This window comes from Chenggangzhangella methanolivorans, assembly GCF_042648545.1.
Taxonomy (GTDB): Bacteria; Pseudomonadota; Alphaproteobacteria; order Rhizobiales; family Methylopilaceae; genus Methylopila; species Methylopila methanolivorans.
In genome coordinates this window covers 604,720-712,565 of record NZ_JBHRXS010000006.1, presented here as the reverse complement: position 1 = coordinate 712,565, position 107,846 = coordinate 604,720, and the positions used below count along the sequence as shown (strand labels likewise).

Here is a 107,846-nt window from a genome sequence, read left to right as displayed (position 1 = left end):
TCGGCGCGCCTGTAGGGGCCGGAGCGCCGCAGGCCGATGATGCGTCCGTCGACCACGCCCTGCCCGGCCGCGACCAGCGTGACGTCCTGGGGGCGGATGTGGATGCGGCCGGGCCCGTCCGGCGGATCGACGCGGCCGACGGAGAGCGGCGCGCCCTCGAAGGTCGCCGCCCCGTTGGTGATCGTGACCGGCAGCGAGGTCGAGTCGCCGATGAAGGCGTAGACGAAGGGGGTCGCGGGCGAATCGTAGATCTCGTCCGGCGTGCCGACCTGCTGGAGGTCGCCCTTGTGCAGCACCGCGACGCGGTCGGAGAGCTCCATCGCCTCCTCCTGGTCGTGGGTCACGAACACGGTGGTGTGGCCGGTCTCTTCGTGGATCTGCCGCAGCCAGCGGCGAAGGCCCTTGCGCACCTGCGCGTCGAGCGCTCCGAAGGGCTCGTCGAGCAGCAGCACCTTGGGTTCGATGGCGAGCGCGCGGGCGAGCGCGACGCGCTGGCGTTGGCCGCCCGAGAGCTGCGCCGGATAGCGGCCCTCGAGCCCGTTGAGCTGAACGAGGTCGAGCAGCTCCAGCACCCTCTTGCGGATCACGGCCTCGCTCTGCTTCGGCCCCTGCCCGTGCCGCATGCCGAAGGCGATGTTGTCCAGCACCTTCATGTGGCGGAACAGCGCGTAGTGCTGGAACACGAAGCCGACGTGCCGGTGCTGCACGCTCTGCCGCGAGGCGTCGTTGTCGCCGAAGAAGATCTGGCCGCCGTCGGGCGACTCCAGCCCCGCGATGGCGCGCAGCAGCGTCGTCTTGCCGGAGCCCGAGGGCCCCAGCAGCGCGATGAGTTCGCCCGAGCGGATGTCGAGATTGACCCCGTTCAGCGCCGGGAAGTTCCCGTAGTCCTTGCGGAGATTCCTGATCTTCAGTTCCATCGGAGGTCTCCGTAGTCAGTGACGATGCGCGGAGGAGATCTGGTCGCCGTAGCGCCACTCCAGCCCCGACTTGATGGCGAGCGTGACGAGGCCGAGCCCCGCCAGAACGGAGGCGACCGCGAAGGCCGCGACGAAATTGTAGTCGTTGTAGAGGATCTCGACCTGCAGCGGGATGGTGTTGGTGAGGCCGCGCAGATGCCCCGAGACCACCGAAACCGCGCCGAATTCGCCCATCGCGCGGGCGTTGCAGAGCAGCACGCCGTAGAGCAGCGCCCAGCGCACGTTCGGCAGCGTCACCGACCAGAAGGTGCGGAACCCGCCGGCGCCGAGGGAGAGCGCCGCCTCCTCCTCGCTCGTCCCCTGCTCCTGCATCAGCGGAATGAGCTCGCGCGCGACGAAGGGGAAGGTGACGAAGATGGTGGCGAGCACCAGGCCCGGCAGCGCGAAGATGATCTGCAGGTCGTGCTTGGCGAGCCACGGGCCGAACACGCCCTGCGCGCCGAACAGCAGCACGTAGCACATGCCCGAAACGACCGGAGACACGGAGAACGGCAGGTCGATCAGCGAGAGCAGGAAGCTCTTGCCCTTGAACTCGAACTTGGCGATCGCCCAGGAGGCCGCGAGGCCGAACACGACGTTGAGCGGCACGGCGATGGCCGCGACCACCACCGTCAGCCAGATGGCCGAGAGCGTGTCGGGATCGTCGAAGCTCTCGAAATAGGCCTCGACGCCCTTGCGGAACGCCTCGACGAACACCGCGACCAGCGGAAGCAGCAGGAAGAAGCCCAGGAACGCGACGGCGAGCGCGATCAGCGCGATCCGCGCGCCGCGGCTCTCGGCGATCGGGCTCGGCAACTGGATGGGGGCCGAGGTTCCGAGGCTAGGCGCAGCGGCGAGCGTGGCGTCAGCGGGCATGGCCGAGCCTCTTCCTGGACCAGGCTTCGGTGACGTTCACCAGAAGCAGGATGGCGAAGGACAGCGCGAGCATCGCGGTGGCGATCGCGGTCGCGCCCGCATAATCGAACTGCTCGAGCCGCGTGATGATCAGCAGCGGCGCGATCTCCGACACGCCCGGGATGTTGCCGGCGATGAAGATCACCGAGCCGTACTCGCCGACGGCGCGGGCGAAAGCGAGCGCGAAGCCGGTCAGGAGCGCCGGAAACAGCGTGGGGAACACCACCCGGAACAGCGTCGTCGGCCGGCGCGCGCCAAGCGTGGCGGAGGCTTCCTCGAGCTCCTTGTCGAGATCGATCAGCACCGGCTGCAGCGTGCGCACCACGAAGGGCAACCCGATGAACACCAGCGCCACGAAGATGCCGAGCGGAGTGTAGGCGATCTTCAGCGGTCCGAAGACCGAGGCCCAGAGACTGCCCGGCGCGAACAGCGAGCCGATCCAGCCGTTCGGGGCGTAGATCGCGGTGAGCGCGATGCCCGCGACCGCGGTCGGCAGCGCGAAGGGAAGGTCGACCGAAGCGTCCAGCAGCCTCTTTCCCGGGAAGGAGTAGCGCGTCAGGACCCAGGCGACGATCAGGCCGAAGACGGCGTTGACCGCGGCGGCGAGCAGCGACAGCGAGAACGACAGCCTGAGCGCCGCGAAGGTGTCGGAGCGGGTCAGGATCGCGTAGAGGCGCTCCGGCCCGAGCGAGGAGGCCCAGAGCACGACCGCGCCGAGCGGGATGAGGATGATGATCGAGAGATAGAGCCAGACGAAGCCGTAGGTGAGCCCGAAACCGGGGATTGCGCTCGGCGTCCGGAACTGGGGCATCAACGATCTCCGTCGCGCTCGCCGGGCGCCTGGAGAACTCGCCGCCTCGCCGTCGGCGAGCGTCGTAACATGGGCCAAGAGATGTTTCCCGCTCAAAAGACCAAAATGAAGCCGCGGCCGGAAGGACCGGCCGCGGCGGCGCTAGCGCACGTGATGCGGGATCACTGCGGCTTGTAGATCTGGTCGAACGTTCCGCCGTCGCCGAAGTGCTCGCCCTGGGCCTTGGCCCAGCCGCCGAAGTCCTTGTCGATGGTGACGAGCTTCAGGTCCTTGAAGCGCTTGACGTCTTCGGCGTTGGCGAGCTCGGGCTTGATCGGGCGATAGAAGTTCTTGGCCGCGAGCGTCTGGCCTTCCTTGTCGTAGAGCAGGTTGAGATAGGCCTCGGCCGCCTTGCGGGTGCCGTTCTTGTCGACGTTCTGGTCGATGATCGCGACCGGGGGCTCGGCCAGGATCGAGATCGAAGGATAGACGATCTCGAACTTGTCCTCGCCGAACTCCTTGAACGACAGGAACGCCTCGTTCTCCCAGGCGAGCAGCACGTCGCCGAGCTCGCGCTGCGCGAAGGTGGTGGTCGATCCGCGGGCGCCGGAGTCCAGCACCGGCACGTTCTTGAACAGCTTGCCGACGAACTCCTTGGCCTTGGCGTCGTCGCCGCCGTTCTTCTCGCGGGCGTAGGCCCAGGCCGCGAGATAGTTCCAGCGTGCGCCGCCGGAGGTCTTCGGGTTCGGCGTGATGACCTGGACGCCGTCCTTCACGAGGTCGTCCCAGTCCTTGACGCCCTTCGGGTTGCCCTTGCGGACGAGGAACACGATCGTCGAGGTGTAGGGCGAGGAGTTGTGCGGCAGGCGCTTCTGCCAGTCGGCGGGGAGCTTTCCGGCCTTGGCGATGGCGTCGATGTCGGCGGCGAGCGCCAGCGTCACGACGTCGGCGTTGAGGCCGTCGATCACCGACCGGGCCTGCTTGCCCGAGCCGCCATGGCTGACCTGCACCTTGATGGTCTCGCCCGTCTCGGCCTTCCAGTTCTTCTCGAAGGCGGCGTTGAACTCCTTATAGAGCTCGCGCGTCGGGTCGTAGGAGACGTTGGTGATTTTGCCCTGGGCGCAGGCCCCGGTCACGCCGGCGAGAAGCGGCGTGGCGAAAGCGAGCGCTGCGATGATGCGCGATGCGCGGCGGCGGTTCATGTCGGCGTCTCCGATTGTGCGACGCCGCAATACCGACATGATCAGTCGGGATTGTCAACGCAGATCGGCGAACATTCTATCGATTTTATTCCATTTCAAATTATCGAGCGATCAGTTGAACTTGGGCGGCGTTCTTCGCGTCGCTGTCATCGGAGATGGCGTCCGCGAGCGTGGTCCGGTCCATGATAGAGACCGTGGCTTCGTACATGTCCTCGAAGACGCGCCGCACCGTGCAGGTCGCCTCGTCGGCGCAATCCGGGCAGCGGCGATAGGCGGTCCGCGACAGGCAGGGCAGCGGCGCGAGCGGGCCGTCGATCAGCCTCAGCACCTGGCCGAGCCGCACCGCCGACGGGTCCGAGGCGAGCAGATAGCCGCCCTCCTTGCCGCGCCGGCTCTCGACGACGCCGGCGCGTCTGAGCTCGATCAGGATCTGCTCGAGGAAGCTCTGCGGGATGTTCTCGCGGGCGGCGAGGTCGCGGATCGACGAGGGCCGCCCCGCCGGCGCGCGCGCGAGCGCCACCAGGGCCTTCAGCGCGTATTTGGCCTTCTGGGTGATCATGTCGTTCCGCCAGCCTGTCCGCCGCGATCGCCGGGCCGCCCGCATCGCGTATCAGACTCGCGAAGCGGCGGAAAATCGCGCGGCCGCGATCGGTCCTGTCGTTCACCGGGACAGAAGGATGGGCGGCCTAGTCTCGCCCGACCGACCTCAGTCCGATTCCGAGCGCGCCCATGATGAGCCTCCCGTTCTTCGGCTTCTTCGCCGCCTTCTGTCTGGCGTGGGCGGAGCGCCGCGGCGCAGCCCTCTCCCTCGGCCTCGTCTCGCTTGTCGTTCTGCTGCTGCTGTTCAGGCGGCATGCGACCGACAGCCTGCCGCTGTCCTTCTGAGGAGCCGCGCCGATGATCTCCGCTCCGGTCTCCCGCGCCCTGAACGGCCTCGGCCTGCTGGCCGTCTCGGCCGTGCTCGCCGCCGCCTTCTACGATCAACTCGCGCGAAACGAACTGCCCTGCCCGCTCTGCATCCTGCAACGCGCGGGCTTTGCGGGCGTGGCGCTCGGCCTCGCGCTCAATCTGCGCTGCGGACCGCGGCCGAGCCATTACGGGCTGGCGATTCTGTCCGCGCTCGTCGGCGGCGCGATTTCGACCCGGCAGGTTCTGCTGCACATCATGCCGGGCGACGCCGGCTTCGCCGGGACCGTGCTCGGCCTCCATCTCTATACCTGGGCGCTGATCCTGTTCGTCGTCATCGCGGCCGGCTGCGCGCTGCTGCTGATGTTCGAGCGCCAGTTCGAGGCCGAGCCCTCTCCCGGCGCCGGGCTGAAAGCCTTCGGCGTCGCGGCGTTCGCGATCGCGGCGCTGCTCGTGCTCGGCAACGGCGTCTCGACGGTGCTGGAATGCGGCGGGGGCCTCTGCCCGGACGATCCCACCGACTACCAGCTGCTGCGCTGATCGCCAGCCATGATCTTGGGGAGGCGGACAAGAAAAAGACCCGGCCGTTCCCTTACGACCGGGTCTAAACATTCGAGCCTTATGTCGCTGCGGAAAGGGGCGGGCTCCGCAGCCGGCGCCAGAGCTATGGCGCAGGGATCACGCTCGACTTGAAGCCTACCCTAGAGACCCTCGCCTGAACGAAAGCCGCGACCCCCGTTCATCCGGCGTTCACTTTCGCGGCGCGGGGCCCCGCAGTCTTCTTCGCAAGGCCGCTTGCGCGGCGCTCCGACTGGCGATAGAGCATGCCCACCCTTTCAAAGGGCGTCGGAGCGTGGCGCAGCCCGGTTAGCGCACTAGTCTGGGGGACTAGGGGTCGTGGGTTCGAATCCCGCCGCTCCGACCATTCTTTCCTCTGTTTGAAGCCGAAGGCCGGGTCCCCGCCGGCCCGGCCCACGGTTTTTGATGAACGAACATCTCGCCCTTCTGGAGCGGATGAAGACGGCGCAGGCCGAGCTTCTCAACGCTGCGGCCAAAGCCGGCGCCCTGCCCTCGGACAACGCGCTGCGCAAGATCGCCGATCTCGAGGTCGCCATCGGCGCGCTCGAGCACATGATCGAGCAGGACGCCCCCGAAAAGCGCTGACGCGCGGACCTCCGCGCGGCCTCGTGTAAAGAAACTGTGAATTTTGCAAGCCGGCGTGGAACTCCGCGCCGGCTTGTCGCGTTCTTCGCCCAGTTAACGGCAAGACGCTTGGCCCGACTCACATGTTTTACCTCTACGAACTTCCTCGCAAGTCCAATGATCAGCCGATCACCATCGCTGACCATGTCAATATTGATATGTATTCGTCCAACGAGACCGGAGTGAATGCGCAGGCGGTCGACGAAGACGTCGACTTTGTCGACGACACCCTCCTGAATCCTGCGCCTCACAATGCGATCGAGCACCAGCTGCTTCGCGGCGACATGGTCGGCCTTGCGCTGATGTCGAGCGCAATCCTTTGGAGCGCGATGGGCGCGTTCGGATGATTCTTTCCGAAACCGCCCGTCATCCATTGCGCCGGCACGAACGTTCCGCGATCATGAACGCCTGAGCACTTCAAGAGTCGCAGACGCTCGTGCGCGTTCTCTATGTCGACGACGAACCGGACATTCGCGAAATCGCGCGCATCGCGCTCGATCTCGATGACGGCATGGTGATCGAAACCGCAGCCTCCGGGCTCGAAGCGATCGACAAGGCCGCCGCCTGGCGCCCGGACGTCATCTTGCTCGACGTCATGATGCCCGAGATGGACGGCCCCACCACGCTCGCCGAACTGCGCGCGCGCGACGACACGCGCGCCATCCCCGTGGTGTTCATCACGGCGCGCACGCAGACGCACGAGGTCGAGCGGTTCCGCTCTCTCGGCGCCTGCGCCGTCATCGCCAAGCCGTTCGACCCGATGCTGCTCGCCGCCCAGGTGCGCGCGGTGTCGCACCGCTGAAGGGCGCTAACGCCCTTCGCTATTTCGTCCGCCGGATGAAGTTGCCGAAGGCGCGCGGCCCGTCGCCGGTGTCGAGATCGCGCAGCACCTTCAGCGTCTCGACGTCGATCTCGCTCACCGTGTTCGAGAACCAGTTCGAGACATAGACGCGCTTGCCGTCCGAAGACGCCTCGATCCCTTCCGGATAGTCTCCGACCGAGATCTCGCCGGCATGCTTGAAGGTCGTGAGATCGAACACCGAGACCTGCGCGTCGTACTGGTCGGTGACGAAGGCCTTGCCGGCCGCGAGCGCGACCGCATAGGGCCGGTCGCCGACCTTCGGCTGGGCGATCACCTTCCTCTCGGCGATGTCCACCACGGAGACGTCGTTGCTCGCGACGTTCGCGACGTAGGCGCGCTTGCCGTCCTTGTCGATCGTCACGCCGAACGGCCGCTCGCCGACCTTGAGGCCGCCGGTCCGCGTGTTGGTGGCGGTGTCGATGAACGAGATCTCGTTCGAATCCCGGTCAGCCGAGATCAGCAGGGACCCGTCGGGCGTCACCGCGAGACCGGACGGCGAGAGCCCCACCTGGATCTTGTGGACGACCGTCTTGGCGTCCGGATCGATCGCATAGACGACGTGCTGGTACCAATCGGCGACGTAGACGGGCTTGCCGGAGGGGTGCGCGGCCACGCCGAGCGGGCCGCCGCCCGTCTCGATCTTGCCCACGACCTCGCGCTTGGCGGCGTCGACGATCGAGACCGACTTTCCGTCGGGACTCGTGACATAGGCCCGCGTCCCGTCCGCCGTGACGGCGACGCCGGCGGGCTTGCCGCCGATCGGGATCCTGGCCAGCGTGTCGCCGGAGGCGAGGTCGACGACCGAAAGGTCGTCGCTCGACTGATTGGTGACGAAAGCCTCGTCGGCGCGGGAAGGACCCGCGACGACGAGGCAAAGCGCTGCGAGAAGAATGCGCATGTGCGGGGCGCTCAGCTTCCGCCTTCGACCTTCTTCTTCAGGTCCTGGAGGCCCTGGCTGTAGAGGCCGCTGACGGCCTTCAGCGCGGCCTCGTCGGAGAGCTCCGGCGGCGGATCGTTGTTCGGGAAGCCGCGATAGAACGCGCCGTCCCACGTCACCGTGGTCTTGTCGCCTTCGCCCTTGACGATGATCTTGGACGAGTAGTTGGAGACCGGCAGCACCTTCACGTCGACGTTGGTGATGCGGTACGAGTACATCATCTTGTCGGCGGCGTACTGGTTGATCTCTTCCTCGACCTTGGCCCCGCCCTTGAGCGTCAAGGTGCGCTTGGCGCCCTTGTCGTTGCCGCCCGAGCCTTCGGTCTTCTCGACGATCCCGAGCCAGCTCATGTCCTGGAAGTTTCCGACCACGGACCAGACCTTCTCGGCCGGCGCGTTGATCTCGACCTTCTGCTCGGTTTTCTGGCGCGTCGGGCCATGGGCCTGCGCCGCGCCGGCCACGCCGATCACGAGCGCCGCCGCGGCGGCGAAATGAAGTTTCATCCGTTCATGTCCTCCGTATCGCGCGTTCGACGTCTTCCGTCGCCGCGCGTCTTGGGCCTCGCGGCCGTGGCGGCATAGAACCAAAGCCCGCAGGCGGGATAAAGTCCCCGCATCTGGTCCCTTCGACGCACCCCGGCCCGCGGCGGCGCCGCGCAAAAGCCTGCTTTCGCTTATTTTTTTCACAAGGCCCACATCGTCCACGGGAGCCCGCCACGTCACAGGCCGCCGACAGCATCGCGTTTCGCGCCCGGGTCGTAGACCGCATCGCCGACATCGACGCGCAGGCGTGGAACGAGGCCGCGGCCGCCTGCGGCGAGCCCTACAACCCCTTCGTCGACCATCGGTTTCTTGTGGCGCTCGAGGAGTCCGGCTCGGTCGGCGCGGGCACGGGCTGGGCGCCGGCCCATATCGTTCTCGAGGACGAGGACGGCCGCCCGGCAGGATTCGCGCCCTGCTACCTCAAGTCCCACAGCCGCGGCGAATACGTGTTCGACCAGGGCTTCGCCGACGCCTATGAGCGCGCGGGCGGCAGCTACTACCCCAAGCTCCAGGTCTCCGCGCCGTTCACCCCGGCGACCGGGCCCCGCCTTTTGCCGGCGCCGGGCTTTGACCGCGACGCCGCGGAGGGCGGGCTCGTCGCGGCGCTCCGCGGCCTCATGCGGCAGACGCGGACGTCGTCGGTCCACGTGACCTTCGCGACGGATCGCCAGCGCGCGCTGCTCGTCAGCGAAGGCTTCCTGCCGCGTGACGACCAGCAGTTCCACTGGCGCAACGAGGGCTACGGCTCCTACGACGATTTTCTGGCGAGCCTCGCCTCCCGCAAGCGCAAGCAGCTGAAGCGCGAGCGGCGCGACGCGCTCGCCAACGGAATCACGATCCGCCACGCGACCGGCGCCGACCTTCGCGAAGCCGACTGGGACGCCTTCTTCGCCTTCTACATGGACACCGGCTCGCGCAAATGGGGCCGGCCCTATCTCACTCGCCGCTTCTTCAGCCTCGTCGGCGAGGCGATGCCCGAGGCCATCCTGCTCGTGATCGCCGAGCGCGACGGGCGTCCGATCGCCGGCGCGCTCAATTTCATCGGGGGCGACGCGCTGTTCGGGCGCTATTGGGGCGCGGTCGAGGACCACCCGTTCCTGCATTTCGAGGTCTGCTACCACCAGGCCATCGACGCCGCGATCGCGCGGGGGCTCGCCCGCGTCGAGGCCGGGGCGCAGGGCGAGCACAAGCTCGCCCGCGGCTACCGCCCGGTCGTCACCCGCTCGGCCCATCTCTTCGCAGATCCCGGCCTCGCCCGCGCCGTCGCCGACTATCTGAAGCGCGAGCGCGCTTATGTGGCCGAAGCGCAGACCGAGCTCGAAGCCGCCACGCCCTTCAGGCGCGGCTCGTAAGTCTCAGGGCGCCGCCGACCGTCGCCCGATCGCGCATCCCGGCTTGACCCGGGCGGCCGCCTGCGATCCCTTGCGCCACCGATCCAAGGGGAAGCGAATGGCCGACTACGATCCCGACAACGTTTTCGCCAAGATCCTGCGCGGCGACCTGCCGGCCCACAAGGTCTACGAAGACGACGCCACCCTCGCCTTCATGGACGTGATGCCGCGCGGCGACGGCCATGTGCTGGTGATCCCCAAGGCCGCCTCGCGCAACATGCTCGACATCGGCGAGGACGTGCTCGGGCCGCTCTACGCGACCGTCTCCAGGATCGCCAAGGCCGTGAAGGCCGCGCTCGGCGCCGAGGGCGTCACCATCCAGCAGTTCAACGAGACGGCGGGCGGACAGGTGATCTTCCACACCCATGTCCATGTGCTGCCGCGCTGGACCGACGTGCCGCTGAAGCCGCACACCGGCAAGATGGAGCAGCCCGAGGTTCTGGCCGCCCACGCCGAAAAGATCCGCGCGGCGCTCTGAAGCACGATGATCTTAAGCTGAGCCGCCGCGTCACGCCCGCGTCCTCGCAGGCGTCCGCGACTCCGGCTTAGCGCTCGACGATCCCGGAACGTCGCCGACGCCCGGATCCCCCGGGCACGACGGCGTGAGCGAACGAGGTCGCATCACGCTCTGAGGCGAGCGGCGCGGGCGGGAGCGTCGACGCCCTGCCCGCGTCCGTCGCCGGGCCTTACTCGGCGACCAGCATGGCGGACAGTTCGGCCTCCGCCACCTTCACGCCCGCGACCTTCGCTTCCGCCTTGTACCACCACATCGAACCGCGCTTCTTAATGCGCGTCATGTGGTATTCGAGGACGTCTCCCGGCACGACGGGCTTGCGGAACTTCGCCTTGTCGATCGTCATGAAATAGACGATGCGCGGCACGCCGGCGGAGGCCGAGGCGACGCACAGCGCGCCGGCGGTCTGCGCCATGCCCTCGATGATCAGCACGCCCGGCATCACCGGCTGGCCCGGGAAATGACCCTGGAACTGCGGCTCGTTGTAGGTGACGTTCTTGATGCCGATGCCGAACTCGTCGCCCCGCATCTCGACGATCTTGTCGACGAGCAGGAACGGATAGCGGTGCGGCAGCGCCTTCATGATCGCCATGATGTCCACCGTCCCGAGCGAGGTCGGCGCCTCGGGCGTCGTGGTGTCTGCTGCGTCGGTCATTCAGTTTGGTCCTTGGGCGCTGCGCGCCGGTCTTGAGGCCGGATCCACGGCGAGTACGGAAAAGTCGCTGACGGTCGCGCCCGCGGGCACGCGCACGAGCGCGAAGATCGCGCAGCCGCGGCCGATCGAGGCGTCGGGGCCGAGGCAGGCGAGGTCGCCGATCAGGCTCTTCTCGCCGATGACGGTATCATGAAGGCCGCCGCGAGCGACCGAGACGTTGGCGCCGAGAACGACGTCGTCCTGAACCACGACCCGGCCGAGACTCGGCGCGTCGGAGGGGCCCACGGGCGCCGCATGCCCGAGCCGCGCGCCGGGGCCGACGACGACGCGGTCGCCGATCAGCGCGCAGGTCACGACCGCGCCGGAGCCGATCGCGCTTCCCCGGCCGATCCGCACCTCCGGGCCCACCACCGCGTTGGCGCCGATGAGCGCGCCGCGGCCGATCTCCGCCCGCGGACCGATCACGGCGCCGGGGTCGACCGTCACGTCCGGCTCGAGCCGCGCGTCCGGATGGATCACCGCGCCCGGCGCGACGCCGGGGCCGAACAGCGGCTCGGGGCGGACCGCGGCCGGAAAGAGCGCCCGCGCGGCGCGCGCGAAGGCTCGGGCCGGCTCGTCGCTCACGAGCGCGACGATGTGAGCGGGCACGCGGCCGGCGAGCGAGGGCGCGACCAGGCAGACGCCGGCCCGGCTGAGCGGGAGCGCGGCCGCCGCCTCCTCGTCGACCACGAGCGCGAGGTCGCAGGGCCCCGCCCAGTCGAGCGCGCCGACGCCGGTTACCGCGAGCCCCTCCCCGCCGCGGCCGTGCGCGCGCGCGCCCGTCAGAGCGGCGAGCCCTGCGAGGTCGAGCGGTCGGGGGCGGGTGTGGAAGACGGCTTCGGTCATCGGGTCGGAGGCGGGGTCCGCCAAACGAAAGCGGGCGGCGGAGAGAGATCCGCCGCCCGCTTATCCAATTTTCAACCCTGACGGAAGGCCAAACCTTCAGGACACGTCAGACGTCAGAAGCGCGTGCCGCCCGAGAAGCGGAAGAACTGCGTCTCGTCGTACTTGGACTTCGACAGCACCTTGGCGAAGTCGAAGCGGATCGGGCCGAGCGGCGAGTTCCACATCAGCGAGGCGCCGACCGAGGAGCGCAGCTTCTTGTCGTCGCCTTCGACGTTCACGAGCACCGTCTTGCCGTTCGACGTCAGGCTCTTGATGCCCTCGTAGTTGAACACGGTGCCGGCGTCGGCGAAGACCGCGCCCTTGAGGCCGATCTCCTTCGGAATGCCGAAGATCGGGAACTGCACTTCGGCCGAACCGCCGAAATAGGTCGTGCCGCCGAGCGGATCGTCGTTCGGGCTGCCGTTCCTCAGCACGCGCTGGCCGGCGGCGTTGCGCACGCCGACGTCGCGCGGGCCGAAGCCCTGAGGCTCGAAGCCGCGAACGAGGTCCGGGCCGCCCGGGAAGTGGTCGAGCACCGCGAGATCGTCGCTGCCATAGGCCTTCATGTGGCCGGCCTGCGTGCGCAGCATGCCGATGAAGTTCTCGTTGAAGATCGGGTGGTAGTACCGACCGTCGAACGTGCCGCGCAGATACTGCGCGTCGCCGCCGAGGCCGGCGACGTCGCCCTTCAGCTCCGCGTAGAAGCCCTTGGTGGGCACCTGCGGGTTGTCGAGCGTGTTGTAGATCAGCGAGAGGCCGGCGAGCGAGGTCAGCGTCTTGCCTTCCGCCTCGAGAATCGCGGCCGAGGCGCGGTCCCTGTTCAGGCGGTCGATGCCGTTCTTGTTCTCGACCGTCAGCGAGTAGCGGTCCGGAACCTTCAGATCCTGCTGGTAGATCTGGTAGCGGGCGCCGACCGTGAACTCCTCGGTCACCGGCAGGCCGAAGCGCAGGCCGCCGCCGTAGGTGTTGAGGGTGTAGGAGGTGTAGTCGGTCTCGTCGCGCTTCTTGGCGTAGAGGTCGATGCCCGCCGAGACGCGGCTGCCGAGGAAGTACGGCTCGGTGAACGAGAAGTCGAAGCCCGAGATGTTCTGGCCGAACTGGGCCGCGATGCGCGCGTACTGGCCGCGGCCGAGGAAGTTGCGCTCGCCGAGCGCCACTTCGCCGATGATGCCGTCTTGGCTCGAATAGCCGCCCGCCACCGAGAATTCGCCGGTGGCCTGATCCTCGACGTCCACGTTCACGATGACGCGGTCGGGCGAGGAGCCCGGCTCGGTGCCGATCTTCACGTTCTTGAAGAAGCCAAGCGCCTTCAGGCGCCGCTCCGCGCGGTCGATGAAGATCTGGTTGTAGGCGTCGCCCTCGCCGAGGTCGAACTCGCGGCGGATGACGTAGTCGCGCGTGCGGGTGTTGCCGCGGATGTTGATGCGCTCGATGTAGACGCGCGCGCCCTCTTCCACAACGTAGGTCACGCCGATCGAGCTGTCGGACATGTTGCGGTCGCCGCGGGGGCGGACCTGCGCGAAGGCGTAGCCGCGCGAGGCGAGGTCGAGCGACATGGCCTCGACCGACTTGTCGATGTCGTCGGCGCTGTAGGTCGAGCCCGACGAGGACTGGATCTTGCCGCGGAGCGTCGTGACGTCGACGTCCGGCACGCTCGACTCCACGTCGACGGCGCCGAACTTATATTTCTGGCCTTCCTCGACCACGATGTTCAGCGTGAAGGCGTTGGTCGCGCGGTCGAGCGAGGCGTTGGCCGACACGACGCGGAAGTCCGCGTAGCCGTGGTTCAGGTAGAACTTGCGGATCAGCTCGAGGTCGGCGTTGACGCGGTCGGGATCGTAGACGTCGGACGTCTTGATCCAGCTCAGCCAGTTCGACTCGGTGGTCGTCATCTGGTCGCGCAGGGTGCCGCCGTCGAAGGCGGTGTTGCCCTCGAAATTGATGGAGCCGATCTTGGTCTTTTCGCCTTCGTTGATCTCGAACACGAGATCGACGCGGCCGGACGGCTGGGAGATCGTCTTCGGCTCGACCGACACTTCATAGCGGCCGGAGCGGCGATAGACGTCCTGAATGCGCTGGGCGTCGGCCTGGATGATCGCGGGATTGTACGGCCCGCGCGGCTTCGACTGCACCTCGGCCGCGAGAACCGCGTCCTTGATCTTCTTGTTGCCTTCGAACGCGACGCGGTTGAGCACCTCGTTCTCGGTCACCGTCACGACGATGCCGCCGCCGGCGCGCGAGACGCGCACGTCGGAGAACAGGCCCGTGGCGTAGAGGCCGCGGATGCCTTCGTCGACGGTCGCCTGATTGAGGGCGCCGCGCCCGGTGAAGTAGGAGCGGACGGTTTCAGCGTCGACGCGCTTGTTGCCGCGGACGGTGACGCCGCCGCTCTGCGCGTAAGCCGAGGATGAAGCGCCGGGAACGCCAAATCCTGCGCCTGCCGTGATCGCGCTCACGGCGACCGACGACGCGAGCGCGAGACGCCCGAACACCCGAACCATACGCATCATAGGCAGACGGACCCCCGTGCCGTATTCCACGCCGCCGAGCCCGTCATTATCGACAGGCGTCCCCGGGGCGACACCGTCCGCTTCTATAGAACTTTGACGCACGTGCAAACTCGCTACTCAACGCAGGTCAGGCGTTTCGACCGCGGCGTTGCGGCGCGGACACGCCCCCTCGGTTTCAGCCTAGGCCGGAAAGGTGAACGATATCGTTCCAAGTGGCGAAAATCATGAGGAACAGGACGAAAGCGAGGCCGATCCTCATGCCGATGTCCTGAGCGCGCGGCCCCAGCGGACGGCCTCTCAGCGCCTCGATCGAATAGAAAAGCAGGTGCCCGCCGTCGAGCATGGGAATCGGCACCAGATTGAGCAGGCCGATCGACACCGACAGAATCGCGGCCAGCGTCATGAGCGCCGTGAAGCCCAGCGTGGCGAAGTCGCCTGACGTCTTGGCGATTCTGATCGGGCCGCCGATCTGGTCGGCCGATTCCCGGCCCACCACGAGGCGCCCGAGATAGGAGGCCGTGCGCGCGACCTGATACCAGGTCTCCTGCACGCCGGCGCCGACCGCCTCGAGCGGCCCGAAGGTCTCGATCCGCACGTTCTGGGCGTTGGTCGAGCGCTTGATGCCGAGCAGGCCGAGCCGCAGCTTGTTGCCGAATCCGTCGGTGATCTCCTTCATCCGCGGCGTCGCGGTGAGGTCGATCTGCTTGTTCGCGCGCTCCACGGTGATGCGCAGCGGACGGTCGGCGGCGGTCTCGACGATCTTCTGCATGTCGCCGAAGGTCGCGATCTTCTGGCCGTCGATCGCGACGACGAGATCGCCGGGCGCGATTCCCGCCGCTTCCGCGGCGCTTCCCGGATCCACGGAATCGACCACGGCGTCGGTCACCGGCCGCCCGGCGATGAAGAAGATCGCGGCGAAGATCACGATGGCGAGCAGGAAATTCGCGATCGGCCCGGCGGCCACGATCGCGGCGCGCGCCGGCAGCGGCGCGAAGAAGAAGCTCGAGCGCCGCTCCTGCGGGCTCATGCGCGCCAGCGCGTCCTGGTCGGGGGCGCTCGCGGCGTTCTCGTCGCCGGCGAAGCGCACATACCCGCCCAGCGGAATCGCGGCGAAGCGCCAGCGGGTTCCCTTCCTGTCGTCGAAGCCGAACAGCTCCGGCCCGAATCCGATCGAGAAGGCCAGCACCTTCACGCCGGTCCAGCGCGCGACGAGGAAATGGCCGAGCTCGTGGAAGAAGATCACGAGCGTCAGCACGAACAGGAAGGGCACGAGATAGGCGCCGGCGGACCAGGCGGCGCCGAACATGTCATTCAGAAACGTCATCGTGGCCCTCTGCCCGCCTCGCGCGGCGTCCATTGAGATCGGAGAGGCGTTGCGAAATTGCTAGTGGCTTCTACTGCGCGCGAAACTGGGCTTCGGGCAAGCGCTCGGAAGCGATGCGGCGCGACTCGCGATCGAGCTCGATCGCGTCCTCGACGGTGGCCGGAGCCGCGCAGGGGAGCCGGCCGGCGGCGAGATCGAGCGTCGCCTCGACGATCCGCGGGATGTCCATGAAGCCGATGCGGCGCGCGAGAAACAGCGCGACCGCGACCTCGTTGGCCGCGTTCAGCACGGTCGCGGCCGCGCCGCCCGCGAGCAGCGCCGATCGCGCCAGGCCAAGGCACGGGAATCGCGCGAGGTCCGGCGCCTCGAAAGTGAACTGCCCGAGCGCGACCAGATCGAGCCGGACCGCCGGCGTCGCGAGCCGCTCGGGATGGCCGAGCGTGTGGGCGATCGGCACGCGCATGTCGGGGGAGGCGAGGCCGGCGGTCACCGCGCCGTCGCGGAACGTCACCAGCCCGTGGATCGCCGACTGCGGATGCACGACCACGTCGAGCCGCTCGCCCGCGATTGCGAAGATGTGATGCGCCTCGATGAGCTCGAGGCCCTTGTTCATCAGCGTGGCGGAATCGATCGTGATCTTCGCGCCCATCGACCAGGTCGGGTGGCGCAGCGCGTCTTCCGGCCGGGCGGCCGCGATTCTGGCCGCGTCCCAGGTCCGGAACGGTCCGCCGGACGCCGTCAGGGTCATGGTCTCGACGGCGTCGATCCCCTGCCCTCCGAGCGCCTGCAGCAGCGCGTTGTGCTCGCTGTCGACCGGAAGGAGCGTCGCGCCGGCCTCTGCGACCTCGGCCATGAAGGCCGTCCCGGCGCAGACGAGGCATTCCTTGGTGGCGATCGCCACGACGCCGCCGCGCCGCACCGCCGCGACCGTCGGGGCGAGCCCCGCGGCGCCCGCGATCGCCGCCATGGTCCAGTCGACGGGAACGGCTGCCGCGTCCACGACCGCCTGCGGGCCGGCCGACGCCGCGACGCCCGATCCGTCGAGCAGGCGACGCAGCTCCTCGCCCTGCCGCTCGTCGGCGATCGCGGCGCGCCGGGCGCCGAGCCGCACCGCCACCTCGGCGAGCGCCGCGGCGTCCCGGCCGCCGACCAGCGCCTCGACCTCGAATCGATCGGAATGGCGTTCGAGCAGGTCGACCGTCGCGCCGCCGACCGACCCGGTCGCGCCGAGCACGGTGACGGAGCGTTTCGGGCCGGCTGGGCTCACCACCGCAGCAGCCCCTGCCCCGCGCCGTCGAGGCCGCCGCGCGCCACCCCGACCGCCGCCGCGATCGTCGCCGCCACGAGGAAACCGTCGAGCCGGTCCATCAGACCGCCATGGCCGGGAATGAGCTTGCTCGAATCCTTTGCGCCATAGACGCGCTTCACCCCGGACTCGAAAAGATCGCCGGCTTCGGCCGCAACCGACGCCACCAGGGCGACGATCGCGACTGGCCAGAGCGTGGTCGCGCCGGCGGCGGCCGCCACCGCCACGCCGGCCGCCACGCCGGCCGCCGCGCCGCCCACCGCGCCGGACCACGTCTTTTTCGGCGAGAGCCGCGGCGCGAGCTTCGGCCCGCCGACCGAGCGACCGACGAAAAACGCAGCGATGTCAGTGGCCCAGACCACCGCGAACAGCCAGACGGTGGCCGCGAGGCCGTCGACCGGGTCGCGGCGCAGCAGCATCGCCCCGACGAAGGCCGCGGCCCCGTAGGGCACCGCCGCCGCCGCCACCAGGACAGGGCGCGCCGCGAACGCCGCCGCGCCCGCGCCGAGCGCCAGAACCGCTGCGATCAGAAGCGGCGCGACCGCGAGATAGAGCGAGAGCCCGAGCGCCGCGCCCGCGATCGCGAGCGTCACCGCCACGATCCGGGCGGCCCGCCGCCGCGCGACGGGCTCGGCCGCCGTGAGCCAGGCCCACTCGACCCCCACCGCCACGCCGGCGAGCGTCCAGAAGGCGACGAAGGGCAGCCCGCCCGAATAGGCGGTGGCGAGCGCCGCCGCGATCATCACGACCGCCGACGCCGTGCGCAGCACGAGCTCCGAGACGCGCCCGGCGGCCGGGCGCCCGGTGGTCACGCCCCTGCCCGCGCGGTGCGTCCGCCATAGCGGCGCTGGCGCGCGCTGAAGCTCGCGAGCGCCTCCTCGAAGGCCGCCTTGTCGAAGTCGGGCCAGTGAAGAGGAAGGAACACGAACTCGGCGTAAGCGCTTTGCCAGAGAAGGAAATTCGAAATCCGGAGCTCGCCGCTCGTGCGGATCACGAGATCCGGATCCGGAATGTTGGCGGTGTCGAGATGGTCGGCCACGACGCCGACGTCGATCGCTTCCGGCGCGAGCTTGCCGTCGCGCACGGCCTCCGCGATGCGGCGGACCGCCGAGACGATCTCCTGCCGGCCGCCATAGTTGAACGCCACCACGAGCTGGAGTCCTGAATTGCCGCGCGTGCGCGCCTCGGCCTCTTCCAGCAGGCCGAGGATGTCGCTCGGCAATCCCGCGCGCTCGCCGATGACCTTCACCCTCACCTCGCCCTTGTGGAGCTCGGCGAGGTCGCGCCGCATGAAGAGGCGCAGCAGGTTCATGAGGTCGGAGACCTCCTCGACCGGCCGCGACCAGTTCTCGGCCGAGAAGGAGTAGAGCGTGAGATGCCTCACCCCGAGCTCATGGGCGGCCCGCACCGCGCGCCGCAGCGCCTCAACGCCGCGCCGGTGCCCTTCGACCCTCGGCAAGCCGCGCGCCGCGGCCCAGCGGCCGTTGCCGTCCATGATGATGGCGACGTGCCGCGGCGCGGCGCCCGCGCCGTCCGGAGCGAGGTCGCTTGCGGTCCATTTCTGGAGGTTCGTGGAGGACATCGCGCAGGCGCCTGAATGGAGAAGCGGAAGTCCTGTCCGGTCGTCGCCGGCGCGGACGCCGGCGCCCGAGTCGGTCAGCCTTCAGGCTATCACACCTGAAGAATATCCTTTTCCTTGGCCGCGACCGCCTCGTCGATCTCGGCCACGGCCGCGTCCGTCGCCTTCTGGACCTGGTCGGAGAGCTTAACGTGCTCGTCCTCGGAGACGTCGCCGTCTTTCTCGGCCTTCTTCAGTACGTCGAGGCCGTCGCGCCGCACATGGCGGACGGCGACGCGCTGGTTCTCGGCGTATTTGTGCGCGACCTTGACGAGCTCCTTGCGCCGGTCGGCGTTGAGCTCGGGCAGCGGGATGCGCAGCAACTGGCCTTCGGTGATCGGGTTGAGGCCGAGATTGGCCTCGCGGATCGCCTTCTCGACCGCGCCCGTCATCGAGCGGTCCCAGACCTGCACCGAGAGCATGCGGGCTTCCGGCACGCTGACGGTCGCGACCTGGTTGAGCGGCATTTCGGCGCCGTAGGCCTTGACCGTCACCGGATCGAGCAGGTTCGCCGAGGCGCGGCCGGTGCGCAGGCCCGCGAGGTCGGTCTTCAGCGACGAGACGGCGCCGGCCATGCGGCGCTTGATGTCTTCGATGTCGAACTTGCCGTCGGACATGGGGACTTGGGGCCTTTCTTCTTCGGCCTTGGGGCGGTGGGACCCGCCTCTAGCGGCTCGTGACGGTGGTCACGCGTCCTCCGCCGCAGACCGCCGCCAGGATCGAGCCGGGCTCGTGAATGGAGAAGACGATTACCGGAAGCGCGTTCTCGCGCGCAAGCGCGAAGGCCGCGGTGTCCATGACCTTGAGGTCCTTATGGATGACCTCGTCATGAGTGATGCGGTCGTAGCGGACCGCCGACGGATCCTTCTTCGGATCGGCCGAATAGACGCCGTCGACGTTGGTCGCCTTGAGCAGCGCCTCGCAGCCGGTCTCGATGGCGCGGAGCGCCGCGGCCGTGTCGGTGGTGAAGAACGGATTGCCCGTGCCGGCCGCGAAGATCACGATGCGGCCGCGGTCGAGATGGGCGAGCGCGCGCGGGCGCGTGTAGGTTTCGGCGACCGCCGAGATGTCGAGCGCCGAGAGCACCCGGGCCTGCGCGCCCTGCCGCATGACGGCGGCATGGAGCGCGAGCGCGTTCATCACGGTGGCGAGCATGCCCATGTAGTCGCCGGTCGCCCGGTCGACGCCCTGACCCGACACCTGCACGCCGCGGAAGATGTTGCCGCCGCCGACGACGACCGCGAGCTCGACTCCCAGCGCATGTGTCGCCGCGAGATCCGCGGCGATCTGGTCCACGGTCGGCTGATGAAGGCCGAAACCGGCGGGGCCCATGAGGGCCTCGCCGGACACCTTGACGAGGACTCTTTTGTAGAGGGGCTCAGCCATCTCTCGAGAGTCCTCCGCCGTCACCCCTTCACGCCCGACGCGGCCGCGACCTCGGCGGCGAAGTCGGTCTCTTCCTTCTCGACGCCCTCGCCGAGCGCGAGACGGACGAAGCCCGTCACCTTGATCGGCGCGCCGACCTCGGCCTCGGCCGCCTTCACCGCCTGCGCGACGGTCTTCGAGGTGTCGTGCACGAAGGGCTGCTCGAGGAGGGTGGCCTCCTTGTAGAAGCTCTTGATGCCGCTCTCCACGATCTTCGCGATCACGGCCTCGGGCTTGCCGCCCTCGCGCGCCTTGTCGGCGAGCACGGTCTTCTCGCGCTCGACCACGGCGGGATCGATCGAGCCGGCGTCAAGGCCGGCCGGGTTGGTGGCTGCGACATGCATCGCGACCTGACGGCCGAGCGCGGCCAGCGGCTCCGTCTTGCCCTCGGACTCGAGCGCGACCAGAACCGCGATCTTGCCGAGGTTCGGCGCGACCTGGCCGTGGACATAGGTGCCGATGACGCCGCTCGACACCGAAAGCGCGGCCGCGCGACGAAGCGTCATGTTCTCGCCGATCTTGCCGATCGTCGCCTGGACCTTCTCGGCGACCGTGCCGCCGCCCGGATAGGACGCGGCGAGAATCGCCTCGACGTCCTCGCCGACGCCGAGCGCGACGGTCGCGATCGAGGTGACCATCTCCTGGAACTCGGGGTTGCGGGCCACGAAATCGGTCTCGGAGTTCACCTCGACGGCGACCGCCTTGGCTCCGTCGCCGGCGAGCGCCACGAGGCCTTCGGCGGCCGTGCGGCCGGCCTTCTTGGCGGCCTTGGCCAGACCCTTCTTGCGAAGCCAGTCGACCGCGGCCTCGATGTCGCCCTCGACCTCGTTCAGCGCGTTCTTGCAGTCCATCATGCCGGCGCCGGTAGCTTCGCGAAGCTCCTTCACCATGGCGGCGGTGATGTTGGCCATATCGATCCTCAGCAAACATACGTCGTCGCCCGGAACGACGTCCGGGCGACGGAAATGAACATCAAACGTCCGTCGCTAACGTGACGGACGGACGAAAAACCGTCAGGCCGCGAGGCTGGCGAGCTGCTCGCGCGCCTGGGCGACCCAGCCCTCGCGCTCGAAACGGCCGTTGAGCTTCATGTCGCCGTCGGCCTTGGAGACGTCGACCGGGCTCATCGCGGCGATCTGCCAGTAGTGGTAGATGCCGTACTCGTTGAGCTTCTGCTCGAGCTGCGGGCCGACGCCCGAGAGCTTCGACAGATCGTCCGGAGCGCCACGCGGAGCGGCGATGAGCTCGAAGCTCTCCTCGACGGTCTCGACCGGCGCGTCGGAGGTCGCGACCACCGCGGCCTCGGCCTCGTCGGCGAGCACGGGCTCGATCACCGGAGCCTCCTGAGCGCCGAGGTCGACGCCCGAGTCGCCCTGGCCGCGGCCGATGCCGTCAAGCGCGGCGCGGGCGATCAGGTCGCCATAGAGCGCGAGCGCGCGGCCGGCGTCGTCGTTGCCCGGGATCGGATAGGTGATGCCTTCGGGATCGGAATTGGTGTCGAGGATCGCGGCGACCGGGATCCCGAGACGGCGGGCCTCCTGGACGGCGATCTGCTCCTTGTTGGTGTCGATCACGAAGATGAGGTTCGGCAGGCCGCCCATGTCCTTGATGCCGCCGAGCGTCTTCTCGAGCTTGTCGCGCTCGCGCGACAGGGTGAGGCGCTCCTTCTTGGTGAAGCCGTGGGCTTCGCCGCCGAGCATCTCTTCGAGTTTGCGCAGGCGCTGGATCGAGCCGGAGATCGTCTTCCAGTTGGTCAGCATGCCGCCGAGCCAGCGGGAGTTCACGAAATACTGGGCCGAACGACGGGCCGAGTCGGCCACGACGTCGGCGGCCTGGCGCTTGGTGCCGACGATGAGGACGCGGCCGCCGCCGGCGACGACGTCCGACACCGCCTGCAGCGCGCGGGCGAGCAGCGGCACGGTCTGGGCGAGGTCGATGATGTGGATGTTGTTGCGGACGCCGAAGATGTACGGGCCCATCTTCGGGTTCCAGCGGTGGGCCTGATGGCCGAAGTGCACGCCGGCCTCGAGGAGCTGGCGCATCGTGAAGTCAGGGGAAGCCATTCGTCAGTTCTCCGGTTTTCGCCTCCGCGGGGGTTCGACGGAGCCCATGGGCTGGACCCCGATCCGGAACGGCTTGGTTCTCGCCGTCAATTCCCGCGTGTGGAATGGCGCGGCTTATAGGCGGAACGGAGGGAAAAAGGCAAGGGCGCGGAGCGTCGGATCCGGCCTGAAGCGGCCGCTGCGGCCGCCACGCCTGTTCACAGGCATGTCCGGCAACGGCAAGCGCCGTCTTTCGGACGCCGCCGAAGGGGCTCCCTGACCGACCGCCCTCCCCCGTCAGGCGGCCTCGACCGCCACCACGCCCGGCACCGTCTTGAGCGCGCCCGCGACCTGCGGCGAGACGCGATAGCGGCCCGGCAGCCGGATCTCGACCTCCGTGCCGGCCTCGAGCAGCATCACGAGCGAGACCTCGCCGTCGCCCTGCTCGAGCCGCTTCTGGAGCGCCTCGTAGGGCTCGGGACCGCGCAGGAACACGCGCACCGACTTCTGCTGGCGCTCGGCGGCGCGGTCGAGCGGCTCGACCCCTTCGAGACGGATGCGGACCTCGTCGCCCTCGAGCGCGGCGTTGACGGTGACGATGACGGGCGTGTTGGGCTCCAGCAGGTCGCGGTGGAGCGCGAGGCCTTCGGAGAAGATCACCGCCTCGTAGTGGCCGGTCGGGTCCGACAGGGTGACGATGCCCATGCGGTTGCCGGTCTTGGTCTTGCGCTCCTGGCGCGACAGGACGGTCGCGGCGAGGCGCCCGGCGGTCGCGCCCTGCTTCACGGCCGCGACGAATTCGGCGTAGCGCTTGACCCGCAGCCGGTCGAGCAGGCCGGCGTAGTCGTCGAGCGGGTGGCCCGAGAGAAAGAAGCCCACGGCCTCGTATTCGCGCTTCAGCCTCTCGCCCGCGGTCCAGGCCTCGTGCGGCTGCGGCCGGATCGGCTCGTCGGCCGCGCCGAAGAAATCCGACTGGCCGAGCGCCTCCCCACCCTTGGTGCGGGCCGCGGTCGCCATCACCGTCTCGACGCAAGCGAAGGCCGAGGCGCGGTCCGGCATCAGCGGATCGAGCGCGCCGGCCTGGACGAGGCTTTCGAGCCCGCGCTTGGGCAACGCCTTCACGTCGAGCCGCCGCGCGAAATCGTTGAGGTCGGAAAAGCCGCGCGCGCGCCGCTCGGCGACCAGCCCCTCGACGGCGGAGGCGCCGACGCCTTTGAGCGCCGCGAGCGCATAGAGGATCTCGCCGTTCTCGACGTCGAAGGCGACGTCGGAGCGGTTGACGTCGGGCGGGCGCACCGTGATGCCGAGGCGCACCGCCTCCTGGCGGAACTCCGCCAGCTTGTCGGTCGAGCCCATGTCGAGCGTCATGGAGGCGGCCATGAACTCGACCGGGTAGTTGGCCTTCAGATAGGCGGTCTGGTAGGCGACGAGCGCGTAGGCGGCCGCGTGGCTCTTGTTGAAGCCGTAGTCGGCGAACTTCGCCAGCAGGTCGAAGATCGTCGAGGCGTCGGCCTTGCCGATGCCGCCCGCCACGCAACCCGTGACGAAGCGCTCGCGCTGGGCGTCCATCTCGGCGCGGATCTTCTTGCCCATCGCGCGGCGCAGCATGTCGGCCTCGCCGAGCGTGTAGCCCGCGAGCGACTGCGCCGTCTGCATCACCTGTTCCTGATAGATGATGACCCCGAACGTCTCGCCGAGGATCGGCTCGAGCTTGGGGTGTGGATATTCGGGCTTCTCCTGCCCGTGCTTGCGCGCGCAATAGGTCGGGATGTTGGCCATCGGGCCCGGGCGGTAGAGCGCGACCAGCGCGATGATGTCCTCGAAGCGGTCGGGCTTCATGTCGGCGAGCGCGCGCCGCATTCCGGCGCTTTCGAGCTGGAACACGCCGACCGTCTCGCCGCGCGAGAGCATCTGGTAGGCGGCGGCGTCGTCGATCGGGATCTTGCCGAGGTCGATCTCGATCCCGCGGCGCTTCAGCAGCGCGACCGCGGTGGTGAGCGTCGTCAGCGTCTTCAGGCCGAGAAAGTCGAATTTCACCAGGCCCGCAGGCTCCACCCATTTCATGTTGAACTGGGTCACGGGCATGTCGGAGCGCGGGTCGCGGTAGAGCGGCACGAGCTCCGAAAGCGGACGGTCGCCGATCACGATGCCGGCCGCGTGGGTGGAGGCGTGTCGGTAGAGCCCCTCGAGCTTCAGCGCGATGTCGAGCATCCGCCCGACGGTCGGATCCTGTTCGCGCGCCTCGGCGAGCTTCGGCTCGTCCGTGACCGCCTGCTTCAGCGTCACGGGGTTGGCCGGGTTCTGCGGCACCAGCTTGCAGAGCTTGTCCACCTGCCCGTAGGGCATTTCGAGCACGCGACCGACGTCGCGCATCACGCCGCGCGCCTGCAGGGTGCCGAAGGTGATGATCTGCGCGACGCGGTCGTGTCCGTAGCGATCCTGCACGTAGCGGATCACCTCTTCGCGGCGGTCCTGGCAGAAGTCGATGTCGAAGTCGGGCATCGACACGCGTTCGGGATTGAGGAAGCGCTCGAACAGCAGGCCGAAACGCAACGGGTCGAGGTCGGTGATCGTGAGCGACCAGGCGACGAGCGATCCCGCGCCCGAGCCGCGGCCCGGGCCGACCGGAATGTCCTGCGCCTTCGCCCACTTGATGAAGTCCGAGACGATCAGGAAGTAGCCCGGGAACTTCATCCGCTCGATGACGCCCAGTTCGAAGTCGAGCCGCGACTCGTAGGTCTCGCGGTCGAGCCCCGGCGCGACGCCATGCGCCTCGAGCCGCGCCTTCAGACCCGCCACCGCCTGTGCGCGAAGCTCCGCCGCCTCGTCCTCGCCGGCGGTGAAGCGCGGCAGAATCGGCTTCTGCGTGCGCGGTCGATGCGCGCAGCGCCGCGCGATCTCGACCGTGTTTTCGAGCGCCTCGGGGAGGTCGGAGAACAGGGCCTTCATCTCGGCGCGCGACTTCAAAAAGTGCTCGGCCGACATCTGGCGGCGCTCGGTCTCGGCGAGCACGCGGCCCTCCGCGAGGCAGATCAGCGCGTCGTGGGATTCGTGGTCGGCTTTCTCGCCGAAGCGCGCGCCGTTGGTCGCCACGATCGGCAGGCCCGCGCCATAAGCGAGGTTGAGCAGGCCGCCCTCGACCGCCTTCTCGCCCGCCAGATCATGGCGCTGGATCTCGACATAGAGCGCGTCGCCATAGATCGCGGCGAGCCGATTGAGCCGAGCCGCCGCGACGTCGTCCGCGCCTTCGGCGAGCGCCCGGTCGATCGGCCCCTCGGGTCCGCCGGTGAGCGCGATCAGTCCCTCGCGATGGGCCTCGAGCAGGTCGACGGACACATGGGGCGCGGCGTCGCCCTCCCCGTCCAGGAAGGCGCGGCTCGAAAGCGCCATCAGGTTGCTGTAGCCGGCCGCCGAGCGCGAGAGCAGCACGATCGCGGGCGCGCGCTCCTCCTTCATCGGCCGACCGGAGCGCTGCTCGCGGTCCTTGAAATCGACGCTGAGCGTGAGGCCGACGATCGGCTGCACGCCGCCGCCGGACAGCTTCTCGGAGAATTCGAGCGCGCCGAACAGATTGTCGTCGACGAGCGCGATCGCGGGCTGGTGGTCGGCCTTGGCGAGAGCGGCGATCCGCGCGACCGTCAGCGCGCCTTCGAGCAGCGAGTAGGACGAGCGCACGTTGAGATGCACGAAGCCCGGGTCGGTCTTCAGGCCGGCGGTCGCGTCCAAATCCCGATCCTCCGTTCAGTCGGTCCCCACTCTAGCGGAGGCGCGGCCCCGAGCCGACGCTTCAGGGGCGCGCGCCCACAACAAATGGCCGCGTCAGACCGCCGCCAGCACGTCCGCCCACAGCGCGAGCGCGCCGATGAACGCCGCGACCGAGCAGAGCTCGAGGCAGCCGAACGCGAAGGACTTGACTTGATCGACGAACATCTTGATCTCCTCTTGGATCCTTTATGTTCCTTATCTGTTCCCATCTGCGGTCGCGAGTCAAGCGTCGCCGGGCCGAGCCGCGAGGTGCCGCCGGGACGACGGGAATCGCGGTTAGCGAAAGGTGAACGAAGGCCGGACGCCGGCCTCTTAGACGTCGACCACAAGCCCGTCGCGCAGCGTGATGCGGCGGTCGAGCGTGGCGGCGAGGTCGAGATTGTGGGTCGCGACGATGGCCGCGAGCCCGGACGCGCGGGCGAGCGAGGTCAGCGTCTTGAACACATAGGCCGAGGTCGTCGGGTCGAGATTGCCGGTCGGCTCGTCGGCGAGCAGCAGCCGCGGGGCGTTGGCGACCGCGCGGGCGATCGCGACGCGCTGCTGTTCGCCGCCTGAAAGCTCGGCCGGCCGATGCGTCAGCCGCGCGCCCAGGCCGAGATAGGCCAGGAGGTCGGCCGCGCGCTCGCGCGCCTCCTTCTCCTTCAGGCCTCGGATGACCTGCGGCAGCGTGACGTTCTCGAGCGCGGTGAACTCGGGCAGCAGGTGATGGAACTGATAGACGAAGCCCACCTGGTTGCGCCGCATCGCGGTGCGGGCGGCGTCGTCGAGCGTGGCGGTCGGGCGGCCCTCGATATAGACCTCGCCTCCGTCGGGCTTCTCGAGCAGCCCCGCGACATGCAGCAGGGTCGATTTGCCGGTGCCCGACGGCGCGATCAGCGCCACCACCTCGCCGGCCGCGATCGAGGCCGAGGCGCCGTTCAGCACCTCGAGCGACGCCTCGCCCTGCACGTAGCGTCGCACGACGTTCTCGAGCCGCAGCACAGGCTCTTCGGCGGCCGGATCCATGGGGTGGGACGCGTCGGTCATTCGTAGCGCAGCGCCTCGACAGGATCGAGCCTGGCGGCTCGCCAGGACGGGTAGAGCGTGGCGAAGACCGAGAGGAACAGCGCCATCAGCACCACCGAGGCGGTCTCGCGGGCGTTGGGATCGGCCGGGAGCTTGGAGAGGAAGTAGACCTCGGGCGAGAACAGCTCGGTGCCCGTGAGATACGCGAGGAAGGCGCGGATCGACTCGACGTTCCAGCACACGATCATGCCGAGCGCGAAGCCCGCGAGCGTGCCCACGACCCCGATCGACGCGCCGGTGATCAGGAAGATGCGCATCACCGAGCCGCTCGTCGCGCCCATGGTGCGCAGGATCGCGATGTCGCGGCCCTTGTCCTTCACCAGCATGATGAGGCCCGAGATGATGTTGAGCGCCGCCACCAGAACGATGAGGGTGAGGATGAGGAACATGACGTTCCGCTCGACCTCGAGCGCGGAGAAGAACGTCTTGTTCCGGTCGCGCCAGTCCAGAAGATAGATCTGGCGCCCGGCCGCGGCGTGAAGCTTGGGCTTCACCTCGTCGACGCGGTCTGGATGCTCGAGATAGATCTCGATCGAGGAGGCGTCGCCCTCGCGGTTGAAATAGGCCTGCGCCTCGGCGAAGGGCAGGAACACGAAGGCGCCGTCATATTCCGACATGCCGATCTCGAAGATCGCCTGCACCTGGTAGCCCTTGATGCGCGGGGTGACGCCCATCGGCGTCACGGCTCCGCGCGGGGAGACGAGCGAGATCGTGTCGCCGGCGCGCACGCCGAGCTGGTCGGCGAGGCGTCGGCCGATCAGCACGCCGCCGCCGTCGTCGAAGCCCTCGAGGCTGCCTTCCTTGATGGTGCGCGAGACGAGCTGAAGCTTGCCGAGATCCTGGCCGCGCAGGCCGCGCACCAGCACGCCGTTGGAGGCCGCGGGCGAGGAGGCGAGCGCCTGGCCTTCGACGAGCGGGATGGTGAACTTCACGCCCTCGACCTTGGCGAGGCGGTCGGCCACCTCTGCGTAGTCGGTCAGCGGCCCGTCGAGCGGCTGAACCACGACGTGGCCGTTCACTCCGAGAATCTTGTTGATGAGTTCGGTCCGGAACCCGTTCATCACCGCCATGACGATGATGAGGGTCGCGACGCCCAGCATGATCCCCACGAAGGAGAAGCCGGCGATGACCGAGATGAAGCCTTCCTTGCGGCGGGCGCGCAGGTAGCGGCCGGCGATCATCCACTCGAAGGCCGCGAAGGGCTTGGTGCCCTGCGGCTCGTGGTCGGTCGCGTCAGTGTTGGACATCGAACGGAAGACCGCGGGTTGGTGAAGGGGCGCTGGCCGCGCAGGCGCCCGGTGAGGCCGTGACGGCCTCTAAGCCTTGGAAATGCGACGGAACCAAGGAGGCCGCGGCCTTCGCGAATCGTCGGCGACGCCAGCCGTGCGGGAGATTGTGGACGGCGGCGGGGCGCCGCGCCAGCGCTCAGACCGCGCGCGGACGCCCGGCGGCGGCCAGAAGCGCCGTTACGCGATCGGCCGTCAGCGCGCCGGCGACGCAGGCGACGAGGAAGATCCAGCCCGACAGCGCGCCCGCATGGACGCCAGAAAGCAGCACGCCGACGGTGCAGCCGAGGCCCGTCATCGCGCCCCAGCCCATCAGCACGCCGCCGATGAGGCCGCGGGCCGCCTGGCCGGAGGTCGGCAATGCGGGCCGGAAACGCCCCGAGACGAGCGCGGCCGAGAAGCTGGCCGCCACCAGACCGACGACGAACAGTCCGTTGTCGGACAGAAGCGTCTCCTTCACCGCCGTCGCGCAGCCGCGCAGTCCGTCGAGACCGTGGAGCGTCGTCGGGAGCGCGCCGGCGGAGGCGGCGGCGGTGCGGGCGAGACTGCCGAGTTCGGCGGTGACGCCGAGCGGAGCGACGCGGAGATAGTAGAGCGTCGCGATCGCCCCCACGGCGAGGCCGGCCGGCAGAAACGGCCAGCGCTTATTGAACACCGCCGCAGCGAGCCCCTTCGCCGTCAGCGGGGTCGCGGGTTCGGACGGAATGGCGCGCCCAAGGCGGAGCGCCAGCACGGCAAGCGCAAGGAGCGCCGCGAGCGTCAGCAGCAGCGCGCCCGGATAGCCGAGGCTCGCCGGGAGCCAGACCGCCGGCGCCTCGGCGATCGCCGCGACGTAGATCGCGTTCCAGGTGGAGAAGCCGAGCGCGAAGCCGCCAAGCGCGCCGACAAGCGCGAAGGGCGAGGTCGGGGACCCCTCCCCCAGCCGGTAGAGATGGGCCGAGAGGCACGAGCCCGAGATCGCCATGCCGACGCCGAAGACGAACGCCGCGACCGCGAGCGCGGGACCCACGGGGCCAATATGGGCGGTCGGCGGCAGGCGCCCGCCAAAGGGGTTCGGCAGCCAGGCGCCGAACACCGCCGCATAGCCGATCGCGCCGAACCCAAGCGCCACGAGGATCGCGAGCGCGCCGCGCGGATCGCCCTCGCGGGTCAGGTCGCGGAGATTGCAGAGGAAGCAGAACCGGCCGCGCTGGAGCGCGATCCCGAAGGCCGCGCCCGCGAGCAGCGCAAAGGACTGGCGTCCGCCGGTCCCGGGTGCCTGGCCGAGGAGGTAGGCGGAGACGAGGATCACCAGAACGACGAACGCGGCCGAAGCGGCCGCGAGGGGTTTTGGCGATGGCAAGGGCGCTGGCGCTGTCGTCAAAGGCAGTCGGCTTTCGAAATTCCGAGGCGAAGGCGCCTCTTCCCTTCTCCCTTTGCGGGACAAGGGAAGAGGCGGCGGCCGGATGAGGGGCGCGGGCGGCGCCCTCGAAGGAGAGGTCGGAGGTTCCCCCTCGCCCTAACCCTCTCCCGCAAGGGGAGAGGGGAATGGCGACCGCGGCGGTCGCAATCAGGGAAAAGGACGGAGGCCCCGCCTCACTTGCCCTGCCATACGGTGCCGGTGAGGTTGGCGACCGGCACGCCGACCGAATTGCCGTATTCGGTCCAGGAGCCGTCGTAGTTCTTCACCTCGTAGCCCAGCACCTTGGCCAGCACGAACCAAGTGTGGCTGGAGCGCTCGCCGATGCGGCAGTAGACGATCGTGGGCTTGGATCCGTCGACGCCGGCGTCGGCATAGAGCTTCTTGAGCTCATCCTTCGACTTCAGCGTGCCGTCGGCGTTCACCGCCTTCGACCACGGCACGTTCTTGGCGCCCGGAACATGGCCGGCGCGGATCGACAGCTCCTTGGAGCCTTCCGGCGCGAAGATCTTGCCGGAGAACTCGTCGGGCGAGCGAATGTCGAGCAGCACCGAGCCCGTGTCGCCCTCGGCGACCTTGAGCACGTCGCCGAGGCGCGCGCGGACCTTTGCGTTGACCTGCGTCAGCTCGACTGAGCCCTTGGCGGCTTCGGGCGTTCCGGTGTCGAGCGGCAAGCCCTTGGCCTCCCAGACCTTGCGGCCGCCGTCGAGCAGCTTGACCCGGTCGCCGAGCCCGTAAGCCTCGAGCACCCAGGCTCCCCAGGCTGCGAACCAGTTGTTGTTGTCGCCGTAGAGAACGATCGTCGTGTCCTTGTCGACGCCGGCGCTCGACAGCAGCTTCTGCAGGTTCTCGCGGCTCGCGATGTCGCGCTTGATGGGATCGACGAGCTCGGAGTGCCAGCGGATGTTGGTCGCGCCCGGCACATGGCCGCGCTCATAGACGCCCGGGTCGACGCTGACCTCGAAGACCTTGACCTTCGGGTTCTTGAGATTGTCCGCCACCCAGTCGGCGGTGACGAGCGGCCCGGCCTGCGCGAAGGCGGTGCCCGCCGAAACGAGAAGCGCCGCGCCGGCGGCGGCGAAGGATTTGATGAAGCTCATGACCGTCTGTGGCCCCGTTCGGTTTACCGAACGAGACCGTGACAGAGTGCGGCCCAAACACAATCTATTAAATTAATGGATTTAATAACATGCGCGTGAACCGTCATGCTCGCGCCGTCGTGCGGGTCTCCAAGACGTCGTTCCAGCGCTCGACGCCTCTAGAAAGTCGCGGATGCCCGGCTGCCGACGGGCATGACGAAGGAAAAGCGGCGCCTGCCGCCTCAGCCCACGATCGCGTTCAAAGCCGCCTCGGGGCTCAGCGTCTGGGCCTCGCCCTCGCCTCGCCGCTTGAGCTCGACGACGCCGTCCTTCAGTCCCTTGGGCCCGACGACAAGACGCCACGGCAGGCCGATCAGGTCCGTGGTGGCGAATTTCGAGCCCGGGCGCTCGTCGGTGTCGTCGTAGAGCACATCGACGCCGGCGGTCTGGAGCTTGGCGTAGAGATCTTCGCAGACGGCGTCGCAGGCCGCGTCGCCGGGGCGCAGGTTCACGAGGCCGACGCGGAAGGGCGCGACGGCGTCCGGCCAGATGATGCCGGCCTCGTCATGGCTCGCCTCGATGATCGCCGCGGCGAGGCGAGAGGGCCCGATGCCGTAGGATCCCATATGCACCGGCGCCATGGCGCCGTCGGGGCCCGCCACCACGGCCTTCATGGGCTCGGAGTATTTCGTGCCGAAATAGAAGATGTGCCCGACCTCGATGCCGCGCGCCGAAACGCGCGCCTCTTCGGGCACGGCCGCGAAGGCGGCCTCGTCGTGCATCTCCTCGGTCGCCGCGTAGAGGCTCGTCCACTTGTCCACGATCGCCTGCAACGCCGCGGGATCCTGAAAATCGACGTCCTCGGCCGGCGTCTCGAAGTCCAGGAAATCCTTGTGGCAGAACACGGCGCTTTCGCCGGTCTTGGCCAGGATGATGAACTCGTGGGAAAGGTCGCCGCCGATCGGGCCGGTGTCGGCGCGCATCGGGATCGCCTTCATGCCGAGTCGGGCGAAGGTTCGCAGATACGCCACCACCATGCGGTTGTAGGAGACGCGCGCGCTGTCGGCGTCGAGGTCGAAACTGTAGGCGTCCTTCATCAGGAACTCGCGCGAGCGCATCACGCCGAAGCGGGGTCGCACCTCGTCCCGGAACTTCCACTGGATGTGGTAGAGGTTCTTCGGCAGATCCTTGTAGGAGCGCACGCCCGCGCGGAAGATCTCGGTGATCATCTCCTCGTTGGTCGGGCCGAACAGCATCTCGCGCTCGTGCCGGTCCTTGATGCGCAGCATCTCCTTGCCGTAGGCGTCGTAGCGGCCGCTCTCGCGCCAGAGGTCCGCAAGCTGGATCGTGGGCATCAGAAGCTCGATCGCCCCCGCCCTGTTCTGCTCCTCGCGCACCACGTCGCAGATCTTGTTGAGCACCCGCAGACCAAGCGGCAGCCAGGCGTAGATGCCGGCGGCCTCCTGCCGGATCATGCCGGCGCGCAGCATCAGCCGGTGGCTGACGATCTCGGCCTCTTTGGGCGCTTCGCGAAGAATCGGCAGGAAGAAGCGGCTGAGGCGCATTCGGGCAGGTTCCGGTGTGATCTGGGCCGCCGCGGGCCGGCGGTTGGGGCGGCGAGGCGCGCGACGAAACCCGATGCAGGTTCAAAACACAAGAGCGTGCGTGGAACGCGGCGCCTCCAAAATGAGGCGGTTTATCGGCGCCTCAATTTTTGGCGCCCATGCACAAAGTGGTGACAAGCAGAAAACTAGCCGTTAAGGTCGTCACATAACAAAGGGCCGGTCGACGACGTTGCCTCGTCGACTAAACCGCGGTCCAAGTCTTGGGAGGATGTCCATCGCGGCGCGCCGTTGGCCGTCGCCGCGCGAACCGGAGCCGAAGTCCCGCACCGCTCGCGGCCCGGATCGAAATGGACACAAGATGACCTTCAAGAAAGCAGGGCTCCGGCCTTGCTTTTTTTTGCCCCCGATTCCGATTTAGAGGGGCTTAACGCCCCACTCGACCAATCCTGAACCACCAGCGTCTTGGCCCGGCTTGACCGGATCAGCCGCCTTGCGCGTCGAGGTCTGCGACGACCACAGGTTTTCCGGTCAAGCCAAGGGCCGACGGGAAGGCCGTCGCCTTCCTGGAAAAGCGCTGACCCGAAGCGCTCAGCGAACCGGATCGAAGCGCGGCAGGAACGGGATCGAGTCCAGCGAGACGAGATGCTGCGTCAGCAGCACGAACAGGACCGCGAAGGCGGCGCTCGCGACCAGGGTCGTCAGCCCGAAGATGCGCAGCAGCCGCGGTCGAGCGGGAGCCGCGCCCTCGCTGCCGGGCGTGACCTCGCCCTCCTCGATCTGGCTGCGGACGCCGAAGGGCAGCACGGCGAACAGCGTCGTCCACCAGATGACGAAATAGACCGCGGCCCAGCTGATCGCCGAAAAGATCACGCCTGCTCGAGCTCGACCAGCGTGCCGAGCATGTCCTTGGGGTGAAGGAACAGCACGGGCTTGCCGTGCGCGCCGATCTTGGGCTCGCCGTCGCCGAGCACGCGTGCGCCTTCAGACTTTAGCTTGTCGCGCGCGACGATGATGTCGTCGACCTCGTAGCAGACGTGATGGATGCCGCCGGCCGGGGAGCGGTCGAGGAAGGCCTGGATCGGCGACTTTTCGCCGAGCGGCTCCAGCAGCTCGATCTTGGTGTTGGGCAGCTCGATGAACACGACCGTGACGCCGTGCTCGGGCTGCTCGGTCGCGGGCGTGACGGTCGCGCCGAGGGTGTCGCGGTAGACGGCGGTCGCCGCCGCGAGGTCCGGCACCGCGATCGCGACATGGTTCAGGCGGCCGATCATTCTTCACTCCCCGCGAACGTGCGGAAACAGACTGCGCGCTTCGAGACGGCCTCCTGCGGGGAAGCCCCCTCAGCATGAGGATGGTCGCCGATGGCATACACCACCTCCCTCATGCTGAGGAGCCGTCCAAAAGACGGCGTCTCGAGGCGCGCGATCGGGTGACCGAGGGCGCGATCCAAGACACGCGAGCGATAGCGATCGCGCGCTCCCCCCTCCGTCCGAAGTCGACAACCGCTCCGTGCGCCGATACCCCTTGCCGTCCTGCCGCATCGGGGAACCGCCTCGTGTCCGCGATCATCGAGAAGCTGCACGCAACCTTCGCGCGGCGCGAAACGCCGGAAACCGTGGCGGAGCTCGTCGCGGAAGCGCTGCCGGACGCCGACCGGCGACTGCATGGCCTGCTCGACAAAGCCCGCCGCGGCTCGATCGGGCGACGGTTCGGCTGGTCGTCGATGTCGACGAATTTTGCGGCCCCGCCCGACGCGGCCAAGCAGATCGCCAAGGCGGCCGAACTGGCGGAGCTTTTTCTCGGCGAAGCGCTTCCTTCCGGCGAAGCCGTCGACAGCGCCGGCGCGGCGGACGCCGCCGACGCCCTCTCCGCCCTGATCGGACGCAAGCCTGGCGCAGGATTTCGCCATGGTCGGACCGATCGGGCAGCCCGCTCCGCGGCGGGTCTTGAGCTTTCGCGGCGGCGTTACACGAAGCTCTTTCGTCTGGCGGTGCGGCTCGAGGAGAAGTCGGCGCGCCTCGCCGACGTTGAGGCGCGCGCGGGCCTCATCCTGGTCGGCAAGGCCGCGCTCGCGCCGCGCCTCGCGCTCGACGATCTCGGCGACGACGCGCCGACAGCGGGCTTCGTCGCCTATTACGCCGCGCGGATGAAGCTGCGCTCGGAGTTCACCATCTTCGGGCAGCAGAAGCCGTTCGACCAGCTGAGCGAGGCGCTGCTCGCCCTCTGCGGCCAGAGGCCAGAGGCCACGCGCTGGTTCGCGGTCGCGCATGTCTTTCCGCGCGAGGACGTGCTGGCGCGGCTGACCGATCACGAGAAGGGCCGGCTGCTCGGCCAGTGGTTCGCGATTCTCGACATGACGGCCGAGCGGCTGAAGCGCGCGAGCGAGGAGACGCGCATCGACATGCACGACATGATCGTGCGCCAAGGCAACGACTCTTCCACCTGGAACCTGCTCGCCGGCGCCTGGAACCGGGCGCGCGACCACTGGATCGCGCTGGTGACCGCGATGGGCTTTGACGAGCTGTTCGACGAGATGATGCCGGGCAAGGTCATGCGCCTCATGGCCGGGGACGTCGCGCACTGGCATCGCTCGACCGGCGGCGGCGTGCATCCGGACACCGCCGTTTGGCGCGACCTGCCAAAGCCCTGGAGCGTGCTGCGCGGCGACGCGACATGCACGCGCGCGGACATCGAGGCCGCCTGCCGTCGGCGGGGCGTCGATCCGGAAACGTCGGGCTGGTCGGCGCCGCGGCCGCGCACGGACGTCTCGAAATTCCGGCCGACGCCGGAGCTCGTCCACGGCGTCGCGGTCAACAACCCCTATCTCGCCGCCTACCTGAAAAAGGCGCGCTGGTTCAGCGGCAAGGACGTCCGCTTCGTCTGGGTGGATTGACGGGGCCGTCCGTCCGCCGCCAGATGGACGCCCCGTAGCTCAGCGGCAGAGCGGGCGGCTCTGTCCCGCCTGGACGTCGGTTCGAATCCGACCGGGATTTTCGACGCGGGGCGGCTTCCGGAAGGAGCCGCCCTCGTTCGTTTCCAGAAACTGTCATCCCGGACAAGCGGCGCAGCCGCGCCCTTCTTGTCCCGGACTTGATCCGGGACCCAGAACCGAGACCGCATGCAGGACAATGCTCGGCGCCTTTGTTGGAACCGCTGTCGGCTCTCGGTCCCGGATCACGTTCGGGACACGTGGCGCTCAGACGCTCAGCACGGAGACGTGGCAGACCGGCTTCTTGCCCCAGACGAGGTTGAGCTCGCCGCGCACCGCGCGCTCGACCGCGGTCGCGACCGCGCCTGAGTCGCGGCGCTTCGGGCGCGGCAGGCCGTCGAGGCAGTCGAGAACCGTGTCGCGCAGCACGACGGTCATCAGCTCGCCCTCGTCGTCGCGGGCGGGAAGGCCCGTGAAACGGATCTCCGGATCGGTCGCGACGTCGCCGAGTTCGTCGATCGCGATCGCGATCGAGACAACGCCTGCGAAAGCAAGCTTGCGGCGCTCGCCGATGGTCTGCTCGGTCGACTGGATCAGCACCTTGCCGTCCTTGAGCATCCGGCCGGTCGCGACCTCGTCGACGATCTCGGTCGGGCCGCCCGCCAGGCGGATCATCTGCCCGTCTCCGACGCGCGCCACGCGCTTGGCTCCGGCTTCCTTCGCAAAGGCCGCGTGCTCGTGCATGTGCAGCTCTTCGCCATGCACCGGAACGACGAGATCGGGTTTCAGCCAGCCGTAGAGCATGGCGATTTCGCCGCGACGCGGATGGCCCGAGACGTGGACGAGATGAGTGCGGTCGGTGATCACCTCGGCGCCGCCGGCGATCAAGCCGTTCATGACGCGGCCGACCGCCTTCTCGTTGCCGGGAATGGCGCGGGAGGAGAAGATCACGCGGTCGCCGCGCGCGATTGTGACTTCCGGATGGTCGCCCTGCGCGACGCGGGCGAGCGCGGCGCGCGGCTCGCCTTGGCTGCCGGTCATCATGGCCACGACCTTGTCGCGCGGCAGGTAGCCGTAGGCCGCAGGCTCCAGGAACTCCGGGATGCCCTCGAAATAGCCGAGCATGCGGCCGACGTCGGCGGCCCGTTTCATGGCGCGGCCGATCAGAACCACCTGCCGGTCGGCCGCGAGCGCGGCGTCGGCGACTGCGCGCAGACGTCCGACGTTCGAGGCGAAGGTGGTGACGGCGACGCGGCCCGTCGCGGTGCGCACCAGTTCGGCGATGGTGGCGGCGACATCCATCTCGGACGGCGAGACGCCTTCGCGAAGCGCGTTGGTCGAGTCGCCGACGACCGCCGCGACCCCCTCCTCGCCGAGCTCGCGCATGCGCTTCTCGTCGGTCGGCAGGCCGATGATCGGCGTCGGGTCGATCTTCCAGTCGCCGGTGTGCAGCACAAGGCCTGCGGGCGTGCGGATGGCGAGCGCGCTCGATTCAGGGATCGAATGCGCCACGGGCACGAACTCGACGTCGAACGGGCCGACCTTGAACGAGGATCCCTGCGCGATTTCGGTGACCGGCACCTTGGGCGCGTCGCGCTCGGAGGCGCGTTTGGCCTCGAGCATCGCGGCCGCGAAGGGGGTCGCGTAGACCGGGCACTTGAGCTCAGGCCACAGGTCGAGCACCGCGCCGTAGTGGTCCTCATGCGCGTGCGTCAGCACCAGCGCCTCGATCGCGCCGCGCAGGCCCTTGGCGAAGCGGATGTCGGGCAGGATCAGGTCGATGCCCGGCGTTATGGCCGGATCGCCGAAGATCACGCCGCAATCGACCATCAGCCAGCGACGCTTCGAGCCCCGGCCGTAGCCGTAGAGCCCGATGTTCATGCCGATTTCACCCACTCCGCCGAGGGGCACGAAGACCAGATCGTCGTTCATGCTCATCCTTCGGCGCGGATCGTGGCCGCGGGTCCAAAATAGACGTCGCCGGCGGAGATCGCGGTCGCGATTCCGGTCGGCTGGCGCAGCACCATGCGGCCGCGCTCGTCGAGAGACTCGAAGCGCCCCTTCAGGCGGCGCTGGCCGAGATCGACTTCCACCTGGCTGCCAAGGCCGGCGGCGCGCGCCATCCAGGCCTTGCGGATGGCGGCGAGCCCCTCGCCGTCCTCCCAGGTGTCGAGCCAGGTGACGAACGTATCGGAGAGCGCCTCGAACAGCTCCTCGGCGTTCGTCCGGTCTCCCCGCTCGGCGAGCGCCGTCGCAGGGAACGGCATGCCTTCCGGCGCCGAGACGATGTTGACCCCGATGCCGACCACCACTGCGAGCCGCCCGTCGGCCAGCTTGTCGGCCTCGAGCAGGATGCCCGCAAGCTTCTTGCCGTCGACGATGAGGTCGTTCGGCCATTTGAGCTCGGGCCGCGCGGTGCGGGGCGAGAGCGACTCCGCCACCTGCCGCAGCGCCTGCTCGAGCGCAAGGCCCGCCACGAAGCCGAGCGTCGCCGCGAGCGCTGCATCGACCGAGGTCGTCATCGCGAAGCTCGCCGCGAGATTGCCGCGTTCGGTCGACCACGGACGGCCGCGGCGGCCGCGGCCGTCCGTCTGGGCGCGGGCCGCGACCCACACCGGCGCCCTGCCCTCGCGGGCAAGCGCCATGCCCTCGGCGTTGGTCGAGCCGATCGTGTCGTAGGCGACGAGATCGTGGCCGGCCTCGCGTGCCGCCGGTCCGAGCGCGAAGCTCATGCCTGGCCCCGAGGGGCGGACGTGCGTCTCGCGATCGAAAGCTCCAAAACCGGTCCTCAGAACAGCGACTGCGCCGCCGTCGCCGCGGCGGCGGTGAGCGGAGCAGGATAGATGAAATAGAGCAGCGTGAAGCCGCCCGCGAGCGTCAGTACGACCTTCGCCGCCCCCGTCATAGGGGCGAACTCAACCGTTGGCTCGTCGAAATAGATTATCTTGACGATTCGCAGGTAGTAGAAAGCGCCCACCACGCTCAAAACGAAGCCGATCACGGCGAGCGGGTAGAGCCCGGCGTTCACCGCGGCGTAGAACACGTAGAACTTCGCGAAGAAGCCCGCGAGCGGCGGAATGCCCGCAAGCGAGAACAGGATCATGGCCAGCACGAACGCCATGGCGGGCTTGGTGCGCGAGAGACCCGCGAGGTCGTCGATCGACTCCACGTATTTGTCGCCGACCCGCATCGACAGGATGCAGGCGAAGGCGCCGAGCGTCATCGCGACGTAGATTGCGGAATAGACCGCGACGCCGCGCACGCCCTCGGGCGTTCCGGCCGCCAGGCCCACCAGCACGTAGCCCATATGGCCGATGGAGGAGTAGGCCATCAGGCGCTTGAGGTTGCGCTGGCCGATGGCCGCGAAGGCGCCGAGCGCCATGGAGGCGATTGCGACGAAAACGACGACCTGCCGCCATTCCTGCGTGACGGTCGGGAACGCCTCGGTCACCACGCGCACGAACATCGCGACCGCCGCAACCTTGGCCGCGGAGGCGAAGAAGGCGGTGATCGGCGTCGGCGCGCCCTCATAGACGTCGGGCGTCCACATGTGGAACGGGACCGCCGAGATCTTGAACGCGAAGCCTGCGAGCAGGAACACGATGCCGAAGACGAGGCCGAGCGAGGCGTGGCCGTCTTTCAGCGCCGCCGCGATGTCGGCGAAGCCCACCGCGCCAGTGGTGCCGTAGACCAGCGACGCGCCATAAAGCAGCATGCCGGACGACAGCGCGCCGAGCACGAAGTACTTCAGGCCCGCTTCCGTCGAGCGGATGTCGTCGCGGTGGATCGCGGCGATGACGTAGAGCGCCAGGCTCTGCAGCTCGAGGCCGAGATAGAGCGAGATGAGGTCGCTCGCGGAGATCATCAGCGACATGCCGAGCGTGGAGAGCACGACCAGCACGGCGTATTCGTAGCGCGCGAACTTCTCGCGGCGCATGTAGTCAAATGACAAGGAAAGCGCAGCGACCGCGGCCACATAGGCGAGGATCTTCATGAAGCGCGCGAAGGCGTCGGCGGTGAAGCCGCCGCCGAACGACGGGCCGTGGTCGACCGGCGCGACGGCGACGAGCACGCCAGCCAGCGCGATCAGCGCGACCGCGAGGCCGTTGATCAGCGAGGTCGCCTTGTCGCCGACGATCGCGCCGATGAGGATCAGCGTCAGCGCGCCGACCGCAAGCGCGATCTCGGGCAGCGCGAGGGCGAAATGAGGAAGGGCGTCCGTCACTTCACGGCCTCGGCGGTCTTGCCGGCCGCGTCGATTGCGGCCTGGGCGGAGGAGAGAATGCCGTCGACCGAGGCCGCGGACATGTCGAGGATCGGGGCCGGCCACACGCCGAACAGCACGGTCAGGATCACCAGCGGCGCGAGCAGCACGATCTCGCGGCGGTTCAGATCCGCGATGCCGTGAAGTTCCGGCTTGGTTATCTCGCCGAACACCACGCGGCGGTAGAGCCACAGCGCATAGGCCGCCGACAGGACGACGCCGGTGGTGGCGAAGAACGCCACCCAGGTGTTGGCCCCGAAGGCGCCCATCAGCGTCAGGAACTCGCCCACGAAGCCCGAGGTGCCCGGCAGGCCGACGTTCGCCATCGTGAACACCAGGAACGCGAAGGCGTACCAGGGCATGACGTTGACGAGCCCGCCGAAGGCCTTGATCTCGCGGGTGTGCATGCGGTCGTAGACCACGCCCACGCACAGGAACAGCGCGCCCGACACGATGCCGTGGCTGACCATCTGGAACACCGCGCCCTGCACGCCTTGCGGGTTCAGGGTGAAGATCCCCATCGTCACGAAGCCCATATGGGCGACGGACGAATAGGCGATCAGCTTCTTGATGTCCTCCTGCATCAGCGCGACCAGCGAGGTGTAGATGATCGCCACCACCGAAAGCGCGAACACCATCGGAGCGAAATATTCGCTCGCGAGCGGGAACATCGGCAGCGAGAAGCGCAGGAAGCCGTAGCCGCCCATCTTCAGCAGGATGCCGGCCAGGATCACCGAGCCCGCGGTCGGCGCCTCGACATGGGCGTCGGGCAGCCAGGTGTGGACAGGCCACATCGGCATCTTCACCGCGAAAGAGGCGAAGAAGCCGAGCCACAGCCAGGTCTGCATCTCGGCCGGGAACTTGGTCTGGGTCAGGATGTGCTGGATGTCGGTCGTGCCGGCGTAGCCGTACATCGCGAGGATGCCGACAAGCATCAGCAGCGAGCCGAGCAGCGTGTAGAGGAAGAACTTGAAGCTCGCATAGACGCGCCGCTTGCCGCCCCAGATGCCGATGATGAGGAACATCGGGATCAGGCCCGCCTCGAACAGCAGGTAGAACAGCACGAGGTCGAGCGCACAGAAGACGCCGATCATCAGCGTCTCGAGCACCAGGAACGCGATCATGTACTCCTTCACCCGGTGGGTGATGGAGCGCCACGACGCCAAGATGCAGAACGGCATCAGGAAGGCGGTCAGGATCACGAACGGGGTCGAGATGCCGTCGACGCCCATCTTGTAGGTGATCGCGCCGCCCAGCCAATCGGCCTGCTCGACGAACTGGAAGCCGGCGGCGTTGAAGTCGAACTTCGCCCACAGCACGCAGGAGACGATGAAGTTCACCACCGTCGTCCAGAGCGCGACGTGGCGAATGTTGCCGAGCGAGGCGTCGTCGGTCCCGCGGATCATCAGCAGGAAGAACACGCCGACGAGCGGCAGGAAGGTCAGGAGCGAAAGGATCGGCCAGTCAGTCACGGATCAATGCCCCCCGACCATGAACCAGGTGAACATCGCGGCGACGCCGATCAGCATCGCGAAGGCGTAATGGTAGAGGTACCCGGTCTGGAGCTTCACCACCTGGTTGGTGACGTCGATCACCCGCGCCGAGATGCCGTCAGGCCCCATGCCGTCGATGACCCGACCGTCGCCCTGCTTCCACAGGAAGCGGCCGATCCACTTGGCGGGGCGCGTGAAGATCAGGTCGTAGAGCTCGTCGAAGTACCACTTGTTGAGCAGGAACTGGTAGATCAGCTGCTGCTGCTTGGCGAGCCGCACCGGCAGGTCCGGGCGCTTGACGTAGAACAGCCACGAGACCGCGAAGCCGATCACCATCATCACGAACGGCGACCACACCACCCACTTCGGCACCTCGTGCATGTGGTGGATGATCTCGTTGTGCTCGCCCCGGAAGATCGCCTCGCCCCAGAACCGCTCCTCGGAATGGCCGATGAAGGAGCCCGAGAACACGACGCCCGCGAACAGCGCCCCGACGCTCAGGATCAGCAGCGGCAGGATCATGACCTTCGGGCTCTCGTGGACGTGGCTCATGGTCTCGAGCGAAGCCCTTGGCGCTCCGTGGAACGTCATGAAGATCAGGCGCCAGGAGTAGAACGAGGTCAGCAGAGCCGCGAGCACGGTCAGTGTGAAGGCGAACATCGCCGGCCCGCTGTGGGCCGCATAGGCCGCCTCGATCACCGCGTCCTTCGAATAGTAGCCGGCGGTGAACGGGAAGCCGGTGAGCGCGAGCGTGCCGATCACCATCATCCAGTAGGTGGTCGGGATGAGGCGGCGCAGGCCGCCCATCTTCCGCATGTCCTGCTCGTGATGCATCGCGTGGATGACCGAGCCGGAGCCCAGGAACAGCAGCGCCTTGAAGAAGGCGTGCGTGAACAGGTGGAACACCGCGATCCCGTAGCCGCCGACGCCGAGCGCGACGAACATGTAGCCGAGCTGCGAACAGGTCGAATAGGCGATGACGCGCTTGATGTCGTTCTGCACGAGACCGACGGTCGCGGCGAAGATGGCGGTCAGTCCGCCGACCACCGTCACCACCGCGAGCGCGTCCGGCGCGTGTTCGAACAGCGGCGACATGCGCGCCACGAGCACGATGCCGGCCGTCACCATGGTGGCGGCGTGGATGAGCGCGGAGACCGGCGTCGGGCCCTCCATCGCGTCCGGCAGCCAGGTGTGCAGGCCGAGCTGCGCTGACTTGCCCATCGCGCCCATGAAGAGCAACAGGCAGATCACCGTCATGGCGTGCCAGTCGTGGCCGAGGAAGTTGATGGTCTTGTCGGCTGCGCCGGGGGCCGCGGCGAAAATCGTCTCGAACTCGACTGAGCCGAACACCACGAAGGTCGCGAAGATGCCGAGCGCGAAGCCGAAGTCGCCGACGCGGTTGACCACGAAGGCCTTGATGGCGGCGGCGCAGGCCGAGGGCTTCTTGTACCAGAAGCCGATCAGCAGGTAGCTCGCGAGGCCCACGCCCTCCCAGCCGAAGAACAGCTGCACGAGGTTGTCGGACGTCACCAGCATCAGCATGGCGAAGGTGAAGAGCGAGAGATAGGCGAAGAACCGCGGCCGATGCGGATCCTCGTGCATGTAGCCGGTCGAATAGAGGTGCACGAGCGCCGAGACCGAATTCACGACGACGAGCATGACGGCTGTCAGCGTGTCGATGCGGAACGCCCAGTCGAGATGGAGCGAGCCGGCCGTGACCCAGCGCATCACCTCGATATGCGCAGCGGCGCCGCCCCAGGCGACGTCGATGAACGCGACCCAGGAGAGCAGCGCCGAGATCATCAGGAAGCTGGTGGTGACGATCTCCGCAGGACGCGAGCCCCAGGCGGCGGGCTCGACCGGGCCATGGTCGTGATGGTCGTCGTGGCCGTGATCGCCATGCGCATGATCGTCGTGGCCATGCGCGTCATGAGGCGAGTGCGAGTCGTGGCCGTCATGGCCGTGGCCGTGCGCCTCGTGGAACGCGTCGACGGGACCGACCGCGCCGGGATGGCGCTTGCGCGCCCCGATCAGAGCGATCGCGCCGGCGATGAGCGCGCCGAGCAGCGGGAGAAAGACGATGAGATGATACATCAGTTCGCTCCCGCTGCGTCGCTCGGAGCCGGACGACTTGGAGCAAAGGAGCTGCGTGCTTCGAGACGGCGGCCCGGAGCCGCCTCCTCAGCATGAGGACCCTTTGAGGATGCCAGGAAACCAACGGTCCTCATGCTGAGGAGGCGGCTCCGGGCCGCCGTCTCGAAGCACGCAGTCCGCCGATGCAAAGCGGTCGCCCCGATCACGGTTCAGCCCTTCATCCGGTTGATGTCCTCGACCGCGATGGTGCCGCGGTTCCGGAAGTAGACGACGAGGATCGCAAGGCCGATCGCGGCTTCCGCCGCCGCCACCGTCAGCACGAACAGCGCGAAGACCTGGCCCTTGAGGTCGCCGATATGGGTCGAGAACGCCACGAGGTTGATGTTCACGGCGAGCAGGATGAGCTCGACCGACATCAGGATGACGATGACGTTCTTCCGGTTCAGGAAGATGCCGAAGACGCCGATCGTGAACAGGATCGCGGCGACGACGAGGTAATGTTCGAGCCCGACGATCATCAGGAGGCTCCTCGCTCGCCAAGGCCCTGTCCCGGCTTGACCTTCACGACCTCGATCGCGGTCGCGGGGCCGCGCGCCACCTGGGTCGCGATGTCCTGGCGCTTCACGCCGGCGCGGCGCTCGCGCAGCGTCAGCACGATCGCGCCGACCATCGCGGTGAGGAGCACGAGGCCGGCCGCCTGGAACAGCAGGACGTGGTCGGTGTAGAGCACGCGGCCGAGCGCTTCGGCGTTGGTGACGTCGGTCGGGATCGGGGCTTTGGCCACGGTCTTCGCCATCGAGCCGGCCGCGCCCCAGGCGCCCAGCACGAAGACGAGCTCGCAGAGCATCACCAGCCCGACCAGCACGCCCACCGGCAGATACTGCAGGAAGCCGTCGCGCAGCTCCGCGAAGTCGACGTCGAGCATCATGGTCACGAACATGAACAGCACCGCGACCGCGCCGACATAGACCACGATCAGGATCATCGCGAGGAACTCCGCGCCCATCAGCATGAAGAGGCCGGCCGCGTTCACGAAGGCGAGGATCAGGAAGAGCACCGAATGCACGGGGTTCTTCGAGGAGATGACCATCAGCGCCGAGGCGACGGTCACGCTCGCGAACAGGTAGAAGAACAGCGATGGCAGGATCATGCGGCGGTCCTCCGGCCGGGGGCGCGGGGGGTGAGTACGGCGTGGGCGGGGAGTCGTAAAGCCTTCGAGGCGCTCATCCGGCTCACCGATACGGCGCGTCGAGCGCGATGCGGCGCGCGATCTCGCGCTCCCAGCGGTCGCCGTTCGCGAGCAGGCGCTCCTTGTCGTAGTAGAGCTCCTCGCGGGTCTCGGTCGCGAACTCGAAGTTCGGTCCTTCCACAATCGCGTCGACCGGGCAGGCCTCCTGGCAGAAGCCGCAATAGATGCACTTCACCATGTCGATGTCGTAGCGCGTGGTGCGCCGCGTGCCGTCGTTGCGGCGCGGGCCCGCCTCGATGGTGATGGCCTGCGCCGGGCAGATCGCCTCGCAGAGCTTGCAGGCGATGCAGCGCTCCTCGCCGTTCGGATAGCGACGCAGCACGTGCTCGCCACGGAAACGCGGCGAGATCGCGCCCTTCTCGAACGGATAGTTGATGGTCGCCTTGGGACGGAAGAAATAGCGCATCGACAGAAAGAACGCCGATACGAACTCCTTCAGGAACAGCGACTTGGCGGCCTGGTCGAGGCGCATGCCGAAAGACCTTCGTTTTGGGGGCGTCGGCGCCCGGCGACAAGCCGGGCCCTAGCCCCAGAGAACCTCAGCGGCGACGTAGCCCACGACGGCGACCTCCACGATCGTCGTCGCGATGACGACCGGACCGGCGAGCCGGCGGATCGTCGTGAATTTCCTGGCGTCCTCTTCGGACGCCCGCGCGATCTGCCCGTCGAGCCCGGCGTTGAGCGCCTTCGCCCCGACGACCCCGATCGCCAATCCGGCGAGCGCGCCGAAAACGGCGCCCCAGACGCCGGGCGTCACCCGACGCCCTGCCCCGCCCAGCCCGTGAACTGCAGAACCGCGGCCACGACCACCACCATCACCAGCGAGATCGGCAGGAACACCTTCCAGCCGAGCCGCATGAGCTGGTCGTAGCGGTAGCGGGGCACGAAGGCCTTCACCATGGCGAACATGAAGAAGACCAGGCACATCTTGGCCACGAACCAGATCACGCCCGGGATCCAGGTGAAGGGCGCGAACGGGATCGGGGAAAGCCAGCCGCCCATGAACAGGATCGTGGTCAGCGCGCACATGGTCATGATGGCCACGTACTCGCCGAGCATGAACAGCAGGTACGGCGTCGAGGCGTATTCGGTCATGAAGCCCGCGACGAGCTCCGACTCCGCTTCCGGAAGATCGAAGGGCGGGCGGTTGGTCTCGGCGAGCGCGGAGATGAAGAACACCACGAACATCGGGAACAGCGGCAGCCAGTACCAGCCGAAGATCCCGGCGGCGGTGTCCTGCGCGCGGACGATGTCGGAGAGGTTGAGCGATCCGACGACCAGCAGCACCGTGATGATCACGAAGCCGATCGAGACTTCGTAGGAGACCATCTGGGCCGCCGAGCGCAGCGCGCCGAGGAAGGGGTACTTCGAGTTCGACGCCCAGCCGCCCATGATGACGCCGTAGACGCCGAGCGAGGAGATCGCGAACACGTAAAGGATGCCGACATTGATGTCGGCGATCGCCCAGCCGTCCGCGATCGGGATCACGGCCCAGGCCGCGAGCGCCAGGAAGCAGGTGACGAGCGGGGCGAGCAGGAACACGCCCTTGTTCGCGCTCGAGGGAACCACAGGCTCCTTCAGAACGAACTTGAGCAGGTCCGCGAAGCTCTGGAACAGGCCGAAGGGACCGACGACGTTCGGGCCGCGACGCAGCTGCACCGCCGCCCAGACCTTGCGGTCGGCGAGCAGGATGTAGGCGATGAACACCAGAAGCGCGACGAGCAGCGCGATGCTCTGGATCAGGATCAGCAGGACGTTGAGGAAGATGTCCATGCGCCCTTACTCCGCCGCCTGCGCGACCGCGCCGCGCCGCAGCGCGCTCATCTCGGCCATGACGGCCGAGGCGCGGGCGATCGGGTTGGTCAGATAGAAATCCTGGACGGCGTTCACGAAGGCCTCGCCCGAGAACGAGCCGCCGAGGCCTGCAAGCGCGTCGAGGTCGGCGGCGGAACCTGCCGCGATCTGGTCGAGCGCGGCAAGATGCGGAGCCTTGGCAAACATCGCGGCGCGAAGCTGCGGCAGCGAGTCATAAGGCAGCTTGTGTCCGAGCCGCTCGGAGAGCGCCCGCAGGATCGCCCAGTCCTCCCGCGCCTCGCCGGGCGGGAAGGCGGCGCGATTGGCCATCTGCGGGCGGCCTTCGGTGTTGACGTAGACGCCCGACTTCTCGGTGTAGGCCGCGCCCGGCAGGATGACGTCGGCGCGGTGCGCGCCGCGGTCGCCATGGCTGCCGACATAGACCGCGAAGGCGCCCGGCGCGACGTCGATCTCGTCGGCGCCCAGCAGGAACACGAGGTCGAGCGCGCCGGCGGCGGCCATCTCGGCCGCGGTCTTGCCGCCCTCGCCCGGAACGACGCCGAGGTCGAGCGCGGCGACGCGCGAGGCGGCGGAGTGGAGCACCGAGAGACCGTTCCAGCCGTCCGCGCCCTCGCCGCTCCCTTTGGCGAGCTTCGCCGCGGCGGACAGGATCGCGAGCCCGTCGGCCCGCGCAAGCGCGCCGGCGCCGACGATGACCAGCGGCCGCTTCGCCTCGGACAGGACCTTGGCGAAGGAGTGCTTGCCCTCGACGAGCTCCGTCAGGCTGTCGGTCCCGGCGCCGACGTGATCGACGCCGTAGGTGAGGTCGGCGCGCTCGCCCACGAGCGCGATCTTCACGCCGCCATGGCGCCAGCGCTTGCGGATGCGGGCGTTGAGCACCGGGGCCTCGAGGCGCGGATTGGTCCCGATCAGCAGGATCGCATCCGCCTCCTCGACGCCCGCGATGGCGGCGTTGAAGAGATAGGAGGCGCGCCCGTTCGAGGGATGCGAGACCGAGCCGTCCTGGCGCGCGTCGAGATTGGCGACGCCGAGCCGACCCATCAGATCCTTCAGCGCGAAGAGCTCTTCGGCCGTCGAAAGATCGCCCGCGATCGCGCCGACGCGCTCGGGCGAGGTCGCCTTGGCCTTGGCGGCGATCGCCTCGAAGGCCTCAGCCCAGGTCGCAGGGCGAAGGCGACCGCCCTCGCGCACGTAAGGCCGGTCGAGCCGCTGCGTCTTGAGGCCGTCCCAAATGAAGCGGGTCTTGTCGGAGATCCACTCCTCGTTCACGTCCTCGTTCATGCGCGGCAGGATGCGCATGACCTCGCGGCCGCGGGCGTCGACGCGGATCGCGGAGCCCAGCGCATCCATGACGTCGACGGACTCGGTCTTCGACAGCTCCCAGGAGCGCGCCTTGAATTCGTAGGGACGCGAGGTGAGCGCGCCGACCGGGCAGAGGTCGATGACGTTGCCCTGGAGCTCCGACGTCATCGCGTGCTCGAGATAGGTCGTGATCTCCATGTCCTCGCCGCGGCCGATCGCGCCCATCTCGGACACGCCGGCGACTTCGGCGACGAAGCGCACGCAGCGGGTGCAGTGGATGCACCGGGTCATGATCGTCTTGACCAGCGGGCCGATGTACTTGTCCTCGACCGCCCGCTTGTTCTCGGCGAAGCGCGAGCCCGAGACGCCATAGGCCATCGCCTGGTCCTGCAGGTCGCATTCGCCGCCTTGGTCGCAGATCGGGCAGTCGAGCGGGTGGTTGATGAGGAGGAACTCCATCACCCCCTCGCGCGCCTTCTTCACCATCGGCGACTTGGTGAAGACGACCGGCGGCTGGCCTTCCGGCCCCGGCCGGAGGTCGCGCACGCCCATGGCGCAGGACGCGACGGGCTTGGGCGGCCCACCCTTCACCTCGACGAGGCACATGCGGCAGTTGCCCGCGATCGACAGCCGCTCGTGGTAGCAGAAGCGCGGAATCTCGGCGCCCGCGGCCTCGCAGGCCTGCAGGATCGTGTACTCGGCCGGGACGTCGACCTCGGCGCCGTCGACGATGATCTTGGTCATGGTCGGCTCCGGTCAGTGCGTCGCATCGGAAAGCTCAAGCCGCCGCTCAACGCGGTCGACACGAGCCTCAATTCGGTCCAGCCGGCGGTTCACGCCCGCCAGCCCTTCGTCGACATTGATCATTCTCACCTTCATGTCCTTCACGTCGTCGGACAGACGGTCGATCTTCTCATCCATCTTGCGGAGCAAGATGAGAACCATGTTGTCGGGCTCGTCGGCCATCTCGATCACTCCGCCGCCACGAGGTGGTCGGCCGGCGTCGAGCGCGCCGTGTAGTCGTCGATGCGCTGCTCGATCACATGGCGGTAATGCCGGATCAGGCCCTGCACCGGCCACGCCGCGGCGTCGCCGAGCGCGCAGATCGTATGGCCTTCGACCTGGGTCGTGACCTCGAGCAGCATGTCGATCTCGCGCTTTTCCGCGCGGCCCTCCGCCATGCGGCTCACGACGCGCCACATCCAGCCCGTGCCCTCGCGGCACGGCGTGCACTGGCCGCAGCTCTCGTGCTTGTAGAAGTACGACAGGCGGGCGATCGCGCGAATGACGTCGGTCGACTTGTCCATCACGATCACGGCCGCGGTGCCGAGGCCGGACTTGAGATTCCGGAGCGTGTCGAAATCCATCGACAGGTCCTGGCACTGGTGCTCGGGCAGCAGCGGCACGGACGAGCCGCCCGGAATGACCGCCATCAGGTTGTCCCAGCCGCCGCGCACGCCGCCGCAATGCTTCTCGACGAGCTCGCGGAACGTGATCCCCATCTCCTCCTCGACGTTGCACGGCCGGTTCACGTGGCCCGAGATCGAGAACAGCTTGGTGCCGGTGTTGTTGGGCTTGCCGAGACCGGCGAACCACCCGCCGCCGCGGCGCAGGATCGTGCCCGCGACCGCGATCGACTCGACGTTGTTGACCGTCGTCGGGCAGCCGTAGAGGCCCATGTTCGCCGGGAACGGGGGCTTGAGGCGCGGCATGCCCTTCTTGCCCTCGAGGCTCTCGAGCAGCGCGGTCTCCTCACCGCAGATATACGCGCCCGCGCCGTGATGGACGTAGATGTCGAACGGATAGCCGTGGACGTTGTTCTTGCCCACGAGGTTCGCCGCATAGGCCTCGTCGACGGCGCGCTGCAGCGCCTCCTTCTCGCGGACGTATTCGCCGCGCAGATAGACGTAGCAGGCGTTGGCGTGCATCGCGAAGGACGCGATCATGCAGCCTTCGATCAGGAGATGCGGGTCGTTCCGCATGATCTCCCGGTCCTTGCAGGTGCCCGGCTCGGACTCGTCGGCGTTGACCACGAGATAGTGCGGCCGGCCCTCCTGGGGCTTGGGCATGAACGACCACTTGAGGCCCGTCGGGAAGCCCGCGCCGCCGCGGCCGCGCAAGCCCGAGGCCTTCATCTCGGTGATGATCCAGTCCTTGCCCTGTTCGAGCAGGAACTTGGTGCCGTCCCACGCGCCGCGCTTGAGCGACGACTGCAGGTCGGCGCCGTGGCGGCCGTTGAGGTTGGTGAAGATCCGGTCGCGATCGTGAAGCATCACACGGTCTCCCCGCGGTCGCGTCGGGCGGCGTCTTCGGCGTCCTGCTCGGAGCCGCCCTCGGCCAGCACCTTGCCCTGGACGATCCAGCGCTCGCGCACCGCGCGGCCCTTGAAGCTGCCGAGGTTCTGGTCGACCCAGCGAAGGTTGTCGTCGGTCCAGGCGGCGATCTGGTCGAAGTGGAACACGCCCATGGAATGGAGCATCGCCTCGAGCTTCGGCCCGACGCCCCAGATCATCTTGAGGTCGTCGCCCTTGCCCTCGCGCGGGGCGGTCAGAAGCTCGGGCTTGGCCTCGTCGGAGACGGGCTCCGGCTCGGCGACGGCGCCGGGCGCGGGCTGGCCCGCAAAACCCGCAACCTTCGGGGCGTCGTCGGACTTGCCGCTGACGGTCGGCGCGCTGAACGGCGCCTTGGGCTCGCCGGCGCCGGTGGCCGCGACGGCCTCGACCTTCGCCTTGCCGGCCTCGGCGTCGCCCTTGTCGGCCGCGGCCTTCGCCTCCGGACGGCTCTGGTCCGCGGGCTTTCCGCCAGCGTCGGCCAAAGTGGCGTCGCCGGCGGCCGCCTGCTGCTCGAACCGCTGGCGCCAGGCGCCGACCATCGAGCCGTCATAGAGCGTCTCGTCCGACAGCGAGGTGTCGCCGCCCTCGGGCGCCGAGCACGACCGGCCGGTCTGCGACCCGGTCTTCACCGGCCGCCCTGCCCGCAGATCCTCGAGCAGCGTCTCGAAGTTCTCGGGCGTCAGATCCTCGTAATAGTCGTAGTTGATCTGCACCATCGGCGCGTTGGAGCAGGCGCCCAGGCACTCGACCTCGAGCCAGGAGAGCTTGCCGTCCTCGCTGACATGCCGCTCGTCGCCGATCACCTTGCGGCAAACGTCCTTCAGCGCGTTCGCGCCGCGCAGCATGCACGGGGTGGTGCCGCAGAGCTGCACGAAGTGCTCGCCGACGGGCGAGAGGTTGAACATCGTGTAGAAGGTCGCGACCTCCATCACGCGGATCACCGGCATTCCGAGCATCTCGGCGATGCGCCGGATCGCGGGCTCGGGCAGCCAGCCGTGATGCTGCTCCTGCGCCTTCCACAGAAGCGGGATCACGGCCGAGGCCTGCCGGCCCTCCGGATATTTGGCGATCTGCTGTTCGGCCCACTGCAGGTTGTCCTGCGTGAAGGCGAAGTCGGCCGGCTGTTCGGCGGCGAGACGACGGACGGACATCAGGTGTTTCTCTTCGACAAATCGCTCGGCTTCACCGCCGCGAGCCGTTCGGCCCAGAACGCGCTCTTGGTCGCGAAGACGTTGTAGCCCCAGCGCGGATTGGTCTTGTACGCGTCGAGCTGGCGGACGAGGTCCGTCAGCTCCACGAACCGGCCGGCGTCGTGGAAGAACAGGCGGAAGCCGTCATCCGCCAGGAAGCGCGACACGGCGTGGCCCGGATCGTTGCCGTGCTCCTCGCCGATCACGACCGCGTCCTTCGACAAGAGCTTCCGGCCGCCCCGGATCGCCGCCTGCTCCATGCCCTCGACGTCGAGCTTCAGCACGATGTGGCTGGCGTTGGCGACGGTCGGGCGGTCGAGCAGGTCGTCGAGCGCGAGCGTGGTCACGGTCTCGACAACCGGCCCGTCATTTGCGCCGTCGATCGAGAAGGATTCGTGCTTGGCCCCGCGCAGCGCCACGCTCTCGCCGCCGCGCTCGCCGATCGCGGCGTGGATCACCTCAAACCGGCCGCCGTTCAGGCTGGCGTTCGCCGACAGCAGCGCGGCGTTCGTCGACGCCGCCTCGATGGCGATCGCCCGATGCGCGCCGAACGCGCGGCTCGTGACCTGGCATGACCAGTAGCCGAAGTTCGCGCCGCAATCGACGAACACGAAATCGACGTCGGCCACGGCGACCAGAAGCGCCGCCAATTCGGGCTCGTAGCGGTAGTTCTTGAGAATGAGCGGCGTCCAGTAGCCGTCCGCGAAGGGGAAGCGGAACTGGGTGTCGTCCGACAGCCGCAACGCCACGGCGCGATCCGTCGCGAAGGGGCGGATCAGCTTGCAGACATGCGAAAAGCCGATGTCCTCGAACGGCGCGAGCGCGCCCGCCGCAGCCTTCAGCGTGGCGAGCACGACCGCCTCGCGGCCGGACGCGCCCTGGACCGCGCCGGTGCGCTTGTCGATCAGGATGTCGCCCGCCGGCGCCGTCACCGATCCACCTCGCCGAACACGATGTCGAGCGAGCCGAGAATGGCCGAGACGTCCGCCAGCATGGTGCCGCGGCACAGATGGTCCATCGCCTGCAGATGCGCGAAGCCGGGCGCGCGGATCTTGCAGCGGTACGGCTTGTTGGTGCCGTCGGAGACCAGATAGACGCCGAACTCGCCCTTCGGGGCCTCGACCGCGGCGTAGACCTCGCCCTCGGGCACCCGATAGCCCTCGGTGTAGAGCTTGAAGTGGTGGATCAGCCCTTCCATCGAGCGCTTCATCTCGGCGCGCTTGGGCGGTGCGACCTTGCCGTCCAGCGTCGAGATGCGGCCCTTTTCGGTTTTGAGCCGCGCGCAGCACTGCTGCATGATGTGGGTCGCCTGGCGCATCTCCTCCATGCGGATGAGATAGCGGTCGTAGCAGTCGCCGTTCTTGCCCACCGGCACGTCGAAATCGAGGTCGGCGTAGCACTCGTAGGGCTGGCTTTTGCGCAAATCCCAGGCCGCGCCGGAGCCGCGCACCATCACGCCCGAGAAGCCCCAGGCGAAGGCCTCGTCGAGCGGCACCACGCCGATGTCGACGTTGCGCTGCTTGAAGATGCGGTTCTCGGTCAGCAGCGCGTCGATGTCGGCGAGCGCCTTGTAGAAATCCGTGCACCAGCGGTCGATGTCTTCGACGAGCTCCGGCGGCAGATCCTGGTGCACGCCGCCCGGCCGGAAATAGGCCGCGTGCATGCGCGAGCCCGAGGCGCGCTCATAGAACACCATGAGCTTCTCGCGCTCCTCGAAGCCCCAGAGCGGCGGCGTCAGCGCGCCGACGTCCATCGCCTGCGTGGTGACGTTGAGGAGGTGGGAGAGGATGCGGCCGATCTCGCTGTAGAGCACGCGGATGAGCTGCGCGCGGATCGGAATCTCGACGCCGAGCAGACGCTCGGTGGCCATGCAGAAGGCGTGCTCCTGGTTCATCGGCGCGACGTAGTCGAGCCGGTCGAAATAGGGCATCGCCTGCAGGTAGGTCTTGGTCTCGATCAGCTTCTCGGTGCCGCGATGCAGCAGCCCGATATGCGGATCGACGCGCTCCACCACCTCGCCGTCGAGCTCCAGCACGAGGCGCAGCACGCCGTGCGCCGCCGGATGCTGGGGCCCGAAGTTGATGGTGAAGTTGCGGATGTCGGCTTCAGCCACCGGCCTGCTCCTGGCCCGCCTCGACCATGGCCACGAACTCTGCGCCGGTCATGGTCCGGGTGGAGTTGGCGAAGTCGTAGAGCGAGGGCTTCTCGTCGATGAAAATCTGGTTCGCGAAGGCGAGCCCCGACATGTCGTCGAGCGCCGACACCGCGACATGGGCGCTCGAGCCGTCCTGCATGCGCCAGAACAGGCTCGACCCGCAGGTCTTGCAGAACACGCGCTCGCCGTAGTCGGACGACCGGTAGGCGCCGATCGAGCTATCGTCCTCGATCGAAACGTCCTCGGCGTGGGCCGCCATGAACACGCCGCCGCTCCAGCGCCGGCACATGCCGCAATGGCAGACGTCGACGTCCCGGCTCACCTTCGCGGCGAACCGCGCCGCGCCGCACAGGCACCGGCCGGATTTCTGGGCGAGCTCAGCCATGCGCCGCCCCCTTCGCCGCGCGCCATTCGGCGCCGGTCATCCGGCGGCCGACATGGGCGAAGGCGTAGTTCGCGGGTTTCTTATCGACATAGATCTCGGTCGCGAAGTCGAACCGGCCGGGGTCCTCGACGAGCTGCGCGGAGACGTCGGCCGACGAGCCGTCGAGCGCCCGCCAGAACAGCGTCGAGCCGCAGGTGCGGCAGAAGCCGCGCTCCGCCTCGCGCGAGGACACATAGACGCCGACCGTCGCCTCGTCGTCGAAGGCGAGGCTGTCGGCGCGGACCGAGACGCTCAGGAACGGCCCGCTGGTCCAGCGGCGGCAGATCTCACAATGGCAGGCGCTCATCGTCCCGTCGGCGAGCGTCGCGCGGAACGTCGCCGTTCCGCACAAACACCTGCCGTCGATGCGCTCGCCCGCCGCCATCGCCATCAGCTTGGCTGCTTGGCCTTCTCGTCGCCGGGCAGGACGTAGTCGACGCCTTCCCACGGCGAGAGAAAATCGAAGTTGCGGAATTCCTGGTTGAGCCGGACCGGCTCGTAGACCACGCGCTTGGCCTCGTCGTCCCAGCGGACTTCGACGAAGCCCGTGGTCGGAAAATCCTTGCGCAGCGGATAGCCGTCGAAGCCGTAGTCGGTCAGCAGGCGCCGCAGGTCCGGATGGCCCGAGAACAGCACGCCGTAGAGGTCATAGGCCTCGCGCTCGAACCACAGCGCGCCGGGGAACACGCCGAACGCCGAAGGCACCGGCTCGACGTCGTCGGCCTCGAGCTTCACGCGGATCCGGACGTTCTTGTAGGGGCTGAGCAGGTGGTAGACGACGTCGAAGCGCCTTTCGCGCGCCGGCCAGTCGACGCCGCAGACGTCGATGAAATTGACGAAGCGGCAGTCCGGGTCGTCGCGCAGGAAGGTCAGCACGTCGATGACGTCGGCGGCCTCGCAGGTCAGCGTCAGCTCGCCGAACGCGATCTTGGCGGCGCCGAGCTTGTCGCCAAGGCCGCCGGCGATATGCGCCGACAGCGCCTCGAGAACGTCGTGGGGGCTTACGCTCATCGCTCTCCCCTCACCGCTCGATCGTGCCGATGCGGCGGATCTTCTTCTGGAGAAGCAGCACGCCGTAAAGCAGCGCTTCCGCCGTCGGAGGACATCCGGGCACGTAGACGTCGATCGGAACGACGCGGTCGCAGCCGCGCACCACCGCGTAGGAGTAGTGGTAGTAGCCGCCGCCGTTGGCGCAAGAGCCCATCGAGATGACGTAGCGCGGCTCCGGCATCTGGTCGTAGACCTTGCGCAGCGCCGGGGCCATCTTGTTGGTCAGCGTGCCGGCGACGATCATCACGTCGGACTGGCGCGGGCTCGCGCGCGGCGCGAAGCCGAAGCGCTCGACGTCGTAGCGCGGCATCGAGACCTGCATCATCTCGACGGCGCAGCACGCCAGACCGAACGTCATCCACATCAGCGAGCCGGTGCGGGCCCAGTTGACGAGATCCTCGGTCGAGGTGACGAGGAAGCCCTTGTCCGACAGCTCGGCGTTCATCTCGCCGAAGAAGCGGTCGTCATGACCGATAGGGCGGCCCGAGGCGTCGACGAGGCCCTTTGGAGCCGGCGCGACAAGCGTCTCGCGGGATTCGCTCAGTCCCATTCCAGAGCTCCCTTGCGCCACTCATAGACGAAGCCGATCGTCAGCACGCCAAGGAACGCCATCATCGACCAGAAGCCGTAGATCCCGACTTCCTTGAAGGCGACCGCCCAGGGGAACAGGAACGCGACCTCGAGGTCGAAGATGATGAAGAGGATGGCGACGAGGTAGAAGCGCACGTCGAACTTCATGCGCGCGTCGTCGAAGGCGTTGAAACCGCACTCATAGGCCGACAGCTTCTCGGGATCCGGATTCTGGTACGCCACGAGGAACGGCGCGGCCAGCAGCGCGACGCCGATCAGGAGCGCGACTCCGAGAAAGATCACCAGTGGAAGGTAGTCGGCGAGGAGATCGGTCATCGGCGTCCTGCCCTCGTGGAGCTGCGCCGGCGGCGGAAAAAGGACGCCGCGCGGCCGTTCCGATTGCGGTCGATCGGGGCTTGCGCGAGGCGCTTCTCCCGGTCGCGGCGAGGCTTAGACCGGTGCGACTTAAGGCGCAAGCCGCGCCGGGGTCGAAGCGTAACAATTCCAATGCGGAAATTGCGACGCCGCTTTCCGCGACGCGCCGCCGCACGCCTGCTTACGTGAACGACGCGGCGACGGATCGATTATCGGGCGCGATCGATCGGGAGTCACGTTCCATCTGGCATGCCAAATGCCAACTCAACCATTAAGACTAACGACACCGGCGTCCTGCATCCTTACGGCGTCCGGGCGTGCGCGCGCTCGGGATTCCGAAGCGGACGACCCGAAGCGACAGAAATGGCTCCCAGCAAACTTCAGGCGCAGCAGGCCACGCTTGCGTTTCAGCGCTTCGGCCTTGGCGCCCGGCGGGGCGGCCTCGCCCGCATCGCGAACGATCCCGCCGCCGCGCTGGTGGCGGAACTCGATTCGCCCGACGTCGCGCTGATCAAGGACGCCTCGCTGCCGACCTATGCGCAGGCCTGCCTCGAAGGCGCCTCGCCGACGCCGCGCCCCGAAAACGTGCGCCTGCGGGAGTACAAGGCGCGCATCGCCAAGCACCTCCAGCCCGAAATCGGCTTCGTGGAGCGGCTGACGATCTTCTGGGCGAACCATTTCGCCATGTCGTTCCGCAAGGCGCCGCTCCTGCGCGGGACCATTGGGCAGTTCGAGCGCGACGTCATCCGCCGCAACGCGCTCGGCTCGTTCCCGCAGATGCTGCACGACGCGATGCGTCACCCGGCGATGATCCGCTACCTCGACAACGACGAATCGATCGGCGAGGAGTCGACGCTCGGATTGAAGCGGCGCGTCAGCTACACCGAGAACCTCGCGCGCGAGCTCATGGAGCTCCACACCGTCGGCTCGGGCAATTTCACCGAGGACGACGTCAAGGCGCTCGCCAAGATGCTCACCGGATGGTCGATCGTGCGCGCGAGCGAGGCGACGCCCGCCAGCGCCGGCCAGTTCATGTTCCGACCCGACTGGCACCAGCCCGGCCCGCAGCGCTTCTTCGGCGAGACCATTCCCGAAGGCGGCATGGAGCAGGCTGACCGCGCCTTCGCGATTCTGGCCGCCCACCCCGCGACCGCGCGCCGCGTCGCGACGAAGCTCGCGCGTCACTTCGTGGCCGACCAGCCGACCGAGGAGATGATCGCCCCGATCGCCCAGGCCTTCATCGACAGCGGCGGCGACCTCAAGCGCACGGCCGAGGCGCTGCTCACGCTCGACGCCGCATGGTCGGTGCCGATGGCCAAGATCCGAACGCCCTACGAGATGCTCGTCGCGCAGTTCCGCGCGCTCGGCAGCGCTCTGCTCGACGAAGAATCGGGAGTGATGGACCGGATCCTGACGACGCTGAACCAGCCGACCTGGGACACGCCCTCGCCGGAAGGCTTCGCGGACGAGACGCCGAACTGGCTGTCGCCCAACGCGATGGCGTTCCGCCTCGACGCGGTCCAGCAGATCGCCAAGGTCATCGGCCGGCGCGTCTTCGTCAATCCGGCGACGCTCTCTCGCGACCTTTTCGGCGCGGCGCTCTCGACCCAAACCCGCGAGCGCGTGGCCGCAGGCGGGTCGCAGCTCGCCGGCCTCACCATCCTGTTCGCGTCGCCGGAATTCCAGCGGAGATGAGCGCCCACATGTCCGATAATCTCAGGCGCGATCTCGCCACAGGCTGCGAGGAATCCCGGCTGCTGCTCAGCCGCCGCTCGATGCTCGGCGTCACCGCCGGCCTGTTCTCCTGGGCCTGCGCGCCGAAGCTCGCCTCCGCCGCGACGCTCGACCCGCGCCTGCTCGTCGTCGTGCTGCGCGGCGGCATGGACGGGCTCGCGGCCGTCCCGCCCTATGGCGAGGGCAGCGTCTATGTGGAAGGCCGCGGCGAGCTCTACATCCGGCCCGACGCGCTGATCCGGCTCGCCGACAAGAAGCACACGAACTTCTTCGGCCTGCACCCGGCGCTGCGCAGCTTCGGGCAAATGTACGCCGCCGGCGACGCGTCGATCGTGCACGCGACCTCGACGCCGCTCTGGACGCGTTCGCATTTCGACTGCCAGGACAATCTCGAAAACGGCATGCCGCCGGCCGTCGTCGCCAATCCGACCGGCTGGCTGAACCGCCTGCTCCGGGCCCTGCCCTCCGGCGAGCCGGTGCGCCAGCGCGGCGCGATCGAGATCGGCTCCGCGCCGCTCATCCTTCGCGGCTCCGAGCCGGTGCTCGGCTGGTCGGCCAGCACGCTCGAGCACGTCGCCGACCCGACGCTCTACCTGATCCGCACGCTCTACAAGAGCCGCGACAAGGTGTTCTCCGACAATCTCGAGCGCGGCCTCGAGGCCCAGCGCTTCGCCGAAGGCCTCGGCGCGACGCCCGACGACGTCACCGACCTTCAGATGGGCTTTCTGGGCGCCGGCCGGTTGCTCGCCTCCCCGGTCGGGCCGCGGATCGCGACGCTCTCGGTCAACGGCTGGGACACCCACACCGATCAGGGCGCGGTCGACGGCGAGCTCGCCGACCGCCTCGCCGAGCTCGACGACGGCCTCTCGCTGTTCCGCACGAGCGTCGGCGACGCCTGGAGCCAGACCGTGGTGATGATCGTCACGGAATTCGGCCGCATGGTCGCCAACAACGGCAACCACGGCTCCGACCACGGCGTCGGCACCGTGGCGCTGCTCGCGGGCGGCGCGGTGAAGGGCGGGCGCATCTTCTCCAAGTGGCCCGGCCTCGCGCCGACCCAGCTGCTCGACAAGCGCGACCTGAAAGCCACCATCGATCTGCGCTCGGTGTTCAAGGGCGTGCTGCGCGAGCACCTCGACGTGCCGGACTCGATCGTCAACGCCACCGTGTTCCCCGACAGCGGGTCGGCCAAGCCCCTGAAGGGCCTGATCAAGGGCGCGTGACGCCCCCTCGCCTGCCCGTCACGGCTCAGGCCCTGTAGTCTTCGCCGCCGCGCGGCACGAAGACCTCGAGCGCCTGCGGCAGGATCGCGAACCGCGCCGGCGTCTCGGTGACGATCTCGCCGTCGGCGTTGACGGGCCGCGGGCGGCGGGTGCGGACCTCGAAGGCCGCGCCGCGCATGTTGCGGATCTCCTTCAGCGCCCGGTGCTGGCCGAACCGCATGGCCTTGAGCATCAGCACCAGCTTCCAGGCGCGGGCGAATTCGAGGCTGTAGAGGTCGAGCAGCCCGTCGTCGACGACCGCGGCCTCGTCCACCTGGTTGCCGCCGCCGTAGAACTTGCCGTTGCCGACCGCGATCTGCAGCGTGAGCGCCCTCACCTTCCTGTCGCCGGCGACGATCCGCGCGCGGAAGGGCTTGGCCTTCGAAAGCGTTTTGGCCGCAGCGATGGCGTAGCCGAGCTTGCCGAAGCGCTTCTTGAGGTCGCCCGAGAGCTCGCCCGCCAGCGCGACGCTGAGCCCGAGGCTCGCGACGTTCAGAAACGGCTGGTCGTTGACGAGGCCGACGTCGACGCGCCGGCTCGCGCCGTCGGCCACCACCGCGATCGCCTCTTCGAGGGCGACCGGCAGGCCGAGCGTGCGGGCGAAGTCGTTCGCGGTGCCGACCGGCAGCACGCCGAGAGGAAGCCCGGTCTCGAGAGCGCCGCGGAGCGTCGCATTGAGGGTTCCGTCGCCGCCCGCCGCGACGATCATGTCGGCGCCGTCGCGATTCTCGACGATCAGCCTCGACACGTCCTCGCGCGAGGACGCGTCGAGGCGCAGCGGATCGATCCCGCGGTCGCGCAGGCCCGACACGACGGTCCCCAGCGCCTCGGCGCCGCTTCGGCTGTTGCTGTTGACGATGAGGAGGGCGCGCCGGGTCATGTCGGTCTGACGGTCGCCCGGCTGGCGGCCCGTTCGAGGCTCTGTCCAGCCTGCAAACGGAAGAAGATGGCGGGAGTGACGGGACTCGAACCCGCGGCCTCCGGCGTGACAGGCCGGTAGATTCGAGTGTCACTTCAAGGTTCTTTCAAAGCATAGCCCGGGCGATAGGGCTACTAAAATGCTGAAAAGTTTGAACCCGAGAACCCCGGTTTAGCCCCTCTCGCGCCGCCTGATCTCCGCCGGCGTCGGCGTCGGGTCGTCGTCCGGCAGCCCGCCGTCGATCACCCGCAAGCCGCCCATGCCGGGCGGGAGATCGGGCGGCGTCCTTTCGCGCAGGTCCACGAAATGCGCGTGGCATGTCGGGACATACTGGCTGCGCGACCGCTCGTGCGGTTCGCGGCGATAGGGACAGCTCTTGGAGAGCTCGGCGAGCACGTCCTCGAGATCCGCGTTCGGGCCGCAGCGCACGGCGAGCCGCGCCAAGCGATAGACGCCCTCGCGGTGACAGAGATTGCAGCCCACGCGGACCACGACATACGGGAACTGGACGAGCCGCACGGCGCTCTAGCGCGCCGGCCGGGCCGGCTGCCTCCCCCGCGCGAAGCCGAGCGAGGCGCGCGATCGCGCGACCTCGAGAGCGGCCGACATCTCGCCGAGCTGCACGAGCAGCGCCCGCACCGCCTGACGCTCGCCGCCGGCGGCGCGCACCACCTCGTCGACCGCCGCTTCATCGGCCGCTATCGTCTCGTCGTCGAAGAGGGTTTCGGCCGCCTCGCCCATGTCCGTCGCTCCGGTTGAGCGACATGGATTCCATGAGAACGAAAATGGAACAAGAGCCGATAGACGAAGCCCGCGAAATCGCCGCAGCGATCCGCGAGCTACAGGCCCGCGCCAAGCGCGCAGGGCTCGCGATGACCGCCTACATGCTGGAGATGGCGGGGCTCACCGCGGAAGAAGCAGCGCGCGGCGGCGAAAAATAACCGGACATTTTGCCCGGATTTAGTTGACGCCGGACATTTTGCCCGGTATTGATGATTTCAGCAAGGGCAATAGAGCCCGGCAGGAGATCACGCAGATGGCACGTATCGCCCGCATCGAACGTCAGGAAGTCGTCACGCAAGCGGTTTCTGGTGAATACCTCGACAGCTACGACGTCATCACGACCGTCTATTTTACCGACCGTCACCTGCCAGATTTCACGGTCCTTACATCAAACCACATGGTTGTGACTTGGAAGTCGGGAGCCATTTCGGCTGCGCTTGCGACCGAGGAAGAGATCCGCGTCGCCTACGAGGAAATGACGGGAGGTGTTTATCTGGCCACCCCCGACGAAAGGGAGCAAGCCCGCCAAGCCGTGCGCGCGCTGCTGCACCCGCGGCGCGAAGATCTGATCTCGGCAGACCGTGAGCGTCGGCGCGAAGCCCACAAGACGGACCTCATGATCTTCAACGGATTGCCCGAGGCTGAAGCCGAAGCCATCAGCCGGGCGGCCTATGAGCGTCAAATCTCAGTCGCCGAAGCCGACGAGATGACGTCGTCAGAATATCGTGACACCCTCAAGCGCTTGAAGCTCTCGCACGTTCAGGCGGCAAGACTGTTCAAGGTCGACGAGCGCACCGGCCGCCGTTGGGCGACCGACAAGAGCGTCCCCGCGGCCGTCGCCAAGCTCCTGCGGCTCGTGCACGCCGGGCGGCTGACAATTGCTGAGATCCGCGCCATGTAAACGCAAAAAGAGCCCCGCCTCGGCCGAAGCCAAGGCGGGGCTCTTTGACGGATTGGGCTAAGCGTTACGACGGTGGGCGCATCATCGCGCGGTACTTCTCCTCGCGCAGATCCTCGACCTGTTTTTCGAGCCGCTGGATGACGTCGCGCACGCCATAGGTCGAGCCGGCCTGCGCCTTCACCTCGTCGATCTGACGCTGCAGGTTGGCGTCCTGCGCGTCCTGGCTACGCCAGTGCTCTTCATGCTCGCCGCGCGGGACGATCGCCTTGCCGTCTTCCCGAATGCGAGCCTCGAGCGCTCGCAGGTCCGCCGCGTTGGTCGCGATCTTGGCCTCGACCTCCTGGCGGTAGACGACGCGGTTGTTCTCGTACGTCGCCTTGAAGTCCTTGAAGCCTTCGACCGACAAGGCGTCCTTTGCGTTGGCGCGAATGTCCTCGCGGGCGTCGCGCAGGCCCGCGGTGACGGGCAGGTAGGCGAGCGTCCCGATCAGTCCCATGAAGGCGATCGTGATCGTCGCCGCGACGCTGATCGCCTGCCACTGCGGCTTCTGGTTCGATCGAAACTCGGCGCCGATGTCGGCGACCGACTTTTCGAGCTGCCGAAACCCGAGGTTCATCGACTGCTCGAGCTGGCTGATCCGCGAGCCCTGGTTCGCGACGCGCTCGTCGAGCTGCGCGTAGCGGGCCTCCGGGTCGAATGCGCCGTTCGCCATGGTGCTCATCCTGCCTGTCACCGCGATGTCCTGCTATCGAGGGCCTGCCTTTCAGCCGATTGGGCGGGTCGTGTTCACGCGGCCGCCGACCGACACGGCCGCGCCGACGACGCCCCAGACGACGCCCGTCAGCGTCACGGCGGCGTTCCACCACTTCACCTGCTCGGGCGAAGCGAGGTCGACGATGACCGGCGTCAGCGTCGGGAGGGCGGCGACGAGCGCGCCCGCGCCGGCGTTGAGCGCGCCGACGATCGCGTGCGACCGCCACCACTTCACCGGCTCCAGAGCCGGCGCGATGCGCCCATCGGTCACGACCTTGCGGGCGACATGGCGCGCCTTGTTCATCGCGTCGCCCAGCGTGATCGGATCGCCGGCGGCGGCCTGCTTGATGATGTCGGTCGCCATGTCGGCGACGACGTCCTCGAGCTTCGGCGCGGTGACGGATTTGGACATCTATCTATCCTTTTTTGATATGATAATATTGCAGTTGATCGCCATCATTCGGAATGACAAAGCCAAGGATAATCAGATGATGATTGCCTTAACCCTAGAAGACCTCGCTGCCGCCCCGGAGGACGTGAAGCAATATGTCATTCGTCGACTTCTTGGCGTTGCTTCTCTGGAAGCAGAAAGATCAGATCCCGCAATCGACAGTTCATGCCTTGTAGACCTCTCTGAAAGAGAGGCTGTCGACCTTTGCAAAGGATGCGCTTTGCGGACCAGAATTGTTCTGGAGTCGATTGTTCGGCAGGGTCCAGAATTCTCGCTTCGTGTAATCGGAATGGACATCGAAGCGCCTGCGGGGTCCTTACGTGGCGCATGGTCAGGCCTGACGAAGCGCGTTCGGACCGTGACTATGAAGAAGAACGCTATCCTGATTGACTGGTATGGAGCGCCGAAGTTTTCGGATAACGGCGCGGTCCTAGATCAGGCCGGACGAGTCTCTGAAGTCACTCATGACGCCTTAGCGAAAGCATTAGGTCTCTAAGAGACCAGAGCCCCGAGCGCGTCGCGGCGCACGTTGAAGGACGGGCAGGCCTTCTGGGCGTACTCGTTGTGCCCGGACACCTTCGCGATGGTCGGGTACTTCTTGATCAGCGCCCGGCCGATCGCGAGCAGCGCGGCCTTCTGGGCCGGGGTGCGGGTGTCCTTCGCGGTCTTGCCGTCGGCCGCGAGGCCGCCGACGTAGCAGATCCCGAGCGTGCCGGCGTTGTGACCCTCGACATGGGCGCCGACCTGCGCCTCCGGCCGGCCGGCCGCGATCGTGCCGTCGAGCAAGACGACGTAGTGATAGCCGATGTCCTTCCAGCCGCGCTCGGCGTGCCAGCCGCGGATGGTTTCGACCGAGACCGACCGGCCTTCGGGCGTCGCCGCGCAGTGGTAGATGATCTCCTTGATCGACCGGCTCGTCTTCGGCTGGCGCGCGACGAGCGCCGCAGCCACGAGGTCGACGCTCGCCGCCGGGCTGTCCGGCTGCTTGACGGGCGGCGGCGAGGTCGGAGCCTTGGGCGCGGCCTTGCCGGTTTCGAGCGCGGCGAGCGCCGCGACCGCCGACAGCCGACCGAAGTCGCCGTCGACGCCGTCCTTGAGCGGGCCGCTCGCTCCGATCGTGTAGCCGAGCGCCACCAGCCGGCGCTGCACCGCAGCGACGTTGTCGTCCATGTCGTGTCTCCAGAGTTGAGAGGTTCGGCTCGCCGGCGATCAGCGCCAGGCGAACACCCACACTTCGCCGCGCGCGCCGTCGCCGCCCTTGCCGGACGCGAAGCCGTTGCGCGCCGCGCCGCCGCCGCCGCCCGAGCCGCCCGGGATCGCGCCGTTCCCCCCCGCGCCGGCCGCCATGGTGACGCCCGAGGCCCCGCCGCCGCCGCTGTCGCCGGGCGCGAAGGCTTTCAGGCTGGCGTAGCCCGAAGCCGCGACGCCGGCGGCGCCGGCCGCGCCCTCGGTCGTGCCGCGCAGGCTGCGGGCCGACGACGGATCGGCGAGGCGGGCGAAACCGCTGTTGCCGCCCGCGTTGAAGGTATTGGCCGCCGTCAGGCTGCCGCCCGCGCCCGCGCCCGAGCAGAAAAGCCCGGGCCCGTCCGAGCCGACGCCCGACGTCCCGAGCACCGGCAGACCGCCGAGCAGGCTTCCGATCAGGCCCGGACTGAAGCGCTCTCCCGGCGCGCTGGCGGCGGTCGGCGCGGAGACGCCGCCGCCGGGCCCGGCCGCCGAGGCGACGACGGAGGCGCGGCCGTAGGATCCGAACTGCGAGATCGCGCCGTTCGTGCCGGCGACGCCGTTGGCGTCAGCGCCGGCCTGCGATGCGCCGCCGACGCCCCCGGCCCCGACGATCACGGGCACCGTGTCCGGGAGATCGGCCGCCAGCATCTCGGTCGTCGACATGGTGCACGGCGCGCCGCCGCCGCCGCCATAGACCGGGACGCCGGAGCCACGCGTGCCGCCCGAGCCGCCGCCATGGCCGCCCGAGATCGCGGCGGCGACGACGCGCGTCGCCCAGGCGGGTTTGATCCAGGTCCCGTTCGCCATGAATTTCTGGACGTCGATCCGCTCGGGCGCGGTCGCGATCCCGACCTCGAGGCCGGCGGCCCGGGGTCCGGACGCGGCGAGCGTCGCGAGCGCGGCGAGCGCCGCGACGGCGATCATGCGAAGCATGGCCATCACCGCGCCCCCGTTCCCGTGAGGTCGACCACCACGGCGCCGCCGGCGATCGAGATCACCCGCACCCGCCACCAGGCGGCGCCGGGCTCGAGATAGGCCCGCACTGTCGGCGCGGCCGAAGGGTTCAGGACGACGCTGTCGCCCGCCTTCGCCCAGCGCGGCGAACCCGCCGGGTCGACCGCCGATCGCTCGACGACGAGCTCGACGGCGGTCGCGGCCCCCGAGATCGCCACCGCGAGGTGGCCGGAGAGCGGCAGACCCTCGGTCGCGTCGCCCGCAGCCGTGAGGCTGCGGGACTGCGTGTCGGCGAAGATCGGGGCGATCTTGCGGAAAGAGTCGCCCAGCGAGACGACGGCCGCGCCGGCGGGAAGCGGCGCGGCCAGAAGCGCCAGAAGCGCCAGAAGGCGTCCGGTCATGGAAGCGTCCTCGACATGAAAAAGCCGCCTCGAGGGCGGCGCGGAAGGGTCAGGTTGCTTGCGGACTTGGGATCAGGCCGCGAGGTCGATCCCGCGGATGTTCTTCCAGAACTTCTTGGACTTGGCGTACATCGCCATGACCTGTTCGGTGCTTTTGGCGACGCCGTAGATCGACGCCTCGCCGATATCGACGATGAAAGACGTCCCGGAGATCGACTTGCCGATGCGCATCAGGCCGCCGTCGTCCGCGGCGAGCGTGCGGTCTGCGATCTTGCGGCCGCCGGACGGCGTGTAGACCACCGGGGCCGCGCCCTTGTGCGGCGCGTAGAGCCGCATCTGATTATTCGCCGCGTCGATCACGACGACGATGTATCGAAAATTGGCGCGGGTCGAATAGGCCGCCGAATTCTCCGGCGTCGAGACGTTTTCCTTCACGCCGGCGTTGTCGACATAGCTCTGGCCGAGCCACTTGATGAGCGTGGTCGTGGCGTTGTCGGCGAGATAGACCGAAGAACCGCGCTGGTTTGCCGTGTCGAAGTTCGAGATCCCGAACCGGTTGCCGTTCGACGCGAAGACGTTCGGCCGCATCACGACCGCAAGCGTCATCGAGACGGTCTCCTGCACGCTCGTCTTGTAGGCCCCGTTGGAGGACGGCGAGAAATAGTGCTCGGCGTAGGCCGGCGGCGAAGCGCCCTCGAGCGTCAGCGTCGCGTCGTGACCGGACAGATCACGGGCGGATTTCTCCAGCTTCTCGCCAAAGCGCCAGGCCCCTAGCAGCCCCGCGGGATCAAAGACATGGGCGGCCGGAAGGGCCGAGTTCAAAGTATCGCCTTCTAGGCTCACAAGTCCGGTCACGGCGGTCAGGCCTCCTGATGGATTTCGAAAAGGACGGAGTAGTTGTCCATGCGGCGCACAGCCCCGTTAGACATCGTGTAGGTGATGGTCGCGCCCTGCTCGTCGCGCAGGTTTCCGCGCGGCCACGTCTCGCCGGTGCGCCCCCTCGCGTAGGCGAGGACCGCATTGATCGGGATGTCGCTGTCGGTGCGGATGCGGACGCGGTCGCGCTTCGGGCCGACGACCTGAACCGACGTGATGATGTCGATCAGGGCTCCGGTCTCTTCGTCGAAGAGGTCGAAGCCGTTGTTGGCCACGGCCGACACGACGTCGGTCGCGAACACGAGGCCGCCCACCGGCACGTGGAACCGAATGTCGATCGTGCGCAGACCCCACGCATGGCCGATCGGCTCGAGCGGGCGCCAGCGAACCTCGTCGGCGAGCGTCCGCTTGGTCGCGATCGCGGTCATCAGGCCCATCAGCCGCGAGCCGTCATTGGCGAGATGCACCCGGTCCGACTGGTAGGGGAGATGATAGGTCGGGCCCGCCATGATGAGGTCGGGGCTTTCCGCGCAGGCCGCGAGCTGCGCGAGCGCGATCGTCGGGCGGGGCCGGCCGTAAGACGAGATGTGGTCGGCCGACTGGTTAACGACGGTGATTGGCCGGAACGTCTGGCGCGTGCGCGCGACCGCGTCGTCGCCGAAGCGTTTGGCGAGGTCGATCAGCGCTGCCTTATAGCTCTCGGCCGAGGTCTCCAGCCCGTAGTCGGCCGTGCCCTGAACCCATCCCTGCCCCTGAACCGAATGCGACTTGCCGTCCTGCGCGCAGAGCGAAGCGCAGGCATCGATATGGGTGAGAAGACGGCTGTAATAGAAGCCGCCCGGCGACAGCACGCTGATCGGCTGGCTTTCGCGGCCGGGGTTCGAGCCGAACCAAACCCCGTCCTGATCGCCCCAAGCGACGCCGTCTTCGTCGATCAGCAGCTTGACGATCCCGTTCAGCGTCGCGGAGGTCGGACTTTCGTAATGGTCCTCGCCGTTGTGCTCTTCGACGAGCGGCTTCCAGGCCGAACGGTCTCCGTCGCTCTCGTTGAAGACGGCGGAGACGCCGCCAATGAACGTCTTGTTTCCATAGGGCTGCACGGTCGAAAGGATCGGGAACGCGCCTTTCCCGTGGCCCAAAGACTGGCCGTTGAAGAAAAACTGGTTCACGTCGGTGAAGACGTGGACGCTGGGCGGCGGCTTATCGACGACGGCACCGCCGCCGATCGCGGGCTGGACCATCACCCCGCTTTCATCGAAGCCCAGAAAAATACGCCCGGACTTGTCGGTCATCGCAAACAGGTAGCCCGGCAGCGACACGACTTCGAAAGTCATTCCCGGCACCTGAACGCCGCCGCTTTCCGTGAAGGCGAGCAGGATCCGCTCAGCGCGGTCGAGCCAGGCTTTGAGATATCCCGGCAGAGCGACCTCAGAGTGCAGCTCGCCCATCAGCCGAACCGCGCCATCGCGCGCGAAGGCGAGCGCTAAACGCTCGTTCATCGTGACCGCCCAGTCGTAGACCCGGCCGTCCTCACCAACGACGCGCGCCGGGCGCGGATCGAGGGCGGACTGAGCGAGCTCGGCCTGCAGGCCGAGGCCGATCAGCGTCCAGGGCGAAATGAGTTGCCAGTCGGTCGCCGGATCATTGCGGACCGTGCGGAGATAGAGGCCGACATTCGCCGCCTCCTCCACGAAGCCGACCAGCGCAGTGGCGTTCGCGTTGAGTTCGACGAGCGTGTCGACGACCAAGGCCCCAGAGCCGACCATCGCCTGCGCCTGGTCGCGAAAGTCTTTCGCGGCGGCGCTGGAGGCGGCGGCGGCCGTGGCGTTCCCTTGCGTCTGCCCGACCGCCGTGCCGGCGACGACCGCCGATCCCGCGGCCGCCTGCGCGCTTCCGGCCGCCGCTCCGGCGCTGCCGCCCGCGGCCTGCGCGTAGCCTGACGCCTCGCCGGCCTTGGTCGTCGCAGCCTCCGCGAACCCTTCGGCCGCGCCGGCGCTTCCAGCCGCTTCGCCCGCGAAACCCTCGGCCGCCGCGGCGGCCTCGGCCGCCGGCCTGAAATCGAGATAAGGATCCCAATCAACGTCCGAGCCGGGCTCGCCCGGCACAAGGCTGGTCGCACGTTTCGCGAGCCATTGCCGGCCTGCGAGCGGAACGAGGTCGCGCGCGTCGACGCTGTCGCCGGCCTCGTAGTCTGGACGCCATTTTGCGAAGGCCGGGCCCGGGGGGCCCGCCAGACGGGGAGTCGCCATCGTGTTGTCCTTCAGGAGGGAAAGTCGAAGAACCGCTCGTCGCTTTCGACGAGGGCCGTGAGCCCGCCGCGGCGGGCGAGGAGGTCGTAGCGATAGGCGCCGGGCGGCACGCGCTCGGCGAGATCGGCGGCGAGCGCGCGCACCACGATCGGCACGCCGCCGTCCGGCAGCCGGTCGCCGAAGAGAACGCCGCCCTCCTCGCTCGTCAGCTCGAGCGCCGTCTAGCCCGGCGCATAGCGACCGTTCGCGGCGTCGATCGCGCGGAGGAAGACGAGCCGCGCAGTGAAGTCGAGCCCGACGACGTCGGCCGGCGCGCCGTCCTCGTCGGGGCCGATGAGATCGGTCTCGACCCAGTCCTCGTCGAGCCGGCGGTGATGGGTCGGAGCCCCGTGGCGACGATAGGCCATCGCCGTCAGTCCTCGTCGTCCGAGCCGCCGCCGGCGCGCGGAGCCCATCGCGCCGAAGCCGGTATCCTGGCCGAGGCGCGCAGCGCCGCGAGCTCGGCGAGCGCCGCCTTGCCGCCGCGCGGCACGAGGTTGTGGAACTCGAACTCGTCGTCGTCGGGCCCGCCCTTGCGGTAGAGCGCGCTCGACCCGTCGGCGTAGTAGATCCCGCGCGCCGTGTTCGACCGCACCGAGAAGTTCAGGAAGTCGCGGCCGGTGAGCGGGCCGCCCTCGTCGAGGCCGAGGCCCCAGCAGGACCAGACCGCGTTCTGCCGCGGCGTCTCCGGACTTGCGAGCCAGTCCTTGCGGCTCACGCCGTCGAGCGCGAAGCGCCCGATCTTGGCCCGGGCCGGGACCGAGCCGGTCGCGAGATCCATCAGCGTCGGGACGAGGTCAACCACGGAGACCGGCGTCCTGCAGACGCCCGCCGTGACGCCGGGCCCCGCGATCACGAGCGGCAGGCGCGTGGCGCGCTCCCAGAGCGTGAACTTGCGCCAGGCGAGCTTCTCGCCGAGCTGCCAGCCATGGTCCGACAGCATGACGATGATGGTGTCGTCGAGCTGCCCGCTCGCCTCGAGCGCCTGACGCAGCAGGCCGATGTTGTAGTCGGCATAGGCGATCTCGGCGCAATAGTGCTGGATCGCCTCCTTCCAGGCCTTGCAGGCCGGATCGTTCATGAAGCCGGGCTTGCCCTTCGAGCCCAGGCTGTCCTTGAACTGCTGGCTCATCTTCCAGCCGGCCTTGGGCTCGTCCCGAAGGTCTTTCGAGGTCTCGTAGGTCACGCCGCAGCGCGCGTCCTCGCTCATCACGCCGAGCGGATAGACGATGTCCTCGATCGGAAACTGCGCGAGGAACTCGGCCGGCGGATACCAGTTGAGATGCGGCTTCTGGAGCCCCATGAACAGCGCCCAGGGCTTGCCGCCATGGGGCTCGTTGATGACGTTCGCGATCGCGTAATTGACGCGGATCGTGTCGGGCCGCAGCTCCTTGGCGGTCTTGGCCGGGCCGTAGCCCTCGCCGGGCCCGAACGCGCCCTCCCCCGGCTCCTTGGGCGCGACGCAGGCGCCGCGGCCGCAATTCTCGAAGAAGTCCCAGGCCCCCGGATATTGCGAGGCGGCGCGCTTGCCGTCGCCGTCGTCGTTGCGCCAGCCGGTGTGGAAGATCTTGCCGATCCCGGCCGTGTAATAGCCCGCGTCCCGCAGCAGCCAGGGCAGGCTCTTCTGGCCGCTCTGGATCTGCGAGCCCTTCGGCCAGTCCTCGCCCTTGGTGTAGACGCCGGTCGTGGTCGGATAGAGCCCGTAGAGGAACGAGGTCCGGCTCGTCGCGCAATAGGGCGTCGTGGTGTAGGCGCGGTCGAACCGGCAGCCGCGGGCGGCGAGCCAGGCGATGTTGGGCGTCCGCGCGTCGGTGACGAGCGGATAGCCGCCCCAGGGCGAGGCCCAGTCGTTCAGGTCGTCGACGACGATGAACAGGATGTTGGGCTTCGCCGGGATCTGCGCGGAGGCAAGCGACGGCATGGCGAGCGCGAGCGCCGTCGCGGCCGCTCCCGCGTTGAGCGCGCGGCGCGTCAGGTCGGTCATGTTCGGATCTCCGATCAGGCGGATTTGGTGAGGTCGATCCGCGCCACGGCGGTCTTGGGCGTCGTGCCGAAGGCTTCGACCACAAGGTCGGCGTAGAGCGCGCCGGCCGGGATCACGGTCGCGCCGCCGCCCGAGGACCAGGCGAGCGTGCGGACGAGTTCCTGCGCCTCGCCGGTCGCCATGGTCTGGTTGAAGACATTGGCGGCGCTGATGAAGACCTGCTCGTAGTCGAAGAAGCGGACCGTGACGCGCACGACGTCGCCGCCCGGGTTCTGGCCCTGGTCGATCCGGAAGAGCGTCGCGTCGAGCCGATAGGACTGGCCGCTCTTGAGCGGAAATCGGTCGGGCCGGCGGCCGACGACCGATGTCGCGGGCGAGACGATCGTCGCGCCGTCGAGCACGACCACGGCGCCGTGGTTCGGGAGCGCGTCGACCCACGCTTCCGGAACGAGCGTCGCAAGCGCCGCGCCGAAGTCGCCGGCGGTCGAGGTCGAGAGCCATCCGACCTCGCCCGGACGGTCGGGATGGAACGCCGCCGTCGCGGCCACGACCGCTCCGCGCATCCGCGAGGCGACGTCGGCGACGTCGGCGATCGCCGTCTCGAACTGCGAGACGACCTCGTCGAGCTTGTCCTGCGAGGCGAAATAGTCGGAGAGCGCGAGCACCAGCTCTTCGAGCCCGTCGACGTCGCCGACCGAGCCGGAGCCAAGCGCGCCGCCGGCCGAGATCAGGTCGTAATTGCCCGGCCGGCCGGCGAAGAGCACGGGCCCGACCGGAATGGAGTTCGGCTTCGGGTTGCGGTCGTCGGCGACGCGGATCGTCCGCGCAGGCCCGATGAGCCCCGCCGTGTTCGCCATCTGGATCCGGGGCGAGCCGGTCGGGTTCGTCGAGGGAAAGACGCCGATGTAGAAGCGGCCATATTGGTCGGGGTTTGCCGAAAGCTCATCGGACGTGAAGGTGTAGACCGTGTCGTCCTCTTCGTTCTGCGCGGCGGTCGCGGTGCGCAGATGGATGACCTTGGCCTTGGTCAGGCCGTCGAGCACGAGCTGGACGTCGATCAGGCTGTCGTAGTTCGGGAGATCGGCGATCTTGGTGTAGGAGCCTGCGCCCGGCGCGCCGTTCTTCCGGTAGATCCCCTTGGTCCCGCCATAGACCCGGACCTCGGTCCCGTTCGGAAAAGCGAGCGCCTCGGCGCTCGTCAGGTCGCTCGAATTGGCGAAGGAGTACCAGCCGCCGCCGATGCCGAGCCCGGCCAGGATCGTGACGAAGACGTCCTTCGGGATCTGGCCGAGCCTCGTCCTTCCGCCGACCGACTGATGCGCCAGCAGGTGCGAGAAGTTCGACAGCAGATCGAGGGTGTCGGACCTAACGGTCATGCGACGCTCCAGCAAAAAGCCCGCCTTTTCAGGGGCGGGCTCGGGACGACGGTTCGGGCGGGATCAGTTGGCGACGTAGCTCTCGGTCGAGACGTCGTAGGAATAGGACATGACCGCCCCGCTCAGCCCGATCGACTGCAGCAGAGAGCCGACCACGCCGTTCAGCGTCGACAGGATCTGGAGCGAGGAGCCGAGACCGAGCGTCGGCGTCTTGATCCGGTAGGAGTGCCCGGGGAAGACGCGGTCGGTCGAGAGCGTGAACCGGCGCGTGACGCCCGCGAGGATGTTGCCGGTCAGCACGATCTCCGACGGGCTTTCGAGCGCCTTGAGCGTCGTGTCGGCGGCCGCCGGCATGGTCATGCAGAGCTCCTTGCGGAGCGGTCGCCAGTAATAGGTCACGACGCCGTTGAGGTTCATGGCCTGGCAGAGCAGAAGGTCGGTCAATCCGCTCCCCGCCGCGAGCGGCCCGGAGAACAGGTCGACCACGCGGGCGTATTTCCCGACCGTCGCGGCGTTCGCGGCCGGGAGCGGCTGATAGGTTACGGCCCCGATCGTCTGGGCCGTGGGTTTCACCGTGAAGCTCGCGGGCGAGACGAGCTGCGCGACGCTCGAGGAGAGCGCGGCGTTGGCCTCCTGCAGCGCCGCGATCTGGGCCGACTGGCCCGACAGGCTCATGCCCATCTGCACATATTGCGAGGGCAGGCCCGCGAGCCCCGCGAGCTGGGCGCGGAGGCTCTGGACCTCGGCCCGGTAGTCGGCTGGCCCGCTCATGGGATCGCGACCACGAGGCTCTGCGGCGTCTCGCAAAACGCGCCCTGGCGGTTTTTCGAGGCCGCCCAGTAGCGGTAGCTCTGGCCCGACGTGCGGCCCTCGTCGACATATTCTCGGACGTCGCCGCCGAAGGCGAGCAGCGGATCGCCGAGAGGGGTCGCGGCCGCAAAGCTCTGGCCCGGCGTCCCGCGGCGGAAGACGAGCTGGTAGGTATGATCGTCGTTCGCGGCCCGCGCCGAAAACCGCACCGTCGCGCCCGTGACCGTGGCGGCGAGCTCCACGGGATGCTCGGGCAGGTCCTCGGCCGCGACGTCGAAGGTCCGGGTCGCAGGCTCTCCGACGACGTCGTCCTCGTCGGTCAGGACCACGGCGAGCAGATAGGAGCCCGGCGGCGGCGGCTCCGGAGCGTCATAGGGCGAGGAGGTGAGATAGCCGTCATGGATCGGCGACATCTCCGACAGGCTCTCGGCGTCCGCCGGTCCGACGAAGAGCTGCGCGCGGTCCGACGGCGACAGCGTCGTCCAGCGGAACCGCACGATCCCGCTGTCGAACTGCGCGACATGGAGGTCGCTCGCCACGGGCCCGACCGGATCGGCCTGGCCGACCACATGGGAGAGGCTCGCGCTCCAGGCCGGGCTCTCGACCAGCGCCTTGCTGCGCGCCCGCGCCTGGATGCGGATGTTCGCGCCTTTCGGATAGACGCCGTCGAGCCGCCCCGTCGCGCGCGTCGCCGGAAACCACGGGCCTTCGGTCCATACCGAGTCCGCAGCGAGCCGATGCCGCAAACGAAACTCCGCGGCCTTCGGGATCCCGTAGCCGTGGCCCACATAGGCGGCGACGCGGCGGGGATCGGCGACGGTCTCGTCGTCGTCATAGAGGCTCTCGCCCGAGAGCGCGCGCAGCATGCGCGGCGTCGGCGGCGGGCGATCGTCGCCCGGCAGGATGACGCCGACGCGCGACGACCAGGGCGGCACGACGAGCGCGTCGAGGATGTCGAAGATCTGCGGGGCCTGGTCGAGCAGCGTCAGTCGCCCGTCGCCGTCGTCGCCCGGCTCCATGCCCTGCACCACCAGCAGGAGATCCTCGTTCGAGGCTTCCCCAAACCAGGCGAGGTCGCCGGGCTCGGGCGCGTCGCCCGCGCCGGTGAGCACGAGCGTGCGCGTCTCGCCCGGCGCCGAGCGAACGGCCCGCACCAGCACGACCGTCATGCCCGACGTTCCGTCCTCGGCCACCACGACCTTGCGGAACTTGGCCGCATAGGCCTTGCCGGCCTCCATCACCACGGGGGCCCTCAACGTCACGACGCGGCCCTCGACGCTCTCGACATATCCGGCCTGCTGGGCGCGGTGGATCAACCGATGCGAGAGCGCGGCGAGGTCGCCGTGCTCCAGCAGGCGGCTCTGCCAGTTGAGGCTCGAATAATGCACGTCGGGCCGATGGATCGCCTCGAGCCAGAGCTTGTAGCCCCAGACATAGGCGGCCGCCGGATCGGTGACGCCGGGCGGCTCGACCTCCTCGAAATTGACCGGCTCGACGCCGGACGGGAGATCGGGCCGGACCACTTCGCGGATCGCCGACTTGAAGTCGTTCGTCCGGTCCCGAAACTTCACGCGCCAGCCGTGAAGGTCGCTCTCCTTGTAGGAGCGCTGGCCCTCATAGCCCCAGGTATTGAAGGGCGTCAGCGGAAAGGCCGTCAGCGCGTCCTTGCGGCGGTCGATCGAGATCGTGCGCTTGCCGGCAGAGAAGATCGGGGCGGCGCGGCCGACCGCACAGACGTCGCGCATGGCCGCGTCGGCCGAGACGACATAGTCGTAGATCCGCGAGAACATGAGGTCCTGGTCGACATTGTGTGCGTGCCAGTCCGCGAGATCCGCGGCGCTCAGGCGATCGACGGGTATCGCCTTGGCGTTCTGCGTCATGGTGGCGAGCCAGCGATAGATGTCGGCCGGATTTCCGGTCTCGCGGCGCGGCTGATAGGCGCCGGTCGCGGGGTCCAGAGCGTCGATCAGCGAGGCGTATTCCTCATTGAACTCGTCCAGCGTCCCGCGAAGCTGGTTCGTGGCCTTGACGCGCAGCGCCACCATGGCGAAGGGCGCGTCGTCGGGCTGGTTGATCGGGTATTCCGGCAGGATCGACTGGATCGCCACGAGCTCGGTCGCGGAGCTTGAGTCCTCGAGGTCGAAGTCGTCCGGATAGGTCCGGACGAAGCTCACCTCCCAGAGCTGTTCGCGGGCGCCGGGAACGTCGTAGGGCCCCAGTTCGACGAAGAACGGCGCGGTGCGCTCGCGCTCGTAGTACCAGTCCTCGACCAGCACCCATTCGGCGTCGTCGGTCGGCGTGATCGGGCGGATCATCACCTTGATCCCGACGTTCTGGGACGTGAGTTTATTCTTCTTGCCGCTCCGGCGGCTCAGTCCGCCCGGAAAGCTCAGGATCGTCTTGAAGCTCGTCGCGTCCGGCTCGAGCTCGAGGATCGTGGGCTCGGAGAGCGGCGCCGACCCGTCGTCGTCGCCCTCCTCCTTGAACGCCTCCTCGCGCATGGTGAGGCGGATCTGGTGGCTCTTCTGGATCACCGTCTCGCGCAGCAGCGTGAAGGGCGAGTGATCGGGCTCGGAGACCGCCACGCCCTCCGAATTCATGGCGCAGAAGCCGCGGCGCTCGATCTGGTAGAAGCGGGCGTCGAAGCGCGACAGCAGCCGGTCGCCGATCTTGGTCTCCCAGGCGGCGAGCGGCGAGTATCCGCACATGAAGGCGGCCGTCAGATAGACGTCGTCGTCCTGCACGTCGACGAAGGGCGGGACCACGTATTTCGGGGCGTAGCGGTGCCGCAATCCGACCGGAAGCGGCACCGGGCCGCCGATGTCGCTCTGGTTCTTGAAGCCTTCGAGCGAGTTGAAGACGGACGGCTTCTCGCTGTCGGTCCGGAGCGGGATCAACAGGTTCACGAGGAACTGGCCGGCGAAGGCGAGCCCCGCGCCGAGCAGTCCTACGCCGAGCTGGCCGAAGCCGAGGAAGCCGCCGAGCGGGCCCGCGATCGCGAAGGCCGCGAGCGCCACCACGATCTGCAGGACCGACCGCAGCCCGCCGCCCTGGGGCGCGTCGTCGATCACGAGGAAGGCGCCCGGCCGAAGCCGGATCTTGGCCCAGTGCTTCAGCCGCGCCGCCGGCGACAGACGCGCCCAGTCGTCGGTCTCCAGGACGTGGCTCTCGTCGGCCCCGTGCAGCACGACGCGCAGACCCGCGCGCTCGGCGTCGGTGAGGTCCGGCGAGCGCGCCGCGACCGCCTCGGCGACGCTCGCGCCGGGGCGGATCTCGACCCCTTCGGTCCGCTTCGCGCCGTCGAGCGCGCGCATCAGCACGCGGACGTCGGCGCGCTTCGCCCGGATCCCGTCGTCGAGCTTCACGGGCGCGGGTCCTCGACGTGACGGCGGAAGCCGATCAGAAGCTTGGCCCAACGGCCGCGCGAATAGTTCTCGGGCGTCACGACCCCGGCCTCGCGGCTTGCATGCAGCATCAGGCCGGGGCGGATCACGAGACCCACATGGGTCGCCGTCACCGAGCGCTCGCGCATCTCGTGAAACCAGGCGACGTCGAGCTCGCGCTCGCGCTCGACGGTGATGAAGGGGCCGCCGTCCATCTCCCCGCGAAAGAGCCGGTCTGCCGCCGCGCGTTCGAGCGCCGAGACGACGCCGCGATGCGCCTCGATCGCGATCCCGAGCAGCTCGCGATAGGCGAGCCAGACGAGGCCGCGGCAGCAGAGACCCTCGCGCGAGAACCCGTCCTCCTCGAAGGGAAGCCCGCGATAGTCCGCCACCCAGCCGGCCATCAGCCCATGTTCCTGAGACAGGGGCTCACGCGGACCGTGAGGCGATGACGCACGAGCGGCGTGCTTTCGAGGGAGGGATAGCCGACCTTGATCGACAGCAGGTCCTCGTCGTCCTTCCAGACCGCGTCCACGACCTCGAGGCCCGGATAGTCGTCCACCACTTCGTTGGGCCGGGCCGCATGCACGGTCTGGATGTCGAGGCTCGCGCGCCAGATCGAGGACCGGACGGCGTCGACGGCCTCCGGCCCCTTATTGTCGATCTCGATCGCGGCCGCCGGCAGGGCCGTGCGGCTGGAGCCCGGCAGCGCGACCTTCATCGGCAGGTAGTCGTAGGTCTCGCCGCGCGAGACGAAGCCGTAGCGCAGCGGATCGTCGCTCAAGCGCACCGCGAAGCCCGTGCAGAGCAGGATCTCGTCCGAGCCGTCGACGGGCCGGATGCGCAGCAGCCCGACCTCGACCGCCGAGGAGTGCTGCTCGAGACGCTCGCGGGTCGCGGCGAGGGGAAACTTTTTCGGCATCGGGGCTCAGGGCAACAGATCGATCGAGAAGAACACGCGCATCATCGCGCCGGACGCTTGGCCGTTGCGGGGCGGCTGGCCGGGCGTGAAGCGCACGAGGCGCCAGAACGAGATCGCGATCGGCTCGTCGTCCGGCGTCGTCAGGGCGCCGCCCATCGGCGCGAACAGCGGGACGCCGTCATAGAGCTGGTCGCGCATGAGGAAGGGCCGCGCGCCGTTGCCTGTCTCGACGAGGAAGAAGCGGTCGAAGCGCGCCAGCAGGCCGCGATCGCCGCGGATCATGCAGGAGATCGTCTGCTCGCCAGCGAGCGCGATCGGACGCGTGAGCGTGACGCCGGCCGCCATGCGCGATGGCTTGATGAGGTCCGGCATCACGCGCTCGAAGCCGTCCGCGCGCACCTTCGGCGGCAGGTCCGCTGGCCATTCCAGCAGCGCCATCAGCCGAGCTTCTTGATCATGGGCCGGGCGCCGTAATTCGACTGGAGCGCCTTCGAGGTGGCGCTTCCGGGCCGCGACAGCGCGTCGGCGCTGCGCTCGTCGAGGATCACGTCGAAGCTGCGGCCGCCGCGGCCGTCGCGGCGCTCCTCGACGCGGGTTCCGGGCGGCGCGCCGAAGACGTTGACCGAGACGCTGGCCTCGCCGCCGCCCGCGGCGCGGGGCTCCTCGCCCCGGTTCATCGCCTCGAGCATCGGCCGCCAGCGCCGCGTCGCCGCCGCGTGGCTCACGAACTCCTGGCCGTGGACGACGCCCGCGATCCCCTTGCGCGAGCCAGAGCCGGTGTAGCCGCCGCTCTCGAAGCCGAAGGGGTTGAAGCCGAGCAGGCCGCTCAGCATGTTGCCGCCGCCGGTGAAGACGTTGCCGATCCCGCCCAGAAGCGACTGGAACACGCCGCCGAGGCCGCCGGCCTGCTGGGCGACGCCGCCGAGCGCGGGACCGGCCGCGGTCGCTCCTTGGGTCATCGCCGGGATCTGGGCCGCGGCGCTCTTGGTCGTGGTGGTGAGCGCGTTGAAGCTCTGCTCGAGCTGCGAGACGTCGAGCTTGGGCGCCTGAAACGCGCGATCGGCGTAACCGGCGCGCGAGCCCGCGTTGATCACGCCGGGACGCTCATATTCGCGCCGCACGATGTCGGCGGCGGCGCGCGGATCCTCGACGCCCGCGAGGCTTCCCATCACCCGGCCCTCGCCGGTGTTGCGCATCTCGTGGCGCCAGAAGCCGTAGTTGGCGTCGTAGGAGCTTGCGTCCTTGTGGCCGTTCTCGGCCATCCACTTTTCGAAGGCGACGCGGCGATCTCCGGTCCACTGCGCCCAGCCGAGACCGCCGCGGCCGCCGCGCGGGCTGATCTCCTGCGCGTAGCGAAGCCCGCCGGTCTCGGTCCCGAAATTGCCGGCGAAGCCCGCCGCCCCCGCCCGGGTGAGGCCCGGGAAGTCGCGCTGCGCGTCCGCCATGAAGCGCGAGGCGAAGCCGTCATAGTCGCCCGAACCGATCGCCGGGCCGCCGGCGACAGGCGCGAGCGGCGCGCGGACGATCCCGCCCGGGCCCCGCAGCGCCACGGCGCCGGCGGGAGCGGGCGAGGAGCCCGGCGCCGGCCCGAACAGACGGTCTCCGATCTGCGTCAGGCCGTCGGCCAGAGGCTTCGCCACGAAGCGCGCCATGATCATGCGCTTGACCATCTCCTCAATGGTCGCGCCCATGGACTTCAGCGTCGAGCCGACGCTGCCTCCGGCCTCGTCGAGCTTCATCAGGTCGTCGGTGAGGCCCTTGATCAGGTCGGTCGCGCCGTCGTCATAGATGCCGCGCAGGTCGGTCCCTTCGGCCGACAGCCGCGCGAGGCCGGAAAAGGCCGAGGACTTCGCGACCCGCGACTCGTTCGTCCGCTCGACCTGCTCGCGGTACTTCACGAGCGCCGCGGTCGCGGTCGCCTGGCTGATCGCGCCCTTCTCGACGAGCTCGTTCAGCTCCTTCTGCTTGATGGCGACGAGGCCGGAGACGTCGCCGAGATCGGCGCGGACCTGCGCGGCCTCGCGCTCGATCTGTTCGGCCTTGCGCAGCGCCGCCTCCCGGTCGCCGTCGGCGGCAGCGGCCTTCTCCTGCGCCTGCCGGTACTTGTCGAGCGCCTGCGCGGCTGCCTCGCTCGACAGCAGCCCACGTTCGACGAGCGCGTCGAGCTCGCGCTTCTTGATCTCGACCAGTCCCGAGACGTCGCCGAGCTCGGCGCGCGCCTGGGCGGCCTCGCGCCCGAGCCGCTCGGCTTCCTTCAGCCGGCGCTCGCGGGCGGCGGCGCCTCGCTGCTCTTCCGCTTCGGTCGGCGTCGGGGCCGACCGGGGGAACGGGACCTGCGAGCCCGCCTCCGCGCTCGCCGGGTCCGCGCCGCCCCGGTTCATGCCCATCGCGCGATTGCGCTCGCGCTGAGCCTCCTGCAGTCGTTCGAGTTCGGCCTGCTGATCGGCCAGAACCTTGCGCTGCGTGGCAGCGACGTCGGCGTTGCCGGCGGCTTCAGCCTCTCGAATGCGCGCGGACGTCGCCGCAACCGCTTCCGCCGCGCGAGCGACGGGGTCATCCACGCCCTTCGCCATCGCATCGGCCTGCGCGCGGACGTTCGGCGTGCCGTCGCGGATGAAGCCATAGCCCTGCGCGAGATAGCGGGCGAAGTCCGCGGCCTTTTCGGCGAGATCGGCCATCAGGGGCGCGAGATCGAGCGCGGCCTGCTTGAGCTGCGTGTCTATGATCTGGCTTGCGACGTCGAGACGATCGCCAAGCTCCTCGGCGCGCGCCAGAACCTCGCGCGGAACGATGAGCCCGAGCTCGCGGGCGCTCGCCACCATACGATCGACATTGCCGCCGGCCTCCGCGAAGGCCCGGCCGAGCGCCACGCCGCTCCGTCCGAACGCCGCGACCGCGATCGCGTTGCGCTCCTCGGCGTTGGCGGCCTCGGACAGCGCCTTGGCGAGGATCCGGACCCGCTCTTCCTGCGTGGTGGCGTTGCGGATCGCCTCCGCGGCCTCCGAATTGTACTGGGAGAGCTTGTCGTAGAGGTCGCCCTGCCCCGCGGCCGCCTGTCCCGAGGCGACCGAGAACTTCTGGAGCGCGCCGGTCGCCTCCTCGGCGTTGACGCCGGCGAGAAGGGCCGAAGCCGCGATCCCCTGATAGATGTCGGTCGACAGGCCGATGGAGTTCGCGGCGTCGACCGTCGCGCCGAAGCTATCGAGCGCCTGCTTGGCCTTTCCGACGCCGGCGACCACGGCGGCGGCGCCCGCCGCGACCGCGACGCCCGCGGCGAGGCCCGCCGGACCGAGGTTTCGCAGGAAGGTGAGCGCAGGACCAAGCGATCCGCTCGACGTCGCTAGGCCCTCGATCGACGATTTCGCCTCGTTGACCGCCTCGGAGAGCGCGAGCGCCCCGCGGGTCGGCGCGCGCGAGGCGTCGTCGAGCGCCTTCAGCGCCCGTTGGCCGTCCGTGCCGATGTCCTGCAGCGCGCGGCGCACGACCTCGCCGTCGCGGACCGCGAGGCGGATGACGACGGAGCCTCCCGAACGCTCAGCCATTCGCTTTCGCCTCCGCGGTCTCGCCCGCGATCTTCAGCACCACAGCCTCGCCGCGCTCGAGGCAATGGACGAGCGCGTCGGCGTCGCAGCGCGGCGAGGCCAGGAGCGCCGAGCCGTAATCGAGACCGACGAGGCGGCCGGCCGCGCCGGCGCGTCGCCACATGCCGGGCGTCGCGAGGATTTCGGCGGCGCGGCGGCCCTCGACCGTCACGGGCGCGTGCTCTCGCTCGGGACATCGCTGCCCGTCGGCCGATCGGCCGGTGAGCGCGCAGGCCTCGCCCTCTTCTCTGCAAGCGCGGCAGTAAGCGAGGCCGTCTCGCGCGCGCCAGTCCGCGAGCCGGCCGATCCTTCCCCCTCGTCATGGACCTCATGGACGCGCCGCAGCGCCGCCGCGACGATCCTGGTCGCGACGATCGGGTCCGCCATCAGGAGCTTGACCATGTCGGCGCTCGGCTCGGCGATTTCCATGCCGTCCTCGTCGCCGATCCCGCCCCAGGCGACGACGCAGCGCGCGCCGATGGCGAGATTGAAGGCCCATTCGCGGATCGCGGCCTGCGACAGCGGTCCGCCAATTTCGTCGGGAAGCGCGAGGCCGAGCGCCGCGAGCGCGAAGCCGCCATCCTCGATCGAGCGCGAGATCTCGGCGGCCTCGGCCATCGCCGCATGGTAGTCGGCGAGGTCCGCGATCCGGACCTCGACCCAGGCGCCGCCGTCGAGCCCGATCCTCGCCGGCGCCTTCGAGCCGGATTCGACGAGCCGCAGCATCAGGCGTAGCTCGCGATCGCATTCACGAGGGTCGCGGTGAGCATGGGCGCGGACGGGCCCTGCATGCCGCGGAAAGTGACCTGCTGCTGGAGCTTGCCCGGCCCGCTGATCGGCAGGCCGGCGCGTTCGAGACGCATCAGGCCGGAGAGGCTGAGAGACTGGTTCGCGCCGCGGACGTAGCGCACCGTCATGGCCTGGTCGGTCTCGCCGCGGGCGAGCGTGTCATAGGTCGCGTCGTTCCAGCGCAACGTCATGGAGCCGCGCCAGGACGCCTCCTGGTCGCCCGGGGCGTAGCCCGAGATCGTGTCCGTGTTGTCGACGTAGCGCTCCTCGGCGAGCGCCGTGTCGTAGGTGCCGTCGAAGCTCAGAAGCGTCGCCACGACGACGCCGCCGACCAGCAGCTCGCCGCGGGTCGCCGGCACCCTGGCGTCGGCGAGCGCGGCGGCGCGCGTGATCTCGTTCGTCGCGATGTCGCCGCCCGTGAAGGGCATGTCGTCCTTCGCGCCGAGATCCATGGTGACGCGCCGGAAGCCCGCAGCCTGGCCGAGCTCGAAGCGCATGGTGCGGCCGACGACGCCGTAGGTCTGGAGCAGGCGACCGGCGAGCTTCTGCTGGATCGTCTTGGACGGGAGCTGCGCCTTGCCGCTCGTGAACACATGGGTCACAACGCCCGAGCCGCTCGCGGCCGCGGCGCCGAAGAACAGGTGCAGCCAGTGGCCGATGTGGTTGACGTCGAGCGGCGCCACGATCTGACCGCCGGCCGTGACGAGGCCGGGCGCGGGAGGCGTCGCGTCGCGCGAGTTGTTCTGGCCGCCGCCGAGGATGGGGTCGTTCTCCATCGGCTTCTGGCTGTCGAGCTGGCTCGTATAGACGGGCGTCGAGACGAGCGGGCCGGCGGGCTTGACGCCAAAGGTCGCCTCGGTCCCGAGACCGAGCTCCAGCGTCTTACCGAGCGGCGTGAGGAGCGTCGGCATGGGTTCAGTCCTCGGTTGTCGTGGAAGTCAGAACGGCCGGTCGCTCGTCACGAGCATCCGGATTTTCAGGATCGCGCCCTTGACCGGGGGCGCGCCCTCGATGTCGAGGTCGATCGGGTCGAGCCCCTCGATCTCGACGTCGGCGACCGTCTCGCCGAGCATGCGATCGGCTTCGAGCGCGTCGTCGACCGCGACGAGCGCGAGATCGAAGCTCGCGTCGCGGGCCTCGTCGTCGGACTCCGACACGATCAGCTCGAGGTCGGCCCGCACCGCGAGCTCGTAGGTCCGCGGCGAAAGCTGGACGTCCTCGACCGTGACGCCTGCGTCGCGCAGCGTGGCGAACATGCGCCCGCCCGCCGGCACGGCGACGAGATCGCTCAGCGCCGAGACGTTGCGGCCGAAATCGGGATAGCCGATCGCCGCGAAGGCGGGCGCGAGCGCGTCCGACAGCGCGAGATAGGCGGACTGCGAGGCCGACGGCTTGCTCACCCGCGATCCTCGTTGGTGAAGGCCTCGGCGAGCGAGCGCGCCACGATCTCGGGCCACTCGGCCTCGAGCCCGCGCTCGACGCCCGCAATGTCGAGGCGCTTTCGCAGGCTCGTGAACTTGACCAGCGTGAACATGACGATCCGGTCGGCTTTCTTGGGCTGGCGCTTGAGCTTGATGATCGATCGGACACGCCCGCTCTTGGCGTTCCTCCGCGCCCGCACGACCGCGAGAAAGGTCCCGGGGCGAAGGAGGGACGGCACGAGATCGAAGTCGCCAAACCGGCTCTCGACTTCGAGCGGCTTCATCTTTCGCCCCCCGAGGCGGGGAACATTCTCGGTCGGGATCCAGAGAAACTTCGAGCCTTTGACGGGCCGGATCGTCCCGCCGCTCTCGAAAGCCGCGAGGATCCGGGGCGCCTTGGTGTAGATGAAGGCCGCCGGCGAGAGCGTCTTCACGCCAGGCCGCGGATAGACGAGGCCGCGAACCGTCTTGGCGAGCTTCGGGTCCAGACCCGACGACTGGACATGCGCGCGATACCGATCGCGGCCGACGCCTGCGCCGATGCCAGCAGCCTTCATCAGGCCGGTCTCGGCGACCGCGAGCTTTCCCTCGTAGAATTCCTTCAGGTTGAAGTAGCGGCCATCGAAGAACGCATCGGCCCGGAGCGAGACCATCTCAGACCGGCTCCGCGACGCAGGTCCAGATCCGGCGAAGCGCGTCCTCGCGCTTGGGATCGCCGATGATGCGGTAGGACTGTGTCACGGCGCCCGTGGCGTCGAGCAGGTCGAAAGAGCCGTCGCGCAGAGGCTTTTCGATCTCGGAGACCCGGACGTCGATCCGCATCGTCGTGACCGACACCCGCGAGGACCCGATGTCGAGATCGGCGTCGGGCGAGAACACCATGACCTTGCAGGCCGCGCCGCCCGGCGTGAGCGGCGCGCGATAGGACGCCGGCGCGCCAAGCACGAAGGCCGCGTCGACGGCGAGGTCGGCGAGGTCCTGTCGCATGGGCTGCGTCCTGTCAAAACGACAGGGCCGCCCTGAGGCGGCCCTGTCGAGGTCTTACTTCGCGGCCTTGGCGACCGCGGCGGCCGAAGGCGGCGAGGTTTCGCCGGAGACCGGGCCGGCCGGCGGCGAGAACAGCGGGTCGCCGCTCGCCACGCCGTCCTCGTCGGGGTCGACCGCGCCCTTGCGGAACGCGGCTCCGGTCGCGAGGAGGCGCTTCTCCTCGGCCGCGTCCTTGACCTCGAACTCTTCGCCCGGGACGACGGCCTTGCGCTTGCCGTCGAGAACCATCTGGATCGTGTGGCGCGCGATCAGCTTTCCCATCAGAGCACCTTTGCGGAAAGAGTGGCGTTGATGCGGTACGGCACCACGATCGGGGCCGACTGCATCAGCATGTAGCGGACCGCCGGATCGGGCTGGGTCCAGCTCTTCTGGAAGTAGTCGCGGACCTGGAACCCGCACTCCTCGTCCTTGATGACGCCGAAGTGCCGGACGCCTTCGAGGTCGGGCGACACCAGCAGCAGATAGTCGTCCGGCAAGTACTTTCGGGTGACGCCGGCGTCGTCGACGTAGCTGTCGGCGTAGATCCAGATCTGGAAGTCTCCGATCGTTCCCTTGTAGGTCGCGCCGAGCTTCGCCGACTGGGCCCCGAGTTCGAGCGCGGAGCCCGGCGAATAGCGGTTGTCCTGCAGCAGCTCCTTGACGCCCTCGTTCTTCCGGAAGGCGCGCCAGACATTGTCCGCCATGTGGACCTCCGCCGCGCGCGCGCCGCTGACGCCGCGGATGAGGCTCGACCAGTCCTCGAGGTCTTCGAGCGGATCGGCGCCGGGATCGCTCCAGAGCGCCCCGCCCGACAGCGTGACGGTGAGCGAGGGGTCGCGGCCGAAGTCCACGACAGTCGTCGGATACTTCTCCCCCGAGATCGTGACCTGGCCGGTGCGCAGCACCGTCGAGGCCATCCATTCGAGGCGGCGGTTGATCATACGGATCTGGTCTTCCGAATTGGCCGCGATCTGGAGAAGACGCGTCTGCATCGGGTCGAGCGGGCCGGCGATCGCCTGGCCGGGACGGCGACGCACCGCCTTGCCGTCCTCAAGGACGCGCTTGTCCTTGATGTAGGCGGGGCGGAACGACTTGGTGGCGTAGCCCTGCGAGCGCACGATCTGGCCTTCGACCAGCGGCGAGCAGAACGGCGCGAGGCGCGGCTTCTCGGTGAGGACGTCGAAATAGACCTCCTCCTGCAGCGACTGCGAGACTTCCGAGAAATAGCGGTTCACGAGATGGGTGCCGACGAGCGGATCGTCCTTCAGATCGTCGACGACGCGGTTGAGCACCGCGGGCGTATAGATATCGAGCGCCATTGTGTTTGCCTCAGCGGATGCTGTCGTGGATGAAGACGCCGACGTCGCGCAGCGCCTCGCGGGTGTTCGCGACCGTCTGTCCGGTCCCGAACGTCATCGCGCCGGCGTCGAAGCGCCCGCGGAAGTAGGCGACCGTCACCTTGTCGGCGGCGCTCGCGTCGCAGTCCTCGGCCAGCACCACGGCAGGGGTCTGCGAGCCGTCGTTCGCGGCCGACAGGCTCAGGATGTACTTGCCGCTCGCCGTGATCTTGCCGAGCAGCGCGCCGCGCTGGAGGTTCTGCCCGCTCGCCAGAGTGATGCGGGCGCTGTCGACCTCGCCGCAGACGAGGCCGTCGTCGGCCGAGACGGAGCCGTCGTTTCCGAAATATGCGGTCATGTCACGCGCTCCTCTTCTCGGCGGGCTTGCCGCGGTACATCGCCATCACGCCGCTCACGAGCGCTTCGGCGTCCCCGGCCGGGGCGTCGGGCTTGAGGCCCTTGTCCCGGCCTTCCATCGCCTCGCCGAGGCGCGAGGCCTTCGGCGACGCGGCGAGCATTTCCTTGGCCTCCTCGACCGAGATCTTGCCGTCGCCGGCCTTCGCGGCCAGCGAGCGGGCGAGCTTCTCGCGGCCGCGCGCTTCGGGCAGGTCGAACACGGCCATCACGGCCGCGACGCCCGTCGAGGCGGACGCCTTCGCCTTGCCCCTTCCGGCCTTGGCGTTCGCCTTGGCCTCGGTCTCGTCGTCGTCTTCGGTCGAGGCCTCTTCGTCGTCCTTGTCCTCGTCTTCCTCGTCGAGGATCGCCTTGATGCGGCCGAGCTTGTCGTCGGCCGCGGACTTGGTCTCCTCGTCGTCGCTCTCGGCCTCGGCCTCGAGCGCCGCGATCATTGCGGCGTCGATCTTCGACATCGCCTGTTCCTTTCTGGGCCGGGACGCCGCGCGCGAAGCCCCTGCCGCAGCGGGCGTCCCGGTTCCATCGGGGAGCGACAGGGAATTGAGGAGGGCGGCCGCGGCCGCCCGTTCGGTCAGGATCTCGTCGACGAGGCCGAGCGAGAGCGCGGAGCGCGCGGCGTCGGCGTGGTCGGCGAGGAAGTAGCGGGCGTCGAGCGCCTTGATCTGTTCGGCGGAAAGGCCGCGACCGCGCTCGACGACGGCCGAGAAACGGCCCGCGAGCTCGTCCACGTCGGCCTGCCAATGCTCGCGGGTTGCGTCGTCGAGCGGCTTCCAGGGCGCGCCCATGGTCTTTCCCGGCGCGCTCTCGATCGCCTCCACCCTGAGGCCCCAGTCCTTGAGCAGCTCGCTCTCGTCGACATGCACGATGACGACGCCGATCGATCCGATTTCGGCCTCGCGGCTCGCGAGAACGCGGTCGCAGGAGGCGGCGATCGAATAGGCGGCCGAACAGCAGAGGCTCGACACATGGGCCCAGATCGGCTTGCCGCCGTTGCGGGCCGAGCCCTCATGGATCTCGTCGCAGAGGTCGAAGTTTTCCGAGACGAGGCCGCCCGGCGAATCCTCGCGCAGCAGGATCGCCGAGACGCGCTCGTCGGCGCGGGCCGCGGCGATCGCGGCGCTGATCCCGCGATAGCCCGGAACCCACTCCTCGTTCCACCAGTCGTAGTAGCCCTTGGCCGTCAGGACGCCCGAGACGTCGATGACGGCGATCGGACCGCAGATCGCGAAGCCGGCTCCGAACGCGACCTCGCTCGCCCATTCGACCCGTGAGACCAGAGCCTCGGGCTTTTCCGGCGCAGCGTCGTCCTTGGCGAAACCGACGGCGCCGGCAAGCGCCGCGACCAGGCCGCGCGAGCGGCGGGGCCGCTCGGCCGCCATCAGGCGCGAGGCGTGCGCCCGCGCCGCGCGCGGCTCGAGCAGAAGCGCCCGTCCCGGCGTGCGCAGGGCGAGGTCGAGATCGGTCATCGCTGATCCGTGGGTTTAGGCGGTGAGGTGCTTGACCGCCCACATGACGGCTTCCTCGACCTTCGTCTTCGCGAGCGAGACCTCTCGGCTGGCGCCGAGCGCCGCGATGCGGTCATGGAACGCCAGCCCCATGTCCTTGATCTCCTGCATCGCGGCCTTTTCCTCGTCGGACAGGACGCGGTAGGCGTGGCGCATCGTGTTGTTCACGGTCCGCTCGTCGGACGTGCTGGGAACGGTCGTCATCTGGCTTTCCTCGTGGTCATGCGGCCGCACGGGCCTCTGGATCGCCCGGGCGGCGATCCTCCTCGTCTTCGCGACTGTCCTCGTCGGGCTGAGCACGCGCAGGCGCAGCCGCGGCCGCGTCGTCGCCGAGCGGCACGCCGGCCTCGCGGAACGCGTCCTGCTCGCGCTTGCGCTGCTGGAGCGTGAGGATCCAGTCGCCGCCCTGTTCGGCCGCCTCACGCTCATAGGTCGAGATCCCGCCCTTGATCCGCATGATCGCGGCATGGGCTTCCTTGACCGGATCGACATAGCCGCGGCCGGGACCGACCCATTCGGCCTGCGAATAGGCCGCGGGCTCGTCGTAGAAGTCGGGCGCGCCCGCCGGAAGCTCGACCTCGCCGGTGTCGATCGCGTCCTCGAGCCAAGCGGCATAGACCGGCTGGACGAAGCCCCAGACGATGACGGCCCGCAGGCGCTGGATCGTGCGCCAGGTCTCGTTCAGCGCAGCCCGCGCCGACGAGTAGTTCGTCGACGTCCAGTCCATCGAAAGCTGCTCGTAGGAGATGCCGAGCGAGGCGGCGAACCCCTGCAGGAACGCCTTCTGGAAGGCCGGATAGCCGGAGACCTGACGCGGCGTCGAGTTGAGGTCGAGCCGGTCGGACGGGAACATCGTGACGAAGCGGGCTTCGTCCATCTGCCGGCGGTCATTGTAGAACTTGACACGCTCGGAGTTGAACGCGCCCCAGTCCTGCTGGCCGGTATCGGACCCGAGCGCTTCGGCCGCGTATTCCGAGCCCATCTGCGTGTAGATCGCGCCGACGATCGAGCCGTTCAGCGCCGCGGCCTTGACCTCGGCCTCCGAATACTTCGCGAGCAGCCGCTGCTTGACGAGCGCCGCCACGAGGCGCGACACGCCGCGGCGCTGGCCGGGCCGGCGCTTCTCGAACAGGTGCAGGACCTTGGGCCGCTCCCAGTCCCCGAGCGTCTCGAAGCGCTCGATCCGCGTCCAGATGTTGCCTTTCGCGCCCGCGAACCAGTCCGACGGGTGGCCGTCGCGGAAATGATAGGCGACCGCCGCGCCGTTCTCGTCGCATTCGACGCCGCCGCGGATCTTGTCGTCGTCCGCGCGGTTGTTCGGGTTCGACAGTCGGTCGGCGTCGACCATCTGGACCGCGGTCGAGAACGGCCATCCGGCCTTGGGGAGCCAGCGCAGCACCGCGCAGGCCTCGCCGGTCGCCACCAGCTCGCGCGCCGCGAGCCCGAAGAGCCCCACAACGGGCAGCGCGCGCTCGGCGTCCGCCCGGAACGTCGGATCCTGGGCGTATTTGCGCCACTTGGCCTCGATCCGGAGCGCGAGAGCGTCGGCCTCGGCCTGATCGATGCCGAGCGCGACGGCGTCGGGCTTGGCAGAAAGCCGGAACGTCGCGCCGACGGTCATGTCGACCATGCGGTCGACGGCGGCCTGCGCCCATCCGTCGTTGCGAACGAGGTCGCGGATGCGGGCGACCGAAAGGTCGCGCTCGTAGAGCCATTCGGCGTCGGGCGAGAGCAGCGGCGGCATCCAGCCGGCGACCGCCTGGGCGGCCATGTCGGCCGAATGATGCGATGCGCGCGGGATCGCGGCCATGGGGCGCGAGCCCGCCGGAACGCGCACGCGGGGCTTGGCGGGCGCCGCCGTCATCGCCCGAAGCCCGCATAGACCGGGCGGACCGGCGAGCGGTCGCCGGTGAGCCGGGCGAGCTCGGCCTTCAGCCGCAGGATCTCGGCGTCGATCTCGGCGAGGGTCGCGGTCGCGAACTCGGTCTGGACCTTGCCGTCGTAGCCGATCTTGGTCGCGCGCGAGGTCGTCAGCCGCGCGATCTTCTCCGCCTCGAGTGCGGCGATCAGCGCTTCGAGCTCGGCGACCGTGCGGGCCATCGTTTAGGCCTCAGCGGCCTTCGCGGCGCGGACCACGACGACGTCGTCGGCCGGAAACGACGCCTGCATGCGAGAGAGCCCTTCGCCCCACTGCGTCGTGACGAGGCCCGGATGGAGCGCCGTCACCTCCATCTCGTCGCCGCCCGCCTTCAGCTTGACGACGTCGCCGAGCGCGATCCTCACCTTCGACGGCGCGGCGTCGTCGGCCTTGAGCTTGGTCATGGCGGTCTCCTTCACTGGTTGAGGCTCGCAAGGTCGCCGAGCCCGGCGAAGACGGAGCCGCGGATGCGGGCCGGCTTCTGCGTCGGGGCCTCGGGGTCCGCCTGCGGCGGCGTTTCGGCTTGCGCCGGCGCGCTCGTGATCTCGCGCGTCGCCCCGGAGGCGTCGCCGAACATGCTGGCCTGGACGGGCGCGGACAGACGCGCGAGATCGGCCGCACGGGCCGCCCATCGCTCCTCGGTCCAGTTCCAGAGCCCGAGGAAATGCGTGCCCGCGAGGTTGTAGGTGCGGCAGTCGAGATAGTGGTTCTCGCCGTGGCGCTTCCAGCGCCGGCGCGGCTCGCCGGCGACCGTCTCAACGATCACGCTTTCGGCCACGAGCTGGCGAAAGTAGTCGTCCTCGAGATCGGCCGGGAAATGGCAGTAGCCGCGCGGGACCGACTGGCCGGCCTCGGCCTCCTTCAGCGCCCGCGACAGGTAGATCATGATCGCGGATTTCAGCGACCAGCCGCCCACGACCCAGACCTTGACGCCGTGACGCTTGGCCTTGCCGGTCGAAAGCCCCGACTTCTGCACCTCGGCGCTTTCGGCGCGGGCGATCGCGGGCTTGTTCCAGCCGTCGACGCCCTTGATCGCGATCGCGTTCGGGCGGCGCTTGACGAAGCTGTAGACGGCCTCGGCGTTGTAGCCGGAGTCCACCATCACGAGGTCGGGCTCGACCCGCGCGCCCGAGGGGAGCGTGATCCCGCGGTCGATCAGCGAGGCGAGCTTCGGCCAGGCGCCCTCGCCCGGCGCGTCGGTCTCGCCCGGCAGGAGCTGGGCGTCGATCGTCCAGCTCTCGCGGTCCGGCCCCCAGCCGACGGTCTCGACATAGATTCCGTAGCCCTGAACGTCGACGCCCATGGTGAAGGCGAGCGGACCGTGGGGCGCGCGACGGAGCCGGAAGTCGGCCTCGCGGCGGGCCGACAGCGTCTCCCATGCGACGAGCTCGTCCTGCGCGTCGAAGGGCCGGCCGAGGTCGACGTTCTCGAACTTCTTGAGCGCGACCGGATCGGAGCCGGCCGCGGCGTGCTTGGCCGCGAGCTCGTCCCATGTGTCGAGGAAGTTCATGACGCCCGTGATGGCGTAGCTCTTGATCGGCGACAGCATCTCGGCCGAGCGCGCGAGCCAGACCGCGAAGTCCTCGGGCGACAGGCTTTTCGCGGGGACCACGCCGTCGGCGTCCGGCGCGGTCGTGATCCAGCCGCCGATCGCGTTCATCTCGTCGCGGTCGCTCTGGCGAAGCTCGGTCTCGCAGCCCGGGCAGACGATGCGGGCGCGGAACGGCGCGCGCTCCTCGCGTACGACGTCCTCCCATTCGAAGTCGGTGCGCGTCAGGCAGGCCGGGCAGCCCATGTACCAGCGGCGCCGGTCGCCCGCCTGGTACTTTTTCTCGATCCGCGAGAAGCGCTTCCATGTCGGCGAGGAGCACACGAACTCCTTCGACAGGCCGAAGCGCTTGTACGTCTTGATGCGGCCGTCAGCGAGCGCGTCGGGATCGCCTTCCGAACGGCCGCCGCCCTTCGACACGACCTCCTCGGGCCATGCGTCGACGTCGTCCTTGAACATGTAGCGGATCGAGTGCTGGCGAAGGCCGGCGGCCGAGTTCGCGCCGGCGAGCAGGATGAAGCCGCCGCCGAAGACGACGCGGTCGCCCTTCGTGCCGGACCCGTCGCGCGACTTCTGCGGGCGGACCACGCCGCCGCGCTCCGGCGCGAGAACCGCGCAGTCGCGGATCATCGGATCGAATTTCTCGGTCTTCCAGTCCTTGGCGGCCTTGATGGTCGCCTGGACGTACATGGCCGGGCCCGGGACGCGGTGCATCATGTGGCCGAACCAGTTCTCGCCGCCGGCCGAGCCCGCCGACTGGGCGGGCTTCATGAGCGCGACCGTGTGGCAGGGATCCTCGGGCCCGAGCGCGTCCATGATCTCGACGAGATAGGGCATCGCGTCGTGGGTCCATTTGCCGGGCTGGCTCGAGGCCTCCGGCGACAGCACGCGGTGGCGAAGCGCCCAGTCGGAGACCGAGATCGGCGCGTCGGGACGGAGCGCGCGCGCCGACGCCCGGAGGAGGTCGGCGGCGCGCGAGAGGCGCGGGTCGATCTCGTCAAGCATCGGCGGGTTCGTCCGTGGTTTCGGGCTCGGAGGCGGCTTCCGCCTCGATCGTGGCGGCGAGATCGTCGAGGTCGTCGGCCGAGGCCGTCAGGGCCTTGCGGATCTCGTCGTCGATCAGCGCGCGGATGGCGCGCGGATCGCTGAGTTCGGACGCGCGCTGCGCGACGCGGGCGCCGACGGAGGCGAGGCGCGCGCGCGTCGCCTTGGCGGTCTCGGTCTGCGCGTGTTCGGCGGCGCGGCGGTCGATCAGGCGGCCGACGCGCTGCTCGTAGTTGAGCCGCTCGTTCTTGGCCGCCCAGTGCTCGCGTTCAACGCGGGCCGATCGGCCCTGCGTCTGGATCTCGTCCGGCACCAGCGTGGGCGACTGCGGAGCGCGGGGCTCGTCTTCGGCCGGCGCGACTTCGATCGGGGCCTGGCGCTTCAGCGGGTTCTGCTCGACGCCGCGCTTGGCGTCGGTCGCGGCGACGTCGACGAGGTGCATGCCGGGCCGGTTCGGGTCCGGCACCTTCACGAGCGGCCACTTCGACGCCGCCTGCTTGGAGACGCCTCGCAGGCGAGCGTATTCGGCGGCGGTGACGAGGCCAGACTGGCCGTCAACCTGCTGCGTCATCCGCGTCACCCATGTGGGGTCAACCCGGTCAACGATGTTGACCGGACCAATGGCTAGAGAACGTAAGCGCTAAAGCTCACCGCATTGCGTCAGAAGGCGGGGAAGGACCCGCCGGGGCTGGGTCGGGGCGGTCGGTTGACCGACCGACGATGAGGGTGAGCGACCGGATGGGCAAAGAAAAGCCCGCCTCGCCGGACCGAAGCGGGCGCACAACCCGATTTGATCGAAAAGAGGCCCTATTCCGTCCCCGCCGTCAAGCGGCTTTCAGCGCCCGTCTGTGGACATCGTAGCGATCCTCGTACTCCCGCAGGACACTGACATCGCACCACCTCGCCATGACGCCGTACTTCAGCAACGCCCAACACAGCGCGTGACGTGCCGCGCCGTTGCGCATCCGCTTCTCAGTTTCGACGTCTCGGAAGGTTCGACCGTCAACCACCACGTCAATGACGATCTCGAGGAACGGCCAGTCTCCACCCTTTCGCATGCGAGCCATCTCGTCGGCCCAAGGCTTGTACCGACTGGCGTGCGCCATCGCGACCCCGTCCGAGATCGGCCCCGCGGATCCACCTCCACCGCCTCGCTCCAACCCAAGTCCGCCGATCACCACGGCGCCGCAGATCGCGAGGTAGACGCGCTCGATCTCCTGCGCCGCCTGCGCCATGTCGCCCGTCACGGCCCGTTCATCGCAAAGCCGCTCAAAGCTCGTCTTGCGGTGCTGTCGTCGGGTATGCGGCGTACCCCTATCGACGCCCGAAAGCTTTGGTTGAAGATCGCGCCGCAACGCTCTTGCCTGACGATCATATTCCTTGACCGATCGAGCACGCGCCTCGCGCCCGTTCGCCGCCTTCGCCTCCACCCGCGCGCCAATCTCGTCGGCTTCGGCCTTGGCCTTGGCGATGGCAATCGCCGAGCGCTCGGCTGCGGCCGCCCTGTCCTCGGGCGAAGGCGCCGACCTCGGCCCCAAACCCTTTTTCGCCCGATGCACCTGCTCAAGCCGAGCCCGCCGAGCGCGCTTCTCGCGCCGGTCGGCCTTCGCCGCTTTGCCGTACCACCCCTTGGGCTTCTTCGCCGTCATCGCCATCCCCGCCTCTCGCCGCCTCAAGCCACCATCTCGTCGTCTTCGCCCTCGTCCGGCGGGTCGTGGTCCGGCAGGAACACGAAGATCGCCTTGCCGCTGAGAAGCACGCCGAAATCAGCCCCGCGCTCCCGGAACCAGGCGAACCAGCGCCCCGCCCGCTCGCCGTCGCTCGGCGTCGGCCGCAAGGTGTCGGCCAGCGTCTCGGCCGCCTCCCGAGCCTCCGGGTTCGCCGGCCGCCAGCCCACGCGGCTCTGCGCCAGCGTGATGGTCTTGCGAAGCTCGAAGCCCGTCACGCCGGCCTTGGCGCGCATCAGCTGCCCGGCCCACCAGATCTTGGTCAGCGGGTCGAACACCGCCGCCGTCGCGCCGGGCCGCGCCGCGCCACCGCCCGCCGCCTGCGCCTTCGCGGCCTCGACCGCCGGCTCCCAGCGCCGCCGCCGCAGGAAGGTCTCGCCGCTGATGGTGATCTTGCGGCGGTCGGCCTTCAGCGCGGCGAGAAACACCGGCGCGCCCGCCACCGCCTCGGCCCGGCTCTCGGGGTCGAGCGCCCGCATCGCCGCCTCGACCGACATGGCGTCGTCGGTCGGCGTCGTCGGCCAGATCGGCCGGAAGGCGGCGAGCCGCGCCTCCACGTCCCGCTCGTCGGCCTGCGCCGCCTCGCGCCGCGCTTCGGCGTCGCCCTCGTCCTCTCGCCCAGCCCCTTGCCTGTCCTGCCCGACAGCGCCCGCGCTCTCTCTCCCATTCGTTTTTTCAGGGGACGTTCTTATGCCCGCCCGCCCATGGAACGGGCGGGCCCCCGCCCGCTCATAGGGCGGGCGGGCCCGCCTCACCGGTGAGGCGGGGGGGTCGGCGTCCTCCACGTCGAGCACGACGCGATAGGCGTTGACCGAGGTCGCGCCGTCGTCGCGCAGCTGCGCCAGCCGTTCGATCCAGCCGAACTCTTCCAGCCGGTCGAGCGCGCGCTGCACGGTCGCGCGGCCGCATCCGAGCTGCTCGGCCATGGTGGCCTGGCTGCGATAGCACCAGCCGCTATTGTCGCTGTGCGTGCCGAGCAGCCCCAGCACCTTCAGGTCGTAGCGTCCGTCCAGCCGCGGGTCGCAGATCGCGCCCGCCGGGATCACCGAATAACGCGGCCCGCTCATGCTCGTCCCCTGCGTCTGAAGTCGTCCGGCGCGATCAGCACCGCCGGCAGTCCCGCGGCCTCGGCGTAGGCCGCCGCCGCGCGGCGCGCGCCTTCCCCGCCCACGAGGCCGAGCAGCTCGGCGACGCTCTCGGGCGTCATCCTGGTGAGGCCGAGCAGCCAATAGGCGCCGGCGTCGACGAAGCCCTGCGTGCCGGGCCGCGCGATCGCGCGCGCCACGACGGCCGTGACGTCCGAGGGCGCGTAAGGCCCGCCGCCCGCGGCGAGGATCGCGAACTCCGGCAGGCCGGCATGGCTCGGCGCCGGGGCGCGGGCCGCAGGCTTCGGCTTGCCCGCCGCCATGCGTTTCAACGCGGCCTTGCGGCGGGCCGCCATCTCCTCGCGGGTCTCGGGCCCGTCCAGCGAATAGCCGGCGTATGCGGGCGCGCTCACGAAAACCCTCGCTCGGCCCAGCGCACCCGCGCGACGCTGACCGTGACGTAGCCGTCCAGCTGGAACGGCGGCCGCAGCCCTTTCACCGAATAGCGCCGCGGCGGATGCAGCGTGCGGAATCGGCGACGCATCGGCTCGATCGACAGGATCGCGCGCACCGCGCTGGAGATCTTTCGGCGGCGGATCGTGGTCATGATCCGCCCTCGAGCGGCTCGCCGCCGAAGAGCGCGCCCTGCCCGAGCACGACGCGGTCGAGCATCAAGAGGCGCGTGTCGCCCTCGGCCGTCGGCCCGTCCCAGACGTACCAGGCGTGCAGCGCCGGCTGCGCGCCCTGCCCCGTGAAGTCGAGCCGCCAGCGCATCAGATAGACGCGCGCCGGCGGCCGCCGCGACCAGAGCGGGCCGAGCCCGCCCGCCCCGCACCAGTTGAACGGCATCAGCAGCGCCATGTAGTCGACGCCGAGCCTGTCGAGCGCATGGCCGATCCAGCGCGCCTTGCCGTGGCCCCACGAGCTTTCGTGAAACGGCGGATTGGTGACGATTGCGTGCGCCGGCGGCGCGGCGAAGTCAAAGAACGAGCGCACGGTCGCGCCGCAGCCGCGGTCCACAAGATCGCTCGCGACGACGTCGAGGCCGAAGGCGGCGAACACGCGCAACATCGCGCCGTCGCCCGCCGCCGGCTCCCAGATTTTTCGGCCGCGCAGCCGGTCGATCTCGGCGGCGCAGAACGCTTCCGTCGCCTCCGCGGGCGTCGGCTCGAACCCGTCCTTTTTGCGCGGGCGCTCCGCCACCTTGGCGTATTCGCCAGTCTCCTCGTCGCGCACTGCGACGGGCCTCGCCGTCTTGCCGGTCGCGCGGAACAGCCCGCGTGCGGAGGGGGCCTTCATTCCGCGGCCTCCGCGAACAGCGTCCCGGCGCCGCGCGCGCGGTCGATCGCGCGAGCTGCTGCAGGATTGATCCAGAGAACTTCCGTCCGCTCGCGCGCGCCGTCGGCGAAAGCCGCCCGTTCGATCCGCCGCCAGCCGGCGAGCGCCTCGTCATAGAGCGCGGCCGGATAGCCGCAAAGCACCACCATGCCAGCGAGGCCGAGGAGCTGCTGCAGCAGGGCCGCATGGTCCTCGCGCGTGAGTTCGTGGCGATACATTCGCCAGCGGAAGTCATGCGGGTTCCCCCGCGCGCGCGTCTCTGGAAGGTATGGCGGATCAAGGAAGAACAGCGTGTCCGCCCGGTCGTGCTGGACGATGAGCTCGCGCGCGTCGCGGCTCTCGATCACGACGCCGGCGAGCCGCGCCGTCATCGCCGCGAGTGCGTCCGGATAGTTCATCCAGTCGAACGCCGGCGTCGTGCCGCTGCGATGCGCGTTTGAGCGGAACCCGGTCGAGCGGTGGCCCTTGGCCTGGCTCGCATGAGCGTTCGAGCCGAACCCCATGAAGGAGCGGATGACGAGCCGCCGGGCCCGCTCGATCGGCTCTTCGGTCGCCTCATAGGCCTCGCGGAACTCGGTCCGCGCGAAGGGGGTGAGCCGCAGGCGCCGCTCGAGCTCGGCCGCGCTCGCGGGCTCGCGCAGCACGCGAAACAGCCCCACCACCTCGTCGTCGAGATCGTTGTAGATCTCGGCGTAGGACGACTCCTTGCGCAGCAGCACCGAGGCCGCGCCGCCGAACGGCTCGACATAGACCCGATGCGGCGGCAGATGGGCGATGATCCAGGGCGCGAGCAGCCACTTGCCGCCATGCCAGCGCAACGCGGGCCGTGCGGGCGCGCTCACTTGCCGTACCCCGCCGGCCAGACATAGGGCTTGCCCTTCGGCGCCGCCGTCACGGGCTTCCCAGAAGGGCTCTTGGACGGCGCGCTCTTGGCCTTCGGCGCGGCCTCGACCTTCGCGCCGCCAAGCCGCGCCAGCGCCTCGGCCGCGCGCGCGACGAGGTCCTGCGCCAGCCGGTCGACCGCAAGGTCGCGCTCGCGCCGTGCGTGATCGCGGTCGGCGATCGCCTCGCTCGCGCTCCGGCGCGCCGCCGCGAGCTCGGCTTCGAGCCGCGTGACCTCGCCCAAAACCTCGCTCTCGCGCCCGGGCGTAGACGCCGCCGCGGCGAGCCGGGTCTTGAGGTCGGAGATCGTCGCCTCGAGCGCCGCCACGCGCCGCTCGTGCCGCGCGGCGGCGTTGGCCTGGCTGAGCGCCTTAAACTCCGCAGCCTCCTCGGCCTGCCGCTTTAGCGCCGCCACCTCGCCGTTAAGCCGGGCGGTCTCGGTCTCGGCCGCGAGCAGCGCCGCCTTGCTCTGGCCAAGCGCGGCTTCGAGATCGGCGATCCGCCTGCCCTGCGCCGGGTCGGCCTTCGGGGCGCTTTTCAGCGCGAGCGTCGCCTCGAGCCGCGCGATCGTGGCCGAGAGATCGCGCAAGCGCTCCGCCGCCTTCGCCTCCGCAGCGATGAGCCGCGCAGCCGGAACCATCTCGCCGCCGGCCGCCATCCGCGCCGTACGGTCCTTGGCGCGGGCCTGCGTCTCCGAAAGCGATCCCGGCGCCGCCAGCCGGTCATAGGGCGTGCCGCTGAGCCGGGTCATTCCGCGGCCTCGCGAAGCGCCTGAGGCCAATGCATGGCGATCCGGCCGCCGAGCCAGCGGACGGCGTAGACGGCTTTCGAATTGCCGAAGACCTTGTATTGCGGCCCGTCCGCCGCCGGCTTGCCGCGATAGACGATCGCGGCGTGGTCGTCGGCGAACCCCTGCAGACGCGCGCATTCGACGGGCGTCAGGCGGCGGACACCGGAGGCCGAACCGACCGAATGGGCTGCGCCAGTATCGAGGGTCGGAGCGCACTCCTCCAAAACGTTAAAACCTGCGTCTCGGAGACGCTCGCGCCCTTCTGCGTCAAGGCTCGGCGTCTTGGCTTCTCCGTCTCGAGCGGCATCGTTTCGAAGCCCCCAAGCTTGCGCGACGAAGGTGTGCGACGCGCCGCCGCCGGGCGTCCGGACTGTCGGAGCTAACCCATCCGACGAGACCTCAGGAACGGCGCCACCTTCACGACCGCGCAAGCTGAACGCGACGGCGTGCCGGCTGTCGGTCGACAGCGTGAACATCGGGTCGCCATCACGCCCGATGCCGTCCCCGGCCTTCAGATCGGTCGAGGAAGCTCCGGTCCGCTTTCCGCTCTCGGCGATCGGAATGCAGGCCAACGCCGGCGGGTGCCCTTCACCGGAGAGAGTGTGGCACGGGTCGCCAGGCCGAGGATTGCTGCGGTTCTCGCCGGACGTGATCTGCGTCGTGTCGAAGACGACCAGGTTCTCGTCGAGAGGATTGTTGCCGTGCCCGCCCGCCAGCAGCGGTTTGGCGATCAGTCCTCCGTCAAGGTCGAAGTCTGTCGTGCTGCTGCGAGAAGCGCGCGCGCCAAGAGTGGGGGCAAGGTCTTGCCCCGTTTCTCCGCGCGACGGAGGATGCCGGCGCAGGCCCGCGGGCTCAAAAAGAACCGCTGCGGGATCGGCCCCGCCTCCAAGATCGACGACAACGAACACACGGCGGCGTCGTTGGGCCAGTCCGAAATATTGAGCGTCGAGAACCCGCCATGCCGCCCGTGCCCGTGGCCCGGAAGCCAGACCCGCGTCGGGCCATCGGCCCCCGAACGGCTGAGGCAAGGCATCGTCTGCCCCGACAAGCGCTCCCAGGAAACAGCCGAAGGCGTTGTCGGCGGTGGAGAGGACGCCGGGGACGTTTTCCCAGACGGCCATGCGAAGAGATCGTCTTGCGGCGAGCGCATGGGCGAGGTCCACGTAAGCGAGGGAGAGGTTGCCGCGCGCGTCGGCGAGCGAGCGCCGCGCGCCCGCGACCGAGAACGCCTGGCACGGCGTCCCGCCGACGAGCAGATCGACCTCGGGCAGCGCGTCGACGTCGATCGTCGTGAAGTCGCCGAGGTTCGGAACGTGCGGCCAGTGATGGGCGAGCACGGCGGAGGGGAACGGCTCGATCTCGGAGAACGCCACCGGCGTCCAGCCGAGCGGCTCCCAGGCGACCGACGCCGCCTCGATCCCCGAGCAGACGGAGAGATACCGGATCAAAACGGCCTCCCCTCGAACAGCGGCCCGAGTGCCTGCGCCTGCGCGCGGCGGCGCTTCGGCCGGGCGCGCGCCACCAGCGCCCGCGCCCGGTCCTCGAACTCCCGCTTGAGCCGGGCCATCTCGGCCCGGAGGCTCGCGCGCCTGGCGTCCGCGGTCGCCGCCCGAGCCTCGGCCTCGGCCGCGCGCGCGGCCTCGAAATCCGCCCGCGCCCGCTCGAATACGAGCTCGGCGCGAAGGTCGCCGGGCCGCCGCTCATGGACCTTGCGGGCCTCGCCGAGCGCCCGCGCCGCCGCGTCGAGCGCCGCGCTCACGAGGCGACCTCTTCGATGTCGAAGCAGTCGGCGGGGTCCGGATCAGGCTTCGGCTGATCGACGTTGCGGCGCTGGACCGTGAAGCCGTAGACCGCGACCCACGGGTTCGCGTCCCAGGCGCCCGCGCCGTTGATGCGGTCCCAAAGCATCGCGTAAGCCGAACGAGCGTCTGGCGCCGCCCCGGTGAGCCCACGGCGCTCATCGATGACCGCGAACCATCCGTCTCTGCGTTGGGCGACGCCCTCCGCGATCGCGTCGGCTTCGCTGATGTCCTGAAGCCGCTCGACGCGAACCTCCGTCACCTCGAGCGTGAGACGGCTCGCCCAGCGCGGCATGTGGATTGCGGCGCGGTCCTTGATGCCGAGCCGCTCCTGCGTCGCCGCGTAGCGAATGCCGCACCAGAGCGGGACGCGCTCCGGATTGAGGTCGCGCGGCCGGCAGCCGTCATAGATCGAGCTGATCGACCAGGTCTCGCGCACCCAGAGATGGTCGCCGGGCTGGACCTTGGGATAGATCCGCGCCCATGAGCCTTCCTCTTCGCCGGCCCACGGCGCTTTCAGATACGGGCCGGGATGACCGGAAGGCGACGGGCCGCCGTCCACCCACGCGCGATGCCGGTTGAGATCGTCGAAAGCCCGTCCGAACGGCCAGCTGCCGCCGTTCCACAGCGTGTTCGAGCGGCTGAGCGCCCGCCGCGTCTGCGTCTTGGTCCCGTCGAGCAGCGCGCGGACCATCGGGCCCTTGAACAGGATCGAGTGGACGCTCATCGCCGCCCCCGGATCGCCGCGGCCAGCCCTGCCGCGTTTTTGAAAAGTTGTGCGATATCAACGTGTTTCACCGAATGTCTCCCGTGAAACAACCCAGCCCCGCAGCCGCTGCGGTCCGCACATGGCTAGTGACGGCGACATTCGCGGCCGCGACCTCGTGAGGGTCGGCGCCCGCGCGCGCGGTCGCGTCATGCGGGTGGAGATCGAGGAAGCCGCAGAGCCGGAAGAACGCGTCGGTCGAGACCGCCCGCCCCTGCTCGGCGCGCACGAAGGTGGCGGGCGAGAGCGCGACGCGGGCCGCCGCGTCGCGGATCGCGATACGGTCGACCTCGCGCTTGATCACGAGGCCGACGGCGAGGTGCCACCAGGCGACAGGCCCGGCGACCGCGCGCGGCGGCCGGGCGAGCTCGCGGAGCGGCGCGAGGGTCACGGGGTCGACCTTCAGCACGGCGCAGAGCGCGAGATGCGGGTCGGCCGAGAGCGCCCGCCGCGCGATCGCGCGGGCGAGGTGGCGCACGCCGATCCCGTCGGCGAGGCACACCGCCCGCGCCGCCGCGTCGTTCGGCGCCAGCCTCTCGGTCAGCGCGCCGAGCTTGGCGCGTTGACCGGCGGAAAAGCCCTCGGCCGCCGACATGGTCAGAGACCCGTCAAACGGGCTTCGGGCACGCCCTCGAAGGTCGGCAGGGCCGTTTCTTTGCCCGCCCGCTCAAGGTCGTTCTGAACCTGCTCGCGCAGCCAGAATTCCCAGCGATAAAGCTGGTAGAACCACTTGATGTCGCCGCCGCCGAGACGGTAGCGCAGCCGAGCGGGAATGCGGACCGCCTCGCCGTCCACGAAGGCCGGCACAGCCACCATAAAGATGCCCGGAATTGTGACCTTCTGGCCGTTGCCGTTCTGGTGCTCTTCTGCGAACTCGACCGTACGCTCGCCCGAGGACAGCCGCTCCTGCCGCTTCACACGCTGGCCGACATACACTTCGAGGTCCCGCGACAGCGCGAGAACTTCGGACGGCGTGCCGAAGGTCTCCTTGAACAGGCCCTCGAACTCCTGCCGCTCGCCATCGAACGGGGCGGAGAGCTCGGCCGCGTGCTCCTCGAGAAAGGCCGCGAACTCGCGCTGACCCATAGCCACGCCGTCATTGGCCTGCCACGCCTTGAGCTCCTCGGTGATCGGGAACTCGTAGACGACCGTGTGCCGGCCGTGGCGCGGCGCGTGGTCCTGCTTGTGATAGTCGACCACGCCGGTGAGCTTGGGGGTCGGCCAACGCGTTTCAGCGAAGATCGCGCTGTCCTCGTCCTTGTGCCGGTTCATCAGCGCGATGAACGAGGCGAGCGTCAGCACCAGCGCCTTGCCCTCGCGGGCCCGCGGCTCCTGCCGAAACTCCTCGATCGTCGGCCGCAGCGAGGTGAGGCGCTGCGAGCGCGGCTCGTAGAGGGTCGGGACCGCCGGCGGCAGGCCAGGACCAAGGCCGTCGGTCGGGATGGTCAGCAGCTGGGCGTGGTCGGCCGCCTGCGCCAGCTTGGCGATGGCTTCGACCGCCGAGGCGGTCTTCGGAAGGTCGTCGGGCAGTTCCGTTCTCTGCGCCATCGGGCGCTCCTTTCTCTCAGGGGAAGCGGAGGACGAGCGCGCAATCAGGCGCGGTCGGCGGCGGGCTCAGCGCGCGGCGCCGTCGCGTCTCGGGGCGCGCCCCACATGTCCATCTGGCTTGGATGCTGCGTGGACAGCGCGCCTTCGAACGCCCAGAACGGCGTCCGGGCGAAGGCTTTGTCCTCTGGCAGCTTGCACTTGATCGCGGGCAGCACGTCGATCCGGTCCTGATCGCACGCGACCTCGACCGTGAGCGTGATGACGGCCTTGCCCTTGCCGCCCGGCAGCGCCTGAAGCGTCTCGACCGTCGTCGCGAGCGCTTCGTTGAGCTTCTCGGCGACGACGCCGCGCTGCAGGATGCCGACCAGTTCGAGAAAGTTTCGGATCGGACGTGACGTCATCATCAGGCTCCGGCGTTCTGGCGGGCGAGCGCCCGCGCTTGTGGAAGGGCGGCGAGCACGCCGAGCGGCGGCAGGCCGAGGCGGCGTGCGAGGACGAGCGCGGCGCCGTCGCAGGCGCGCGCCTCGCCGCGCAGCAGGGGCGCGAGATCCGCAGGGGCGACGGCGGCGAGGCTGGCGATCCCCATCCCCGTCCTCGCCGCCGTCTCCGGCGAACGCTCCAGCGCGCCGTTCGAAATGTCAGATGCCGCGCTCACGCCGAAGGCTCCGCGGCCCGCAGCGCGAGCGCGAGCTCGGCCATCGCCGCCTGCAGCTTGTGATGGGCCGGCACCGTCGAGATCCCGGCGCGCACGCGCCGCGCGATCTCGGCCTTGCAGAGCGCGCCGGCGCGCACGAGGTTCGAGATCCGGTCGCGCGGCTTGAAGCTATCGGGCTCCCACGGCCAAACGAGCGCCTGCCCGTCCGGCCCAAGCGGCGCGGGCCCGTCGGTCCCGTGGTGGAGATAGATGCGCGCGGCCGCGAGCAGCGAGCCGTTGCGATGCCGATCGTCGTGCGCGGCCGAATAGCCTTCGCCCGCGACCTGGCGCTCGCGCTCGGCCGCAATCATCTCGCGGGCGCGCAGCCCGGCCTCGCGCGGGGTCATTGCGGCGCGTCCAGATTGAGCGCGACGATGAGGCGCTCGAGCTCGCCGATCGCGTCGCGGGCCTCGCGGGTGATCGCGCGGCGCTCGGCCTCGTCGATCGCCCCGTCGGACAGCGCGTCGGCGAAGGCGGCGTTGACCTCGTGGGTCTCCTTCATCACCCGGGCGAAGCGCTGCGCGGGCGTGAGCTGCGCGCCGGCCTCCACCTTGACGAGGGTGAAGCCGAGCAGTCCGGCGAGCGCGCGCGAGACCACGGGCTCGCCGATCTCGGCCTCGAGGTCGGCGACGACGTCGATCGGCGCGAAGTTCGGCGCGTCTTCCAGAGCGCCGTAGCGCGACAGCGCCTGGTGGCTGACGCGGGTGGAGGCGGCCGCCGCCTCCTGGCCGCCGCAGCGCTTCACGAGCGCGCGGGTTTCGGCCTTCAGCGCAAGGTAGTCGCGCTCGGGGAGCTGGCGCGCGCCGGTCATGCGCAATCCTTTTGCGTTTGCTCAGTGACGGGCGCCCCCTGCGGCGCCACAACCTTGGCGACACGGAGGGTTGCGCGGTGACGACGAGGCGAAAGACGGGCGGGGCCGAAGCCCCGCCCGCAAGTGAGGGAGGAAACGCCAGGCACGCCCTCACGGGCCTCGGAAAACGGGGTCATGCCGCGGCCTCGGTCGGAGGCGCGGGCGCAGGCGTAAAAAACCAGGCGTCGTCCCACTCGACGTCGCGCCCCTGCGCCGCCTCTCGGATCGCCGCCATCTGCGGAAGATCAGGATGAAGATCTCCGCTCTCCCAACGCGACACGGTCGCCTGCGTCGTCCCCGCAATCACTGCGAGATCGGACTGCGACACGCGGAGGCGTTTCCGGATGGCCGAGATTACGTTCATGGCCGATCCTTATACGCATTCGTATCAACTCCGACAAGCGGAATATGCGCGAGCGTATTGGACGGCAGTTATTCCCATACGTATGTCGAGAGCATGGACGTGCGCCAAACACTCAACTGGATTCTGAAGGAAACCGGCTGGAAGCAGGATCGCCTGGCCGTTGAGCTCGAGGCCACGCAGGCGACGGTCTCCCGGTGGCTGGCCGGCAGCGACCCTCGCGGCGAGAAGCGGGACAGGATCCGCGCGCTAGAGCAAAGGCTGCGCGGCGAGGACAAGATGGCGGCCGCGATAGAACTGGCGTCGAAGCTCGTCGCCGCGCCGCTCATCTCGTGGGTGAGCGCCTCCGGCCTCGCGATCCCCGACGCCGTGCTCGACGGCGACGATCATCCGCTGGCCTACGCCATGGGTCTCGATCCAAAGGGCGACTGGATCGCGCTGAGCGTGGACGGCACGTCGATGGATCGAATTTCGCCGCCCGAGTCGATCATCTTCGTCAACCGCAAGGATCGGACGCTTGTCGCGAACGCTTGCTACGTGGTGGCGACCGAGGACGGCGAAGCGTCCTATAAGCGATTTCGACCAAACCCCGATCGCTGGGAGCCCGTCTCGACGTTCGAGCATCCGACGCTGTATGCTGATCAGGGGTTGAGCCCCAAAATCGTCGGACGAGTGAAGCTGACGACGCTGTTGATGTAGGCCAACGGGGGGCCGGGCGTGGCGGAGAGCGGGCGGAGATACGTGATCAAGCCGGGATGGGGCGCAGGGCGGACCATCTTCGCCAGCCTCTTCATGGCCTGGGGCTTCATCGGTTTCGCATGGCTCATGGCCGAGACTTGGCTACGGCTGATCAGCACGACAAGCGCCGGCGTCGGCGTCGGAACAAGCAGCTTCATCGCGGCCCTTGCGCTGGTCTGGATCGGCGGAATGGTGCTTTTCGGTGTGGGCGCCCTCATGTTCGTGGCGCCGTCCGACATGGTGGAGATCGGCGGCCATCAGCAGCCGGCGCAGTCGCCTCCGCGTCCGCCATTACCGCGAACGGCTTGGCAAGAAGAGGACGATCGCCGCCGGGAGAGCGAGGCACGCGCAGCCCGTATGAGCGTCGACTCCGCCATCAGATAATACGTTTGCGTATTTTCTGATTGCCACCCTTATACGCATGTGTATAAATGGCTCCATCAACCGCTGATGGAGCCGCCGATGTCTCTCTGCCTGTCGCCTGCGCCGCGCGCCAAGGAAGTCCGCGCGCCCGGCTCCCCCGCCGTCACCCTCGCCGACATGGTCGAGGCCGCCCGCACGGCGATCTTCCGCCGCGGCGAGCTGCACGAGAGCGACCTCGAGCTCGCCGGCTTCACCAAGGCCGAGATCGCCGAGCACCGCGAGACCGTGCTGGCGCGCCTGCGCCGCGAGGCCCGGAGGCTCGACGCGTGAGCGCGGCGATCACGCCCGTTGGCGCCGGCGCTGTGGGCTGCGACGCCCTTGCGGCGCTTGCGGTCAACGCCGCGGCCGAGGGCCTGCGCGCCGCCCGTGAGGGCCAACGCTTCGCCGCCGTGAGCGCCGCGCTCGCGCTTGACGAGGTCGCCGCCCTTCCGCGTCTCGACCTCGCGCCGCTCGCCCGCCGCTCCGCGGCCGAGATCCGGGCCGCGCTCGGCCACTCGACCCCGCGGCCCCGCAACGCGCTGCGCCGCGCCATCCTGCGCGCCATGCACCCAGTCCATGTAGCCGCCGCGGGCCTCGCCCCGGCCCGCATTTGGCGCGCGCATGGGGAGGTCGCGCATGTCTGAGCGTTTCGTCTGCCGATCCTGCGACGGCCTCGGCGCCCGCCTTGTCCGCGAGGCCGGCGAAGTCACCTTCGCGCCCTGCGCTTGTCAGGCGCCCGCGGCCCGGCCGCGGCTCGCGGCCTCCGCTCCGCATCCGTCCGTCTTCGCGCTCCGCCGCCCGGCGCCGCGCCTCACCCTCGTGAAGGGCTTTTGAGCCATGCTGCAGACCCTCGCCCGCCCCATCGTCGCCAAGCCGAGCGGCCTCGTCGCCGACCCCGTCGACGTCGCGCTTGGCGCGCGCATCCGCGTCGCCCGCAAGCTCTCCGGTTTCTCTCAGGAGAAGCTTGCCGCCGAGATCGGCGTCACGTTCCAGCAGCTGCAGAAATACGAAAAGGGCGTGAACCGCTGCGGCCCGAGCAGGTTGACTGCGATCGCGCGAAGCTGCGGCCGCCCGATCGAATGGTTCTACGGGGACGCCGAAACCGCGGCCAAGGACGGAAGCGACGCCGTCATTTTCACTCTGGTCGCGAGCGACCCGGCGCTGATCCGCGACGTCGCGGCGCTCAGCATGAAGCACAGGGCGCTGGTCAAGAACCTCGTCGCGGCGCTCGCCGGCCAGGAGCGCGCGGCGTGAACTCGGCGGTCAACTCGCCCTCGCACTACCGCCGCGGCGGCTTCGAGCTCGCCCAGGTGATCGACGCCTTCGAGCTCGACCGCTGGGAGACGCAGGCCGCGCAATATCTCTTCCGCGCCAAGCACAAGGACGGCGGCGCCCATGAGGCGCAGGACCTCGCCAAGACGATCGCCTTCCTGATCCACGCGCTGACGCTGAAGTCGCCCGAAACGCTTGAGCGGTTCGAGGCCTTTGGCTTCCAGCTCACGCGCGGCGTGAAGTCCGACGGCGCATCGATCGACCGGCCGTCGCACGAGCCCGGCCCAGCCATCACGCTTGCGGAGGCGCTGAAGCGCGTGCCCGCGGAGGACTTCGACGGCGACGCCACGACAGCCGTGATGAACGCCCGCCGCGGCCAGCTCTGGCTGGGAAGCTCTGGCGCCGCGCTCGACATCGTCCTCGCCGATCTCGACCCCGACGCGCCGATCGTCGCCGCGCTGCGCAAGGCCGCCGACCGTATTCACGCGGGAGCCGCCGCATGACGTCGCGCTACGACATCCTCGTCGAGGAGGCCCGCAAGCTTCTCGCCGGCCACGTCTGGGAGAAGGCCGCGGCGCGGCGGGTCATGAAGGACCTGACCGAAAGCCTCGCCTTCATGCTCGAGCATCCGCGCGTCGTCTCGCCCGACGGCGAGAAGGTCTATTCGAAGGACGATTACGACCTCTGCGACCGCGAGAACGAGAACCTCCGGGCCCATCTCGCTTACGCCGTCGAGCGGCTTGGCGAGGCCGATCGCAAGGCGCTCGCCGCGCGCATGAACGGCTCGATCGAAACGGGCGGCGTGGTCGAGGACTCGACCGAGGAGGAGCGCGAGGAGCTGCTGCGCGCGGTCCTGCTGCTCAAGCGCTGCGCCGACCACATGGAGAAGGCGATCCATGGCCGCACGAACGACCGGTGGGCCGGCTTCGCCGACAGCCTCGTCAACCAGGCCCGGGGCTTCGAGCCGATCCTGTTGCCGACGCTCGCCGAGCTGCGCGGGGAGTCGGCGCGATGACCCGCTCCGAAGCGACCGAGGCCCTGCGGGGCCTCAACGTCACCCTCGGCGTCGTCGCCGGCTTGATCCGCGAGCATCGCGACACGCTCGACCGGTTCTTCGCCGAGCAGCGCAGCATGGACAGCGTCGGCGCGATCCTCGACCCGACGCTCTTCAACTCGTCCGAGCGCCGCGCGACCGAGCAGATCCTCACGCCGATCTATCGCGCGGCCCAAACCTTCCTCGAAACCTACGACCGACAGAGCGCAAGCGCCCGCCAGGCGCTGGCGAAGGTCGGCGACCGCCCGGAGGTCCGATGACCCTCGAACATCAGCAGAAGCTCGCCCGCCGCAATCCGTGCTTCGCGCCGGAGGAGTGCGCCAACACGGCGTTTGGTTGGCGGCTGCCTGCGCCCTTCGACGACGCCAGCGTGATGCTGACGCTCAACGTCGGCATGGAGTGAGCGGTGTTCTTCGGCGGCGCGCCCCTCTGGCACGCGAGCGTGGTCCTTTGGGACCGGCTCACCCGCCGTCCGAAGCCGGTGTCCAGTTGGACCCAAGCCGACCGCTCCCGCGCCGAGACCGTCGCGAGCAACGTCCTTGCGGGCGTCGGAATCCCCGATCGCACGCGTTCCGAAACCTTCGAGCTCGGCCTGCATGTGCGGCGGGAGACCACCGGCCAGGAACGGGACTCCGTCTTCAAGACGCCGCGCGGTCGCCGCGCCGCGTGGGTCCACGAGAGAGGCTGACAATGGCAGAACCTGTGACCGAGGGCGTGGAAGAAGAAGGCTGGGATTGGGCGCTGGTCGAGATCTTCGGCCATCGCAGCCATGCCGGACGAACGCGCGAGGAAGAGCGCTTCGGCGCCAAGCTCCTGCGGATCGACGTGCCGGTCGACGGCGACCCGACCGCGAACGGCTGGCGCACGCACTTTTACGGCGGGGCCTCGATCTTCTCGTTCACGCTCACCGACGAGGCGACGGTGATGCGCCAGAACCGGCCCTATCGGTCGCCTTCGCGACTGACGTTGCCCGCGCCCGAAGACGACGACTTCGACGGGGTCGACCATGTCTGACCCGCGCATGTCGCTCACCCTGAAGGACCGCACGCTGTTCGGGTCGAACCCGGACCGCGAGGCCGAACTCGGCCGCCGCGCGTTGCGCGCCGCCGAGGCCGACTATCTCGGCTGGCCGGCGCTGCCGGCCGAGCCCGCCCCGCCGAGCGACGCCCAATGGGCCGAAGAGGTCGCCGCCGGCGTCGCGGCGGACCTCAAGGCCCGCGCCGGAGGACGGCGGTGAGCGACCTGACCATCGACGAGAAGCTGAACGCAGCGCAGCGGCGCGCGCGCGAGCACACGCTCGAGAAGCATTACTTCGACGCCGCGCAGCCCTTCTTTCCTCGAGGCTTCACCGTCTATCGGCGCAACTCTGGCCACTGGGACGTGTCAGCCCGTCAATGTCCTGGACGGATCAGAGCCTGGCTTGAGGCGAACCCCGGCAGCAGCACGTCGGAGACTGAGGGCGAGGCGCGCGAACGCGCGTTCCGCATCCGTGGCGAACCGGGCGCTGT

127 protein-coding genes and 2 tRNA genes (2 of these 129 only partly in view) are annotated in these 107,846 nt (G+C 69.0%); 29 read left to right on the top strand and 100 right to left on the bottom strand.

Annotated elements, in window-relative coordinates; genetic code table 11:
* The 5 genes from ACFOWB_RS14860 to ACFOWB_RS14840 all read right to left on the bottom strand — a co-directional run.
* Positions 1–917: the 5' portion of a sulfate/molybdate ABC transporter ATP-binding protein gene (locus tag ACFOWB_RS14860; protein WP_261402979.1), read on the bottom strand. 166 nt of this gene lie to the left of the window's left edge; only the first 917 of its 1,083 coding nucleotides appear in the window; the start codon lies at positions 915–917; the stop codon falls past the left edge of the window.
* A 15-nt stretch (positions 918–932) separates the two neighbouring features.
* Positions 933–1,832, bottom strand: a complete 900-nt coding sequence (cysW, locus tag ACFOWB_RS14855; protein WP_261402978.1) for a sulfate ABC transporter permease subunit CysW — start codon at positions 1,830–1,832, stop codon at positions 933–935.
* The gene (gene cysT, locus ACFOWB_RS14850; RefSeq protein WP_261402977.1) at positions 1,822–2,682 is read right to left on the bottom strand and encodes a sulfate ABC transporter permease subunit CysT; all 861 of its coding nucleotides are present in this window, start codon (positions 2,680–2,682) and stop codon (positions 1,822–1,824) included. The genes cysW and cysT overlap by 11 nt, the downstream gene beginning before the upstream one ends.
* 161 nt (positions 2,683–2,843) lie before the next feature.
* Positions 2,844–3,863: a sulfate ABC transporter substrate-binding protein gene (locus tag ACFOWB_RS14845; protein WP_261402976.1), complete on the bottom strand. Its 1,020-nt coding sequence runs from the start codon at positions 3,861–3,863 to the stop codon at positions 2,844–2,846.
* Between the two features lie 100 nt (positions 3,864–3,963).
* Positions 3,964–4,422 (bottom strand): RrF2 family transcriptional regulator, encoded by a 459-nt coding sequence (locus ACFOWB_RS14840; RefSeq protein WP_378148035.1) that lies wholly within the window; start codon positions 4,420–4,422, stop codon positions 3,964–3,966.
* Between the two features lie 170 nt (positions 4,423–4,592).
* On the opposite strand from ACFOWB_RS14840, the gene ACFOWB_RS14835 reads away from it, so the two are divergent.
* The 6 genes from ACFOWB_RS14835 to ACFOWB_RS14810 all read left to right on the top strand — a co-directional run bounded on the left by ACFOWB_RS14835 (position 4,593) and on the right by ACFOWB_RS14810 (position 6,774).
* The gene (locus tag ACFOWB_RS14835; RefSeq protein ID WP_261402975.1) at positions 4,593–4,748 is read left to right on the top strand and encodes a DUF5993 family protein; all 156 of its coding nucleotides are present in this window, start codon (positions 4,593–4,595) and stop codon (positions 4,746–4,748) included.
* 12 nt (positions 4,749–4,760) lie between these two features.
* Positions 4,761–5,309, top strand: coding sequence for a disulfide bond formation protein B (locus ACFOWB_RS14830; RefSeq protein ID WP_378148032.1), 549 nt, complete (start codon positions 4,761–4,763; stop codon positions 5,307–5,309).
* A gap of 307 nt (positions 5,310–5,616) precedes the next feature.
* Positions 5,617–5,694 (top strand) — tRNA-Pro (locus ACFOWB_RS14825).
* 59 nt (positions 5,695–5,753) lie between these two features.
* Positions 5,754–5,933 carry a hypothetical protein gene (locus ACFOWB_RS14820; RefSeq protein WP_261402974.1) on the top strand — a complete coding sequence of 60 codons (180 nt, stop codon included), beginning with the start codon at positions 5,754–5,756 and terminating at the stop codon, positions 5,931–5,933.
* Between the two features lie 122 nt (positions 5,934–6,055).
* Positions 6,056–6,319 (top strand): hypothetical protein, encoded by a 264-nt coding sequence (locus tag ACFOWB_RS14815; RefSeq protein ID WP_261402973.1) that lies wholly within the window; start codon positions 6,056–6,058, stop codon positions 6,317–6,319.
* A gap of 89 nt (positions 6,320–6,408) precedes the next feature.
* Complete coding sequence (locus ACFOWB_RS14810) at positions 6,409–6,774, top strand: response regulator (protein WP_261402972.1); 366 nt, start codon at positions 6,409–6,411, stop codon at positions 6,772–6,774.
* A gap of 19 nt (positions 6,775–6,793) precedes the next feature.
* Here ACFOWB_RS14810 and ACFOWB_RS14805 read toward each other — a convergent pair whose 3' ends face one another.
* Positions 6,794–7,732 carry a YncE family protein gene (locus ACFOWB_RS14805; protein ID WP_261402971.1) on the bottom strand — a complete coding sequence of 313 codons (939 nt, stop codon included), beginning with the start codon at positions 7,730–7,732 and terminating at the stop codon, positions 6,794–6,796.
* Positions 7,733–7,743: 11 nt separating this feature from the next.
* Positions 7,744–8,274, bottom strand: coding sequence for an SRPBCC family protein (locus tag ACFOWB_RS14800; RefSeq protein WP_378148029.1), 531 nt, complete (start codon positions 8,272–8,274; stop codon positions 7,744–7,746).
* A gap of 233 nt (positions 8,275–8,507) precedes the next feature.
* Between ACFOWB_RS14800 and ACFOWB_RS14795 the strand changes: the two genes are divergently transcribed.
* Complete coding sequence (locus ACFOWB_RS14795) at positions 8,508–9,665, top strand: GNAT family N-acetyltransferase (RefSeq protein WP_378148811.1); 1,158 nt, start codon at positions 8,508–8,510, stop codon at positions 9,663–9,665.
* 97 nt (positions 9,666–9,762) lie between these two features.
* Positions 9,763–10,182, top strand: coding sequence for an HIT family protein (locus tag ACFOWB_RS14790; RefSeq protein WP_378148027.1), 420 nt, complete (start codon positions 9,763–9,765; stop codon positions 10,180–10,182).
* A gap of 208 nt (positions 10,183–10,390) precedes the next feature.
* Here ACFOWB_RS14790 and fabZ read toward each other — a convergent pair whose 3' ends face one another.
* The 19 genes from fabZ to mce all read right to left on the bottom strand — a co-directional run bounded on the left by fabZ (position 10,391) and on the right by mce (position 33,452).
* On the bottom strand, positions 10,391–10,873 hold the full coding sequence (fabZ, locus tag ACFOWB_RS14785; protein WP_378148024.1) for a 3-hydroxyacyl-ACP dehydratase FabZ: 483 nt from the start codon (positions 10,871–10,873) through the stop codon (positions 10,391–10,393).
* Positions 10,874–11,758, bottom strand: coding sequence for an LpxD N-terminal domain-containing protein (locus tag ACFOWB_RS14780; RefSeq protein WP_378148022.1), 885 nt, complete (start codon positions 11,756–11,758; stop codon positions 10,874–10,876).
* 113 nt (positions 11,759–11,871) lie between these two features.
* Positions 11,872–14,298 (bottom strand): outer membrane protein assembly factor BamA, encoded by a 2,427-nt coding sequence (bamA, locus tag ACFOWB_RS14775; RefSeq protein WP_261405835.1) that lies wholly within the window; start codon positions 14,296–14,298, stop codon positions 11,872–11,874.
* 184 nt (positions 14,299–14,482) lie between these two features.
* Positions 14,483–15,631, bottom strand: coding sequence for an RIP metalloprotease RseP (rseP, locus tag ACFOWB_RS14770; RefSeq protein ID WP_261402969.1), 1,149 nt, complete (start codon positions 15,629–15,631; stop codon positions 14,483–14,485).
* 70 nt (positions 15,632–15,701) lie between these two features.
* Positions 15,702–16,901 (bottom strand): 1-deoxy-D-xylulose-5-phosphate reductoisomerase, encoded by a 1,200-nt coding sequence (gene dxr, locus ACFOWB_RS14765; RefSeq protein WP_261402968.1) that lies wholly within the window; start codon positions 16,899–16,901, stop codon positions 15,702–15,704.
* Complete coding sequence (locus tag ACFOWB_RS14760; RefSeq protein WP_261402967.1) at positions 16,895–17,749, bottom strand: phosphatidate cytidylyltransferase; 855 nt, start codon at positions 17,747–17,749, stop codon at positions 16,895–16,897. The genes dxr and ACFOWB_RS14760 overlap by 7 nt, the downstream gene beginning before the upstream one ends.
* Positions 17,746–18,519, bottom strand: a complete 774-nt coding sequence (locus ACFOWB_RS14755; protein ID WP_261402966.1) for an isoprenyl transferase — start codon at positions 18,517–18,519, stop codon at positions 17,746–17,748. The genes ACFOWB_RS14760 and ACFOWB_RS14755 overlap by 4 nt, the downstream gene beginning before the upstream one ends.
* Positions 18,520–18,608: 89 nt before the next feature.
* A complete protein-coding gene (gene frr / locus ACFOWB_RS14750; RefSeq protein WP_261402965.1) occupies positions 18,609–19,172 on the bottom strand; it encodes a ribosome recycling factor in 564 nt (187 codons plus the stop codon).
* Positions 19,173–19,221: 49 nt separating this feature from the next.
* Positions 19,222–19,941 (bottom strand): UMP kinase, encoded by a 720-nt coding sequence (pyrH, locus tag ACFOWB_RS14745; RefSeq protein ID WP_261402964.1) that lies wholly within the window; start codon positions 19,939–19,941, stop codon positions 19,222–19,224.
* Between the two features lie 20 nt (positions 19,942–19,961).
* Entirely contained in the window at positions 19,962–20,891 is a 930-nt protein-coding gene (tsf, locus tag ACFOWB_RS14740; protein WP_378148018.1) for a translation elongation factor Ts, read from the bottom strand.
* 102 nt (positions 20,892–20,993) lie between these two features.
* Positions 20,994–22,043: a 30S ribosomal protein S2 gene (locus ACFOWB_RS14735; RefSeq protein ID WP_378148016.1), complete on the bottom strand. Its 1,050-nt coding sequence runs from the start codon at positions 22,041–22,043 to the stop codon at positions 20,994–20,996.
* Positions 22,044–22,319: 276 nt separating this feature from the next.
* Complete coding sequence (dnaE, locus tag ACFOWB_RS14730) at positions 22,320–25,748, bottom strand: DNA polymerase III subunit alpha (protein WP_261402963.1); 3,429 nt, start codon at positions 25,746–25,748, stop codon at positions 22,320–22,322.
* Between the two features lie 351 nt (positions 25,749–26,099).
* On the bottom strand, positions 26,100–26,813 hold the full coding sequence (locus tag ACFOWB_RS14725) for an ABC transporter ATP-binding protein (RefSeq protein WP_378148014.1): 714 nt from the start codon (positions 26,811–26,813) through the stop codon (positions 26,100–26,102).
* Positions 26,810–28,099, bottom strand: coding sequence for a lipoprotein-releasing ABC transporter permease subunit (locus tag ACFOWB_RS14720; protein ID WP_378148012.1), 1,290 nt, complete (start codon positions 28,097–28,099; stop codon positions 26,810–26,812). The genes ACFOWB_RS14725 and ACFOWB_RS14720 overlap by 4 nt, the downstream gene beginning before the upstream one ends.
* A gap of 178 nt (positions 28,100–28,277) precedes the next feature.
* Positions 28,278–29,480 (bottom strand): YeeE/YedE family protein, encoded by a 1,203-nt coding sequence (locus tag ACFOWB_RS14715; RefSeq protein ID WP_378148010.1) that lies wholly within the window; start codon positions 29,478–29,480, stop codon positions 28,278–28,280.
* 233 nt (positions 29,481–29,713) lie between these two features.
* On the bottom strand, positions 29,714–30,637 hold the full coding sequence (locus tag ACFOWB_RS14710) for a sulfurtransferase (protein WP_261402959.1): 924 nt from the start codon (positions 30,635–30,637) through the stop codon (positions 29,714–29,716).
* Positions 30,638–30,858: 221 nt separating this feature from the next.
* Positions 30,859–32,181: a proline--tRNA ligase gene (gene proS / locus ACFOWB_RS14705; protein WP_378148007.1), complete on the bottom strand. Its 1,323-nt coding sequence runs from the start codon at positions 32,179–32,181 to the stop codon at positions 30,859–30,861.
* Positions 32,182–32,769: 588 nt separating this feature from the next.
* On the bottom strand, positions 32,770–33,051 hold the full coding sequence (locus tag ACFOWB_RS14700) for a DUF1467 family protein (protein WP_261402958.1): 282 nt from the start codon (positions 33,049–33,051) through the stop codon (positions 32,770–32,772).
* Positions 33,048–33,452: a methylmalonyl-CoA epimerase gene (gene mce, locus ACFOWB_RS14695; RefSeq protein ID WP_261402957.1), complete on the bottom strand. Its 405-nt coding sequence runs from the start codon at positions 33,450–33,452 to the stop codon at positions 33,048–33,050. Before mce ends, ACFOWB_RS14700 begins: the two co-directional genes overlap by 4 nt.
* 284 nt (positions 33,453–33,736) lie before the next feature.
* Here mce and ACFOWB_RS14690 point away from each other — a divergent pair, with 284 nt between their 5' ends.
* Together ACFOWB_RS14690 and ACFOWB_RS14685 are read left to right on the top strand one after the other, a co-directional pair.
* A complete protein-coding gene (locus ACFOWB_RS14690; protein ID WP_378148004.1) occupies positions 33,737–35,074 on the top strand; it encodes a hypothetical protein in 1,338 nt (445 codons plus the stop codon).
* A gap of 25 nt (positions 35,075–35,099) precedes the next feature.
* Positions 35,100–35,175, top strand: a tRNA-Gln gene (locus ACFOWB_RS14685).
* Between the two features lie 202 nt (positions 35,176–35,377).
* On the opposite strand, the gene ACFOWB_RS14680 is transcribed toward ACFOWB_RS14685, so the two are convergent.
* From ACFOWB_RS14680 to ACFOWB_RS14580, 21 genes are all read right to left on the bottom strand, one after another.
* Positions 35,378–37,048: a ribonuclease J gene (locus tag ACFOWB_RS14680; protein ID WP_261402954.1), complete on the bottom strand. Its 1,671-nt coding sequence runs from the start codon at positions 37,046–37,048 to the stop codon at positions 35,378–35,380.
* Complete coding sequence (locus ACFOWB_RS14675; protein WP_261402953.1) at positions 37,045–37,842, bottom strand: biotin--[acetyl-CoA-carboxylase] ligase; 798 nt, start codon at positions 37,840–37,842, stop codon at positions 37,045–37,047. Before ACFOWB_RS14675 ends, ACFOWB_RS14680 begins: the two co-directional genes overlap by 4 nt.
* A 56-nt stretch (positions 37,843–37,898) precedes the next feature.
* On the bottom strand, positions 37,899–39,335 hold the full coding sequence (gene nuoN, locus ACFOWB_RS14670) for an NADH-quinone oxidoreductase subunit NuoN (RefSeq protein ID WP_261402952.1): 1,437 nt from the start codon (positions 39,333–39,335) through the stop codon (positions 37,899–37,901).
* Entirely contained in the window at positions 39,332–40,846 is a 1,515-nt protein-coding gene (locus ACFOWB_RS14665; RefSeq protein WP_378148001.1) for an NADH-quinone oxidoreductase subunit M, read from the bottom strand. The genes nuoN and ACFOWB_RS14665 overlap by 4 nt, the downstream gene beginning before the upstream one ends.
* 3 nt (positions 40,847–40,849) lie before the next feature.
* A complete protein-coding gene (gene nuoL, locus ACFOWB_RS14660; protein ID WP_261402951.1) occupies positions 40,850–42,961 on the bottom strand; it encodes an NADH-quinone oxidoreductase subunit L in 2,112 nt (703 codons plus the stop codon).
* Between the two features lie 209 nt (positions 42,962–43,170).
* A complete protein-coding gene (gene nuoK / locus ACFOWB_RS14655; RefSeq protein WP_261402950.1) occupies positions 43,171–43,479 on the bottom strand; it encodes an NADH-quinone oxidoreductase subunit NuoK in 309 nt (102 codons plus the stop codon).
* Positions 43,479–44,111, bottom strand: a complete 633-nt coding sequence (locus ACFOWB_RS14650) for an NADH-quinone oxidoreductase subunit J (RefSeq protein WP_261402949.1) — start codon at positions 44,109–44,111, stop codon at positions 43,479–43,481. Before ACFOWB_RS14650 ends, nuoK begins: the two co-directional genes overlap by 1 nt.
* Positions 44,112–44,193: 82 nt before the next feature.
* On the bottom strand, positions 44,194–44,682 hold the full coding sequence (gene nuoI, locus ACFOWB_RS14645) for an NADH-quinone oxidoreductase subunit NuoI (RefSeq protein ID WP_261402948.1): 489 nt from the start codon (positions 44,680–44,682) through the stop codon (positions 44,194–44,196).
* A gap of 51 nt (positions 44,683–44,733) precedes the next feature.
* Complete coding sequence (locus ACFOWB_RS14640; protein WP_261402947.1) at positions 44,734–44,967, bottom strand: hypothetical protein; 234 nt, start codon at positions 44,965–44,967, stop codon at positions 44,734–44,736.
* Entirely contained in the window at positions 44,964–45,983 is a 1,020-nt protein-coding gene (gene nuoH, locus ACFOWB_RS14635) for an NADH-quinone oxidoreductase subunit NuoH (RefSeq protein ID WP_261402946.1), read from the bottom strand. Before nuoH ends, ACFOWB_RS14640 begins: the two co-directional genes overlap by 4 nt.
* A 6-nt stretch (positions 45,984–45,989) precedes the next feature.
* Positions 45,990–48,071 carry an NADH-quinone oxidoreductase subunit NuoG gene (gene nuoG / locus ACFOWB_RS14630; protein WP_261402945.1) on the bottom strand — a complete coding sequence of 694 codons (2,082 nt, stop codon included), beginning with the start codon at positions 48,069–48,071 and terminating at the stop codon, positions 45,990–45,992.
* A 12-nt stretch (positions 48,072–48,083) separates the two neighbouring features.
* Complete coding sequence (locus ACFOWB_RS14625; protein WP_261402944.1) at positions 48,084–48,293, bottom strand: hypothetical protein; 210 nt, start codon at positions 48,291–48,293, stop codon at positions 48,084–48,086.
* 5 nt (positions 48,294–48,298) lie between these two features.
* Entirely contained in the window at positions 48,299–49,600 is a 1,302-nt protein-coding gene (gene nuoF, locus ACFOWB_RS14620; RefSeq protein ID WP_261402943.1) for an NADH-quinone oxidoreductase subunit NuoF, read from the bottom strand.
* Positions 49,600–50,811, bottom strand: a complete 1,212-nt coding sequence (gene nuoE / locus ACFOWB_RS14615) for an NADH-quinone oxidoreductase subunit NuoE (protein WP_261402942.1) — start codon at positions 50,809–50,811, stop codon at positions 49,600–49,602. The genes nuoF and nuoE overlap by 1 nt, the downstream gene beginning before the upstream one ends.
* Positions 50,811–51,782 (bottom strand): FkbM family methyltransferase, encoded by a 972-nt coding sequence (locus ACFOWB_RS14610; RefSeq protein WP_261402941.1) that lies wholly within the window; start codon positions 51,780–51,782, stop codon positions 50,811–50,813. Before ACFOWB_RS14610 ends, nuoE begins: the two co-directional genes overlap by 1 nt.
* Positions 51,779–52,963, bottom strand: a complete 1,185-nt coding sequence (locus ACFOWB_RS14605) for an NADH-quinone oxidoreductase subunit D (protein ID WP_378147992.1) — start codon at positions 52,961–52,963, stop codon at positions 51,779–51,781. The genes ACFOWB_RS14610 and ACFOWB_RS14605 overlap by 4 nt, the downstream gene beginning before the upstream one ends.
* Complete coding sequence (locus tag ACFOWB_RS14600; protein WP_261402939.1) at positions 52,956–53,390, bottom strand: GFA family protein; 435 nt, start codon at positions 53,388–53,390, stop codon at positions 52,956–52,958. The genes ACFOWB_RS14605 and ACFOWB_RS14600 overlap by 8 nt, the downstream gene beginning before the upstream one ends.
* Complete coding sequence (locus ACFOWB_RS14595; RefSeq protein WP_378147990.1) at positions 53,383–53,820, bottom strand: GFA family protein; 438 nt, start codon at positions 53,818–53,820, stop codon at positions 53,383–53,385. The genes ACFOWB_RS14600 and ACFOWB_RS14595 overlap by 8 nt, the downstream gene beginning before the upstream one ends.
* Positions 53,820–54,440 (bottom strand): NADH-quinone oxidoreductase subunit C, encoded by a 621-nt coding sequence (locus ACFOWB_RS14590; RefSeq protein WP_261402937.1) that lies wholly within the window; start codon positions 54,438–54,440, stop codon positions 53,820–53,822. The genes ACFOWB_RS14595 and ACFOWB_RS14590 overlap by 1 nt, the downstream gene beginning before the upstream one ends.
* 10 nt (positions 54,441–54,450) lie before the next feature.
* A complete protein-coding gene (locus tag ACFOWB_RS14585) occupies positions 54,451–55,029 on the bottom strand; it encodes a NuoB/complex I 20 kDa subunit family protein (RefSeq protein WP_261402936.1) in 579 nt (192 codons plus the stop codon).
* Positions 55,020–55,385, bottom strand: a complete 366-nt coding sequence (locus ACFOWB_RS14580; protein WP_261402935.1) for an NADH-quinone oxidoreductase subunit A — start codon at positions 55,383–55,385, stop codon at positions 55,020–55,022. The genes ACFOWB_RS14585 and ACFOWB_RS14580 overlap by 10 nt, the downstream gene beginning before the upstream one ends.
* Before the next feature lie 402 nt (positions 55,386–55,787).
* Here ACFOWB_RS14580 and ACFOWB_RS14575 point away from each other — a divergent pair, with 402 nt between their 5' ends.
* Positions 55,788–57,119 (top strand): DUF1800 domain-containing protein, encoded by a 1,332-nt coding sequence (locus ACFOWB_RS14575; RefSeq protein ID WP_261402934.1) that lies wholly within the window; start codon positions 55,788–55,790, stop codon positions 57,117–57,119.
* A gap of 8 nt (positions 57,120–57,127) precedes the next feature.
* Positions 57,128–58,381: a DUF1501 domain-containing protein gene (locus ACFOWB_RS14570; protein ID WP_261402933.1), complete on the top strand. Its 1,254-nt coding sequence runs from the start codon at positions 57,128–57,130 to the stop codon at positions 58,379–58,381.
* A 25-nt stretch (positions 58,382–58,406) separates the two neighbouring features.
* On the opposite strand, the gene ACFOWB_RS14565 is transcribed toward ACFOWB_RS14570, so the two are convergent.
* The 3 genes from ACFOWB_RS14565 to ACFOWB_RS14555 form a co-directional block, all read right to left on the bottom strand.
* A complete protein-coding gene (locus ACFOWB_RS14565; RefSeq protein WP_261402932.1) occupies positions 58,407–59,300 on the bottom strand; it encodes a lipid kinase in 894 nt (297 codons plus the stop codon).
* 210 nt (positions 59,301–59,510) lie between these two features.
* Positions 59,511–59,858 (bottom strand): hypothetical protein, encoded by a 348-nt coding sequence (locus ACFOWB_RS14560; protein WP_261402931.1) that lies wholly within the window; start codon positions 59,856–59,858, stop codon positions 59,511–59,513.
* 6 nt (positions 59,859–59,864) lie between these two features.
* Positions 59,865–60,080 carry a hypothetical protein gene (locus tag ACFOWB_RS14555; RefSeq protein WP_261402930.1) on the bottom strand — a complete coding sequence of 72 codons (216 nt, stop codon included), beginning with the start codon at positions 60,078–60,080 and terminating at the stop codon, positions 59,865–59,867.
* A 23-nt stretch (positions 60,081–60,103) separates the two neighbouring features.
* Between ACFOWB_RS14555 and ACFOWB_RS14550 the strand changes: the two genes are divergently transcribed.
* Positions 60,104–60,280, top strand: a complete 177-nt coding sequence (locus tag ACFOWB_RS14550; protein WP_378147984.1) for a hypothetical protein — start codon at positions 60,104–60,106, stop codon at positions 60,278–60,280.
* Positions 60,281–60,303: 23 nt separating this feature from the next.
* Complete coding sequence (locus tag ACFOWB_RS14545) at positions 60,304–61,023, top strand: hypothetical protein (RefSeq protein ID WP_261402928.1); 720 nt, start codon at positions 60,304–60,306, stop codon at positions 61,021–61,023.
* Positions 61,024–61,087: 64 nt separating this feature from the next.
* On the opposite strand, the gene ACFOWB_RS14540 is transcribed toward ACFOWB_RS14545, so the two are convergent.
* Both ACFOWB_RS14540 and ACFOWB_RS14535 read right to left on the bottom strand, forming a co-directional pair.
* The gene (locus ACFOWB_RS14540; RefSeq protein ID WP_261402927.1) at positions 61,088–61,735 is read right to left on the bottom strand and encodes a hypothetical protein; all 648 of its coding nucleotides are present in this window, start codon (positions 61,733–61,735) and stop codon (positions 61,088–61,090) included.
* Positions 61,736–61,786: 51 nt separating this feature from the next.
* Positions 61,787–62,188: a hypothetical protein gene (locus ACFOWB_RS14535; RefSeq protein WP_261402926.1), complete on the bottom strand. Its 402-nt coding sequence runs from the start codon at positions 62,186–62,188 to the stop codon at positions 61,787–61,789.
* Here ACFOWB_RS14535 and ACFOWB_RS14530 point away from each other — a divergent pair.
* Entirely contained in the window at positions 62,181–62,723 is a 543-nt protein-coding gene (locus ACFOWB_RS14530) for a hypothetical protein (RefSeq protein WP_378147981.1), read from the top strand. The genes ACFOWB_RS14535 and ACFOWB_RS14530 overlap by 8 nt on opposite strands.
* Here ACFOWB_RS14530 and ACFOWB_RS14525 read toward each other — a convergent pair.
* The 48 genes from ACFOWB_RS14525 to ACFOWB_RS14290 all read right to left on the bottom strand — a co-directional run bounded on the left by ACFOWB_RS14525 (position 62,720) and on the right by ACFOWB_RS14290 (position 102,875).
* Positions 62,720–63,397: an N-acetylmuramoyl-L-alanine amidase gene (locus tag ACFOWB_RS14525; RefSeq protein ID WP_261402924.1), complete on the bottom strand. Its 678-nt coding sequence runs from the start codon at positions 63,395–63,397 to the stop codon at positions 62,720–62,722. The two genes, ACFOWB_RS14530 and ACFOWB_RS14525, sit on opposite strands and share 4 nt — an antisense overlap.
* Positions 63,398–63,436: 39 nt before the next feature.
* Positions 63,437–64,393, bottom strand: a complete 957-nt coding sequence (locus tag ACFOWB_RS14520) for a glycine-rich domain-containing protein (protein ID WP_261402923.1) — start codon at positions 64,391–64,393, stop codon at positions 63,437–63,439.
* Positions 64,393–64,809 (bottom strand): hypothetical protein, encoded by a 417-nt coding sequence (locus ACFOWB_RS14515; protein ID WP_261402922.1) that lies wholly within the window; start codon positions 64,807–64,809, stop codon positions 64,393–64,395. Before ACFOWB_RS14515 ends, ACFOWB_RS14520 begins: the two co-directional genes overlap by 1 nt.
* A gap of 72 nt (positions 64,810–64,881) precedes the next feature.
* Positions 64,882–65,631 carry a hypothetical protein gene (locus ACFOWB_RS14510; RefSeq protein WP_261402921.1) on the bottom strand — a complete coding sequence of 250 codons (750 nt, stop codon included), beginning with the start codon at positions 65,629–65,631 and terminating at the stop codon, positions 64,882–64,884.
* Positions 65,632–65,669: 38 nt separating this feature from the next.
* A complete protein-coding gene (locus ACFOWB_RS14505; RefSeq protein ID WP_261402920.1) occupies positions 65,670–67,934 on the bottom strand; it encodes a sialate O-acetylesterase in 2,265 nt (754 codons plus the stop codon).
* Positions 67,935–67,945: 11 nt separating this feature from the next.
* Positions 67,946–68,089, bottom strand: coding sequence for a hypothetical protein (locus ACFOWB_RS14500; RefSeq protein ID WP_261402919.1), 144 nt, complete (start codon positions 68,087–68,089; stop codon positions 67,946–67,948).
* A 66-nt stretch (positions 68,090–68,155) separates the two neighbouring features.
* On the bottom strand, positions 68,156–68,341 hold the full coding sequence (locus ACFOWB_RS14495) for a hypothetical protein (RefSeq protein ID WP_261402918.1): 186 nt from the start codon (positions 68,339–68,341) through the stop codon (positions 68,156–68,158).
* A 5-nt stretch (positions 68,342–68,346) separates the two neighbouring features.
* Entirely contained in the window at positions 68,347–69,957 is a 1,611-nt protein-coding gene (locus tag ACFOWB_RS14490; RefSeq protein WP_261402917.1) for a sulfatase-like hydrolase/transferase, read from the bottom strand.
* Positions 69,958–69,971: 14 nt separating this feature from the next.
* Positions 69,972–71,333 (bottom strand): hypothetical protein, encoded by a 1,362-nt coding sequence (locus ACFOWB_RS14485; protein WP_378147976.1) that lies wholly within the window; start codon positions 71,331–71,333, stop codon positions 69,972–69,974.
* A 63-nt stretch (positions 71,334–71,396) separates the two neighbouring features.
* Positions 71,397–72,104 carry a hypothetical protein gene (locus ACFOWB_RS14480; RefSeq protein WP_261402914.1) on the bottom strand — a complete coding sequence of 236 codons (708 nt, stop codon included), beginning with the start codon at positions 72,102–72,104 and terminating at the stop codon, positions 71,397–71,399.
* Positions 72,101–75,508: a hypothetical protein gene (locus ACFOWB_RS14475; RefSeq protein WP_261402913.1), complete on the bottom strand. Its 3,408-nt coding sequence runs from the start codon at positions 75,506–75,508 to the stop codon at positions 72,101–72,103. The genes ACFOWB_RS14480 and ACFOWB_RS14475 overlap by 4 nt, the downstream gene beginning before the upstream one ends.
* Positions 75,505–75,930, bottom strand: coding sequence for an NlpC/P60 family protein (locus ACFOWB_RS14470; RefSeq protein ID WP_261402912.1), 426 nt, complete (start codon positions 75,928–75,930; stop codon positions 75,505–75,507). Before ACFOWB_RS14470 ends, ACFOWB_RS14475 begins: the two co-directional genes overlap by 4 nt.
* Positions 75,930–76,448 (bottom strand): hypothetical protein, encoded by a 519-nt coding sequence (locus ACFOWB_RS14465; RefSeq protein ID WP_378147973.1) that lies wholly within the window; start codon positions 76,446–76,448, stop codon positions 75,930–75,932. Before ACFOWB_RS14465 ends, ACFOWB_RS14470 begins: the two co-directional genes overlap by 1 nt.
* A 6-nt stretch (positions 76,449–76,454) precedes the next feature.
* Positions 76,455–76,886, bottom strand: a complete 432-nt coding sequence (locus ACFOWB_RS14460) for a hypothetical protein (protein ID WP_378147971.1) — start codon at positions 76,884–76,886, stop codon at positions 76,455–76,457.
* Positions 76,886–79,990, bottom strand: coding sequence for a phage tail tip lysozyme (locus ACFOWB_RS14455; RefSeq protein WP_378147969.1), 3,105 nt, complete (start codon positions 79,988–79,990; stop codon positions 76,886–76,888). The genes ACFOWB_RS14460 and ACFOWB_RS14455 overlap by 1 nt, the downstream gene beginning before the upstream one ends.
* A complete protein-coding gene (locus ACFOWB_RS14450; protein ID WP_261402908.1) occupies positions 79,983–80,201 on the bottom strand; it encodes a hypothetical protein in 219 nt (72 codons plus the stop codon). Before ACFOWB_RS14450 ends, ACFOWB_RS14455 begins: the two co-directional genes overlap by 8 nt.
* The gene (locus ACFOWB_RS14445) at positions 80,198–80,755 is read right to left on the bottom strand and encodes a hypothetical protein (protein ID WP_261402907.1); all 558 of its coding nucleotides are present in this window, start codon (positions 80,753–80,755) and stop codon (positions 80,198–80,200) included. The genes ACFOWB_RS14450 and ACFOWB_RS14445 overlap by 4 nt, the downstream gene beginning before the upstream one ends.
* Positions 80,755–81,729 (bottom strand): phage tail tube protein, encoded by a 975-nt coding sequence (locus ACFOWB_RS14440; protein ID WP_261402906.1) that lies wholly within the window; start codon positions 81,727–81,729, stop codon positions 80,755–80,757. Before ACFOWB_RS14440 ends, ACFOWB_RS14445 begins: the two co-directional genes overlap by 1 nt.
* Positions 81,730–81,756: 27 nt before the next feature.
* Positions 81,757–82,218 carry a hypothetical protein gene (locus tag ACFOWB_RS14435; RefSeq protein WP_261402905.1) on the bottom strand — a complete coding sequence of 154 codons (462 nt, stop codon included), beginning with the start codon at positions 82,216–82,218 and terminating at the stop codon, positions 81,757–81,759.
* Complete coding sequence (locus tag ACFOWB_RS14430; protein WP_261402904.1) at positions 82,215–82,892, bottom strand: DUF6441 family protein; 678 nt, start codon at positions 82,890–82,892, stop codon at positions 82,215–82,217. Before ACFOWB_RS14430 ends, ACFOWB_RS14435 begins: the two co-directional genes overlap by 4 nt.
* A gap of 1 nt (position 82,893) precedes the next feature.
* On the bottom strand, positions 82,894–83,226 hold the full coding sequence (locus ACFOWB_RS14425) for a head-tail joining protein (RefSeq protein ID WP_261402903.1): 333 nt from the start codon (positions 83,224–83,226) through the stop codon (positions 82,894–82,896).
* A gap of 54 nt (positions 83,227–83,280) precedes the next feature.
* The gene (locus tag ACFOWB_RS14420; protein WP_261402902.1) at positions 83,281–83,547 is read right to left on the bottom strand and encodes a hypothetical protein; all 267 of its coding nucleotides are present in this window, start codon (positions 83,545–83,547) and stop codon (positions 83,281–83,283) included.
* Positions 83,547–84,584: a major capsid protein gene (locus ACFOWB_RS14415; protein ID WP_261402901.1), complete on the bottom strand. Its 1,038-nt coding sequence runs from the start codon at positions 84,582–84,584 to the stop codon at positions 83,547–83,549. Before ACFOWB_RS14415 ends, ACFOWB_RS14420 begins: the two co-directional genes overlap by 1 nt.
* 10 nt (positions 84,585–84,594) lie before the next feature.
* A complete protein-coding gene (locus ACFOWB_RS14410; RefSeq protein WP_261402900.1) occupies positions 84,595–84,960 on the bottom strand; it encodes a head decoration protein in 366 nt (121 codons plus the stop codon).
* A 1-nt stretch (position 84,961) separates the two neighbouring features.
* Complete coding sequence (locus ACFOWB_RS14405; protein WP_261402899.1) at positions 84,962–86,482, bottom strand: S49 family peptidase; 1,521 nt, start codon at positions 86,480–86,482, stop codon at positions 84,962–84,964.
* Between the two features lie 15 nt (positions 86,483–86,497).
* Positions 86,498–86,725 (bottom strand): Acb2/Tad1 domain-containing protein, encoded by a 228-nt coding sequence (locus ACFOWB_RS14400; protein ID WP_261402898.1) that lies wholly within the window; start codon positions 86,723–86,725, stop codon positions 86,498–86,500.
* A 16-nt stretch (positions 86,726–86,741) separates the two neighbouring features.
* The gene (locus ACFOWB_RS14395; protein WP_378147962.1) at positions 86,742–88,385 is read right to left on the bottom strand and encodes a phage portal protein; all 1,644 of its coding nucleotides are present in this window, start codon (positions 88,383–88,385) and stop codon (positions 86,742–86,744) included.
* Positions 88,382–88,621: a hypothetical protein gene (locus ACFOWB_RS14390; RefSeq protein WP_261402895.1), complete on the bottom strand. Its 240-nt coding sequence runs from the start codon at positions 88,619–88,621 to the stop codon at positions 88,382–88,384. The genes ACFOWB_RS14395 and ACFOWB_RS14390 overlap by 4 nt, the downstream gene beginning before the upstream one ends.
* A gap of 3 nt (positions 88,622–88,624) precedes the next feature.
* A complete protein-coding gene (locus tag ACFOWB_RS14385) occupies positions 88,625–88,843 on the bottom strand; it encodes a YodC family protein (protein WP_261402894.1) in 219 nt (72 codons plus the stop codon).
* 11 nt (positions 88,844–88,854) lie between these two features.
* Entirely contained in the window at positions 88,855–90,993 is a 2,139-nt protein-coding gene (locus ACFOWB_RS14380; RefSeq protein WP_261402893.1) for a phage terminase large subunit family protein, read from the bottom strand.
* Positions 90,986–91,603 (bottom strand): hypothetical protein, encoded by a 618-nt coding sequence (locus ACFOWB_RS14375; protein ID WP_261402892.1) that lies wholly within the window; start codon positions 91,601–91,603, stop codon positions 90,986–90,988. The genes ACFOWB_RS14380 and ACFOWB_RS14375 overlap by 8 nt, the downstream gene beginning before the upstream one ends.
* Before the next feature lie 253 nt (positions 91,604–91,856).
* Positions 91,857–92,687 (bottom strand): hypothetical protein, encoded by an 831-nt coding sequence (locus tag ACFOWB_RS14370; RefSeq protein ID WP_378147959.1) that lies wholly within the window; start codon positions 92,685–92,687, stop codon positions 91,857–91,859.
* 17 nt (positions 92,688–92,704) lie between these two features.
* Positions 92,705–93,826 (bottom strand): helix-turn-helix domain-containing protein, encoded by a 1,122-nt coding sequence (locus tag ACFOWB_RS14365; RefSeq protein ID WP_261402890.1) that lies wholly within the window; start codon positions 93,824–93,826, stop codon positions 92,705–92,707.
* Positions 93,823–94,257: a hypothetical protein gene (locus tag ACFOWB_RS14360; protein WP_378147956.1), complete on the bottom strand. Its 435-nt coding sequence runs from the start codon at positions 94,255–94,257 to the stop codon at positions 93,823–93,825. Before ACFOWB_RS14360 ends, ACFOWB_RS14365 begins: the two co-directional genes overlap by 4 nt.
* Positions 94,254–94,451: a hypothetical protein gene (locus ACFOWB_RS14355; protein WP_261402888.1), complete on the bottom strand. Its 198-nt coding sequence runs from the start codon at positions 94,449–94,451 to the stop codon at positions 94,254–94,256. Before ACFOWB_RS14355 ends, ACFOWB_RS14360 begins: the two co-directional genes overlap by 4 nt.
* Positions 94,448–95,143: a hypothetical protein gene (locus ACFOWB_RS14350; protein WP_378147954.1), complete on the bottom strand. Its 696-nt coding sequence runs from the start codon at positions 95,141–95,143 to the stop codon at positions 94,448–94,450. The genes ACFOWB_RS14355 and ACFOWB_RS14350 overlap by 4 nt, the downstream gene beginning before the upstream one ends.
* Entirely contained in the window at positions 95,140–96,024 is an 885-nt protein-coding gene (locus ACFOWB_RS14345) for a DNA adenine methylase (protein ID WP_261402886.1), read from the bottom strand. The genes ACFOWB_RS14350 and ACFOWB_RS14345 overlap by 4 nt, the downstream gene beginning before the upstream one ends.
* Positions 96,021–96,815 carry a hypothetical protein gene (locus ACFOWB_RS14340; RefSeq protein WP_261402885.1) on the bottom strand — a complete coding sequence of 265 codons (795 nt, stop codon included), beginning with the start codon at positions 96,813–96,815 and terminating at the stop codon, positions 96,021–96,023. Before ACFOWB_RS14340 ends, ACFOWB_RS14345 begins: the two co-directional genes overlap by 4 nt.
* Positions 96,812–98,302, bottom strand: coding sequence for a DNA cytosine methyltransferase (locus ACFOWB_RS14335; RefSeq protein WP_378147951.1), 1,491 nt, complete (start codon positions 98,300–98,302; stop codon positions 96,812–96,814). The genes ACFOWB_RS14340 and ACFOWB_RS14335 overlap by 4 nt, the downstream gene beginning before the upstream one ends.
* Complete coding sequence (locus tag ACFOWB_RS14330; RefSeq protein WP_261402883.1) at positions 98,299–98,613, bottom strand: hypothetical protein; 315 nt, start codon at positions 98,611–98,613, stop codon at positions 98,299–98,301. Before ACFOWB_RS14330 ends, ACFOWB_RS14335 begins: the two co-directional genes overlap by 4 nt.
* On the bottom strand, positions 98,610–99,380 hold the full coding sequence (locus tag ACFOWB_RS14325; RefSeq protein ID WP_261402882.1) for a hypothetical protein: 771 nt from the start codon (positions 99,378–99,380) through the stop codon (positions 98,610–98,612). Before ACFOWB_RS14325 ends, ACFOWB_RS14330 begins: the two co-directional genes overlap by 4 nt.
* 67 nt (positions 99,381–99,447) lie before the next feature.
* A complete protein-coding gene (locus ACFOWB_RS14320) occupies positions 99,448–100,014 on the bottom strand; it encodes a hypothetical protein (RefSeq protein WP_261402881.1) in 567 nt (188 codons plus the stop codon).
* Positions 100,015–100,016: 2 nt separating this feature from the next.
* Positions 100,017–100,967, bottom strand: a complete 951-nt coding sequence (locus ACFOWB_RS14315; protein WP_378147948.1) for a DUF2303 family protein — start codon at positions 100,965–100,967, stop codon at positions 100,017–100,019.
* A 44-nt stretch (positions 100,968–101,011) separates the two neighbouring features.
* The gene (locus ACFOWB_RS14310; protein WP_261402879.1) at positions 101,012–101,368 is read right to left on the bottom strand and encodes a hypothetical protein; all 357 of its coding nucleotides are present in this window, start codon (positions 101,366–101,368) and stop codon (positions 101,012–101,014) included.
* 2 nt (positions 101,369–101,370) lie between these two features.
* Complete coding sequence (locus ACFOWB_RS14305) at positions 101,371–101,622, bottom strand: hypothetical protein (RefSeq protein ID WP_261402878.1); 252 nt, start codon at positions 101,620–101,622, stop codon at positions 101,371–101,373.
* Positions 101,619–102,008: a hypothetical protein gene (locus tag ACFOWB_RS14300; RefSeq protein ID WP_261402877.1), complete on the bottom strand. Its 390-nt coding sequence runs from the start codon at positions 102,006–102,008 to the stop codon at positions 101,619–101,621. Before ACFOWB_RS14300 ends, ACFOWB_RS14305 begins: the two co-directional genes overlap by 4 nt.
* The gene (locus ACFOWB_RS14295) at positions 102,005–102,472 is read right to left on the bottom strand and encodes a phage regulatory CII family protein (RefSeq protein WP_261402876.1); all 468 of its coding nucleotides are present in this window, start codon (positions 102,470–102,472) and stop codon (positions 102,005–102,007) included. The genes ACFOWB_RS14300 and ACFOWB_RS14295 overlap by 4 nt, the downstream gene beginning before the upstream one ends.
* Positions 102,473–102,644: 172 nt before the next feature.
* Entirely contained in the window at positions 102,645–102,875 is a 231-nt protein-coding gene (locus tag ACFOWB_RS14290) for a helix-turn-helix domain-containing protein (protein WP_378147944.1), read from the bottom strand.
* 93 nt (positions 102,876–102,968) lie between these two features.
* Here ACFOWB_RS14290 and ACFOWB_RS14285 point away from each other — a divergent pair, with 93 nt between their 5' ends.
* From ACFOWB_RS14285 to ACFOWB_RS14220, 14 genes are all read left to right on the top strand, one after another.
* Positions 102,969–103,571, top strand: coding sequence for a LexA family protein (locus tag ACFOWB_RS14285; RefSeq protein WP_378147942.1), 603 nt, complete (start codon positions 102,969–102,971; stop codon positions 103,569–103,571).
* Between the two features lie 42 nt (positions 103,572–103,613).
* A complete protein-coding gene (locus ACFOWB_RS14280; protein WP_378147940.1) occupies positions 103,614–103,994 on the top strand; it encodes a hypothetical protein in 381 nt (126 codons plus the stop codon).
* A 78-nt stretch (positions 103,995–104,072) separates the two neighbouring features.
* Positions 104,073–104,303, top strand: coding sequence for a hypothetical protein (locus tag ACFOWB_RS14275; RefSeq protein WP_261402871.1), 231 nt, complete (start codon positions 104,073–104,075; stop codon positions 104,301–104,303).
* Positions 104,300–104,656: a hypothetical protein gene (locus ACFOWB_RS14270; protein ID WP_261402870.1), complete on the top strand. Its 357-nt coding sequence runs from the start codon at positions 104,300–104,302 to the stop codon at positions 104,654–104,656. The genes ACFOWB_RS14275 and ACFOWB_RS14270 overlap by 4 nt, the downstream gene beginning before the upstream one ends.
* A complete protein-coding gene (locus ACFOWB_RS14265; RefSeq protein WP_261402869.1) occupies positions 104,649–104,846 on the top strand; it encodes a hypothetical protein in 198 nt (65 codons plus the stop codon). The genes ACFOWB_RS14270 and ACFOWB_RS14265 overlap by 8 nt, the downstream gene beginning before the upstream one ends.
* A gap of 3 nt (positions 104,847–104,849) precedes the next feature.
* On the top strand, positions 104,850–105,266 hold the full coding sequence (locus ACFOWB_RS14260) for a helix-turn-helix domain-containing protein (protein ID WP_378147936.1): 417 nt from the start codon (positions 104,850–104,852) through the stop codon (positions 105,264–105,266).
* The gene (locus ACFOWB_RS14255) at positions 105,263–105,787 is read left to right on the top strand and encodes a DUF3310 domain-containing protein (protein WP_261402866.1); all 525 of its coding nucleotides are present in this window, start codon (positions 105,263–105,265) and stop codon (positions 105,785–105,787) included. The genes ACFOWB_RS14260 and ACFOWB_RS14255 overlap by 4 nt, the downstream gene beginning before the upstream one ends.
* Positions 105,784–106,299: a hypothetical protein gene (locus ACFOWB_RS14250; protein WP_261402865.1), complete on the top strand. Its 516-nt coding sequence runs from the start codon at positions 105,784–105,786 to the stop codon at positions 106,297–106,299. Before ACFOWB_RS14255 ends, ACFOWB_RS14250 begins: the two co-directional genes overlap by 4 nt.
* Complete coding sequence (locus tag ACFOWB_RS14245; RefSeq protein ID WP_378147933.1) at positions 106,296–106,598, top strand: hypothetical protein; 303 nt, start codon at positions 106,296–106,298, stop codon at positions 106,596–106,598. Before ACFOWB_RS14250 ends, ACFOWB_RS14245 begins: the two co-directional genes overlap by 4 nt.
* The gene (locus ACFOWB_RS14240) at positions 106,595–106,741 is read left to right on the top strand and encodes a hypothetical protein (protein WP_261402863.1); all 147 of its coding nucleotides are present in this window, start codon (positions 106,595–106,597) and stop codon (positions 106,739–106,741) included. Before ACFOWB_RS14245 ends, ACFOWB_RS14240 begins: the two co-directional genes overlap by 4 nt.
* 3 nt (positions 106,742–106,744) lie before the next feature.
* The gene (locus tag ACFOWB_RS14235; RefSeq protein WP_378147929.1) at positions 106,745–107,026 is read left to right on the top strand and encodes a hypothetical protein; all 282 of its coding nucleotides are present in this window, start codon (positions 106,745–106,747) and stop codon (positions 107,024–107,026) included.
* 2 nt (positions 107,027–107,028) lie between these two features.
* Complete coding sequence (locus ACFOWB_RS14230; protein WP_261402861.1) at positions 107,029–107,352, top strand: hypothetical protein; 324 nt, start codon at positions 107,029–107,031, stop codon at positions 107,350–107,352.
* Positions 107,345–107,575 (top strand): hypothetical protein, encoded by a 231-nt coding sequence (locus ACFOWB_RS14225; protein ID WP_378147927.1) that lies wholly within the window; start codon positions 107,345–107,347, stop codon positions 107,573–107,575. Before ACFOWB_RS14230 ends, ACFOWB_RS14225 begins: the two co-directional genes overlap by 8 nt.
* On the top strand, positions 107,572–107,846 hold the 5' portion of the coding sequence (locus ACFOWB_RS14220) for a hypothetical protein (RefSeq protein ID WP_261402859.1). The gene runs 127 nt beyond the window's last position; the window shows 275 of its 402 coding nt (coding positions 1–275); it begins with the start codon at positions 107,572–107,574; its stop codon lies off the right edge, out of view. Before ACFOWB_RS14225 ends, ACFOWB_RS14220 begins: the two co-directional genes overlap by 4 nt.

Excerpts from the sequence above, each read along its gene's own strand:
- cysW (WP_261402978.1), bottom strand. The coding sequence starts at position 1,832 with ATGCCCGCTGACGCCACGCTCGCCGCTGCGCCTAGCCTCGGAACCTCG.
- cysT (WP_261402977.1), bottom strand. The coding sequence starts at position 2,682 with ATGCCCCAGTTCCGGACGCCGAGCGCAATCCCCGGTTTCGGGCTCACC.
- ACFOWB_RS14845 (WP_261402976.1), bottom strand. The coding sequence starts at position 3,863 with ATGAACCGCCGCCGCGCATCGCGCATCATCGCAGCGCTCGCTTTCGCC.
- ACFOWB_RS14840 (WP_378148035.1), bottom strand. The coding sequence starts at position 4,422 with ATGATCACCCAGAAGGCCAAATACGCGCTGAAGGCCCTGGTGGCGCTC.
- ACFOWB_RS14835 (WP_261402975.1), top strand. The coding sequence starts at position 4,593 with ATGATGAGCCTCCCGTTCTTCGGCTTCTTCGCCGCCTTCTGTCTGGCG.
- ACFOWB_RS14830 (WP_378148032.1), top strand. The coding sequence starts at position 4,761 with ATGATCTCCGCTCCGGTCTCCCGCGCCCTGAACGGCCTCGGCCTGCTG.
- ACFOWB_RS14820 (WP_261402974.1), top strand. The coding sequence starts at position 5,754 with ATGAACGAACATCTCGCCCTTCTGGAGCGGATGAAGACGGCGCAGGCC.
- ACFOWB_RS14815 (WP_261402973.1), top strand. The coding sequence starts at position 6,056 with ATGTTTTACCTCTACGAACTTCCTCGCAAGTCCAATGATCAGCCGATC.
- ACFOWB_RS14805 (WP_261402971.1), bottom strand. The coding sequence starts at position 7,732 with ATGCGCATTCTTCTCGCAGCGCTTTGCCTCGTCGTCGCGGGTCCTTCC.
- ACFOWB_RS14800 (WP_378148029.1), bottom strand. The coding sequence starts at position 8,274 with ATGAAACTTCATTTCGCCGCCGCGGCGGCGCTCGTGATCGGCGTGGCC.
- ACFOWB_RS14790 (WP_378148027.1), top strand. The coding sequence starts at position 9,763 with ATGGCCGACTACGATCCCGACAACGTTTTCGCCAAGATCCTGCGCGGC.
- fabZ (WP_378148024.1), bottom strand. The coding sequence starts at position 10,873 with ATGACCGACGCAGCAGACACCACGACGCCCGAGGCGCCGACCTCGCTC.
- ACFOWB_RS14780 (WP_378148022.1), bottom strand. The coding sequence starts at position 11,758 with ATGACCGAAGCCGTCTTCCACACCCGCCCCCGACCGCTCGACCTCGCA.
- bamA (WP_261405835.1), bottom strand. The coding sequence starts at position 14,298 with ATGGTTCGGGTGTTCGGGCGTCTCGCGCTCGCGTCGTCGGTCGCCGTG.
- rseP (WP_261402969.1), bottom strand. The coding sequence starts at position 15,631 with ATGACGTTTCTGAATGACATGTTCGGCGCCGCCTGGTCCGCCGGCGCC.
- ACFOWB_RS14755 (WP_261402966.1), bottom strand. The coding sequence starts at position 18,519 with ATGTCCTCCACGAACCTCCAGAAATGGACCGCAAGCGACCTCGCTCCG.
- frr (WP_261402965.1), bottom strand. The coding sequence starts at position 19,172 with ATGTCCGACGGCAAGTTCGACATCGAAGACATCAAGCGCCGCATGGCC.
- pyrH (WP_261402964.1), bottom strand. The coding sequence starts at position 19,941 with ATGGCTGAGCCCCTCTACAAAAGAGTCCTCGTCAAGGTGTCCGGCGAG.
- tsf (WP_378148018.1), bottom strand. The coding sequence starts at position 20,891 with ATGGCCAACATCACCGCCGCCATGGTGAAGGAGCTTCGCGAAGCTACC.
- ACFOWB_RS14735 (WP_378148016.1), bottom strand. The coding sequence starts at position 22,043 with ATGGCTTCCCCTGACTTCACGATGCGCCAGCTCCTCGAGGCCGGCGTG.
- ACFOWB_RS14725 (WP_378148014.1), bottom strand. The coding sequence starts at position 26,813 with ATGACCGACGCGTCCCACCCCATGGATCCGGCCGCCGAAGAGCCTGTG.
- ACFOWB_RS14720 (WP_378148012.1), bottom strand. The coding sequence starts at position 28,099 with ATGTCCAACACTGACGCGACCGACCACGAGCCGCAGGGCACCAAGCCC.
- ACFOWB_RS14710 (WP_261402959.1), bottom strand. The coding sequence starts at position 30,637 with ATGAGCTTCATCAAATCCTTCGCCGCCGCCGGCGCGGCGCTTCTCGTT.
- proS (WP_378148007.1), bottom strand. The coding sequence starts at position 32,181 with ATGCGCCTCAGCCGCTTCTTCCTGCCGATTCTTCGCGAAGCGCCCAAA.
- mce (WP_261402957.1), bottom strand. The coding sequence starts at position 33,452 with ATGATCGGCCGCCTGAACCATGTCGCGATCGCGGTGCCGGACCTCGCG.
- ACFOWB_RS14680 (WP_261402954.1), bottom strand. The coding sequence starts at position 37,048 with ATGAGCATGAACGACGATCTGGTCTTCGTGCCCCTCGGCGGAGTGGGT.
- ACFOWB_RS14675 (WP_261402953.1), bottom strand. The coding sequence starts at position 37,842 with ATGAGCTTCGCGCTCGGACCGGCGGCACGCGAGGCCGGCCACGATCTC.
- nuoL (WP_261402951.1), bottom strand. The coding sequence starts at position 42,961 with ATGTATCATCTCATCGTCTTTCTCCCGCTGCTCGGCGCGCTCATCGCC.
- nuoK (WP_261402950.1), bottom strand. The coding sequence starts at position 43,479 with ATGATCGTCGGGCTCGAACATTACCTCGTCGTCGCCGCGATCCTGTTC.
- ACFOWB_RS14650 (WP_261402949.1), bottom strand. The coding sequence starts at position 44,111 with ATGATCCTGCCATCGCTGTTCTTCTACCTGTTCGCGAGCGTGACCGTC.
- nuoI (WP_261402948.1), bottom strand. The coding sequence starts at position 44,682 with ATGCGCCTCGACCAGGCCGCCAAGTCGCTGTTCCTGAAGGAGTTCGTA.
- nuoH (WP_261402946.1), bottom strand. The coding sequence starts at position 45,983 with ATGGACATCTTCCTCAACGTCCTGCTGATCCTGATCCAGAGCATCGCG.
- nuoG (WP_261402945.1), bottom strand. The coding sequence starts at position 48,071 with ATGACCAAGATCATCGTCGACGGCGCCGAGGTCGACGTCCCGGCCGAG.
- ACFOWB_RS14625 (WP_261402944.1), bottom strand. The coding sequence starts at position 48,293 with ATGGCCGACGAGCCCGACAACATGGTTCTCATCTTGCTCCGCAAGATG.
- nuoF (WP_261402943.1), bottom strand. The coding sequence starts at position 49,600 with ATGCTTCACGATCGCGACCGGATCTTCACCAACCTCAACGGCCGCCAC.
- nuoE (WP_261402942.1), bottom strand. The coding sequence starts at position 50,811 with ATGTCCGTCCGTCGTCTCGCCGCCGAACAGCCGGCCGACTTCGCCTTC.
- ACFOWB_RS14600 (WP_261402939.1), bottom strand. The coding sequence starts at position 53,390 with ATGGCTGAGCTCGCCCAGAAATCCGGCCGGTGCCTGTGCGGCGCGGCG.
- ACFOWB_RS14595 (WP_378147990.1), bottom strand. The coding sequence starts at position 53,820 with ATGGCGATGGCGGCGGGCGAGCGCATCGACGGCAGGTGTTTGTGCGGA.
- ACFOWB_RS14590 (WP_261402937.1), bottom strand. The coding sequence starts at position 54,440 with ATGAGCGTAAGCCCCCACGACGTTCTCGAGGCGCTGTCGGCGCATATC.
- ACFOWB_RS14585 (WP_261402936.1), bottom strand. The coding sequence starts at position 55,029 with ATGGGACTGAGCGAATCCCGCGAGACGCTTGTCGCGCCGGCTCCAAAG.
- ACFOWB_RS14580 (WP_261402935.1), bottom strand. The coding sequence starts at position 55,385 with ATGACCGATCTCCTCGCCGACTACCTTCCACTGGTGATCTTTCTCGGA.
- ACFOWB_RS14575 (WP_261402934.1), top strand. The coding sequence starts at position 55,788 with ATGGCTCCCAGCAAACTTCAGGCGCAGCAGGCCACGCTTGCGTTTCAG.
- ACFOWB_RS14570 (WP_261402933.1), top strand. The coding sequence starts at position 57,128 with ATGTCCGATAATCTCAGGCGCGATCTCGCCACAGGCTGCGAGGAATCC.
- ACFOWB_RS14565 (WP_261402932.1), bottom strand. The coding sequence starts at position 59,300 with ATGACCCGGCGCGCCCTCCTCATCGTCAACAGCAACAGCCGAAGCGGC.
- ACFOWB_RS14555 (WP_261402930.1), bottom strand. The coding sequence starts at position 60,080 with ATGGGCGAGGCGGCCGAAACCCTCTTCGACGACGAGACGATAGCGGCC.
- ACFOWB_RS14550 (WP_378147984.1), top strand. The coding sequence starts at position 60,104 with ATGGATTCCATGAGAACGAAAATGGAACAAGAGCCGATAGACGAAGCC.
- ACFOWB_RS14540 (WP_261402927.1), bottom strand. The coding sequence starts at position 61,735 with ATGGCGAACGGCGCATTCGACCCGGAGGCCCGCTACGCGCAGCTCGAC.
- ACFOWB_RS14535 (WP_261402926.1), bottom strand. The coding sequence starts at position 62,188 with ATGTCCAAATCCGTCACCGCGCCGAAGCTCGAGGACGTCGTCGCCGAC.
- ACFOWB_RS14525 (WP_261402924.1), bottom strand. The coding sequence starts at position 63,397 with ATGGACGACAACGTCGCTGCGGTGCAGCGCCGGCTGGTGGCGCTCGGC.
- ACFOWB_RS14520 (WP_261402923.1), bottom strand. The coding sequence starts at position 64,393 with ATGGCCATGCTTCGCATGATCGCCGTCGCGGCGCTCGCCGCGCTCGCG.
- ACFOWB_RS14515 (WP_261402922.1), bottom strand. The coding sequence starts at position 64,809 with ATGACCGGACGCCTTCTGGCGCTTCTGGCGCTTCTGGCCGCGCCGCTT.
- ACFOWB_RS14505 (WP_261402920.1), bottom strand. The coding sequence starts at position 67,934 with ATGGCGACTCCCCGTCTGGCGGGCCCCCCGGGCCCGGCCTTCGCAAAA.
- ACFOWB_RS14495 (WP_261402918.1), bottom strand. The coding sequence starts at position 68,341 with ATGGCCTATCGTCGCCACGGGGCTCCGACCCATCACCGCCGGCTCGAC.
- ACFOWB_RS14490 (WP_261402917.1), bottom strand. The coding sequence starts at position 69,957 with ATGACCGACCTGACGCGCCGCGCGCTCAACGCGGGAGCGGCCGCGACG.
- ACFOWB_RS14485 (WP_378147976.1), bottom strand. The coding sequence starts at position 71,333 with ATGACCGTTAGGTCCGACACCCTCGATCTGCTGTCGAACTTCTCGCAC.
- ACFOWB_RS14480 (WP_261402914.1), bottom strand. The coding sequence starts at position 72,104 with ATGAGCGGGCCAGCCGACTACCGGGCCGAGGTCCAGAGCCTCCGCGCC.
- ACFOWB_RS14470 (WP_261402912.1), bottom strand. The coding sequence starts at position 75,930 with ATGGCCGGCTGGGTGGCGGACTATCGCGGGCTTCCCTTCGAGGAGGAC.
- ACFOWB_RS14465 (WP_378147973.1), bottom strand. The coding sequence starts at position 76,448 with ATGCCGAAAAAGTTTCCCCTCGCCGCGACCCGCGAGCGTCTCGAGCAG.
- ACFOWB_RS14460 (WP_378147971.1), bottom strand. The coding sequence starts at position 76,886 with ATGGCGCTGCTGGAATGGCCAGCGGACCTGCCGCCGAAGGTGCGCGCG.
- ACFOWB_RS14455 (WP_378147969.1), bottom strand. The coding sequence starts at position 79,990 with ATGGCTGAGCGTTCGGGAGGCTCCGTCGTCATCCGCCTCGCGGTCCGC.
- ACFOWB_RS14445 (WP_261402907.1), bottom strand. The coding sequence starts at position 80,755 with ATGCTGCGGCTCGTCGAATCCGGCTCGAAGGCGCCGGCGAGGATCGGG.
- ACFOWB_RS14440 (WP_261402906.1), bottom strand. The coding sequence starts at position 81,729 with ATGCCGACGCTCCTCACGCCGCTCGGTAAGACGCTGGAGCTCGGTCTC.
- ACFOWB_RS14430 (WP_261402904.1), bottom strand. The coding sequence starts at position 82,892 with ATGGTCTCGCTCCGGGCCGATGCGTTCTTCGATGGCCGCTACTTCAAC.
- ACFOWB_RS14425 (WP_261402903.1), bottom strand. The coding sequence starts at position 83,226 with ATGCGACAGGACCTCGCCGACCTCGCCGTCGACGCGGCCTTCGTGCTT.
- ACFOWB_RS14420 (WP_261402902.1), bottom strand. The coding sequence starts at position 83,547 with ATGGGAAAGCTGATCGCGCGCCACACGATCCAGATGGTTCTCGACGGC.
- ACFOWB_RS14415 (WP_261402901.1), bottom strand. The coding sequence starts at position 84,584 with ATGGCGCTCGATATCTATACGCCCGCGGTGCTCAACCGCGTCGTCGAC.
- ACFOWB_RS14410 (WP_261402900.1), bottom strand. The coding sequence starts at position 84,960 with ATGACCGCATATTTCGGAAACGACGGCTCCGTCTCGGCCGACGACGGC.
- ACFOWB_RS14405 (WP_261402899.1), bottom strand. The coding sequence starts at position 86,482 with ATGACCGATCTCGACCTCGCCCTGCGCACGCCGGGACGGGCGCTTCTG.
- ACFOWB_RS14400 (WP_261402898.1), bottom strand. The coding sequence starts at position 86,725 with ATGACGACCGTTCCCAGCACGTCCGACGAGCGGACCGTGAACAACACG.
- ACFOWB_RS14395 (WP_378147962.1), bottom strand. The coding sequence starts at position 88,385 with ATGACGGCGGCGCCCGCCAAGCCCCGCGTGCGCGTTCCGGCGGGCTCG.
- ACFOWB_RS14390 (WP_261402895.1), bottom strand. The coding sequence starts at position 88,621 with ATGGCCCGCACGGTCGCCGAGCTCGAAGCGCTGATCGCCGCACTCGAG.
- ACFOWB_RS14385 (WP_261402894.1), bottom strand. The coding sequence starts at position 88,843 with ATGACCAAGCTCAAGGCCGACGACGCCGCGCCGTCGAAGGTGAGGATC.
- ACFOWB_RS14380 (WP_261402893.1), bottom strand. The coding sequence starts at position 90,993 with ATGCTTGACGAGATCGACCCGCGCCTCTCGCGCGCCGCCGACCTCCTC.
- ACFOWB_RS14375 (WP_261402892.1), bottom strand. The coding sequence starts at position 91,603 with ATGACGCAGCAGGTTGACGGCCAGTCTGGCCTCGTCACCGCCGCCGAA.
- ACFOWB_RS14370 (WP_378147959.1), bottom strand. The coding sequence starts at position 92,687 with ATGGCGATGACGGCGAAGAAGCCCAAGGGGTGGTACGGCAAAGCGGCG.
- ACFOWB_RS14365 (WP_261402890.1), bottom strand. The coding sequence starts at position 93,826 with ATGAGCGGGCCGCGTTATTCGGTGATCCCGGCGGGCGCGATCTGCGAC.
- ACFOWB_RS14355 (WP_261402888.1), bottom strand. The coding sequence starts at position 94,451 with ATGACCACGATCCGCCGCCGAAAGATCTCCAGCGCGGTGCGCGCGATC.
- ACFOWB_RS14350 (WP_378147954.1), bottom strand. The coding sequence starts at position 95,143 with ATGAAGGCCCCCTCCGCACGCGGGCTGTTCCGCGCGACCGGCAAGACG.
- ACFOWB_RS14340 (WP_261402885.1), bottom strand. The coding sequence starts at position 96,815 with ATGACCCGGCTCAGCGGCACGCCCTATGACCGGCTGGCGGCGCCGGGA.
- ACFOWB_RS14325 (WP_261402882.1), bottom strand. The coding sequence starts at position 99,380 with ATGAGCGTCCACTCGATCCTGTTCAAGGGCCCGATGGTCCGCGCGCTG.
- ACFOWB_RS14320 (WP_261402881.1), bottom strand. The coding sequence starts at position 100,014 with ATGTCGGCGGCCGAGGGCTTTTCCGCCGGTCAACGCGCCAAGCTCGGC.
- ACFOWB_RS14315 (WP_378147948.1), bottom strand. The coding sequence starts at position 100,967 with ATGGCGCAGAGAACGGAACTGCCCGACGACCTTCCGAAGACCGCCTCG.
- ACFOWB_RS14310 (WP_261402879.1), bottom strand. The coding sequence starts at position 101,368 with ATGACGTCACGTCCGATCCGAAACTTTCTCGAACTGGTCGGCATCCTG.
- ACFOWB_RS14300 (WP_261402877.1), bottom strand. The coding sequence starts at position 102,008 with ATGACCCCGCGCGAGGCCGGGCTGCGCGCCCGCGAGATGATTGCGGCC.
- ACFOWB_RS14295 (WP_261402876.1), bottom strand. The coding sequence starts at position 102,472 with ATGACCGGCGCGCGCCAGCTCCCCGAGCGCGACTACCTTGCGCTGAAG.
- ACFOWB_RS14290 (WP_378147944.1), bottom strand. The coding sequence starts at position 102,875 with ATGAACGTAATCTCGGCCATCCGGAAACGCCTCCGCGTGTCGCAGTCC.
- ACFOWB_RS14285 (WP_378147942.1), top strand. The coding sequence starts at position 102,969 with ATGGACGTGCGCCAAACACTCAACTGGATTCTGAAGGAAACCGGCTGG.
- ACFOWB_RS14275 (WP_261402871.1), top strand. The coding sequence starts at position 104,073 with ATGTCTCTCTGCCTGTCGCCTGCGCCGCGCGCCAAGGAAGTCCGCGCG.
- ACFOWB_RS14265 (WP_261402869.1), top strand. The coding sequence starts at position 104,649 with ATGTCTGAGCGTTTCGTCTGCCGATCCTGCGACGGCCTCGGCGCCCGC.
- ACFOWB_RS14260 (WP_378147936.1), top strand. The coding sequence starts at position 104,850 with ATGCTGCAGACCCTCGCCCGCCCCATCGTCGCCAAGCCGAGCGGCCTC.
- ACFOWB_RS14250 (WP_261402865.1), top strand. The coding sequence starts at position 105,784 with ATGACGTCGCGCTACGACATCCTCGTCGAGGAGGCCCGCAAGCTTCTC.
- ACFOWB_RS14245 (WP_378147933.1), top strand. The coding sequence starts at position 106,296 with ATGACCCGCTCCGAAGCGACCGAGGCCCTGCGGGGCCTCAACGTCACC.
- ACFOWB_RS14240 (WP_261402863.1), top strand. The coding sequence starts at position 106,595 with ATGACCCTCGAACATCAGCAGAAGCTCGCCCGCCGCAATCCGTGCTTC.
- ACFOWB_RS14230 (WP_261402861.1), top strand. The coding sequence starts at position 107,029 with ATGGCAGAACCTGTGACCGAGGGCGTGGAAGAAGAAGGCTGGGATTGG.
- ACFOWB_RS14225 (WP_378147927.1), top strand. The coding sequence starts at position 107,345 with ATGTCTGACCCGCGCATGTCGCTCACCCTGAAGGACCGCACGCTGTTC.